The 113,292-nt window shown below is 68.3% G+C and carries 101 protein-coding genes and 1 pseudogene; 55 read left to right on the top strand and 47 right to left on the bottom strand.

The genetic code is table 11. The features are described from left to right. Positions 1–96: 96 nt before the first annotated feature. From K9U40_RS01890 to K9U40_RS01875, 4 genes are all read right to left on the bottom strand, one after another. Entirely contained in the window at positions 97–732 is a 636-nt protein-coding gene (locus tag K9U40_RS01890; RefSeq protein ID WP_282888564.1) for a glutathione S-transferase family protein, read from the bottom strand. 51 nt (positions 733–783) lie between these two features. Further along, on the bottom strand, positions 784–2,172 hold the full coding sequence (locus K9U40_RS01885; protein ID WP_282888563.1) for an HlyD family type I secretion periplasmic adaptor subunit: 1,389 nt from the start codon (positions 2,170–2,172) through the stop codon (positions 784–786). Then, the gene (locus tag K9U40_RS01880; RefSeq protein WP_282888562.1) at positions 2,159–4,018 is read right to left on the bottom strand and encodes a type I secretion system permease/ATPase; all 1,860 of its coding nucleotides are present in this window, start codon (positions 4,016–4,018) and stop codon (positions 2,159–2,161) included. Before K9U40_RS01880 ends, K9U40_RS01885 begins: the two co-directional genes overlap by 14 nt. A gap of 387 nt (positions 4,019–4,405) precedes the next feature. Beyond that, entirely contained in the window at positions 4,406–5,068 is a 663-nt protein-coding gene (locus tag K9U40_RS01875) for a TetR/AcrR family transcriptional regulator (RefSeq protein WP_282888561.1), read from the bottom strand. A 147-nt stretch (positions 5,069–5,215) separates the two neighbouring features. Between K9U40_RS01875 and K9U40_RS01870 the strand changes: the two genes are divergently transcribed. Both K9U40_RS01870 and K9U40_RS01865 read left to right on the top strand, forming a co-directional pair. Continuing rightward, complete coding sequence (locus K9U40_RS01870; RefSeq protein WP_282888560.1) at positions 5,216–6,445, top strand: HlyD family secretion protein; 1,230 nt, start codon at positions 5,216–5,218, stop codon at positions 6,443–6,445. Positions 6,446–6,477: 32 nt separating this feature from the next. Further along, on the top strand, positions 6,478–8,058 hold the full coding sequence (locus K9U40_RS01865; protein ID WP_282888559.1) for a DHA2 family efflux MFS transporter permease subunit: 1,581 nt from the start codon (positions 6,478–6,480) through the stop codon (positions 8,056–8,058). A 14-nt stretch (positions 8,059–8,072) separates the two neighbouring features. Here K9U40_RS01865 and K9U40_RS01860 read toward each other — a convergent pair whose 3' ends face one another. The 8 genes from K9U40_RS01860 to soxY form a co-directional block, all read right to left on the bottom strand. Next, positions 8,073–9,341, bottom strand: coding sequence for an NAD(P)/FAD-dependent oxidoreductase (locus tag K9U40_RS01860; protein ID WP_282888558.1), 1,269 nt, complete (start codon positions 9,339–9,341; stop codon positions 8,073–8,075). 23 nt (positions 9,342–9,364) lie between these two features. Continuing rightward, on the bottom strand, positions 9,365–9,871 hold the full coding sequence (locus K9U40_RS01855; RefSeq protein ID WP_282888557.1) for a DsrE family protein: 507 nt from the start codon (positions 9,869–9,871) through the stop codon (positions 9,365–9,367). Positions 9,872–10,089: 218 nt separating this feature from the next. Then, positions 10,090–10,428, bottom strand: a complete 339-nt coding sequence (locus tag K9U40_RS01850) for a c-type cytochrome (RefSeq protein ID WP_282888556.1) — start codon at positions 10,426–10,428, stop codon at positions 10,090–10,092. 44 nt (positions 10,429–10,472) lie between these two features. After that, on the bottom strand, positions 10,473–11,261 hold the full coding sequence (locus K9U40_RS01845; protein WP_282888555.1) for a c-type cytochrome: 789 nt from the start codon (positions 11,259–11,261) through the stop codon (positions 10,473–10,475). Next, entirely contained in the window at positions 11,245–12,567 is a 1,323-nt protein-coding gene (gene soxC, locus K9U40_RS01840; protein ID WP_282888554.1) for a sulfite dehydrogenase, read from the bottom strand. The genes K9U40_RS01845 and soxC overlap by 17 nt, the downstream gene beginning before the upstream one ends. Positions 12,568–12,903: 336 nt before the next feature. Next, entirely contained in the window at positions 12,904–14,595 is a 1,692-nt protein-coding gene (gene soxB / locus K9U40_RS01835) for a thiosulfohydrolase SoxB (protein ID WP_282888553.1), read from the bottom strand. A 162-nt stretch (positions 14,596–14,757) separates the two neighbouring features. Then, positions 14,758–15,087 carry a thiosulfate oxidation carrier complex protein SoxZ gene (soxZ, locus tag K9U40_RS01830; RefSeq protein ID WP_282888552.1) on the bottom strand — a complete coding sequence of 110 codons (330 nt, stop codon included), beginning with the start codon at positions 15,085–15,087 and terminating at the stop codon, positions 14,758–14,760. 70 nt (positions 15,088–15,157) lie between these two features. Next, positions 15,158–15,631, bottom strand: coding sequence for a thiosulfate oxidation carrier protein SoxY (soxY, locus tag K9U40_RS01825; RefSeq protein ID WP_282888551.1), 474 nt, complete (start codon positions 15,629–15,631; stop codon positions 15,158–15,160). Positions 15,632–15,882: 251 nt separating this feature from the next. Between soxY and soxA the strand changes: the two genes are divergently transcribed. After that, positions 15,883–16,713: a sulfur oxidation c-type cytochrome SoxA gene (soxA, locus tag K9U40_RS01820; protein WP_282888550.1), complete on the top strand. Its 831-nt coding sequence runs from the start codon at positions 15,883–15,885 to the stop codon at positions 16,711–16,713. Between the two features lie 13 nt (positions 16,714–16,726). Next, the gene (gene soxX, locus K9U40_RS01815; protein ID WP_282888549.1) at positions 16,727–17,341 is read left to right on the top strand and encodes a sulfur oxidation c-type cytochrome SoxX; all 615 of its coding nucleotides are present in this window, start codon (positions 16,727–16,729) and stop codon (positions 17,339–17,341) included. Between the two features lie 51 nt (positions 17,342–17,392). Here the strand turns inward: soxX and K9U40_RS01810 are convergent, their stop codons facing one another. Beyond that, the gene (locus K9U40_RS01810) at positions 17,393–17,965 is read right to left on the bottom strand and encodes a SoxW family protein (RefSeq protein WP_282888548.1); all 573 of its coding nucleotides are present in this window, start codon (positions 17,963–17,965) and stop codon (positions 17,393–17,395) included. Positions 17,966–17,986: 21 nt separating this feature from the next. Then, a complete protein-coding gene (locus tag K9U40_RS01805; RefSeq protein WP_282888547.1) occupies positions 17,987–18,712 on the bottom strand; it encodes a cytochrome c biogenesis CcdA family protein in 726 nt (241 codons plus the stop codon). Between the two features lie 108 nt (positions 18,713–18,820). Between K9U40_RS01805 and K9U40_RS01800 the strand changes: the two genes are divergently transcribed. From K9U40_RS01800 to K9U40_RS01775, 6 genes are all read left to right on the top strand, one after another. Further along, positions 18,821–19,192, top strand: coding sequence for a thioredoxin family protein (locus K9U40_RS01800; RefSeq protein WP_282888546.1), 372 nt, complete (start codon positions 18,821–18,823; stop codon positions 19,190–19,192). An 87-nt stretch (positions 19,193–19,279) separates the two neighbouring features. Then, positions 19,280–19,654, top strand: a complete 375-nt coding sequence (locus tag K9U40_RS01795) for an ArsR/SmtB family transcription factor (protein WP_282888545.1) — start codon at positions 19,280–19,282, stop codon at positions 19,652–19,654. Positions 19,655–19,727: 73 nt separating this feature from the next. Further along, the gene (locus K9U40_RS01790; protein ID WP_282888544.1) at positions 19,728–20,834 is read left to right on the top strand and encodes a YeeE/YedE family protein; all 1,107 of its coding nucleotides are present in this window, start codon (positions 19,728–19,730) and stop codon (positions 20,832–20,834) included. A gap of 254 nt (positions 20,835–21,088) precedes the next feature. After that, entirely contained in the window at positions 21,089–22,054 is a 966-nt protein-coding gene (locus tag K9U40_RS01785; RefSeq protein ID WP_282888568.1) for an ABC transporter substrate-binding protein, read from the top strand. Positions 22,055–22,184: 130 nt separating this feature from the next. Beyond that, entirely contained in the window at positions 22,185–23,042 is an 858-nt protein-coding gene (locus K9U40_RS01780; RefSeq protein ID WP_282888543.1) for an ABC transporter ATP-binding protein, read from the top strand. 20 nt (positions 23,043–23,062) lie between these two features. Next, on the top strand, positions 23,063–23,950 hold the full coding sequence (locus tag K9U40_RS01775; protein ID WP_414114986.1) for an ABC transporter permease: 888 nt from the start codon (positions 23,063–23,065) through the stop codon (positions 23,948–23,950). 46 nt (positions 23,951–23,996) lie between these two features. On the opposite strand, the gene K9U40_RS01770 is transcribed toward K9U40_RS01775, so the two are convergent. The 8 genes from K9U40_RS01770 to K9U40_RS01735 form a co-directional block, all read right to left on the bottom strand. After that, positions 23,997–25,406, bottom strand: a complete 1,410-nt coding sequence (locus K9U40_RS01770; protein ID WP_282888542.1) for a sensor histidine kinase — start codon at positions 25,404–25,406, stop codon at positions 23,997–23,999. Beyond that, the gene (locus K9U40_RS01765; RefSeq protein WP_282888541.1) at positions 25,396–26,067 is read right to left on the bottom strand and encodes a response regulator; all 672 of its coding nucleotides are present in this window, start codon (positions 26,065–26,067) and stop codon (positions 25,396–25,398) included. The genes K9U40_RS01770 and K9U40_RS01765 overlap by 11 nt, the downstream gene beginning before the upstream one ends. Before the next feature lie 24 nt (positions 26,068–26,091). After that, positions 26,092–26,379 carry a hypothetical protein gene (locus tag K9U40_RS01760; protein WP_282888540.1) on the bottom strand — a complete coding sequence of 96 codons (288 nt, stop codon included), beginning with the start codon at positions 26,377–26,379 and terminating at the stop codon, positions 26,092–26,094. A gap of 148 nt (positions 26,380–26,527) precedes the next feature. Then, positions 26,528–26,920 carry a hypothetical protein gene (locus K9U40_RS01755; RefSeq protein ID WP_282888539.1) on the bottom strand — a complete coding sequence of 131 codons (393 nt, stop codon included), beginning with the start codon at positions 26,918–26,920 and terminating at the stop codon, positions 26,528–26,530. 306 nt (positions 26,921–27,226) lie between these two features. After that, positions 27,227–28,099 (bottom strand): hypothetical protein, encoded by an 873-nt coding sequence (locus K9U40_RS01750; protein WP_282888538.1) that lies wholly within the window; start codon positions 28,097–28,099, stop codon positions 27,227–27,229. A 26-nt stretch (positions 28,100–28,125) separates the two neighbouring features. Next, on the bottom strand, positions 28,126–30,309 hold the full coding sequence (locus K9U40_RS01745; RefSeq protein ID WP_282888537.1) for an FAD-dependent oxidoreductase: 2,184 nt from the start codon (positions 30,307–30,309) through the stop codon (positions 28,126–28,128). Positions 30,310–31,049: 740 nt separating this feature from the next. Beyond that, positions 31,050–31,310 (bottom strand): 30S ribosomal protein S21, encoded by a 261-nt coding sequence (gene rpsU, locus K9U40_RS01740; RefSeq protein WP_282888566.1) that lies wholly within the window; start codon positions 31,308–31,310, stop codon positions 31,050–31,052. A 286-nt stretch (positions 31,311–31,596) separates the two neighbouring features. After that, on the bottom strand, positions 31,597–32,439 hold the full coding sequence (locus K9U40_RS01735; RefSeq protein WP_414114988.1) for an N-formylglutamate amidohydrolase: 843 nt from the start codon (positions 32,437–32,439) through the stop codon (positions 31,597–31,599). A gap of 176 nt (positions 32,440–32,615) precedes the next feature. Between K9U40_RS01735 and K9U40_RS01730 the strand changes: the two genes are divergently transcribed. Both K9U40_RS01730 and K9U40_RS01725 read left to right on the top strand, forming a co-directional pair. Next, positions 32,616–33,422, top strand: coding sequence for a transglutaminase-like domain-containing protein (locus K9U40_RS01730; protein ID WP_282888535.1), 807 nt, complete (start codon positions 32,616–32,618; stop codon positions 33,420–33,422). 216 nt (positions 33,423–33,638) lie between these two features. Continuing rightward, positions 33,639–34,292, top strand: a complete 654-nt coding sequence (locus K9U40_RS01725) for a FecR family protein (protein WP_282888534.1) — start codon at positions 33,639–33,641, stop codon at positions 34,290–34,292. Positions 34,293–34,429: 137 nt separating this feature from the next. Here the strand turns inward: K9U40_RS01725 and K9U40_RS01720 are convergent, their stop codons facing one another. The 4 genes and pseudogenes from K9U40_RS01720 to K9U40_RS01705 form a co-directional block, all read right to left on the bottom strand. Next, positions 34,430–36,394, bottom strand: coding sequence for a CHASE2 domain-containing protein (locus K9U40_RS01720; RefSeq protein ID WP_282888533.1), 1,965 nt, complete (start codon positions 36,392–36,394; stop codon positions 34,430–34,432). Between the two features lie 3 nt (positions 36,395–36,397). After that, positions 36,398–38,239 carry a glutaminase A gene (glsA, locus tag K9U40_RS01715; RefSeq protein WP_282888532.1) on the bottom strand — a complete coding sequence of 614 codons (1,842 nt, stop codon included), beginning with the start codon at positions 38,237–38,239 and terminating at the stop codon, positions 36,398–36,400. A gap of 455 nt (positions 38,240–38,694) precedes the next feature. Beyond that, positions 38,695–38,892 (bottom strand): annotated as a pseudogene (locus K9U40_RS01710) (fumarylacetoacetate hydrolase family protein); the annotation flags it as partial. Between the two features lie 133 nt (positions 38,893–39,025). Further along, positions 39,026–39,823 carry an IclR family transcriptional regulator domain-containing protein gene (locus K9U40_RS01705; RefSeq protein ID WP_282888531.1) on the bottom strand — a complete coding sequence of 266 codons (798 nt, stop codon included), beginning with the start codon at positions 39,821–39,823 and terminating at the stop codon, positions 39,026–39,028. A 385-nt stretch (positions 39,824–40,208) separates the two neighbouring features. Between K9U40_RS01705 and K9U40_RS01700 the strand changes: the two genes are divergently transcribed. The 12 genes from K9U40_RS01700 to K9U40_RS01645 are packed head-to-tail and all read left to right on the top strand — an operon-like array spanning position 40,209 to position 49,716. Continuing rightward, positions 40,209–40,889: a 3-oxoacid CoA-transferase subunit A gene (locus tag K9U40_RS01700; protein WP_282888530.1), complete on the top strand. Its 681-nt coding sequence runs from the start codon at positions 40,209–40,211 to the stop codon at positions 40,887–40,889. Further along, complete coding sequence (locus tag K9U40_RS01695) at positions 40,882–41,553, top strand: 3-oxoacid CoA-transferase subunit B (RefSeq protein ID WP_282888529.1); 672 nt, start codon at positions 40,882–40,884, stop codon at positions 41,551–41,553. Before K9U40_RS01700 ends, K9U40_RS01695 begins: the two co-directional genes overlap by 8 nt. Before the next feature lie 44 nt (positions 41,554–41,597). Further along, the gene (locus K9U40_RS01690; RefSeq protein WP_282888528.1) at positions 41,598–42,710 is read left to right on the top strand and encodes an ABC transporter substrate-binding protein; all 1,113 of its coding nucleotides are present in this window, start codon (positions 41,598–41,600) and stop codon (positions 42,708–42,710) included. Between the two features lie 3 nt (positions 42,711–42,713). After that, positions 42,714–43,583 (top strand): branched-chain amino acid ABC transporter permease, encoded by an 870-nt coding sequence (locus K9U40_RS01685; RefSeq protein ID WP_282888527.1) that lies wholly within the window; start codon positions 42,714–42,716, stop codon positions 43,581–43,583. Then, positions 43,580–44,458 (top strand): branched-chain amino acid ABC transporter permease, encoded by an 879-nt coding sequence (locus tag K9U40_RS01680; protein WP_282888526.1) that lies wholly within the window; start codon positions 43,580–43,582, stop codon positions 44,456–44,458. Before K9U40_RS01685 ends, K9U40_RS01680 begins: the two co-directional genes overlap by 4 nt. Further along, positions 44,455–45,207, top strand: coding sequence for an ABC transporter ATP-binding protein (locus tag K9U40_RS01675; protein ID WP_282888525.1), 753 nt, complete (start codon positions 44,455–44,457; stop codon positions 45,205–45,207). Before K9U40_RS01680 ends, K9U40_RS01675 begins: the two co-directional genes overlap by 4 nt. Further along, positions 45,204–45,953 (top strand): ABC transporter ATP-binding protein, encoded by a 750-nt coding sequence (locus K9U40_RS01670; protein ID WP_282888524.1) that lies wholly within the window; start codon positions 45,204–45,206, stop codon positions 45,951–45,953. The genes K9U40_RS01675 and K9U40_RS01670 overlap by 4 nt, the downstream gene beginning before the upstream one ends. Before the next feature lie 37 nt (positions 45,954–45,990). Next, complete coding sequence (locus tag K9U40_RS01665; protein WP_282888523.1) at positions 45,991–46,467, top strand: nuclear transport factor 2 family protein; 477 nt, start codon at positions 45,991–45,993, stop codon at positions 46,465–46,467. Beyond that, positions 46,464–47,246: an alpha/beta fold hydrolase gene (locus tag K9U40_RS01660; RefSeq protein ID WP_282888522.1), complete on the top strand. Its 783-nt coding sequence runs from the start codon at positions 46,464–46,466 to the stop codon at positions 47,244–47,246. Before K9U40_RS01665 ends, K9U40_RS01660 begins: the two co-directional genes overlap by 4 nt. A gap of 31 nt (positions 47,247–47,277) precedes the next feature. Next, positions 47,278–47,895, top strand: coding sequence for a glutathione S-transferase family protein (locus K9U40_RS01655; RefSeq protein WP_282888521.1), 618 nt, complete (start codon positions 47,278–47,280; stop codon positions 47,893–47,895). A 50-nt stretch (positions 47,896–47,945) separates the two neighbouring features. Further along, positions 47,946–48,830, top strand: a complete 885-nt coding sequence (locus K9U40_RS01650) for an MBL fold metallo-hydrolase (protein ID WP_282888520.1) — start codon at positions 47,946–47,948, stop codon at positions 48,828–48,830. Between the two features lie 43 nt (positions 48,831–48,873). After that, complete coding sequence (locus tag K9U40_RS01645; protein ID WP_282888519.1) at positions 48,874–49,716, top strand: alpha/beta fold hydrolase; 843 nt, start codon at positions 48,874–48,876, stop codon at positions 49,714–49,716. 197 nt (positions 49,717–49,913) lie between these two features. Here the strand turns inward: K9U40_RS01645 and K9U40_RS01640 are convergent, their stop codons facing one another. From K9U40_RS01640 to K9U40_RS01625, 4 genes are read right to left on the bottom strand one after another with little or no spacing between them, the layout of a single operon-like run. Next, positions 49,914–51,566 carry a long-chain-fatty-acid--CoA ligase gene (locus tag K9U40_RS01640; RefSeq protein ID WP_282888518.1) on the bottom strand — a complete coding sequence of 551 codons (1,653 nt, stop codon included), beginning with the start codon at positions 51,564–51,566 and terminating at the stop codon, positions 49,914–49,916. A 56-nt stretch (positions 51,567–51,622) separates the two neighbouring features. Beyond that, positions 51,623–53,380 (bottom strand): acyl-CoA dehydrogenase, encoded by a 1,758-nt coding sequence (locus tag K9U40_RS01635; protein WP_282888517.1) that lies wholly within the window; start codon positions 53,378–53,380, stop codon positions 51,623–51,625. Positions 53,381–53,414: 34 nt separating this feature from the next. Further along, on the bottom strand, positions 53,415–55,712 hold the full coding sequence (locus K9U40_RS01630; RefSeq protein WP_282888516.1) for a 3-hydroxyacyl-CoA dehydrogenase/enoyl-CoA hydratase family protein: 2,298 nt from the start codon (positions 55,710–55,712) through the stop codon (positions 53,415–53,417). After that, on the bottom strand, positions 55,712–56,848 hold the full coding sequence (locus K9U40_RS01625) for a thiolase family protein (RefSeq protein WP_282888515.1): 1,137 nt from the start codon (positions 56,846–56,848) through the stop codon (positions 55,712–55,714). The genes K9U40_RS01630 and K9U40_RS01625 overlap by 1 nt, the downstream gene beginning before the upstream one ends. Before the next feature lie 326 nt (positions 56,849–57,174). On the opposite strand from K9U40_RS01625, the gene K9U40_RS01620 reads away from it, so the two are divergent. The 7 genes from K9U40_RS01620 (at position 57,175) to K9U40_RS01590 (ending at position 64,837) form a co-directional block, all read left to right on the top strand. Further along, positions 57,175–57,831 (top strand): TetR/AcrR family transcriptional regulator, encoded by a 657-nt coding sequence (locus K9U40_RS01620; protein WP_282888514.1) that lies wholly within the window; start codon positions 57,175–57,177, stop codon positions 57,829–57,831. A 316-nt stretch (positions 57,832–58,147) separates the two neighbouring features. Beyond that, positions 58,148–58,981, top strand: a complete 834-nt coding sequence (locus tag K9U40_RS01615; RefSeq protein ID WP_282888513.1) for a crotonase/enoyl-CoA hydratase family protein — start codon at positions 58,148–58,150, stop codon at positions 58,979–58,981. Positions 58,982–59,112: 131 nt separating this feature from the next. Further along, positions 59,113–60,957, top strand: a complete 1,845-nt coding sequence (locus K9U40_RS01610; protein WP_282888512.1) for a feruloyl-CoA synthase — start codon at positions 59,113–59,115, stop codon at positions 60,955–60,957. A gap of 170 nt (positions 60,958–61,127) precedes the next feature. Further along, positions 61,128–62,378: a thiolase family protein gene (locus K9U40_RS01605; RefSeq protein WP_282888511.1), complete on the top strand. Its 1,251-nt coding sequence runs from the start codon at positions 61,128–61,130 to the stop codon at positions 62,376–62,378. A gap of 19 nt (positions 62,379–62,397) precedes the next feature. Beyond that, entirely contained in the window at positions 62,398–63,159 is a 762-nt protein-coding gene (locus K9U40_RS01600) for an SDR family NAD(P)-dependent oxidoreductase (protein ID WP_282888510.1), read from the top strand. A gap of 11 nt (positions 63,160–63,170) precedes the next feature. Then, on the top strand, positions 63,171–63,602 hold the full coding sequence (locus K9U40_RS01595) for an acyl-CoA thioesterase (RefSeq protein ID WP_282888509.1): 432 nt from the start codon (positions 63,171–63,173) through the stop codon (positions 63,600–63,602). Between the two features lie 80 nt (positions 63,603–63,682). Then, the gene (locus tag K9U40_RS01590; RefSeq protein ID WP_282888508.1) at positions 63,683–64,837 is read left to right on the top strand and encodes an ABC transporter substrate-binding protein; all 1,155 of its coding nucleotides are present in this window, start codon (positions 63,683–63,685) and stop codon (positions 64,835–64,837) included. A gap of 85 nt (positions 64,838–64,922) precedes the next feature. On the opposite strand, the gene K9U40_RS01585 is transcribed toward K9U40_RS01590, so the two are convergent. The 4 genes from K9U40_RS01585 to K9U40_RS01570 all read right to left on the bottom strand — a co-directional run bounded on the left by K9U40_RS01585 (position 64,923) and on the right by K9U40_RS01570 (position 70,370). Continuing rightward, positions 64,923–66,641, bottom strand: a complete 1,719-nt coding sequence (locus K9U40_RS01585) for an acyl-CoA dehydrogenase (protein ID WP_282888507.1) — start codon at positions 66,639–66,641, stop codon at positions 64,923–64,925. A 27-nt stretch (positions 66,642–66,668) separates the two neighbouring features. Continuing rightward, complete coding sequence (locus K9U40_RS01580) at positions 66,669–67,421, bottom strand: ABC transporter ATP-binding protein (RefSeq protein WP_282888506.1); 753 nt, start codon at positions 67,419–67,421, stop codon at positions 66,669–66,671. Further along, positions 67,418–69,145, bottom strand: coding sequence for a branched-chain amino acid ABC transporter ATP-binding protein/permease (locus K9U40_RS01575; protein ID WP_282888565.1), 1,728 nt, complete (start codon positions 69,143–69,145; stop codon positions 67,418–67,420). Before K9U40_RS01575 ends, K9U40_RS01580 begins: the two co-directional genes overlap by 4 nt. 184 nt (positions 69,146–69,329) lie before the next feature. Then, positions 69,330–70,370: a branched-chain amino acid ABC transporter permease gene (locus K9U40_RS01570; protein WP_282888505.1), complete on the bottom strand. Its 1,041-nt coding sequence runs from the start codon at positions 70,368–70,370 to the stop codon at positions 69,330–69,332. 415 nt (positions 70,371–70,785) lie between these two features. On the opposite strand from K9U40_RS01570, the gene K9U40_RS01565 reads away from it, so the two are divergent. Further along, on the top strand, positions 70,786–71,388 hold the full coding sequence (locus tag K9U40_RS01565; protein WP_282888504.1) for a MarR family winged helix-turn-helix transcriptional regulator: 603 nt from the start codon (positions 70,786–70,788) through the stop codon (positions 71,386–71,388). Positions 71,389–71,511: 123 nt separating this feature from the next. Here K9U40_RS01565 and K9U40_RS01560 read toward each other — a convergent pair whose 3' ends face one another. The 4 genes from K9U40_RS01560 to pcaC all read right to left on the bottom strand — a co-directional run bounded on the left by K9U40_RS01560 (position 71,512) and on the right by pcaC (position 74,582). Next, complete coding sequence (locus tag K9U40_RS01560; RefSeq protein ID WP_282888503.1) at positions 71,512–72,732, bottom strand: ABC transporter substrate-binding protein; 1,221 nt, start codon at positions 72,730–72,732, stop codon at positions 71,512–71,514. 116 nt (positions 72,733–72,848) lie between these two features. After that, positions 72,849–73,439, bottom strand: a complete 591-nt coding sequence (pcaG, locus tag K9U40_RS01555; protein ID WP_282888502.1) for a protocatechuate 3,4-dioxygenase subunit alpha — start codon at positions 73,437–73,439, stop codon at positions 72,849–72,851. Continuing rightward, on the bottom strand, positions 73,439–74,167 hold the full coding sequence (gene pcaH / locus K9U40_RS01550) for a protocatechuate 3,4-dioxygenase subunit beta (RefSeq protein ID WP_282888501.1): 729 nt from the start codon (positions 74,165–74,167) through the stop codon (positions 73,439–73,441). The genes pcaG and pcaH overlap by 1 nt, the downstream gene beginning before the upstream one ends. Continuing rightward, positions 74,151–74,582, bottom strand: coding sequence for a 4-carboxymuconolactone decarboxylase (gene pcaC, locus K9U40_RS01545; RefSeq protein WP_282888500.1), 432 nt, complete (start codon positions 74,580–74,582; stop codon positions 74,151–74,153). The genes pcaH and pcaC overlap by 17 nt, the downstream gene beginning before the upstream one ends. 169 nt (positions 74,583–74,751) lie before the next feature. Here pcaC and pcaQ point away from each other — a divergent pair, with 169 nt between their 5' ends. Next, the gene (gene pcaQ, locus K9U40_RS01540; RefSeq protein WP_282888499.1) at positions 74,752–75,666 is read left to right on the top strand and encodes a pca operon transcription factor PcaQ; all 915 of its coding nucleotides are present in this window, start codon (positions 74,752–74,754) and stop codon (positions 75,664–75,666) included. A gap of 101 nt (positions 75,667–75,767) precedes the next feature. Continuing rightward, positions 75,768–76,850, top strand: coding sequence for a 3-carboxy-cis,cis-muconate cycloisomerase (locus K9U40_RS01535; RefSeq protein ID WP_282888498.1), 1,083 nt, complete (start codon positions 75,768–75,770; stop codon positions 76,848–76,850). Here the strand turns inward: K9U40_RS01535 and pobA are convergent. Beyond that, positions 76,829–78,016: a 4-hydroxybenzoate 3-monooxygenase gene (gene pobA, locus K9U40_RS01530; protein ID WP_282888497.1), complete on the bottom strand. Its 1,188-nt coding sequence runs from the start codon at positions 78,014–78,016 to the stop codon at positions 76,829–76,831. The two genes, K9U40_RS01535 and pobA, sit on opposite strands and share 22 nt — an antisense overlap. Positions 78,017–78,139: 123 nt before the next feature. Here pobA and K9U40_RS01525 point away from each other — a divergent pair, with 123 nt between their 5' ends. The 9 genes from K9U40_RS01525 to K9U40_RS01485 all read left to right on the top strand — a co-directional run bounded on the left by K9U40_RS01525 (position 78,140) and on the right by K9U40_RS01485 (position 86,321). Further along, a complete protein-coding gene (locus K9U40_RS01525) occupies positions 78,140–79,093 on the top strand; it encodes a helix-turn-helix domain-containing protein (RefSeq protein ID WP_282888496.1) in 954 nt (317 codons plus the stop codon). 6 nt (positions 79,094–79,099) lie between these two features. Next, a complete protein-coding gene (locus K9U40_RS01520) occupies positions 79,100–79,678 on the top strand; it encodes a MarR family winged helix-turn-helix transcriptional regulator (protein WP_282888495.1) in 579 nt (192 codons plus the stop codon). Between the two features lie 153 nt (positions 79,679–79,831). Beyond that, on the top strand, positions 79,832–80,884 hold the full coding sequence (locus K9U40_RS01515) for a cupin domain-containing protein (protein WP_282888494.1): 1,053 nt from the start codon (positions 79,832–79,834) through the stop codon (positions 80,882–80,884). After that, positions 80,881–81,600: a fumarylacetoacetate hydrolase family protein gene (locus K9U40_RS01510; protein ID WP_282888493.1), complete on the top strand. Its 720-nt coding sequence runs from the start codon at positions 80,881–80,883 to the stop codon at positions 81,598–81,600. The genes K9U40_RS01515 and K9U40_RS01510 overlap by 4 nt, the downstream gene beginning before the upstream one ends. Positions 81,601–81,602: 2 nt before the next feature. Further along, complete coding sequence (maiA, locus tag K9U40_RS01505; RefSeq protein WP_282888492.1) at positions 81,603–82,286, top strand: maleylacetoacetate isomerase; 684 nt, start codon at positions 81,603–81,605, stop codon at positions 82,284–82,286. A gap of 53 nt (positions 82,287–82,339) precedes the next feature. Next, entirely contained in the window at positions 82,340–83,584 is a 1,245-nt protein-coding gene (locus K9U40_RS01500) for a 3-hydroxybenzoate 6-monooxygenase (RefSeq protein ID WP_282888491.1), read from the top strand. A 350-nt stretch (positions 83,585–83,934) separates the two neighbouring features. Beyond that, positions 83,935–84,882 carry an aldo/keto reductase gene (locus K9U40_RS01495; RefSeq protein WP_282888490.1) on the top strand — a complete coding sequence of 316 codons (948 nt, stop codon included), beginning with the start codon at positions 83,935–83,937 and terminating at the stop codon, positions 84,880–84,882. A 90-nt stretch (positions 84,883–84,972) separates the two neighbouring features. Next, positions 84,973–85,221 carry a hypothetical protein gene (locus K9U40_RS01490; RefSeq protein WP_282888489.1) on the top strand — a complete coding sequence of 83 codons (249 nt, stop codon included), beginning with the start codon at positions 84,973–84,975 and terminating at the stop codon, positions 85,219–85,221. 188 nt (positions 85,222–85,409) lie between these two features. Then, positions 85,410–86,321, top strand: coding sequence for an aldose 1-epimerase family protein (locus K9U40_RS01485; RefSeq protein WP_282888488.1), 912 nt, complete (start codon positions 85,410–85,412; stop codon positions 86,319–86,321). On the opposite strand, the gene K9U40_RS01480 is transcribed toward K9U40_RS01485, so the two are convergent. Then, complete coding sequence (locus K9U40_RS01480) at positions 86,300–87,262, bottom strand: hydrogen peroxide-inducible genes activator (RefSeq protein ID WP_282888487.1); 963 nt, start codon at positions 87,260–87,262, stop codon at positions 86,300–86,302. The genes K9U40_RS01485 and K9U40_RS01480 overlap by 22 nt on opposite strands. A 185-nt stretch (positions 87,263–87,447) precedes the next feature. On the opposite strand from K9U40_RS01480, the gene katG reads away from it, so the two are divergent. Next, a complete protein-coding gene (gene katG, locus K9U40_RS01475; RefSeq protein WP_282888486.1) occupies positions 87,448–89,616 on the top strand; it encodes a catalase/peroxidase HPI in 2,169 nt (722 codons plus the stop codon). A 115-nt stretch (positions 89,617–89,731) separates the two neighbouring features. Here katG and K9U40_RS01470 read toward each other — a convergent pair whose 3' ends face one another. Continuing rightward, positions 89,732–90,424 (bottom strand): GntR family transcriptional regulator, encoded by a 693-nt coding sequence (locus K9U40_RS01470; RefSeq protein WP_282888485.1) that lies wholly within the window; start codon positions 90,422–90,424, stop codon positions 89,732–89,734. Between the two features lie 362 nt (positions 90,425–90,786). Here K9U40_RS01470 and K9U40_RS01465 point away from each other — a divergent pair, with 362 nt between their 5' ends. The 8 genes from K9U40_RS01465 (at position 90,787) to K9U40_RS01430 (ending at position 100,124) form a co-directional block, all read left to right on the top strand. Beyond that, a complete protein-coding gene (locus K9U40_RS01465) occupies positions 90,787–91,317 on the top strand; it encodes a VOC family protein (RefSeq protein ID WP_282888484.1) in 531 nt (176 codons plus the stop codon). 53 nt (positions 91,318–91,370) lie between these two features. Beyond that, positions 91,371–93,557 carry an alpha-ketoacid dehydrogenase subunit alpha/beta gene (locus K9U40_RS01460; protein ID WP_282888483.1) on the top strand — a complete coding sequence of 729 codons (2,187 nt, stop codon included), beginning with the start codon at positions 91,371–91,373 and terminating at the stop codon, positions 93,555–93,557. Positions 93,558–93,570: 13 nt separating this feature from the next. Further along, positions 93,571–94,944, top strand: coding sequence for an acetoin dehydrogenase dihydrolipoyllysine-residue acetyltransferase subunit (locus K9U40_RS01455; RefSeq protein ID WP_282888482.1), 1,374 nt, complete (start codon positions 93,571–93,573; stop codon positions 94,942–94,944). Between the two features lie 128 nt (positions 94,945–95,072). Continuing rightward, entirely contained in the window at positions 95,073–96,320 is a 1,248-nt protein-coding gene (locus K9U40_RS01450; RefSeq protein WP_282888481.1) for a branched-chain amino acid ABC transporter substrate-binding protein, read from the top strand. 167 nt (positions 96,321–96,487) lie between these two features. Further along, positions 96,488–97,429: a branched-chain amino acid ABC transporter permease gene (locus K9U40_RS01445; RefSeq protein WP_282888480.1), complete on the top strand. Its 942-nt coding sequence runs from the start codon at positions 96,488–96,490 to the stop codon at positions 97,427–97,429. Between the two features lie 3 nt (positions 97,430–97,432). Continuing rightward, positions 97,433–98,659: a branched-chain amino acid ABC transporter permease gene (locus K9U40_RS01440; protein WP_282888479.1), complete on the top strand. Its 1,227-nt coding sequence runs from the start codon at positions 97,433–97,435 to the stop codon at positions 98,657–98,659. Next, positions 98,656–99,408 (top strand): ABC transporter ATP-binding protein, encoded by a 753-nt coding sequence (locus K9U40_RS01435; RefSeq protein ID WP_282888478.1) that lies wholly within the window; start codon positions 98,656–98,658, stop codon positions 99,406–99,408. Before K9U40_RS01440 ends, K9U40_RS01435 begins: the two co-directional genes overlap by 4 nt. Further along, positions 99,408–100,124 carry an ABC transporter ATP-binding protein gene (locus K9U40_RS01430; protein WP_282888477.1) on the top strand — a complete coding sequence of 239 codons (717 nt, stop codon included), beginning with the start codon at positions 99,408–99,410 and terminating at the stop codon, positions 100,122–100,124. Before K9U40_RS01435 ends, K9U40_RS01430 begins: the two co-directional genes overlap by 1 nt. Positions 100,125–100,168: 44 nt before the next feature. On the opposite strand, the gene K9U40_RS01425 is transcribed toward K9U40_RS01430, so the two are convergent. The 3 genes from K9U40_RS01425 to K9U40_RS01415 form a co-directional block, all read right to left on the bottom strand. Continuing rightward, positions 100,169–100,699: a thioredoxin domain-containing protein gene (locus K9U40_RS01425; RefSeq protein ID WP_282888476.1), complete on the bottom strand. Its 531-nt coding sequence runs from the start codon at positions 100,697–100,699 to the stop codon at positions 100,169–100,171. Positions 100,700–100,863: 164 nt separating this feature from the next. Next, positions 100,864–101,427 (bottom strand): superoxide dismutase family protein, encoded by a 564-nt coding sequence (locus tag K9U40_RS01420; RefSeq protein WP_282888475.1) that lies wholly within the window; start codon positions 101,425–101,427, stop codon positions 100,864–100,866. Between the two features lie 244 nt (positions 101,428–101,671). Further along, a complete protein-coding gene (locus K9U40_RS01415; RefSeq protein ID WP_282888474.1) occupies positions 101,672–102,301 on the bottom strand; it encodes a TetR/AcrR family transcriptional regulator in 630 nt (209 codons plus the stop codon). A gap of 178 nt (positions 102,302–102,479) precedes the next feature. Between K9U40_RS01415 and K9U40_RS01410 the strand changes: the two genes are divergently transcribed. The 3 genes from K9U40_RS01410 to K9U40_RS01400 are packed head-to-tail and all read left to right on the top strand — an operon-like array spanning position 102,480 to position 107,088. After that, the gene (locus K9U40_RS01410) at positions 102,480–103,520 is read left to right on the top strand and encodes an efflux RND transporter periplasmic adaptor subunit (RefSeq protein WP_282888473.1); all 1,041 of its coding nucleotides are present in this window, start codon (positions 102,480–102,482) and stop codon (positions 103,518–103,520) included. Beyond that, positions 103,517–106,627, top strand: a complete 3,111-nt coding sequence (locus K9U40_RS01405) for an efflux RND transporter permease subunit (protein ID WP_282888472.1) — start codon at positions 103,517–103,519, stop codon at positions 106,625–106,627. Before K9U40_RS01410 ends, K9U40_RS01405 begins: the two co-directional genes overlap by 4 nt. Beyond that, positions 106,624–107,088: a hypothetical protein gene (locus tag K9U40_RS01400; RefSeq protein ID WP_282888471.1), complete on the top strand. Its 465-nt coding sequence runs from the start codon at positions 106,624–106,626 to the stop codon at positions 107,086–107,088. The genes K9U40_RS01405 and K9U40_RS01400 overlap by 4 nt, the downstream gene beginning before the upstream one ends. Before the next feature lie 166 nt (positions 107,089–107,254). Here K9U40_RS01400 and K9U40_RS01395 read toward each other — a convergent pair whose 3' ends face one another. Genes K9U40_RS01395 through hsdR form a run of 3 tightly spaced genes read right to left on the bottom strand, consistent with a single transcriptional unit; the run spans position 107,255 to position 113,141 of the window. Beyond that, the gene (locus tag K9U40_RS01395; RefSeq protein WP_282888470.1) at positions 107,255–108,733 is read right to left on the bottom strand and encodes a restriction endonuclease subunit S; all 1,479 of its coding nucleotides are present in this window, start codon (positions 108,731–108,733) and stop codon (positions 107,255–107,257) included. After that, on the bottom strand, positions 108,730–110,235 hold the full coding sequence (locus tag K9U40_RS01390) for an N-6 DNA methylase (protein WP_282888469.1): 1,506 nt from the start codon (positions 110,233–110,235) through the stop codon (positions 108,730–108,732). The genes K9U40_RS01395 and K9U40_RS01390 overlap by 4 nt, the downstream gene beginning before the upstream one ends. Beyond that, entirely contained in the window at positions 110,235–113,141 is a 2,907-nt protein-coding gene (hsdR, locus tag K9U40_RS01385; protein ID WP_414114716.1) for a type I restriction-modification system endonuclease, read from the bottom strand. Before hsdR ends, K9U40_RS01390 begins: the two co-directional genes overlap by 1 nt. Positions 113,142–113,292: the final 151 nt, after the last annotated feature.

The following is a 113,292-nucleotide window of genomic DNA, read 5'->3' as shown; positions in this document are numbered from 1 at the left end:
GGTGGGGGCAGGCTGCAGCGGATGAACCCTCCCCCGCACGCGGGCAGGGGGCCGGCCGCGTTTCAGGTCAATGCGCCCCCCTCGAAACGCACCCGCTCAGGTGAGCGGCAGCACCATCAGTTCGGCCGCGATGGGGCGGGCCTTCAGCCGCTCGTACCAGGCGAACAGGTGCGGGAAATCCGGGCGTTCCAGCCCGGTGCCTTCCAGCGGCAGGTTGAACCAGCGGTGGCAGGCGCTGGCGAGCGGAATGTCGGCCATGGTGAAGCGCTCGTCCACGAGGTAGGCGCGCGTCGCCAGCGCTCCGTCGGCCACCGCCAGCGCCTCTTTCAGGTCGCCGAAGGCGCGGGTGATGACGGTCATGTCGCGGGCCTCCGGCGCGGTGCGCACGAGGCCACGGAACACCGGGGAGAGCACGGGCGCCACCGCGCTCAGCTGGAAGTCCATCCAGTGCTCGGCATCGGCGCGCAGGCGGGCATCTTCCGGCATCAGCGTGCCCAGGCCGTGGCGGGCGCAGAGATAGCGCACGATGGCGTTGGATTCCCACAGGACGAAGCCGTCGTCCTCGATCACCGGAACCCGGCCGTAGGGGTTGAGGGCACGGAAGGCGGGCGTGTCCACGAGGCCGAAGGCGCCGCCCGCGTCGATGCGCTCGAACGGCACCGACAGCTCCCGCGCGCACCACACCACCTTTTCCACGTTCACCGAGTTCAGCCGGCCCCAGATCCTCAGCATCCCCGTCTCCCTTTCCCCGAACGGCTCGGGCGTGTCCGTCTCCCAGCCTTCTCACCGCTCCGTGAAGGCGCGGGAAAGGGCGTCGGTGACGGGCCGCACCAGATAGCTCAGGACCGAGCGCTCGCCCACATAGAAGGCGACTTCCGCGTTCATGCCGGGCACCAGGCGCTGCTTGAGGGCGGCGGGAATGTCGGTGTCGGCCACCGCCACCCGGGCCAGGAAGTAGGGCTGGTGGGTGGTCTCGTCCACCAGCCGGTCGCGGGAGACGGATTTCAGCCGGCCCATCACCGTGGGGGTGCTGCGATCATGGAAGGAGGGGAAGCGAACCTCCACCGTGTCGTTCCGCTTCAGCCGGTCGATGTCCTGCACCGGCACCTGGGCATCCACCACCAGCGGCTCGTCGAGGGGCACGATCTCCAGCAGCGTGTCGCCCGCCCGCGCCACGGCGCCCACGGTGTAGACGCGGGCATTGATGTTCTGCACCATGCCGCCGCGCGGGGCGCGGATGTCGATGCGCCCCAGCACGTTGCGCGTCACGCGCACCTTCTCCGACATTTCGGCGAGCTTCTGGCGCACGTCCAGCAATTGCTTGCCGATGTCCTCGGCCCGCTGCTGGCGCAGCTGGGAAATCTGCATGTTGAGCTCGCCGATGGCGCCGCGCACCTTGGCGGTGTCCGCCACGTTGCGTCCCACCAGCCCTTCGAGCCGGGCCTTCTCCCGCTCCAGCCCGGAGACGCGGGACTTGTTCACGAGGCGCTTCTGCTCCAGCTGGCGCACGGCATCGAGCTCGTCGTCGATGAACACCAGCTGCTGCTCGGCGGAAAGCCGTTCCTGGGTGAGGCCCTCGATCTCGTGGCCGGACTGCTCGGCGCGGCTTTCCAGAATGCCGGTCTGGCTCCTGAAGGCGGCGCGGCGGTCGCGGAACTGGGTGAGCTGGTCGGCCATGGCGTCGCGGACCACGGCCAGCCGGGCGTTGGCGAGAAGCTCCTCGGGGAAGGTGATCTGGTCTTTCTCGTCCCGCTCCGCCACCAGCCGCGCCTCCAGCGCCAGGGCCGCGCGCAGCTGGGCGAGGGCGGCGTCGTCGCTGGCCTTGGGCTGGGTCGGGTCGAGGCGGAACAGCACCTGGTCCTTCGCCACCTCCTCGCCTTCCCGGACCAGGATCTCGGCAACGATGCCGCCTTCCAGGTGCTGCACCACCTGGCGCTTGCTTTCCACCGCCACCACGCCGGGGGCGATGACGGCGCTGTCCACCCGCGCCAGCGCCGCCCAGCCGCTGAGGCCGAGGAAGGTGAAGGCGATGACCGTATAGCCCACGCGGGCCATGGCGCCGTAATCGGCCGAGGGCGGCGGCGGCCCTCCGGGCGTGGCGGCGGGCGCCGCCGCATCGTCGGGCGTCGCCGGGGCGGGGCCGGGATTGAACAGGCTCTTAGGGAGCCGCATGGCCGTCCTCCATCGCCGGGGGGTGTCCTTGTGCCGGGCTCGGGGCTGCGCCTGCGGCCGGGCCGCCGTCCGGCGGCGCGCCGGCGCCGCCCTGAACGGTCGTCAGCGGGGGACGGGGGCGGCCGGGCGACTGCGCGGGCGCGACGCCCATCATGCGCTTCACGATCTCCTCGCGCGGGCCGAAGGCCTGGGGCAGGCCGTCCGACAGGGCCAGCACCATGTCGCACTGGTTGAGGGCCGATGGGCGGTGGGTCACGATCACCACCGTGCGCCCGGCGGCCTTGAGCTGCTTGAGCGCTTCGGCGAGGGCAAGCTCGCCGGGCGGGTCGAGGCTGGCATTGGGCTCGTCGAGGACGATCAGGGCCGGCAGGCCGAACACCGCCCGCGCCAGCCCGATGCGCTGGCGCTGCCCGCCCGACAGGGCGACGCCGCCTTCGCCGATCTGGGTGTTGTAGCCCTGGGGCAGGTGCTGGATCAGGTCGTGCACGCCGGCAAGGCGCGCAGCGGCCACCACCTCGCCGTCGCGGACCTCGCCGAAGCGGGCGATGTTCTCGGCGATGGTGCCGGAGAACAGCTCCACGTCCTGCGGCAGGTAGCCGATGGAGCGGCCGAGCTGCGTCTCGTCCCAGTGGCCGAGCTCCGAGCCGTCGAGGCGCACGCAGCCGGACACCGCAGGCCATACCCCCACGATGGCCCGCGCGAGGCTCGACTTGCCGGCCGCAGTGGGGCCGACGATGCCGAGCCCGGTGCCCGCGGGCAGGCGGAAGGAGACGCCGCGCACCACCGGCACGTCGCGGCCGGGCGCGCGCACGAACAGGTTCTCCACGGCGAGCTCGCCGCGCGGGTCCGGCAGGCGCAGCCGGCGTCCGGGATCCGGCGCGGCGGCCAGGAGCTGCTGGATGCGGGCATGGGCCGAGCGCATGTTCACCACCGACTTCCAGTTGCTCACGGCAAGCTCGATGGGCTGGATGCAGCGCCCCACCAGGATCGAGCCGGCGATGATCATGCCGGGGGAGATCTCCTTGTTGATGGCGAGCCAGGCGCCGAGCCCGATCACCACGCTCTGGACCAGCGCGCGGTTGAACTTGGTGAGCGCCACCAGGATGGTGCCCCGGTCGCCGGCCTGGCCCTGCCAGCCCAGCGCCTGCTCGCGCAGGGCGCCCCAGCGCCGGCGCAGCTCGGGCGCCATGCCCATGGCCTGGAGCACCTCGGCGTTGCGCAGGGTGGCGGCGGCGAGGGTGCTGGCATTGATGCTGGCGCGATTGGAGGCGGCGAGGCTGGGCTGGGTGGCGCGGTTGTTCAGCACCGCGAGGATGCCGGAAAAAATCGCGCTGCCCAGCGCCAGGAGGCCGTAATAGGGGTGCAGCAGCGCGGCGCAGATGGCGTAGATGGGCATCCAGGGCAGGTCGCACATGGCGGCAAGGCCGGGGCCGGCGAAGAAGTCACGCACCGTGTCGAGGTCGCGCAGGCTCTGGGTCTGGCCGGAGCTGCGGTCGCGCACGGCGGTGCGCTGGATGGCGTCGAACACCGGCACGTGGACCTTGGCGTCGAAGGCGAAGCCGGCCCGCTCCAGCACGCGGGTGCGCAGCGCCTCCAGCACCGACCACACCACGTAGAGGAAGGCGGTGATCAGGGTAAGGAGCAGCAGGGTCTCGATGCTGCGGCTCGACAGCACGCGGTCGTACACCTGCATCATGTAGATGGAGGCGTTGAGGCCCAGCAGGTTGATGAAGAAGCTGAAGACGATGACGGAGATGAAGGCGGGACGTATGGCCCGCAGGGCGTGATCCAGCGCGGTCGGCTTGTGCGCGGTCGACGACCCCCGGCTTCCGGGCAAAAGGCTCATGAAGGATCCCCGGCGCGGGCGTGGCAGCGGCGCCCGGCGGCGCCGCGAGAGCGGCGCGCCCGCGATGAATTCAGATGGTTCTGGCGGAGAGGCATGGACGCAGGTCCGTCACGGACCCGGCGCCACCACGCGGCACGGAACAGGCCGCCGGCCGGCCCGCGCCGCCCCGAGGCTCGCGAAGTGAGGTCATGACCCTGGCCCCTCCGTTTCGACGGTAGGACGATGCATTGTCACCGTCGCAGATCAAGCCCCAAACGGACGTTGCGCTGGCGCAATTCAAGGCAGAATGACCGCGAATCATGGTTTGTCCGCACAGGCTTACGCTGCGAGGGTCACTTCCGCGCGAATCTCCCTGCCGGGACACCTGGTGGGGTGGGGAAGGCTGGTCTAGTTTCGCAAAACGCCATAGGCCGCGAGGAACACCCGCACCGCCCCGGCGACCGTGCGCTCGATCTCGTCGGGGGTCGGCTGCTGGCCGGTGCCGAACATCAGTCCCTTCACCAGATTGCCCTGGCACAGGTTGAAGAACTGGAAGGCGGCCATCTCGCAGTCATCCACCTTGAGGTGGCCGAGCTCGGCCTGGCGGGCGATGAGGTCGGCGAGGCGCCGGCCGCCGTGGCAGGGGCCGGCATCGAAGAAGGTGCGGCCCACCGCCGGGAACTTCTCGGCGGCGCCGATGACCATACGCACGAGCCGGATGTGATCGGGCTCCACCATCATGGTCATGAACGACATGCCGATGCGCTTCAGCAGGCTTTCCACGTCGGCGTCGTCCGGATCGAACTCGAACAGGCGCTCGGCGGACTTGCGGCGGTCGGTTTCCACCAGCGCCTGGAACAGCTCTTCCTTGCTGGCGAAATAGACATAGATGGTGGCCTTGGAGACCGCGCTGGCGCGGGCGATCTCGTCCATGCTGGCGCCGTCGAAGCCCCGGTCGAAGAACACGCGGCGGGCGCCGTCGATGATGTCGCGGCGCTTCCTGACCTCGGGCTCGGCGGGTTCGGGCGCAACGCTCGCCTCAGGCGCCGCGACCTTTCTGGGATGCCTCATCTTCACCCTTCCTGACACACGTCCTGCATAGGAGCGGCGGGACGCGCTGTCAAAATGTTTGACTGAACAGTTTAGTTTAATATACTCCCTCCAGATGCTGGACTGAACCGTTCAGTCAAAAAAATTCGCGCCATGCGGAGAACGACCGTGACACAGGCGAACAGGATCGAGACGGCTGCGGCGGATGCGGCCTCCCCACTGCCCGAATCCCCGCTGGCCGAATCTCCCGCGCCGACCGTCGGCGTGACCGTGCTGAAGCGGCCGGGAGGAGCGCCCAGGGAGGCGCCCCGCGCCGAAGCCGCACCGCCGGCGGCGGACGGCGGGGTCGCTCCGAAGAAGCGCTCGGTGAAGCCCTTCGTTTTCGGCGCGCTCGTCGCCGCGCTGCTCGCGGGCGGCGGCACCTACGGCGTCCACTGGTGGCAGGTGGGCCGCTTCGAGGTGTCCACCGACGATGCCTATGTGGGCGCCGACACCTCTCTCCTCGCCGCCAAGGTGGGCGGCTACGTGAAGAGCGTGGAGGTCGTCGCCAACCAGTGGGTGAAGGCCGGCGACGTGATCGCGCGCATTGACGACGGCGACTACGCCCTCGCCCTGCGTGCCGCGCAGGACAAGATCGCCACGCAGGAGGCGGCCCTCTCGCGCTTCGACGAGCAGGAGAAGGCGGCCGAGGCCACCGTGGCGCAGGTCCGGGCGCAGCTTGCCGCCAATCAGACGGACCTCCAGCGCACGCAGCTGGAGTTCGACCGGCAGAGCAAGCTTGCCAGCTCCAATTTCGCCAGCCAGTCGGTGCTCGACAATGCCCGAGCCGACCGCGACAAGGCCCAGGCGAGCGTCGCTGCCGGCCGGGCCTCCGTGGCCTCCTCCGAGGCCGCGGTGGCGGTGCTGAAGGCGCAGCGCATCGAGGCCGCCCGCGTGCTCGACGAGTATCGCACTGCCCGCGACCAGGCGCAGCGCGACCTCGGCTTCACCGTGGTGCGCGCGCCCATCGACGGCGTGGTGGGCAACCGCGCGGTCCAGGTGGGCCAATTGGTGCAGCCCGGCACGCGCCTTGCCGCCATCGTGCCGCTCGCCGGCGTCTATGTGGACGCCAACTTCAAGGAGACCCAGCTCGGCCGCCTGCACCAGGGCCAGAAGGTGCGCGTGTTCGTGGATGCCTATCCCGACCGCGACTTCTCCGGCACGGTCATGAGCGTGTCCCCGGCCTCGGGCTCGGTGTTCAGCCTTTTGCCGCCGGAGAACGCCACCGGCAATTTCACCAAGATCGTGCAGCGCATCCCGGTGCGCATCGGCTTTGACGCCGGGGCGCTCGAGGGCCACGGCCTGCGGCCGGGCATGTCGGTGACCGCCGTCGTCGATACCCGCGCCGACGCCTCCTGAGCGTCGGCCGTCCGGGCACGAGGAGCCGAGCCATGTCCACCGCCATCACCCACGCCTCCTCCGGCGCTCCTGCGGCGCCCGGCGTCGAAGGACGGCGCATGGTCGCCTTCCTGTGCATGGTGTTCGGCATGTTCATGGCGATCCTGGACATCCAGATCGTCTCGGCATCCCTCGCGGAGATCCAGGCCGGGCTCGCCGCCTCCTCGGACGAGATCTCCTGGGTGCAGACCAGCTACCTCATTGCCGAGGTGGTGATGATCCCGCTCTCGGGCTTCCTGTCGCGGGCGCTGTCCACCCGCTGGCTGTTCGCGGCCTCGGCGGCGGGGTTCACGCTCATGAGCTTCATGTGCGCGACGGCCACCTCCATCGAGCAGATGATCGCCTATCGCGCGCTCCAGGGCTTCCTCGGCGGCGGCATGATCCCCACCGTGTTCGCCGCGGCCTATTCGGTGTTCCCGAAGGAGAAGCAGCCCATCGTGGCACCCATGATCGGCCTCGTGGCGACGCTGGCGCCCACCATCGGGCCCACCGTGGGCGGCTATCTCACCGACCTCTTCTCCTGGCACTGGCTGTTCCTCGTCAACGTGGTGCCGGGCATCTTGGTGGTGCTCGCGTCGGTGACGCTGATCGACTTCGACGAGCCGGACTTCGCCCTCCTCGACCGCTTCGACTGGTGGGGTCTCCTGTTCATGGCGGGCTTCCTCGGCAGCCTCGAATTCGTGCTGGAGGAGGGCCCCACCAACGACTGGTTCGAGGACGAGTACATCCTCGCCTTCGCTATCGTCTGCGCGGTCTCGGCGGTGGCGTTCTTCGCCCGCGTCCTCAAGGCGAGGGAGCCGGTGGTGGATATCCGCGCCTTCGTGAACCGCAATTTCGCCATCGGCTCGGCCTTCAGCTTCGTGCTGGGCATCGGGCTCTACGGGCTCACCTATCTCTACCCGGTCTATCTCGGCCGGGTGCGGGGCTATTCGGCGCTCCAGATCGGCGAGACCATGTTCGTCACCGGCATCTTCATGTTCATCACCGCCCCCATCGCCGGCCGGCTGATGACGCGGCTCGATCCGAGGATCATGATCGGCGCCGCCTTCGCCGGCTTCGCGCTGGGCACATGGTGGATCACCTTCATCACCAAGGACTGGGATTTCTGGGAGCTGCTGATCCCGCAGATGCTGCGCGGCACCTCGCTGATGATGGCCATGATCCCCATCAACAATCTGTCGCTGGGGACGCTGCCGCCGGCGCAGTTGAAGAACGCGTCGGGCCTGTTCAACCTCACCCGGAACCTGGGCGGGGCGGTGGGCCTCGCCCTCATCAACACTGTGCTCAACACCCGCTGGGACCTGCACCTCGCGCGCCTGCACGAGAGCGTGGAATGGGGCAGCGCGGTGGCGCTGGAGCGGCTCGACGGCCTCGCCGCGGCCTTCGCCGGGCTCGGCTCGCAGGCCTCCGACGCGGCGCTGAAGCAGATGGCGCTGCTGGTGCGGCGCGAGGCGCTGGTGATGTCCTTCGCCGACGTCTTCTACCTGCTCACCTTCCTGTTCCTTGCCCTCGTCGCCGCCGCCCCCCTCATGCGCCGCCCCAAGCCAGGCGGGACCGGGGGCGGTGGGCATTGAGGGCGGCTCCCCCGTCACCCGAAGATGTCGGCGGTGATGGCGGCGTACCAGCCCATGTTCTCGCCCTGGGTCGCCCGGCGCAGCTCGGGCGGCTCGCCGGTCTTGGAGATGAAGCCCTCCACCTCGCGGATCTTCCCGTCGGCGGGGGCGTAGCGGCCGCCCACCTTCACCGCGTCGTCGGGGGCGATGAGGCTCCAGCAGGTGTTGGCGTAGCGGGCCGGGAAGGCGCGCGCGCCGATCAGATCGGCACGGGCCTTCATGGCCGCGACCTTGGCCTGGCTGTTGGCCGCGAAGGCGGATTTGGGCATGTCGCCGGGAATGGCGGCATCGCCGATGACGAAGATGGCCGCCTCCATGCGCGAGGCCATGCTGTCGGGATCAATGGGGCACCAGCCGGATGCGTCCGCAAGCTCCGCCTGCCGGGCGATGGCCCCGGCCATCTGGGCCGGGATGACGTTGACGAGGGCGGCGTCGCGATAGGTCTCGAAGCCGGTGACCACGGTGGAGGTCTTCGGGTCCACGGATTTCAGGCCGTCCGAGATGTCCGGTGCCATCCACTCGACCATGCCGGAATAGTGTTTCTCCCACCCCTCCTGGAACAGGCCCTGCTTGGAGAATTTCTGCTTGGGATCGATGACGATGATCTTCGCCCGCCCCCGTCCCGTGGTCTTGAGCACATGCGCCATCATGGAGACGCGCTCATAGGGGCCGGGCGGGCAGCGATAGGGGTTGGGCGGGGCGATCATGACGATCAGGCCGCCATCCGGCACCTGATCGAGCTTCGCCTTCAAGAGCTTCGTCTGCGGCCCCGCCTTCCAGGCGTGGGGCATGATGTCCTCGGCCTCCTTGCTCCAGCCGGGGACCGAGCCGTAGTTCAGGTCGATGCCGGGGGAGAGGATGAGCCGGTCGTAGGGCAGGCGGCCACCGCTCGCGAGCACCACCTCGCGCCGGTCGCGGTCGATGGCGGACGCCGCCTCGTGGACGAGGCGCACGCCGTCCTTCGCCAGCCCCTCATAGCCGTGCAGGAGGCTGTCGAAGCTGCGGAAGCCGCCCAGGAAGAGGTTGGAATGGAAGCAGGTGACATAGGTGCGGTTCGGCTCCACGAGGGTTACCTCGATGGCGCCGGCGGAATCCTTCGCCACGTAGCGCGCGGCGGTGGCGCCGCCCGCGCCGCCGCCCACCACCACGAGGCGGGGCTTGCCCTGCCCGAGGACGGCGGGTGCGCCGAGCGGCAGGACCGCAAGGCCTGCGGCGGCGAGAAAATGCCTGCGGGAAACGGTCATGGTTTCCTCCTTCGTGTGTCGGTTCATCCGATCTTGATGTAGGCAAAACCCTTGTTCTGAAGCGCGCCCACGGTGGCGACCCCGGAGGGCACGAAGGCGATGTAGGGGGCCTGGCGCACTCTGGCCCTGTCGAGCTTCAGCCGCTCGAAGGTGATGGAGCACAGATAGATCCTGAGCCCGTTTTTCGCGACCGCCTCCACCTTCTCGAAGATGGCGGGCACCATCACCTCGTCGCGCCATGTGGTGCCGTCGAGGGTCTCGAGGAAGAACTTCACCCCCGGCCCGTGCGCCACGATGGCAAGCTGCAGCGCGAACGGGTCCGCACCGTAGGCCGAATAATGGTTGGAGATGTTGGTGAGCATCTGCACGAAGCGCGGCGGATCGCCGAAGTCGCAGTGATAGAGGCAGGCATTGTCCGCCTCCTTGGCGATGTCCTTGAGCTCGAGGCTCTGGGCAGCGCGGGCCGCCACCGGCACCGTGCCGGCCAGCGCCATGGTGCCGAGGAAGGCCCGGCGATCGAAATTCGGCATGTGGTCCTCCCGTTGGGGGCGCGCGGAGCGGGCTAGAGCACGCGCCGATCTGCTTGCATCGCAAGCTGATCGGAGAACGCGTTCTCTTTCTTGCATTTAGAGGGCGATTCCCCGAGCAAATTGATCCAATTTGCTCGGATCGCGCTCTAGCCGACCCGCGTGCCCGTCCTGCGTTCTCCGGACGCCGTTGCGCGTCTCGTTTCCTTTGCCGCGCCGCGTTATCGCGGCGCGGGTTCCAGCTCCGCGAAATAGGCGGCGAGGGCGGCGATCTCCTCGTCGGAAAGGGCCGCCGCCAGCGCGCGCATCACCGCGTGCTCGCGCTGCTTGCGCCGGTAGGAGTCCATCACGGCGATGAACTGCTCCGGCGGCCAGCCGGCAATGACCGGGATGCCGCCCGCACCCTGGCCCGACGGCTGGTGGCAGGTGACGCACGGCCCGGCGAGATAGGCGCCGAATTCCCGGTCGCCGGCGGCGAGGGCCGGCGTGGCGGCGACGAGCGCGCCGGCCGCCATGAGGCGGGCCCGCACCGTCATCCGCTGCGCCGGCCGGAACATCATATGCCTGCACTCCTCGGGAGCGGGTCGCTCATGGGGGGCCCCTCTCACTCCAGATTGCCCTTGGGCGCGTCGCCCTCCGGGGTCACGTTGAGGATCTGGGCGCGGGCGGTGACGTGCACCTCGCCCGAGCAGTCCGTCATGCACGGCTCCTTCTTCCAGAACGCCTTTTCCGTGGTCTCGCGGTCGTCCTCGTAGAAGTTGGCCTGGTTGGGCAGCGCCACCTTGGGGAAATTCTCCTTCGACAGGACGTAGTCTTCCGGCACCAGATCGTTGAGGTTCAGGAGATAGGCCACGATGGCATAGGTCTGGTCCGGCGTCAGCGACTGGCTGTTGCCGAAGGGCATGGCGCGGTGGACATAGTCGAACACCGTGGAGGCATAGGGCCAGAACGAGCCGATGGTCTTCTCCGGCCGGTCCGATTTCAGCGTGCCCTGTCCGCCCGCCAGCACCGGCCAGCGGCCGGCGCCCTCGCCGAACTCGCCGTGGCAGACGGCGCAGCTGTGCAGGAACAGCGTTTCGCCCTCCTTCACCGATCCCTTGCCCTCCGGCAGGCCCTCGCCGTCCGGCCGCACGTCGATGTTCCAGGCGGCGATCTCCTCCGGCAGGGCCGGACGGCCCAGCGCGATGGCCTTCGCGGCCGGCGCCGGCGGGGCGCCGGCGGGGACATTGGCCGCCTGCTGCGGCTTGCCCTTCTCCATGCTCGCCTTCTCCACCTCCGGCTTTTCTTGCGCCCCGGCCCTGGCGGGCGCGCCCTTCACCTCGGGCGCGGCGCCGGCGGGGACGGCGAGAAGGAGCGCGGACGCGACCAGCAGCGCCTCAGCCGACTTCCACATTTTCCGTCTCCCCGTTGGAGCGCACCAGCCATGTCTGGATGCCATTGTTGTGATAGATGGAATTGGTGCCGCGCACGGCGCGCAGCTCGGTCTTGGTAGGCTGTACATAGCCGGTGTCGTCCATGGCGCGGGACTGCACCATCAGCTCTTGCCCGGCCCAGTCGAAGTCCAGGTAGAAGCGCGTCATGGCCATGGGATAGGCCGGCCCCTCGATGCGCGCGGTGGTCCAGTTGCGCCCGCCGTCCAGCGACACGTCCACCCGCCTGATGGTGCCGCGCCCGGACCAGGCGATGCCGGTGAGCACGTTCGGCCCCTTCTGGCGCAGGGGGGCCTGCGGGCTCGGGCTCGTCACCACGGATTTCGCGTCCATGATGAAGGTGAAGCGGCGGGAGCGGCCATCGGCGAGGAGGTCGGTGTATTTCGAGGTTTCCTCGCGCTGCTGCCACGGCTGGTCGCCCACCTTGATGCGGCGCAGCCACTTGATCCACATGTTGCCTTCCCAGCCGGGCACCACGAGGCGCACCGGATAGCCCTGCTCGGGCCGCAGCGCCTCCCCGTTCATGGCGAAGGCGACGAGGCAGTCGTCCAGCGCCTTCTCGATGGGGATGGAGCGCGTCATCGCCGCGGCGTCGGCGCCCTCGGCCAGCACCCATTTGCCCTTGGGCTTCACCCCGGCTATGTCGAGGAACGCGCGCAGCGGCACGCCGGTATAGAACACGTTGTGGATCATGCCATGGGTGAACTGGCAGCCGTTGAGCTGCGCGCCGCGCCACTCCATGCCCGAATTGGCCGCGCATTCCAGGAAGTAGGCGCGGTTCACCCGGCCCGGCATGCGCTTGATGTCTTCCAGGGTGAAGACCAGTTCCTTTTCCACCATGCCATGGATCATGAAACGGTACTTGTCCGGGTCGATCTCCGCCTCGCCGCCGTGATGGCGCACGAAGCACAGGCCGTTGGGGGTGATGACCCCGTCGAGGGCGTAGAGCGGGGTGAAGCTCACCGAGCTTTCCGAGCTGGCGGTGAGCCAGGTCACCTCGCGCCGCACCACGTCCTTCTCGAATTTCGAGGGCTTGCCGTAGGGGTTGACGTTGACGCCTGGGCCCAGGGTCTTCGTCCAGTCCGGCACCGGCACGATGTTGGGGTCCGGGCCGGCTGCGGCTGCGGGGCCGGCGCCCAGGACACCGGCGCCGGCCGCGGCCGCTCCGGCCCCCAGTCCCGCCACGGACAGGAAGCGGCGCCGCGAGAGCGGCGGGGCGGTGCCGGTCCCGGCGGGGCGGCCGGTGTGGGGGAGAGTGTTATCGGACATGGCGTCCTCCCTGATATTCTTTTATTCGTAAGTTTGAATATTTATGACGAAACGCGGTGCCGGAGGATGGGGTTTGGCGTGCCGGTGAGATGAGGGCGGAGGGAACGATTGCACCCGTTGTCCCTTCTTCACCGCCGTCCGATTCTCACCCTCGTTCGTTCTTCACGACCATTTGTCCCTCAACTCCGTCATGCCCGGCCTTGTGCCGGGCATCCACGCCAAGCCGCATGTTCAACCTCCGAAAGGTGTTCCCAGCTGCGGGGCGTGGATGGCCGGGATGAGCCCGGCCATGACGGTTGGAAATGGACCACGAACAGTGCCATCTCATCCCACCCCTCACGCTCCCGTCACCTTCACCGAGGCATTGGGCGTGATCTTCACGGTCTTCGCGCCGGCCACGTAGCGCTCCACCACTTCCCAGATGGGCGGGCCTTCCACGTTCTGGGCGACGGAGGCCCAGCCGGCGACCGTATAGGTCTTGTCCGCCTCCAGCGGCTTGCCGGTCTTCAGGAAGGTGAGGTCGGAGATGCGCTGGCCGACGCCCTTCGACACGTCGATGGCGTAGCCGACGCCGCCCACCCGCACCATGTCGCCGCCGCCCTGGAAATAGGGGTCGGGATGGAAGATGTTATCGGCCACATCCTCCAATATGTCCTTCAGCTGCTTGCCGGTCATGGTGTTGCGGTAGCAGGCCGGATAGGTGATGGCGGTGGCGTTGGAGATGGTTTCGAAGGTGATGGGATCGCCCGGCAGCAGCGTGCCGCCCCAGCGAAAGCCGGGAGAGAGGGCGATTTCCGCATCACGCTCCTTCAACAGCGCGTCGCAGATCATGTCGTCGAAGGTGCCGTTGAAGTTGCCGCGCCGGTAGAGCAGGCTTTCCGCCCGGCCCACCTCGCGGGCAAGGTCCTTGGCATAGGGGGCGCGGATGTCCGCCACCAGCTTCGCCATCTCCGGGTCGGGCGCGATCACGTCCGAGAACACCGGGATCAGCTGGAACCTGTAGCCGGTGACCTTCTTGTCCTGAACGTCGAGGTCGAGGCGGGACAGGAACTTGCCATGGGAGCCGGTGGCGATCAGCAGGGTTCTGCCCACCTCGGTGGCGGCGGGCAGGGCATCGTGGGTGTGGGCGGTGAGGATCACGTCGATGCCCTTCACCCGGGAGGCCATCTTGCGGTCCACGTCGAAGCCGTTGTGGGAGAGCAGAACCACCACGTCTGCCCCGCCGGCACGGGCGGCATCCACCTGTTTCTGCATCTCCTCCTCGCGGATGCCGAACTCCCAGTCCGGGATCATCCAGCGCGGATTGGAGATGGGGGTGCGCGGGAAGGCCTGGCCGATGACGGCGATCTTCGCGCCGCCCTTCTCGAAGGTTTTCACCGCGTCGAACACCGGCTCCTGCCATTCCACCGAGCGGATGTTCTGGGCGAGGAAGGCGAAGGGGGCCTTCTCCTTGATGGCCATGACCCGCTCGGCGCCGTAGGTGAACTCCCAGTGCCCCACCATGGCGTCGAGCCCGAGGGCGGCGAACACGCGCACCATGTCCTCGCCCTTGGTCTGGAGCGACGACCACGAGCCCTGAAGCCCGTCGCCGCCGTCGAGCAGCAGCACCTTGTCCGCCCCCCGCTCGGCGCGGATGGCCTTGATGAGGGTGGCGATGCGGTCCGCCCCGCCCATGCGGCCATAGCTGCGGGCGAGCGCGGTGAAGTCCTCCGAGGTCAGCGCATAGGCGTCGCGCGTGCCGGGCTTGATGTTGAAGTAGTTGAGGAAGGCGATATCGGTGAGGTGCGGCGGCACGCCCCGCGCGTCGCCCACGCCCAGATTGATCGACGGTTCACGGAAGTAGAGCGGATTGAGCTGGGCGTGGATATCGGTGATGTGCAGAATGGTGAAGGTGCCGATCCTGCCGAACTTCAAGAGGTCGTTCTGGGTCAGCTGACCGCCGATCGCCTGCGCCAGCCCCGTTCCTGAAGCGGCGAGGAGGCCGGCGAGCGCCGTCCCGGCAGACAGAAAATCGCGCCTTGAGATCATGGTGATCGCGCTTTCCAAAAGTCATGGAGATGGCGCTTGCCGGATCACCGCGTGATCCGGCAGCATAACACTCCAGAAGGCCAGATAAGTGGCGAACGATTTGCTTCAGGTCCGGATCCGGTCAGGTCGCGGTGCGATCTGGTCGGCGCGCCGGCTCGGGCGTCAGGCGACGGTGAGCTTGGCGGTGGACTTCTGTTCGGCACCGGCGTCGTCCTTCCAGGAGAAGGTGAACTCGCCGCTCTCCCTGGCCTTGTAGAAGAAGGACTGGAAGGGATTGGCCGAGATCGAGGGAAACCATTCGGCCTTGAAGAAGGGCTTGCCGTTGAACGACGCCTCGAAGGTATTGATGATGTCGCGCGGCACGGTCTTGCCGGCGGCGTCCTTGCGCTGGCCGCTTTCCATCTCGTGGGAAATCAGGGTCTTGATCTCGATGATCTCGCCGGCTTTCGCCTGGGCGGGGACGCGCACGCGGGGCGCGGACTTGATGGCCATGGGTTTCCTCCCGATATTTCAGGCGGGGCGATGATCGCCCGCGATTATTATGATTCGTCTTGCGTTCTACTCAGCCGCCGCAGCCGCCGATGGTGACCTTCACCTGCGCCCTGGTGGAAAAGAGCGCGCCGGAGGACATTTCCGCCACCGCGATCACATTTTGCGTCTGCGCCAGCCGCATCCGGGTCGATGCCGACGCCTTCCCGCTCTCCGGGGTGAAGTGATAGGTGACCACCTGGGGAAGCGGATTACCATCGGCGAAGACATGGACGGACTTGACGAAATCGGCGTCCGTCATGGGGCTGTCCACGTCGATGTTGATGGGCACGACGAGGCCGTTCTCGGCGATCTCGGGCACGTCGAGCTTGACCTTGCCTTCGTCCATCGCCTTGCTGCCAAAGAGTTTTTTCATCTCCTCCGCCACCTGGGCCTCGGTGGCGAGGCTCATGCGCGGCGCCAGCACCGCGGCAAGGGCGGCGACCCCCGCCAGCTGAAGCGCCCGGCGGCGGGTGGCAAAAAGGGGAGCATCCACGTGAAGGGTCATCCGTTTCCTCCTGGGCGGCCCGGAATGGCAGGCCTCAAGTCATTATTTTTGCTTGATGATCTGAGGGAGGCGCGCCGCGCCATCGCCGATCAATTTCACATATTGTGATATCGTTTTTTTTGAATGTAAAGTATCCTCTACCCGATCATCGCTTCCGCCTGTCGTCGGCGGGGCGGGGATCGGATGCCGTGTCGCTTCAAGGGCTTCATCAGAAGGCCCGGCGCTCCGGCCCGCCAAGACCGGGAGGATATATGCGACCCAAAGTCCCGTTTCTCACATGCCTGTGCGCCCTCGCGCTCCTTCTCGCCCCGACCCTCAAGGCCGGCGCGCAGGAGGATGCGAGCGAGAAGGAAATCGAGCGCTACCGCGCCATGATCAATGATCCCATGGCCAATCCCGGCTACCTCGCGGTGGACCGGGGCGAGGCCCTGTGGGCGGAAAAAAGGGGAGCGAAAAACGTTTCGCTGGAAAGCTGCGACCTGGGCCAGGGCGCCGGCAAGCTGGAGGGCGCTTATGCCGCCCTGCCGCGTTATTTCGCCGACGCCGGCAAGGTCATGGACCTGGAACAGCGCCTTCTGTGGTGCATGGACAAGATCCAGGGCCTCGACATCAAGCCCATCATGGCCAAGCCGTTTTCCGGGCCGGGCCGCGGCTCGGACATGGAGGACCTCGTCGCCTTCATCGCCAACAAGTCCAACGGCATGAAGATCGCCGTGCCGCTCGATCATCCCAAGGAAAAGGAGGCTTACGCCATCGGCGAGGCGCTGTTCTTCCGCCGTTCCGCCATCAACGACTTCTCCTGCTCCACCTGCCATGCGGACGCCGGCAAGCGCATCCGCCTGCAAGGCCTGCCGCAGCTCGACAAGCCCGGCAAGGATGCGCAGCTGACCATGGGCTCCTGGCCCACCTACCGCGTGTCCCAGAGCGCGCTCAGGACCATGCAGCACCGCCTGTGGGACTGCTACCGCCAGATGCGCATGCCGGCGCCGGACTACGCCTCGGAGGTGGTCACGGCGCTCACCGTCTTCCTGAACGCGCAGGCGGCGGGCGGCGAGCTCAACGTTCCGTCCATCAAGCGCTGAGGGGAGAGGCATCATGAAGAGGATTCTCATCGCCGCCGCGCTCGTTCTGCCCGGCATGGCCCATGCCCAGCAGATCCCGCCGGCCTCGCCCGCCGTGGTGGACCGGGTGGTGACGGAAAGCTTCACCAAGCTGCCCGAAGGCTGGGCGCAACGGCTCGTCCCCGACGAGACCATGCAGCTGTGCTCGGTGACGCGGAACCAGCCCTCGGCCAAGGAGGCGGACGCCATCATGGCGCGGGAGGCGAAGACCGTGAAGCTGCCGGAGGGCAGCGTCATCGGCAACTGGAAGGAGGGCGAGAAGGTCGCGCAGAACGGGCGCGGCGGCCAGTTCTCCGATCCGCCGGGCACGGTGAGCGGTGGCAATTGCTATGCCTGCCACCAGATGGACCCGCGCGAGGTGAGCTATGGCACCCTCGGCCCGAGCCTCGCCAATTACGGCGCGGATCGCAAGTTCGCGCCGGCCGATGCGAAGGTCGCCTACGCCAAGGTGTATAATCCACAGGCCGCCTTCGCCTGTTCGCCCATGCCGCGCTTCGGGCACAACGGCGTGCTCAGCGAGCAGCAGATGAAGGACGTGGTGGCCTATCTGTTCGATCCCGATTCACCGGTGAACAAGCCGGTGAAATAGCGTGGCATTGCCGGTTCCCGCCGGGGGCCCCGCGTCATGCGGGGCCTTTTTTCAGGTGCGGTCCTGGCGGGCGAGGAAGGCATCGAATGTGCCGTCTTTGTACGCGCCCTCGGCCACATAGCGGAACATGGCGGCGAACTCCTTCTGCGGCAGCAGGCCGGGCATGCGGGCCACCTCCCTCGCCACTCCGCCGTCCAGGGCGAAGAACTGGAAGGTGGGCGTGGCGCGGATGCGCTCGCGCTGTCCCAACGCCTTCTCGCTGAGGCGGGCGCCGTCGAAGGCCGTCACGTCCCGCGCGCCGAACAGGTCGAGATGGACGATGTCGAACGCCGCGCGGATCGGGTCCGCGAGGGCGGGGTCGGCGAAATAGACGGTGTGCAGTTCCCTGCAATAGATGCAGCCGCGCTGGCTCCATTGCAGGGCGAAATGGCGCCCCTTCGAGGTGGCGGCGGCAAGGTCCTCGGAGAGGTCGAGGAAGCTATCCACGTACCAGTCCTGCGTATAGAGGCCGTCATCCCCGAGCCGCGCGGCGGCGTTCACCGCGGCTGTCGTCGCGAGGGCGCCGGCAAGGCCGGCAGCTCCGCGCAGGAGGCCGCGGCGGGTGATCCGGGATGCATCGGACATCAAGGGTCCTCCAGATTTGCGTCAGCCGATGGTGCCGAGGGCCGGCACCCGATCCAGGAGCCATTGGGCGACCTCGGGCATGAAGCCGGTCATGAAGGCGAGGCCGGTGAGGATGAGGAACGCGCCGGCCACCTTCTCGATGAGCCCGAGCCGTCGCCGCGCCGAGGCGGCCCAGGCGAGGAAGGGGCCGGTGAAGGCCGCCGCGAGCAGGAAGGGGATGCCGATGCCGGCGGAGTAGACGGCGAGCAGCGCCACGCCCTTGCCCACCGAGGCCTCTGCACCTGCCACTATGAGGATGGCGGCGAGCACCGGCCCGACGCAGGGCGACCAGCCGAAGCCGAAGGCGAGGCCGATGAGATAGGGGCCGACAATGCCCGCCGGCGTGGCGGCGGCGTCGATCTTCGCCTGGCGGTAGAGCAGGGGAATGCGGACCAGCCCGGTCATGTGCAGGCCGAACAGCACCAGCAGGGCGCCGGAGACCAGGGTCAGCACCTCCACATGGCGGATCAGCATCTGCCCGAGGGTGGAGGCGGTGGCGCCGAGGAGGATGAAGACGGTGGAGAAGCCGAGCACGAACAGCCCCGCCGCCACGATCACCCGCCAGCGCGGCTGGGGCTGTCCTTCGCCGGCTGCCACCGTCCCGGTGAGAAAGCCGAGATAGGCCGGCACCAGCGGCAGCACGCAGGGCGAGGCGAACGACAGCACCCCGGCCAGGAAGGCGCCGGGCAACCCGATATCCAGCGACATGGCCCTCCCTTTCCGCGTGCGTTCAACCGACGCGGTTTCCGGACTTGCCCATTATATATGCGAATGCGATAATATGATAAGTGAAATCGCGCTTCTGGAGCGTGGAAAATGCCTCATGCCCTGCCGGTCCTCGTCCTGGGCTTTCTCGCCGTTGTGCTCGGTGCGACCGGGCCTGCGCGGGCGAGCGAGCTCGTGATGTTCGAGCGCCGGGGATGCGCCTACTGCCTCAAGTTCGATCGGGATGTGGCGCCCATCTACCAGAAGACCGAGGAAGGCCGCCGTGCGCCGCTCCGCCGCGTGGACCTGTCCGACGGGGTGCCGGCGGATGTCGCGCTTGCGCAGCCGGTGCGCTTCACGCCCACCTTCGTGCTCGTGGATGAAGGACGCGAGATCGGGCGCATTACAGGTTATGCTTCGGATGAAGCTTTCTGGGGTCTGCTCGGTGCGCTGACGGAACCGGGCGCGCCCAGCCGGCAGTGAGGCCGGGGGTGCTCCTGCTTGCGCTTCGAGCGGGATTCGACCGGATCGAATCCCGCTCACGCCGTCGATTGTGAGAGGTTTGAGACCATGCCGCCCATCGTGTCCACGCGGATCGAGGACGAACTGCGCGAAGGCCCGGAGATTTCGCCTGAGCTCGACCAGCTCATGCGCAACGCGCGCAAGGCGAGTGATTTCCTGAAAGCCCTCTCCCACGAGAACCGGCTGTTGCTGCTGTGCCTGCTGGCCGAGCGCGAACGGTCGGTGACCGAGCTGGAGAACATCCTGTCCCTGCGCCAGCCCACGGTTTCCCAGCAATTGGCGCGGCTGCGGCTCGACGATCTCGTGACCACGCGACGCGACGGCAAGACCATCTATTACAGCCTCGCCAATGACGACGTGAGACGGGTCATCTCGGTCATCTACGACATGTATTGCGGGTCGGCACGCGCCGGCGAAAAGTAAGACGAAAACAGCGCCGGGCCGGCGACGGGACGACACAAGTCCTGCGCCTGCCATCTACGGGAGGAGGCGGCGCATGGATATTTCGAGCCCCTGGTGGGCCGCGCTCGCGGGCCTCCTGGTGGGAGGCATCGCGGGATTCTGCGTGTTTCGCGCCCGGCTGTGCACCTTCGGCGCCCTCGAGGACGCTATGGTGGGCCGGGACTGGCGGCGCATGAAGGTGTTCGCCCTCGCCCTCGGCCTCGCCCTCGCCGGGACGCAGGCGCTGGCCCTCGCCGGCATCCTTTCGCCCGAGCGCACCAATTACGTGCCCGCGGCGCTGCCGTGGCTCGGCATCCTGCTGGGCGGGCTGCTGTTCGGCCTCGGCATGGCGCTGGTGGGCACCTGCGCCTTCGGCTCGCTGGTGCGCCTCGGTTCAGGGGACCTGCGCAGCCTCGTGGTGCTGATCGTGTTCGGCGCGGCGGCCTATGCCACCCTGCGCGGTGTCCTCTCCGGTTTTCGGGTGGATGGGCTCGAACGCGTGGCCCTCGCCCTTCCCGCCGGCATGCAGGCGGACCTTCCCTCGCTCATCGGGCGGGTTGCGGGGCATGACCTGCGCGGCTGGATGGGCGCGCTGGCGGGGCTCGCCCTGATCGTGCCTGCCTGCGCCGACCGCCGCCTGTGGCGTGCCCCCCGGCTGATGACGGCGGGCGTCGTTCTGGGCCTCGGCGTGGTGGCGGGATGGCTGGCGACGACGCTTCTGGTCGATGAGTTCGCCCACCCCACGGCGCCCCAAAGCCTCACCTTCGTCTCGCCGGTGGCGCGGACCCTGTTCGGCCTGCTGTTCGACCAGGCGAGCCTTGCCGAGTTCGGCGCCGGCAGCGTCTTCGGCGTGGCGCTGGGCGCGTTCGCCGCCTCCCAGCGGAACGATGCGTTCCGCTGGGAGGCGTTCGACGATCCGCGCGAGATGAAGCGCCATCTCCTCGGCGCGGTGCTGATGGGGGTGGGGGGCATCCTGTGCGGCGGCTGCACCATCGGGCAGGGGCTGACGGCGGGGTCGCTTTTGGCCTTGTCATGGCCGCTGGCCATTGCCGGCATGGTGCTGGGGGCGCGGCTCGGCATCGCATTGCTGATGGAGGGGTCGTTCATCCACGCGGTGCGCGGCATGATCGAGGCGCACGGGCGCTGGCGGGCGGGGCCCTGACACGGATGTCCTTCAAATCGCGCGGGACATGAAAGCCGACTGAAAGCTTGGGTGGATTAGGAAGGTCTACGGCCACCTGTCGCCAACGGGTGCCGCAAGACCAATAGAATGCCGCAAGGCATCGTCATCCGAGGAAACGCGCGCGCAATGCGCCCTTCAGGGAAGGCCGGTCCATGTTCCATGTCTCTCCGTTCCGCCGCGCGGGACGCAGCCTGCGCGTCGTCGCCGGGTCGTTCATCGTCGCCGCGGGCCTCATGTCCGCGAGCGCAGCGTCGGCGGAAAAGCTCACCATCATCGTCGGCGGCATGGAGAAGCAGATCTACCTGCCGGCCGTGCTCACCCGCGAGCTCGGCTACTTCAAGGACGAGGGGCTCGATGTTGAGCTGATCAACACCCGCGCCGGCGTCGAGGCGGAGAACGAGCTGCTCGCCGGTGCCGTGCAGGGCGTGGTGGGCTTCTACGACCACACTATCGACCTCCAGGCCAAGGGCAAGTTCATCAAGTCCGTGGTGCAGTTCAGCCAGGCTCCGGGCGAAGTGCAGATGGTCTCGGCGAAATTCGCGGACAAGATCAAGTCGCCCGCCGACTTCAAGGGCCACACGCTGGGCGTGACCGGCCTCGGCTCCTCCACGGATTTCCTCACCCGCTATCTCGCCGCACGGGCGGGCCTCAAGCCCGGTGACTTCTCCCTGCTGCCGGTGGGCGCCGGAAATACCTTCATCGCGGCCATGAAGCAGGACCAGATCCAGTCCGGCATGACCACGGAGCCCACCATCGGGCAATTGGTGAAGACCGGCGTCGCCAGGATCCTGGTGGACATGCGCACCCCCGAGAAGACCCTGGCGGCGCTGGGCGGCCCCTATCCGGCGGCGTCCTTCTATGTGCAGTCGTCGTGGCTCGACAGCCATCCCGAGGACGCGCAGAAGCTCGCCAACGCCTTCGTGAAGACCATGCGGTTCATCGCCAGCCACTCGGCCGCCGAGATCGCCGACAAGATGCCCAAGGACTATTATGTCGGCGACAAGGACCTCTACATCCAGGGCCTCGCCGAGGGCAAAGCCCAGTTCACGCCGGATGGTCGCATGCCGGCGGATGGCCCGGAGACCGTGCTGAAGGTGCTCTCGGCTTTCTCCAAGAACGTCCAGGGCAAGCAGATCGACCTGTCGAAGACCTATACCACGCTCTTCGTGGACAACGCCGCCAAGACGCTTGGTAACTGACGCTCGGCAACTGAGCCTTCGCATTTGACTGCGGGCGCCTGACTTTCGCCGCCCGCCGTCCCGAACCACGACCCAACATCCGCAAGACCAAGGTCGCCGCGCGCGTGATGCCGGCGACGGGAGGAAACGCATGTCTCTTCAAGCCGTGGCGGACGTGTGTCCGCCGATCAGGACCGCCGCCGCGCCGGCGCCGGCCATCGAGCTCGACAACGTCACCCGCCGGTTCCTCACCCCGGACGGCAAGTCCATGACCGCCCTGCGCGACTTCACCATGACGGTGGATCGCGGCGAGTTCGCCTGCGTGGTGGGCCCGACCGGCTGCGGCAAGTCCACCACCCTCAACCTCGTCACCGGCCTCGCCAAGCCGAGCGCCGGCGAGGTGCGGGTGATGGGCGGTCCGGTGAACGGCATCCACAAGGATGTGGGCTTCGTGTTCCAGGCCGATGCGCTGTTTCCCTGGCGCAGCGTGCTCGACAACGTGGCCGCCGGCCCGCTCTATCGCGGCCTGCCGCGGAAGGCGGCCTACGCGAAGGCGCGGGACTGGATCGCCCGCGTCGGCCTTTCCCGCTTCGAGAACCATTACCCGCACCAGCTCTCCGGCGGCATGAGGAAGCGCGTGGCCCTGGCCCAGACCTTCATCAACGAGCCGAAGATCCTGCTCATGGACGAGCCCTTCTCGGCCCTCGACGTGCAGACCCGCACCAACATGCAGGACGAGCTCTTGGACCTGTGGTCCGGCTCCGGCGCCTCGGTGGTGTTCGTCACCCACGACCTGGAGGAGGCGGTGGCGCTGGCCGACAAGGTCTATGTGCTCACCGCCGGCCCCGCCACGGTCAAAAGCGTCTACCACATCGACCTGCCGCGCCCGCGGGTGATGGAGGAGATCCGCTACGACACCGCCTTCGTCGAGAAGTGCCGCATCATCTGGAACGACCTGCGCGAGGAAGTGCAGATCGGCCAGCAGCGCACCCTCGAAACCGGCCACTGACAAAACTGGGAGGACCTACAATGACCATGCAGGCAGAAGCTCCGTCCGCCCCGTTCCAGGCGGCCCCGCGCGCGATCCCCACCGAAGCCGAGATCGAGGCCAAGGCCCGCGCGCGCCTGAAAGCCCGGCGCACCCTCGTCATCACCCTGCGCATCGCCATCCTGGCGGGCGTGCTGGGCATCTGGGAGCTGGGAGCGCAGACCGGCTTCATTGATCCCTTCTTCTTCGCCAGCCCCTCGGGCATCGCCGAGCAGATCTGGGTGTGGATGACCGAGGGCACCTCGCAAGGCTCGCTCTGGGTGCAGATCCTCGTCACGCTGGAGGAGACCGTTCTCGGCTTCTTCATCGGCGCCGTGGGCGGCGTCGTCTGCGGCATCGTTCTCGGCCGCAACAAGCTGCTGGCGGATGTGTTCTCCATCTACATCAAGATTGCGAACTCCATCCCCCGCGTGGTGCTGGGCTCCATCTTCATCATCGCGCTCGGCCTCGGCATGGCGTCGAAGGTGGCGCTTGCGGTGGTGATGGTGTTCTTCGTGGTGTTCGCCAACGCCTTCCAGGGCGTGCGCGAGGCCGACCGCGCCATGATCGCCAATGCCCAGATCCTCGGCGCCTCGCCGTTCCAGATCACCACCTCGGTCATCATCCCCTCGGCCATGAGCTGGATCCTCGCCTCCCTGCACGTCTCCTTCGGCTTCGCGCTGGTGGGTGCGGTGGTGGGCGAGTTCCTGGGGGCGAAGCAGGGCGTGGGCCTGCTCATCGCCACGGCGCAGGGCGCGTTCAACGCCAATGGCGTGTTCGCGGCCATGATCATCCTCGCCGTGCTGGCGCTGGTGATGGAATTCCTCATCACCCTGGTGGAGAACCGGCTCGTGAAGTGGCGGCCCGTGCCCTACAGCGAGCAGAACTGAGGGCAGGAGCCAGCCATCCCGGTACGCGGGGCATTCGGGATGGCGGTCAGGCGCGCGGGACGCCTTCCTCGGACCTGCCGGCGGCGGAAGCTGCCGGCAGGCGCATTTCCACCCTCAGCCCGCCGGCCTCCGCGGTGCCGAGGGTGAGCGTGCCGCCGGCGCCGTCCACCACCTCCCGCACGATGGAGAGGCCGATGCCGGAGCCCTCGCCGGGGGTGCCCGGCACCCGGTAGAAGCGCTCCCACACCTTCTCGCGCTCCTGGGGTGGGATGCCCGGCCCGGAATCCTCCACCACCAGTACCGCCCAGCCGTCTTCCGCGCGCACGCTCACCGCCACGCTGCCGCCCGGGGGTGTGTAGCGCAGGGCGTTCTCCACCAGATTCACGATGGCCTCGCGGGTCATGGCGCCGTCGCCGCGGGCGAGGACGATGGCGTCCGCATCCAAAGCGAGGTCTATGCCGCGCTCGATGGCGAGGTCCACCAGCCCCTCCAGCACCAGCCGCGCGGAAGCTGACAGGTCGATCTCCTCGTCGCGCGGCCGGCGGCTGCCGGGTTCCGAGCGGGACAGGGTGAGCAACTGGCTGGCGAGGCGCGCGAGACGCCGCGTGCTCTCCTGCACGCCGGACAGGGCCTCCTCGCGCTCGGCCGCATCGGGGGTGCGACGGGCATAGGTGACCTGGGTGGCGAGCAGGGCGAGCGGCGTGCGCAACTGGTGCGCTGCATTGGCGACGAAGCGGCGCTGCGCCGCCATCTGCCCCTCCACGCGGGCCATATAGGTGTTGAGGGCGGCGACCAGCGGCCGCAGCTCGCTCTGGACCGCCGCGTCGGGGATGGGGGCGAGATCGTCGCGGCCCTTGTTCATCACCGTGTCGCGCAGGCGCAGGAGCGGGGCGAGGCCCTGGCGCAACCCCACCAGCACGAGGAGGCCCGCGGCGGCGAGCAGCACCAGTTGCTGGCTGAAGCCGCCCACCCACAATTCGCGCACCATGGCGGCATGGCCCGCCAGCGTCACCCCCACCACCACCGTGACGCGCTCGCCGTCATGGGCGCCCACCACCGGATACTGGAGCGCGGCAAGGCGCAAGTTCTGGTCGCGATAGGTGGCGGAGAAGTGCAGCGGCACGCCTTCCCGCGGGGTCGCCTTCGGCAGCGGCAGGTCGGGATAGCCGGTCAGCAGGCGGCCGGCGGCGGTGTCCACGCGGTAATAGACCCGGTCGCGATGGCCGGTGTCGAACATCTCCAGCGCCACCGGAGGGATGGTGGCATCAATCACCCCCCGGTCGAGGCGCACATCCTCGGCGATGGCGCGGGCGGAGGCGTCCAGCGTGCGGTCGGTGACGAGGTCGGCGGTGGCGCGGGCCTGCCGCCCGCTGGTCCACACGTTGAGCGCCACCAGCCCCGCCAGCGGCAAGAGCAGCCAGCACAGGAGCTGGAGGCGCAGGCTCTCAATGCGCATCGTGTTGCAGCAGGTAGCCGAGGCCGCGCAGGGTGACGATGCGCACATCGCTGCCCTCCAGCTTCTTGCGCACGCGGTGCACGTAGATCTCGATGGCGCTGGGATCGGCGAGGTCGTCGAGGCCGAAGATGCTCTGGGAAAGCTGGGCCTTGCTGACGGTCTGGCCGGATTTCATGAGCAGCATCTCCAGCACCGCATGCTCGCGCGGGGTGAGGGCGAGCGGGGCGCCAGAGAGGGCGAACAGGCGGGTATTGGTGTCGAAGGCGAGCGCCCCGCAGCTGATGACCGGGTCCGGCCGCCGCGCCGAGCGGCGCAGCTGCACGCGGATGCGGGCTTCCAGCTCGGCGATGTCGAAGGGCTTGGCGAGATAGTCGTCCGCCCCTTCGTCGAGGCCGGCGACGCGCCCGTCCAGGCTCGCATTGGCGGTGAGGATGATGACCGGCACCGCATCCCTGCGGCTGCGGATGCGGCGCAACAGCTGCATGCCGTTGATCTTCGGCAAGGTGAGGTCGAGGATCACGAGATCATAGGCGGCAATGCTCAGCGCATGGTCGGCCTCCTCCCCGTCGTGGAAGACATCGACCACGTAATTGTCCTGCCGCAGGATCTTCGCCAGCCAGCCGGCGAGCTCCAGATTGTCTTCGACCAGAAGAAGGCGCATGCGTTTCCTGTCCCGGCGGGCAGATTAATGCAGCGCCTGACCGGCGAGAAGCGATTCCGGGAGCAGGGGTTCCCCGATCTGCGGCATTGCGATGTTCACCGGGCGGCCGGCGGCGAGTGCCTGTTGTGCCGCGATGGAGGCCAGGGCCATGTGCGGCGGCAGGTGCGGCGTCACGATCGCCTTGGGATGGCGGGCAAGCGGATGGCGGGCAAGCCGCATCACCGCGCTGTCGGCGGGAGGCGGCTCGGGCATGGCCACGTCGATGCCGTCGCCCGCCGGGCGGTGCGCATCTTCTCTGACTGGTTGGTCCATGAACTGGGCCTGAAGCCTTGAATGCCGCTGCCCGGTGGAGCGCCGTGACCGACACCGGAGCATCGCGACACGGTTCGCGACAAAACGGTCGTCGATGCTCCGGGCTCGCTCCCGGGCTGCGGCGGGCTCGGGAGGAGGGGAAGACGGTCTACCTGCGCGATGCCTGCGCCGCCGTCTTCTCCGCCCGGCCGGGCAGCAGCCGCGCGAAGGAGGTCTCGTTGTCGTCGTTCCAGATGACCTTGTCCCCGGTCAAGGCGACATAGACGCAGTTCCAGCTTACTTTCTTTCCGCTGTCGCTCTCATAGGCGAAGCACAGCTTGTTGCCGGCGATCCGCCAGTAACCCTGGTAGGCTTCATGCCTGTTGCGGCCATAGATGGCGCCGTTTGGACTGAGATATTCGGCGTAGAATTCCCCCTCCTCTATGCCGACGATGGTGTTGCCGATCATCCGCGCGCGGATCTCGTCGGCGGTGAGCTCGAGATCCGAGGCGTGGGCGCATGTTGCAAGGGCGGCGACGGCCGCTGCAGCCAGAAATCTCATGACACGGTCTCCTCTGGAGAGCGCGCCGTTCGGCCTGCGTGACAAGTTGAACGGAAAACGCGTTCTCTTGCTTAGAGTTGAGAGATGGATCTCCGGTCAGATCGACCCAACCTGATCGGATCCTCCGGAGCGCGATCCGGGCAAATTGAAGCAATTGCCCGGTGAATCGCCCTCCAGCTTTCGGATCACGTTCCAGAGCACGCGCCGATCTGCCTGCATCGCAAGCTGATCGGGTAACGCGTTTCCTATCATGAACTTAGAAGGCGATTCACCGATCAGATTGCTCCAACCTGATCGGATCGCGCTCTAGTTCAGCGGGAGCATCCCTTCGACCATCGGATAGACGGTGGCGATCAGCTCCATTCCCAGCACGATCAGGATCCAGACCTCGACCCGATTGCTCTTGGACCATTGCGAGGCCTCGATGATCCGGGTGTTCAGCACCTCGTGATAGTCGAAGGCGAAGTCGAGCGGTTCCGCGAGGGCCTCGAGGCGGTCGTGGAGGTCCGCCTGCAGGGTAAGCTCGGCGAACAGCCGCTTGGAGCCCGGAGTAAGGGCTGGATCGAGTTGCTCGAGGGCGCCGTCATTGTGCAGCGCGCGGGTGTTCAGCCGGGTCACGTGCTCCGTCATCTTGCCGACGGCCTCGCCGTTGCGCCGGAGGTCGCCGGGCCAGACGGTGTGGGTCAGCTTGGCGTTGCGGGTGATCGAGCCCCAGATCTCGGGCATGGCCTGCTCGATCTCGCTGGTGTCGCGTTCGAGCACGGTGAAGCGGATGACGGCATCGAGCGCGTCCGGGAACTGCTCCGGCGTCGCGTAGATGATGACGCGGGCGTTGGTCCACAGCACCCGCGCCGTCCGCAGCCCCGCGCGCACCACGCGCCGGCCATCCTTCGGGCCCTCGACCGGAATGCTCTCCAGCCAGGCGGCGTCGGCGCCCTCGAAGGCCAGAGGCGGCATCCAAAGCAGGGAAAGGGAGCGTCCCCCAGCATCGTCGAAGCGGGACGACGGGGCGGTCGCGTCCACCGGTTCGGTGAGTACGTAGACCTTGCGGGGCTCGTGGACCACGAGCACCTCTCCGTCTTCGGGCACCGCGTCCCGCGGCGGCGGCGCGTCGAGGAAGCGCAGCCGCCAGGCACGGGTTTCGATTTCGACCGTGGGGTTGGGAAGTGTCCTTTGCATAATTCTGCCCCTTTCTCGTTCGGGCTTCAGGGCATCAGCGCCGCCCGGGCGGCGGCCGGGCGGACGGGAACGCGATCGTCGTCATAGAGGTGCTCGGCGATGATCCGCGCCACCTCCGCCGCGGTGGCGATGTCCCGGGCCGCGGTCTCCTGGCTGGCTTCGTAGATGCTGTAGCGCAAGCATTCCGCGTCCTCGTACCATTCGCTGGGCGCGACACCCGCCCCCACCGAAAGCCGCCATGCCTTGTCGAGCCGCGCAGGGTCGGAGAAGGCGAAGCGGAAGCCGAGGGACTGAAGCAGGTCCGACCAGCCCCACCGCGACGTGAGCGTCTTGATGCCGGCGAGAAGCTGGTAGCGTTCGATGACCTCGATCTGCAGGTCGCTGGTGACCGAGCCGAGGATGAAGCCGCGGGCGGCCACGCGCCGGATCTCGGTGACGACCTCGGTCAACTGGTCGCGATCGAGACGGCACAGGCCGGTGTCGATGACCACGTCGAAGGCGCCGTCGTCGAACGGCAGGCGTTGGGGGCAGATGCGCAGATTGTGTGCGCGCAGGCGGTGGGGCGTGCCTTCCCACGCTGCGCGGCAGGGCTCGATGCCGACGGCATCGAAGCCCAGCGCCCTGAGATCGGAGAGCAGCCGGCCGGAGCCCGAGCCGAACTGCAGGATCCGCGCGCCGGGCTGCACGCCCCACGCGGTTTCCATGATCTCCGCCAGATAGCTGCCGTTGAGCGCTCCGGTCCGGCTCGGGTCCGAGGGCTCCGGCGCATTTTCGAGATGCACGACGGGGCGGGCGAACTGAGCGCGCCGGCGTGCCATGACTTCGCTGACGACGATGTCCGTGGCGGCGTCGGCCGAATCGAGGACGCCGTTGAGCGTCGCGTCGAACATGTAGTCGCCCACCAGCAGGAAGCCGGGATACTGCTTGGCCGCAGGGCGGTGGTTCACGTATGCGCTGCGCACCGGATAGCCGCCGGGAATGGCGTTCACGGTCGCCATCCAGCGATGGATCCTGCGGTCCACCAGCAATTTGCGCGCATCGCCGAAGGCCCGCGGCAGGGCGTCGAGGCAGAGTCGCTCGATGTCCTCGTCCGCCATGTTGGCAAGGCCCAGGGCGGCATTGCCGGCGATGAGGAAGCCGAGGGCACCCCACGGGCCGATGGGGGTGCGCGCGCCTTCGTCATAGGCGCAGCAGCCGTCGAAGGCGTCGAGCATCCACCAGGCCCCGGAGATATGCTCGCGCCAGAACGGGCGCTCGAACAGCAGGGTGGCGCGCAGATAGTGTCCGGGCCGGTCGAAATAGTCGATGTGGCGGTCGACCGCCGCCTTGAGGTGCGCCGAGCGCCAGTCGATGATGGACAGGGCGGTAATGGGCAGGCAGACGATGACGTAGTCGGCGATCTCGTGCTCGATGGCGCCGTGGGTGCAGATGTCCAGCTGGAAGCGCCCGTCGAACAGGGGCTTCACCGCCTTCACTGTCGCGCCCAGATGGATTTCCGCGTCGATCAGATCACGCAACCCCTCGATGATCTGCTCGTTGCCTCCGATCACGGAGAAGACATCCATGTATCCGGGCACGTCCATGAGGACGTTTTTGAGGAATGTGAGCCCGTTGGTCAGATGTGGCGGGGCGGCGACGTCGCTGTGCGCCATGATGCGCACGTAACGGCGGGCGACATCGTTGGTGATCTCGGAGTAGAGCGTGTCCTCGCCCGAATGGCGGGCCCAGGCGTGGTGGTTGTCCACGTTGCGGGTGCTAGCGTAGAAGTCCTCCTGACTGAGGAGTTCCGCGCATCTCTGCTTGAAACGGACCACCTGGTCGCGAGCTTCCGCCCCGAACAGCTCTCCGAGATGTTCCACATCGTGAACGATCTGTCCGTCGAGGATGCAGGAGCCGCCGGCGATGTGCCGGATCTCAAGGCCGAGATCGGTCTGGATCAACTGGCGGAGGGGGTCCGGGCCGAGGGCGGAGTAGTCGTAGATCTCCGCGACGCCGACCTCGTAGGGCCCGACGCCGGCGAACTGTCCCGTGACGATCTTGCCGCCAAGGCGCTCGCTTGCCTCGAAAATCTTGATTCTGCAGGCCTCGCCGAGCTTGTCGGTGAGGTGGCGTGCCGTGAAAAGGCCACCTGGTCCACCTCCCACGATTGCGATGGTGCAAGGTTCGGCGGTCTCTCGACAATATTGGGCGGGAGATGGTGCATACCGCATTTCGGCCTCCTTCATGCAGCCGATAGTTCAGGCCCGAAGGTAAAATCGGAGACACGGTATCCTGAGAGCAGTATTGATCGTGATGAGGGCGCAAGTGTCCGGTCGCTCCTGATGGTACAGGAACGCCATGTGCCCGCAGACGCATGCTTTCAGGGTCGCGCCGTGCCGCCAATGGCCTCGGGATGGGCCTCGGCAGACCTGTCGTGACGGATGATTTTCATCTCGACCGAGCTTTGGTCAGCATACTCGTCCTGGTTGTTGCTCTTTTTTGCTAGAAGCGAGGTGACCATAGCATGCGCAAACTGAGCTAGAAACTATCGTGGATTGCGGTGCAATTCGCCATAATTTGAACATATTCGCAAATTGCTCGCGGTTGCGAGAACCGAGGGTCATCGCAGTCTTGCTCAGGCTGTGATGTATTTTACTACCGCATATGCCGTAACGTAAGATATCGCAACGCACTATAAACTCAGGCTTTTTTTGGGTTGTGCTCACGGAGACGTGAATTTGCCGGGGTGTTCCGGTGCCGCGTTCCATGGATCCGCGCGGCACCCCGCTCCCGTCTGGATGGGCGCCGGGCGCTTCTGGCTTCGATGTCGGTGTTCCGGGGGCGTTGCTTGTCCTGCTCGACGACGCGCTGGCGCAGGATGCAATGGCCTTGCAGGGGGCGATGGCGGGTCGGAACTGGCGGGTCGGAACTGGCGGGCCGGATCGCGATCCGGCCCGAAGATCTGCCGGATTCAGCGCGGCGCGGCGGCGGGCGCGGTGCGGGGCTTCAGGGCACGCTTGGGGGCGGCGATGAGGCCTTCCCGCTGGGCCTTCTTGCGCGCGGCCTTGCGGGTGCGACGCACCGCCTCGGCGGCTTCGCGGACGCGGCGCTCGGACGGCTTCTCATAGGCCTTGCGCTGCTTCATCTCGCGGAAGATGCCTTCCCGCTGCATGCGCTTCTTCAGGACTTTCAGGGCCTGCTCGATATTGTTGTCTCTGACGAGTACCTGCAAAATGGTTCCAATCTGAGGGTTGCCGCGAATCCCCGGCCGCAGCGCGACCGCTTGCTCGAGGGCTCCCGGCACGAAGCCGGGCATGGCGTGTCTTACCACATGCGTGGTGATTTGCAGCATCCGCGCCGGCTCAGGCCGCCCTGCCGAGGGGCGCGGGCCGCAATTGGGCCCGGTGCCGTGCTGACATGGCGCCGTAAGGACCCGCCAGGTCCGCCCTATGGGCCGCCACGTCGAGCCGCGGCGGCGCCCGCCGGCTTGCTCCGCGGGCAGGGCGTTTCCCGCCGCTTCAGCCGGGCGCGGGCGCGGCCACAAGCGCCGGCCGGCAGCTTTCCAGCGCCGCGGCGAGGGCCTGCGCCATGCGCGCCGCCCATTCCGCCTGTCCTGCAGGCCCGGCGATCAGGTCCTGCCGGATTTCGATGCCCGTATGGAGTAGCCCGCGCCGCTCGCCGTGGACGGGAATGGTGAAGTCCGTCGTGTCATCCACACTGTATGGCTCGTTGTCGCCAACGGTGAGGCTGGCATCCTGCCGGAGCGCCGCGAGCACAGCGCCCGCCAGCCGGGGATCGCGATTGTAGAGCACGCCCACCTGCCATGGCCGCGCCACGCCGAGATAGGCGGGCGTGAAGCTGTGCATGGCAATGAGCAATGTGGGCCGGCCGGCGCACGCCCTTTGGTCGAGCTCGGCGGCGATCCGCGCGTGGTAGGGCTGGAAGATCTCCCGCTCGCGCGCGGCCCTGGCTGCGTCGTCGAGGGCGAGGTTTCCGGCGATGGTCGTCGCCTCGCTCACCTCCGGGATGGAGGAGGGAACGCCCGGCGGGCGATTGCAGTCGATGATGAGCCGCGAGTAATTCTGCTGTATGAGGGTTGCATCGAGTCGTTCCGCCAGCGTGCGGCACACGCCCGCAATGCCGATGTCCCAGGCGATGTGACGCGCCCGATCCGCCTCGGAAAGGCCGAGCCGGCCCATTGATCGCGGAAAGGCATTGCCCGCATGATCCGCGACCAGGAGGAACGCGGAGGCCCCTTCAGCATTGAGCACGGTGACGGGCGGCATCTCGTCGTCCGCCAGCAGGGGAGCCGTCCGGTTCAATTCAATCCTCGCACCCGGGCGGCGACGAAGGCCGCCCATGCCATGTTCCGGAGCGCGCGCCCATCGGATGGACCGGTTGGCGCGTTCTCCCTGCCAGAGTTGAGAGCCGGATCGAACGGTCGGGTCATTCAGACGGATCGGATCCGGTTCCAGGTTGCAGCGAGCCATAGCAGACATCCGCGCGCTTCGCTCGCGCCGAAACGAAGAGGTTCCAGATGAAGATCCGCGCGGGCTACGAGATTTCCTACGCGTGCCCCAAGCCGACTCCCATGATCCTGACGCTGAGCGTCCATCCCTCGCGGGTGGGGGACCTCGAGAGCGTGGACCGGGTGCTGTTCGATCCGCCGATCCAGGCCAATACCTATCACGACAGCTTCGGCAATTTCTGCCACGTCATCGAGGCGCCGGCCGGTCCCCTCAAGGTGCACACGGATTTCGTGATCCGCGACAGCGGCAAGCCCGACGAGGTGGCGCGGGATGCAATCCAGCATCCGCTCGGCGACCTTCCGGTGGATGTGCTCCTCTTCCTGCTCGGCAGCCGCTATTGCGAGACCGATCGCCTCGGTACCATCGCCTGGTCGCTGTTCGGCCACGTGCCCAAGGGCTGGCCCCTGGTCCAGGCCATCTGCGACTTCGTCCATGGCCACATCACCTTCAACTATGCCCGGGCGAGCCCGCTGAAGACCGCCTTCGACGTCTACATCCACAAGACCGGCGTGTGCCGGGACTTCGCCCATCTCGCCATCACCCTGTGCCGCTGCATGAACATTCCGGCCCGCTACTGCACCGGCTACCTCGGCGATTTCGGCGTGCCGATCGACCCCAGCCCGATGGATTTCAGCGCCTGGTTCGAGGTCTATCTCGGCGACCGCTGGTACACGTTCGACGCCCGGCACAACACGCCGCGCATCGGCCGCATCCTGATGGCGCGCGGGCGCGATGCCACCGACGTCGCCATCGTGACATCGTTCGGGCCATCCACGCTGACCGGCTTCAAGGTGGTGAGCGACGAGGTGAAATGAGCCATGCGCCTGCCTCGCCTGAACAGGCGCGCGGGCCAGGACGACCATCCGCCAGCGGGCGTGCTTGGATCCCGGCCTGCGCAGAACCGCGACCCAGCTTGATCTTTCGGTGCCGCATGGGAAAGTGTCTTCGCGGGGTTTCGGACCGTTCCATGGGAGCGATGGCGCTGGAGGGCCGGGTCGCGCCGCCGGGTGATGGCGTGAGCGGAGGGGGATATGGCTGATCCGAACGCGGCTGCGGCGGTCTTGGGTTCGAGCGCGAGCCGTCTGGTGCGCCCGTTCTCCCGGCGGGGGCTGTTGTCTCTTGCCGCCCTTGCCCTGGCCTGTGGCCGGGGGGCGGCGGCGGACCGCGCCGGCATCGTGGAAGCGTTGGCCGGGGAGGGCGGTGCCGAGCGCGGCGGTGCCATGCTGCCCCTTGCGACTGGCGATGCCGTATTCGTGGGCGATATGGTGGTGACGGGCGAGACGGCCCGCCTTGCCATGCGGCTCGGCGCCGCCACCCAGGTGCGGCTCGGCGGGCGCACGCGATTACGCATCGACCGTTTCCTGGTTGATCGCGGGGGCGTTTTTACCCTCGGCAACGGCGCCATGCTCTATGACCGGCCAGATGGTGCGCCCGGGCGCGACGTGGAGGTGGAGACGCCCTATGGCCGGCTCGCCGTGCGCGGCACACGCTTCTTTGCCGGGCCGAGCCAGGAGCGTTTCGGCGTCTTCGTCATGCGCGGGCGGGTACGGGTGTCGGCGGGCGACGCGATGGTGGATCTCGGTCCGGGGCAGGGGACCGACATGGCCGCGATCGGCGGCGCGCCCTCGCCGGTGCGGGCCTGGAGCGAGGCGCGCATCCGCGCTGCGCTGGCGCTGGTGGAATAGGCCCGGGTCGGTCGGGCAGGAGCGGAAGCCTCAAGCCGGCGCGGGCCCCGGATAGTCACTCCCGGAGCACAGGCGCCGATGGTGCCGTGCATGCGCTCGTCTGTGGATTGGAGACGGATTCGACCGGTCGGATCGGTTCAATTCGGCCAGACGGGCTCCGATCCGGGGATCGGGTCCTCCACCGGCGCATAGACCTGAACCGTGCCGCTCACGCCCCGCACGGCGATGGCGGCCACCGGGCGCACCGCGCCCGCGGGCAGTCGTGCGGCGGTACCAGGACCAACGCAGATGGACGTACCAAGATCCTTGTTGGCGACCTCCAGGCGGGCGGCGGTGTTGATGGCCATGCCGTGGGCCGTGTAGTCGAGCTTGCGGCGGCCGCCCACGTCGCCGACGATGGCACGTCCGGTTTCCATGCCGATCCGCGTGCGCCCGAAGCCCAGCGCGGCGAACTCCGGCTCTGTGCGAAGCCGCTCGGAGGCGGCGCGGATGGCACGGGCGCAGGCCAGGGCCTTGCCGGCGTGATCGTCGAGGTCGAGGGGCATGTTGAAGAAGGCGTGCACCGCATCGCCCACGATCTTGTCGCACATGCCCCCGTGGGCGAACACGATCTCCGTCAAGGTGTCGAAATAGCGGTCCAGCGCCTTCACAAGCGCGTCCGGCGCGGCGCGCTCGGTCATGGCGGTGAAGCCTTCCACGTCAGTGAACAGAGCGGTGATCTCACGAACTTCGCCGCCCAGCTTGAGGGCGGCCGGTGTGGCGGCGATGCGCGCCACCACTGCCGGCGCGAGATGCTGTTCGAACCGGCGGCGCAGGTGGCGCTCACGCCGCTCGGTCTCGGCGAAGCCGGCGACGAGGCCGACGCCGAGAGCCACCGCGCCCACCAGGGGCGGGCCGGCTGGGTCCAGCATCAGGTTCGCGCCATGGTTCAGGAGCGCCGCGCCGCTGCCCCATGCAAGGAAAAGCAGGCCTCCCAGGGCCGACGCGATCAGCGGCGCGGCCAGCAGCACCGCCGCCAGCGCCAGGACGCCGAGCGCCAGGGCGCCCGCATTCTCGACCGGCCCAAGGATGGCAGGTCGGTTGGGGATGGCGCCGGAGAACAGCGTCGTCACTGCATCGGCCTGGATCTGCACGGTCGGTGCGGCGTCGGCAGCGGCGGTCCGGCGCAGGGCGCCGACCTCCACGGCGCTCGATCCCAAAAGGGCGATCCGTCCGTCGAGCGCCCCCGGGGCGGGCATGCCGTCGAGGAGGCGATAGGCCGGAACGGTGCGTCCGAGCCATGTTTCGGGCGCAGAGGCCCGCAGGCGCAGCCGGCCATCGGTGCCAAGGGGAGCGGAACGCATGCCTGCAAGCAGCTCCCCGTCCGCGACGACCAGGGCGGAGGCGCCATCGTGCAGCCGCACCGCTTCGATCGCGAGACCGGGCAGAACCACATCACCAGCGATGGCAATCAGCGGCACGCGGCGCACCACGCCATCCCTATCGCTTGCAATGGCCACAAGCCCGAGACCTTGCGCGACGTCGCGCAAGGTCTCAGGCGGGCCGGCCGCTCCGGCGGCGTGCCACGGGTCCCTGAGACGGCCCGGCCCCTCCACCAAGAGTGGTGTCACCGGCACGAAATCCGGCGTCGCGACGTTTTCCAGCACCGCGCCGAGGGCGGCGGGCCGGAGCGCCAGCGCGGCAGCGAGCGCGGCGTCGCCATCGGGCAGGGTGGGGGCGAGGGCGGCGATGTCGGTCCGCCCGGCCTCCTCGGCCAGCGCCCTGGCGACGGCGGCCGGCGACAGGCGGTCTGGTCCGGCGAAGAGCATGTCGATGACGATTATTGATGGCCTGGCGGCGGCGATCTTCTCCACGAGTCGTGCCATCTGCGAACGGCTCCAGGGCCAGGCGCCATGGCGGGCGAGGGTCGCGCTGTCGATGTCGATGATGGTGAGCGGCGCCGCGGCGAGCGGGGGTGCCGCCCGCAGGATCGCATCGAGGGCCGTCTCCCGCAGCCGCTCCCGCAGACCCCAGGCGTCGAGGCCAAAGGCGGTGAAGACGCAGAGCAGCGCCACGGCCCCCGACCGCACGGCGAAGGAGCGGATGGGTGCGTTGAGGTTCACCGGTTACCCCGTCAGCATGTCGATGCGCGCGGTGGCCATCCGCACCCGACCGGCCAGCAGGATGGCGAGGTTGCGCATGATGCGGTCGGCGGCGCGGGCGTGGGTCTCCTGGAAGGCGCGGAACTGCTCGGCGGAAATCTCCAGGCAGATGGCTTCCGTGTCGGCCCACACGTCCGCGCTGCGCGGCTGGTCGATCAGCGCCAGCTCGCCGAAAGCCATGCCCGGGATCATGGTGGACAGGCGCACGTCGTTCAGGGAGCGGGCGCTGACCATGCCCCGCACCAGGAAATAGACCTTGGCCGGCGGCTCGCTGGCGTCGATGATCCGCGTGCCGGCGTCGAACACCACCCTTGTGCCGAGGCGGGAGAAATCCGCGAGTTCCTGCGGCGAGAGCCCGGCCAGCAGGGCCTGCCCCGACAGGTCGGCCTCGATGCCGATCTGCGAGAACCCGCCGTGGCGGTAGACGATCTGGTCCTCGGCCCAGTCCACGGCGGCGTCATAGGTGGGAAAGATGCGCACGCGCACCCCTTCCTCCTTCATGGCCTTGACCTGCGGCGCCACCGGCGAATTGCCCTCCACCCCGGCGATGACGGTGGTGGTGGTGGCCGGAAGCTGGTTGCGGATCAGGCCGGTGAACAGGCGCAGCCCCGCATCGGTGATGGTGGACACCCGGTGCAGGTTGAGGATCAGGAAGGCCGGCACGCCGGCGGGATCGGTGAGCCGGCGGGTGACATAGTCCATGGTGGCGAAGGAGAGCTTGCCGGCCAGCTCCAGCACGCGGATGGAACCGGAGCGCGATTCGAGGATGCTCTGCTCGTGGGGCTGGCGCCCCGGCTTGGAGGGCACGGTGCGGAAGTCGTAGTCCGCGGCGATGCAGGTGCGCACGTCGTCGCGCCGCGAGAGCATGTGCAGGTCGAAGGCGTCGGAAAGGGCGGAGCAGGTGCGCAGGCCGCGCACGCTGTTGCCGTGGGCGTCGAGCCGCGGCGAGAACACGCCGAGGCCGAGCTGGGACGGCAAAGCGGCGAGGATGCCGCCGCCGACCCCGCTCTTGGCCGGCACGCCCACGCGATAGATCCATTCCCCGGCGAAGTCGTACATGCCGGAGGAGATCATCAACGCCAGCGTGCGCGCCACGGCGTAGGTGGAGGCGACCGTCTCGCCCGTGACCGGATTGACCCCGTGATTGGCGAAGCTCGCCCCCATCACCGCGAGGTCGCGGGCGGTGACCAGCAGCGAGCACTGGCGGAAATAGGTGTCGAGGATATGGTCCACGTCGCCGCGCACGCCGCCATAGGTGCGCAGCAGATAGGCGATGGCGCGGTTACGGTCGCCGGTCTGGCGCTCCGACTGGAACACCGCCTCGTCCACCTCCAGCTCGCGCCCGGCGAAGCGGCTGAGGGCGGTGCGGATCAGCTCGAAGGCCTCGTCGCCGGCGGCCTCGGCCAAGAGCCCGCTGCAGCAGATGGCGCCGGCATTCACCATGGCGTTGAAGGGGCGGTTGTCGGCCTTCAGGCGGATGGAGTTGAAGGCCTCCCCGCTCGGCTCCACGCCGATGGCCGCCTCCACCTTCTCGGATCCCAGCGTGTCGAGGGCGAGGGCGTAGACGATGGCCTTGGACACGGACTGGATGGTGAACGGGACCGTGGTGTCGCCCGCCTCGTAGACGTGGCCGTCGGTGGTGGCCACCGCGATGCCGAAATGGTCCGGGTCGGCCTTGCCCAGCTCCGGGATGTAGGAGGCGACCTCGCCCTCGTCGAGGGGCATGAAGCGGGCGTGGATGCCCCTGATGGCGCGCAGCAGCGGTGTCTCGAGGGGTGTCGTGGTAACAGGCGGGCGATTCGGCACGGCGCGGCTCCGGGAGGCTCCCCCCTAGAGCCGGAGCCGCACTCCCTGAATCGCCTCGGTGATTCAGGGAGTGCGGCGAATCCGTCTCTATTCGAGGAAATAGAGGGCGATTCACCGATCGGAGGGAACCGCCGCGGCGGCTTCCTCCGATCGGATCGTGCTCCAGTGAAAGCGCGTGCGGTGCAGTTGGCAATGGTGCAGTGCCGCGGGCCGGCGTTCCGTTCCGCCCCTCGTCCCGGCCGCCGGGGGGCATCCGCGCGGGCGGGGCGCCCCGGTGACGAGCCAACGGGACTGTCCGGCTGCCCCTTCGCCTTCAGGCCTTCGGTTTCGAGCAGCACCTCCAGCGAGATGTCGATGGCGCCTTGTGCCTGGTCGGCGGCGTCGAGGAGATAGGGCAGGGGCGCGGGATCGCCCTCCGGCCGCGCCGGCCGGGAGATGCGGAACGGGGCCAGGGCTTCCGGGGTGACCACCCAGGGCGACAGGGTGGAAATGAAGTCCTTGGCCAGGAACGGGCCCAAAGGCTGATACTCCCACGCCTGCACGTCGCGGGCGGACCAGTCGTTGAGCTGGCGGAAGCCGGCAATGCGACTGCCGGCCGCGGCGATGGGAATGGGTTCGCCCAGCCCGTTGCCGGCGCCGATGAAGACCCCCAGCTCAAGCTCCTAGTGGTTCGACCTGCGCGCGACAGATGGAACCCATCTGTCGCGCGCAGGTCGAACCACAACTCTTTGATCTGGGGGGTCAACTTTTCGAAACGGATGGGTACCATCCGTTTCGGTTGATCCACTAGGGCTGCGTCCAGTCGCGCATGGTCCGCTCCACCTCGCGGGCGGCCTCCCGCAGGGCGGGGAGGAAGACCTTGCGCATGTGGTCGAGGGAGACGCGCGCGGCGGTGGTGCCGATGTTGAGGGCGGCCACGGTGCGCCCGGCGCGGTCATGGATCGGCACGGCGATGGAGCGCACGCCCACCTCCATCTCGCCGTCGATGATGGCGTACTGGAGGCGCCGTGCCTCCAGCACCTTCTGGCGGACCTTCTGCGGATCGGTGATGCTGCGCGGGGAGGGGGCGGCGAAGGTTTCCTCTGCCAGCCAGCGGTCCAGCTCGGCATCGCCGAGCCCTGCGAGCAGCACCCGTCCGAGGGATGAGCAGAAGGCCGGCAGACGCGAGCCGACCTCGATCCCGGACGAGAAGATGCGCCGGGTCTCCACCCGCGCCACATAAACCACGTCATGTCCGTCCAGGACCGCCATGGAGGAGGATTCGCCGATGTGCTCGGTCAGGCGACGGATGACGCTGCGGCCGGCTTCAGAGACGCCGAACGCGGTCAGGTAGGCACTGGAGAATTGCAGCACCTTCGGCGTCAGCCAGAACAGCTTGCCGTCGCTGTCCACGTAGTTGAGCGCCTGCAGCGTCAGGAGGAAGCGGCGCGCCGTCCCGCGGCTGAGATCGGTGAGCTCGGCGACCTGCGTGAGCGTCATCCGGCACGGCGCGCGCCCGAAGGCCGCGAGAACGTTCAGGCCGCGCTCCAGCGCGGTGACGAATTCCGGGCCACGCTTGTCGTCTTCCGAGACCTTCTTGATCACGAGCAGCTCTTTTCAAAATCCGCGGGCTGGCCCACGTTGGATGCGGGCGCCGCCCCGCCGCTCGGCGGAGATTCTGCGCCGGCGTTTTCCGCGGGTCGAATTCCCAATCCCCAACCCGGTGCAATCTAGATCAGCATACGGACGTCTGTCCAATTGACGGACACCGGCGGCCATTCAATCCGCAGTCATGGTGCCCGCCCGTGGGGCGCCGCCCCGCGATCGCGAGGCATCGGCCCGTTCCGGCTATCGCGCTGCGAGACGACCGGCTTGACACGGTCGCGGCATGTCGCTCTACTATTCGGACAAATGTCCGGTACACGGACAAATCGAAGATCGGGACAGCGGCGCCGCGATGCCGTCGGCCGACGAAGGTGGGTGGGAGGTCATGATCGACAAATTCGTTCCCTCGGTCGCGGAGGCGCTGGCGGGGGTAAAGGACGGGGCGACCATCCTGGTGGGTGGCTTCGGCGCCGTGGGGCAGCCGGACCTGCTCATCGAGGGGCTCATCGCGCAGGGGGCGTCCGCCCTCACGGTGGTCGCCAACAATGCGGGCTACGGCCAGGTGGGCCTGGCGCGGCTGCTGGCGGCCGGACGGGTGCGGCGGCTCGTGTGCAGCTATCCGCGCATTCCCGGCTCGGTCATCTTCGAGGAGCTGTACAAATCCGGCAGGCTGGAGCTGGAGCTGGTGCCGCAGGGCACCCTCGCGGAGCGGCTGCGGGCCGCCGGCGCCGGCATCCCCGCCTTCTTCACCCCCACGGGGGCGGGCACCCGCCTCGTCGATGGCAAGGAGACGCGCCGCCTCGGCGCGCGCGACTGTGTTCTGGAGCACGCGCTGCACGGCGACGTGGCGCTCATCCAGGCGTGGACGGCGGACCGCTGGGGCAACCTCACCTATCGCGGCTCAGGCCGGAACTTCAATCCGGTCATGGCGCCGGCCGCCGCGCTCACCATCGCGCAGGTGGAGCACACCGCACAGCTGGGCGAGCTCGACCCGGAAGTGATCGTGACGCCCGGCATCTATGTGGACCGCATCGTGCATCATCCGGCGGAGGCCGCCCATGCGTGACGACATCCTGTCCGCCGAGGCGGGCCCCTGCCGCCCCCGCTCGCGCGAGGAGATGGCGCGCCGCGCCGCCGCCGATATCGCCGACGGCTGGTACGTGAATCTCGGCATCGGCATTCCGACCCTCATCGCCAACCACGTCCCGGCGGACCGGGAGGTCATCTTCCAGTCCGAGAACGGCCTGCTCGGCTTCGGGCCGGCGCCGGACGAGGGGATGATCGACCCCTATCTCATCAATGCCGGCAAGCAGCACGTGACCCTCCTGAAGGGCGCCGCCCTGCTGCACCAGGCCGACAGCTTCGCCATGATCCGCGGGCGGCACCTCGACCTGTGCGTCCTCGGCGCGTTCCAGGTGGCCGCAAACGGGGATATCGCCAACTGGGCCACCTCCAGCAACGACGCCGCTCCGGCGGTGGGCGGCGCCATGGATCTCGCGCTCGGCGCCCGCAGGGTGTGGGTGATGATGGAGCACACCACCCGGGAGGGCGAGCCGCGCCTGGTGGAAAGTTGCGCCTATCCCCTCACGGCACTCGGGGTTGTGTCCCGCATCTACACCAATCTAGCGGTGCTGGACGTGACCCCGCAGGGCTTCAGGCTGGTTGAACTCGTGGCAGGACTGACCGCTGCGGAACTTCAGGCCGTGACCGCAGCTCCAATTCTTGTGTGAACGAAGAAACGCGACCAACAGCGTCCCTCAGGGAGGAAGCCAAGATGATCACCCGTCGTTCCATGCTCGCCGGAATCCTGGCGAGCACGGCCTTGCCCGCGGCGCTGCGCGCCGAAAACGAGCCCTACGTGCTCGGCACCCTGTTCCCCATGACCGGCCTCCTGTCGGAGCTCGGCTCGATCTACGCCAACGCGACCGCGCTGGGGCTTGAGCACGTGGCCGCCGACAGGCGCCTCGCCAGGCCCATCGTGCTCAAGGCGCAGGACAGCCAGAGCACGCCGCAGGGCGGGGCGGTGGGCATGTCGAAGCTCGCCAACGTGGATCGCGCGCCCTATGTGCTGGTTGGCCTCACCGGCGTCGCCAAGGCGGCCGAGCCCATCGCCACGCGCGCCAAGGTTCTGATGGTGAACGGCGGCGGGGTGGGTCCCGACCTCGCGGGCCTCTCCCCCTATTTCTGGAACATCATCCCCCTTGCCAACCAGGAGCTGCCGACCGCGTTCGACTGGATGAAGCGCAATGCCATCAAGCGCGTGGCCCTCATCTACCTCGACGATCCGCTCGGCAACGCCCTGCGCAAGGGGCTGCAGGAGGGATTGCCCGCCATCGGCGCCTCGCTGGTGGGCGAGTTCAGCGCCGCGCCCTCGGCCCAGCAGTTCTCCGCCATGATCGCCAAGATCCGCGAGGCCCGGCCCGACCTCGTCTACGTGGCGTCCTACGGCACCCAGCAGACCCAGATCTTCAAGCAGCTGCGGGACAACGGCATGACCCAGCCGATCATGACCTATTCGGTGGGGGGAACGCCCTCGGTGGCGGCGCTGCCGGAGTCCGAGGGCATTCTCTTCACCTCGCAGGTGGCCGACTGGGATGCCGCAGACCCCCTCACACGCCGCTTCGTGGACGGCTGGCGCGCCAGGTACAAGGACAATCCCAGCACCTACGCGCAGAACTACTACAACGCCGTGCTGCTCTACACCCAGGTGCTCGAGCGGCTGGAGAAGGAGGGCAAGCCGGTCACCGGCGACACGCTGAGGGAGGCGATCGGCTCCGGCACCTTCGATCTTGTCGGCGGCAAGGCGCGCTTCTCCGCAACCGGCGCCATCGATATGCCGACCCAGCTCAACCGCGTGCAGAACGGCAAGTTCGAGAAGGCGAGCTGACCCATGCTCCTGACCCAGCTGGCGGTGGCGGGCATCCAGACCGGAATGCTCTACGCACTGACCGCCGCGGGCTTCGCGCTGATCTTCGGCGCCACCCGCGTCTTCCATGTGGCCCACGGCGCCACCTTCATCCTGGCCGGCTACGCCTTCCTCGAGGCGGTGCAGCTGGGGCTGCACTGGTCGCTGGCGAGCGGGGTCGCGCTGCTGTTGGCGGTCGCCTTCGGCCTGTTCATGGATGCGCTGGTCTACCGGCCGATCCAGAAGCACGAAGGCTCCTTCTTCACGGTGTTCGTGGCCTCCTTCGGCGCCGGCATCGCCATGCAGGCGCTGATCCAGTTCTTCTTCGGCGGCGGCTTTGCCACCATCTCGGTGCCGCTGACGCGGGCGGCCGAGGTGCTGCCGGGGCTGTACATCGCTCCGGTGTTCTGGGTGGCGCTCGCGGTGGTGGTCGTGGTGTTTGCGGCGGTCAGCCTGTTCCTGGAGCGGACCCACGCCGGCCTCGGCCTGCGGGCGCTGTCCGAGAACCCGGAGCTGCTGCGGGCCTACGGTCTCTCGGCGCGGCGCCTTTCCGCGCTCGCCTTCGTGCTCGGCTCGGCCCTCGCCGTGCCGGGCGCCATCCTCACCACGGTCACCACCGGCATCCAGCCGGCGGACAGCGCCCATGTGATGCTGGTGTCGCTGGCGGCCACGGTGGTCGGCGGCATCGGCTCCATCCGGGGCGCCGCGCTGGCGGGGCTGTTCCTCGGCCTGGTCGAGAACCTCGTGGTGAGCGTGGTGGATACCCAGTGGAGCCAGGCCGCCAGCTTCGTGGTCCTGTTCGCCTTCATCCTGTTCCGCCCCAACGGGCTCATGGGGAGGGCGGGCGCGCGATGATCGCCTATCTCGTCAATCTGGCGACGCTGATCGCCATCTTCGGCATCGCCGCCACCAGCCTGAACCTGCTGATCGGCTATGCCGGCATCTTCTCCATCGCCCATGCCATGTTTTTCGGCATCGGCGCCTATGTGGCCGCGCAGGTGGCGCTCACCGTAAGCCCCGACTTCCTGGTGGCGGCGCTCGCCGCCGCGGTGGTGGCGGGGGCCCTGTCGCTCTGTCTCGCCTTGCCGGCGCTGCGGGTACGCGGCGAGTATTTCGTCGCCGCCTCGCTCGGGCTGCAGATGATGGCGAGCACCATCTTCGCCGAGGCTCACAGCCTGACCGGCGGCGTCGGCGGCCTCGTCGGCATTCCGCCGGCGCGGATCCTCGGCTTCGACGTGGCCTCGCCCGATGCCTTCCTCGTGCTGGCGCTGGCCTGCCTCGCTGTCACGCTCGCTGTGGTGCGGACCTTGATGCGCGGCAGCTTCGGCCGTTCGCTGATGGCGCTGCGCGACAGCGAGAGCGCGGCCGAGGCCTTCGGCAAGGACGTGCGGGCCCTGAAGACGCTGGTGGTGGTCGTCGGCTGCTTCTTCGTGGGCATCGCCGGCGCGCTGTTCGCCTTCCATATGGCGTTCGTGAACGTGGAGAGCTTCACCCTGGAGCAGTCCGTCGTGCTGATGGCGATGGTCATCATCGGCGGCGCCGGCACCCTCACGGGGCCGCTGGTCGGCGTCATCGCCTTGCTCAGCCTGCCGGCGGCGCTCTCCTTCCTGCCCTTCATCCCCGCCACGGAGATCGGCACCGTGCAGCAGTTCATCTATGGAGCCCTCATGACGGCGCTGATGATCTTCCGTCCGAGCGGCATCGTGGGCCTGTCGCGGGGGGCACGATGAACACGCCCGTCCTGCTCTCCGCCCGCGGAATCTCGCGCAGCTTCGGCGGGAACGCCGCGGTCCAGGATGTGACGCTGGAGCTGCACCAGGGGGTCGTCACGGCCCTTGCCGGCCCCAACGGCGCCGGTAAGACCACCCTGTTCAACCTCATCACCGGCCATCTCGTGCCCGACCGGGGAGCGGTGGAGCTGAAGGGCGCCTCCATCCTCGGCCTCAAGCCGCACCGGGTGGCGCTGAAGGGCATCGCCCGCAGCTTCCAGGACCTGCGCCTGTTCGGCTCCATGAGCGTCTACGACAACGTGCTGTCCGCCATCGAGCCGACGCCCTGGCTGTGGCAGCCGGGCGGCAGCTCCGGCGCGGCGGCGCGGCGGCTCCAGGTGGAGCGTGCGCTCGACGCCACGGGGCTTGCCGAGCTCGCCGGCACGCGGGCCATCGACCTCTCCTATGCCGAGACGAAGTTTCTCTCCATGGCGCGCATCATTGCCACCGGCGCGCCCATCTGGCTGCTCGACGAGCCGGCCTCGGGGCTCGACCCGGCCTCCCGCGCCCGCTTCGTGAAGCTGGTGAGGGACGCGACCGCGGCTGGCGTCACCGTCTGCCTCATCGAGCACAATCTCGACATCGTCACCGAGCTCGCCGACCGCATCGCCTTCCTCGACCAGGGCCGCAAGCTCGCCGAGGGCAGGCCCGACCAGATCCTGGGCGATGCCGAGCTCATCGCCATCTATTTCGGGGAGCGCAGGGAATGAACATGGCCGTCTCCGCCCTTCGCGATACCCCCGCCGTCCCGGCGCCGGCCCTGGCCGTGCGCGGCCTGCGCGCTTCCTATGCCGGGCGGGAGGTGCTGAGCGGCGTCGATCTCGCGCTCGCCGCCGGGGAGGTGCTGTGCCTCGTCGGGCACAATGGCGCCGGCAAGTCCACGTTGCTCAAGATCCTGTTCGGGCTGCACCCCCCGGACACCGGCGAGGTGGTGCTGCGCGGGCGCGCACTGAAACCCCATCCAAGCTTCATGGCGCGCGATGGCGTGGCCTATGTGCCCGAGGGCCGGGGCGTGTTTCCCGGTCTCACGGTGAAGGAGATCTTCACCCTGGCCCTGTGGTCCGCAAGCCTCGGCGCCGGCGAGGGCCGCGCCCGCATCGACGAGGTGCTGGAGCTGCTTCCAAAGCTTAAGGATTTCTGGCTGAAGCGCGCCGGCCAGCTCTCCGGCGGGCAGCAGCAGATGGTCTCCATCGGCCGGGCGCTGCTCTCTCGCCCCGGCATCCTGCTGCTGGACGAGCCCTCCATCGGCCTCGCGCCCAAGCTGTTCCAGGACCTCATGGCGCCCATCCGCGCCATCCAGCAGCGCCGCGGCATGTCCATCCTGCTGGTGGAGCAGAACGTGGGCGAGGCCTTTGCCGTCTCCGACCGGGTGGTGGCCATGAAGTCCGGGGTGATGATCTACGAGGGCACGCCTGCGGATCTCGCCGACCGCGCCAAGCTGCTGACGCTCTTCTGAGCCGAAGCCACGACAGACGAGCCCTGGGAGGGACGACATGAAGACCATCGAGCAACGGCTCCGGCTCATCGAGGACCAGCTGGAGATCGCGCAGCTCCGGGCCCACTACTGCCACATGCTCGACGAGCGCAGGTGGGACGAGTTCGTCGCGCTCTTCACGCCGGACGGCGTGTTCGAGGGGCTGGAGGCGGTGAGCGGCCACGACGCGCTGCACGCCTTCTTCAGCGAGCGCGTACCGAAGCTGGCAGAGGACTTCTGGCACTTCTGCACCAACGGCACGGTGGAGATCGACGGCGACGTCGCCACCGGCCGCATCTCCATGGAGTATCTCTCCGTCACGGACGGTGTCTCCTTCGTCTCCGCCGGCCACTATGACGACGTGATGCGGCGCGTGGACGGGCGCTGGCGCTTCGCCTCGCGCAAGATCGCCTTCTACTTCCTCTCGCCGCTCAGCGAGGGCTGGGCCGGGCGGCCGTTCCCGGGTCGTGCGCCGGCGGCGAGGGCGGCGGAATGAACTGGATCGAGATCAATGGCGGCGGCACGCGCTACGTCCACGAGGGTGACGGGCCGCTTCCGCTGGTCCTGATCCACGAGATGGGCGGATCGCTGGAGAGCTGGGCGCCGCTGCTGCCCCTGGTGGGGGAGGGGCGCACGGTGCTGCGCTACGACATGCGCGGGTTCGGCGACGCCTCCAAGCTGCGCGGGTCGGGCGCCATGGATGTGCTGGTGGCGGACCTGATCGCGTTGCTCGACGCCCTGTCCATGCGCGAGCCGGTGGACCTGTGTGGCATGGCGGTGGGCGGCGCGGTGGCGCTGCATGCGGCGGCGCGCCATCCCGGCCGGGTGCGGCGGATCGCGCTCATGGGGCCGGCCCTCGGCATCGCGTCCGAGCGGCGGGAGACGGTGCGCGCGCGTGCGGACATGCTGGAGGAGGGCGGCATGGCCGCCATCGCCGATGGCGAGCTTGACCTCACCTATCCGGCGGCGCTGCGCGACGAAGCCCGCTTTCCCGCCTATCGCGCGCGGTGGCTCGGCAACGATCCGTCGAGCTATGCCGCCACCTATCGCATGCTTGCGGGGCTCCAATCTGAACCGGCGCTCGGCGCGGTGCGCTGCCCGGCGCTGCTGCTCGCCGGGGCGCGCGACCCGCTGCGCCCGCCCGAGCTCATCGCCGCGGCCGCGGCCGCCATCCCCGGCGCGCGCTTCGCGGTGGTGCCGAGCGGGCATGTGATGGCCCATCAATCGCCTGCGCCGGTCGCGCGCGAGCTCCATGCGTTCTGGCGCGCCGCGTGAGGCGGTGCCGACAACCGGAAGCCCATCCCCCATGAAGATGCATTGGTCCCCCCGCTCCCCGTTCGTGCGCAAGGCGATGATCGCCATCCACGAGATGGGCCTTGAGGATCAGGTCACCTGCGTGCGCACGGTGGCCTCGCCGTTCAAGGCCCATGAGGAGCTCATGGACGACAACCCGCTCAGCAAGCTGCCCACGCTCGTGCTCGACGACGGCACGGCGGTCTATGACTCCCACGTCATCTGCGAGTATCTCGACACCCTGCACGCGGGGCCGCGCCTGTTCCCCGCCGCCTGGCCGGAGCGTCTCATCGCCCTGCGCAACGAGGCGCTCGGCGACGGGCTGATGGACCTCGGCCTGATGTGGCTCATCGAGCGCTGGCGCGGCGAGGGGATGCAGTCGGCCGATCTCGTCACCGCCAACGCCCGCAAGGCGGAGCGGGTGCTCGCCCGCCTCGAGGCCGATGTGGCGCTGCTGGCCGACCGCCCGTTCGACATCGGCCACCTCACCATCGGCACGGCGCTCGGCTATCTCGACTTCCGCTTCCCCTTCCTGGAGTGGCGCAACGGCCGGCCGGCGCTGGCGGCCTGGCATGCGGGCTTCCTGGAGCGGCCTTCGGTGCGGGCCAATCCGGTGGTGGACGATTCCTGAGCCATCCGCCCGACCCGTCCGCATGCCGGCCCCGAACGATCGAGGATCCCATGATTCAATCGCGCATGGTGGGGGAAGTTCGCGTCACCCGCCTTCTGGAATACGCCGCCCCCACCCATGATCCGGCCTTCCTGTTCCCGAACATGGCGCCCGGCCTGCTGACGGACAATGCGGGCTGGCTCGCCCCGCACCATTATGTGCCGCACATGAACCGGCTCATCGTCACCATCCAGCTCTGGATCGTGCATGCCGGCGGCAACGTGATCGTCATTGATACCGGTGTCGGCAACCGCAAGCCCCGCGCCGCGGCGCGCATGAACCAGCTCAACGGCCTGGTGCTGCCCTGGCTGGAGGCGGCCGGCGCCGCGCCCGACAAGGTCACGCACGTGGTCCACACCCACCTGCACAGCGACCATGTGGGCTGGAACACGGTGCTGTCCGCCGACGGGCGCTGGACGCCGACCTTTCCCAATGCCCGCTACCTCATGCCGAAGCTCGAATACGATCACTATGGGGAGGCGCTCGCGAAGGCCGCCGATCCCATCATTGATGCCTCGTTCGAGGACAGCGTCCGCCCCGTTGTGGAGGCCGGTCTTGCCGATTTCATCCCCGATCATGGCGAGATCGCCGACGTGCTCTCCATCGAGGCCGCGCCGGGGCACTCCGTTGGCCACCAGACCTACCGCATCCGCTCGCGGGGCGAGGAGGGCCTGTTCAGCGGCGACGTGATGCACAGCCCGGTGCAGATCGTCGATCCCACCCTCAACACGACTTACTGCGCGCTGCCGGATGTGGCCCGGCGCACCCGCGCGGCCCTGCTGGAGCGGGAGGCCGAACGCGGCACGCTGGTGATGCCCATGCATTTCGGCGCGCCCCACTGCGGCTACATCCGCCGCCAGGGCGAGGGCTACGCCTTCGAGCCGGCGGCGTGGTGAACCTGGGCCGGAGATAAGGCCGGAAACCCAAAGGGAGGAAAACATGAAGATTTTTGTCGCGGCGATGGCGCTCGCCGCGGGGTGGGCGTGCGCGGCCGAGGCCGCGGATGTCCGCCATCGCTACACGGTCCAGCGCGGGGACGTGACCGTGGACGTGATCGACGAGGGGCGGGGGCCGCTGATGGTCCTGCTCCCGTCATCCGCGCGCGATTCCGAGGATTATGACGCGGTTGCCGAAGGTCTCGCCAAGGCCGGCTTCCGCGTGCTGCGGCCCCAGCCGCGCGGGGCGGGCGCCAGCTCCGGCCCCACCGAGGGCATCACGCTGCACGACCTCGCCAACGACGTGGCTCTCGCCATCGAGAACGCGCGCGACGGGCGGGCCATCGTGGCGGGCCATGCCTTCGGCAACTGGGTGGCGCGCATGACCGCGGTGGATCATCCCAATCTCGTGCGCGGCGTGGTCATCGTGGCGGCCGCGGCCAAGAATTATCCAAAGGAACTCCTGGTCTCTCTGCGGGATGCCGGCAACGTCACCCTGCCGGACGCGCAGCGGATCGCGGCGCTCAAGGTCGCCTTCTTCGCCCCGGGCAACGATGCCTCGATCTGGCTCAAGGGCTGGCATCCCAAGATGGCGGCCTACCAGCGTCCCATCATCGCCGCGCCGAAGGAGAACGAGTGGTGGTCCGGCGGGACGGCGCCGTTGCTTGACCTGCAGGCGCTGCAGGATCCCTTCCGCCCCCGCTCCACTGCGAACGACATCAAGGCGGAGTTCGGCGACAGGGTGACGATCGCGACGGTGGATAACGCCAGTCATGCGCTCATCCCCGAGCAGCCGGATGCCGTGGTCGCGGCCATCGCAGCCTGGGCGAAAGCCCTGAAGCCCTGACGGTCCGGGCACGCCCGCGTCGCAGCTGAATGCACGCCCTGGCGGTCGGGACCCCAGCCGGGAGTTCCGCCCGCCGTTGGACGGCTGCGACCTGCTCGACGAGCAGAAGCTGACGGCATCACTCGAACGAAACCGCCTTCACAGCACCCGGAGGCGGTTCACGCGCCGCGACCGTGACGCGAGAGCGGCGCGGCTCCTCAGGAGCCGATGCCGAGGTCGGGTGAGCGACTTTTGATCTCCTCCAGGATGAGTTCGCGGATCGCCTTCTTGGAGAGCTTGCCGGTGGCGGTGTGCGGCAACTCGGCGACGATCACCACGTCGTCCGGCATGCACCATTTGGAGATCTTGCCCTCATAATGGGCGCGCATGTCGGCACGGGAGAAGGTGGCGCCCGGCTTCAGCACCGCCACCAGCACCGGCCGCTCGCCCCAGCGCGTATCCGGGCGCGCGACGATGGCGGCCTCCTGGATGGCCGGATGGGCCTGGGCGATGTTTTCGAGGTCGATGGAGGAGATCCATTCGCCGCCCGATTTCACCACGTCCTTGGTGCGGTCGACGATCTGGATGAAACCCTCCTGGTCCATGGTCACCACGTCGCCGGTGTCGAACCAGCCGGGATAGTCCGCATGGGCTGGGCTCGTCGGAGTATTGAAATAGGCCTGCGCCACCCAGGGGCCGCGGACCAGCATGGAGCCGAAGCTCCTGCCGTCGTGCGCCACCTCCCGTCCGTCGGCCCCGGCCACGCGGAACTCCATGCCGAACACCGGCCGGCCCTGCTTGCATTCGAGGGCGAGGCGCTCCTCCGGCGGCAGAGCCGCATGCTTGGGCTTGAGCGCGGCGGAAAGCCCCACCGGGCTCGTTTCCGTCATGCCCCACGCCTGGCGCACCTGCACGCCCATGTTGTGGAACCGGCTGATCATGATGGGCGGAATGGCCGAGCCGCCGATCACCACCCGCTTCAGCGCAGAGAAGCTACGGGCGTGGGTGTCCATCCAGTCGAGCATGCCGAGCCACACGGTGGGCACGCCGGCGGTGAAGGAGACGCCCTCGCCCTCGAACAATGCGTGCAGGCTGGCGCCGTCGAGATGGGCGCCGGGCAGCACCAGCTTCGCCCCCACCATGGGAGCGGCAAACGGCAGGCCCCAGGCGTTGACATGGAACATGGGCACGATGGGGCAGACGACGTCGCTGGCGGAGAGCCCCAGCGCGTCGGGCATGGCGATCGCCATGGCGTGCAGAACGCATGAGCGATGGGAATACAGCACGCCCTTGGGGTCGCCCGTGGTGCCGGAGGTGTAGCACAGGCCGGAGGCGGTATTCTCGCCGAAGGTCGGCCAGTCGAACGCATCCGGCTCGCCGGCGATGAGGGTCTCGTAGCACTTGAGGCCGGGAAGGACCTGGGAGACGGGCATGTGCGCCTCGTCCGTCATGGCCACCAGGGCTTTGAGCCCCTTCAGCTGCTCCGCCAGCTCTTCCACGATGGGCAGGAAGGTGAGGTCGAAGAACAGCACGCTGTCGCCGGCATGCGCGATGATGTAGGCGATCTGCTCGCGGAACAGGCGCGGATTGATGGTGTGGCACACGAAGCCGGAGCCCGAGACGCCGTAATAGAGCTCCAGGTGGCGGTAGCCGTTCCAGGCAAGGGTGCCGACCCGGTCGCCGGTCTTCAGGCCCAGGCGGGCGAGGGCGTTGGCGAGCTTCCGGCTGCGCTTCGACAACTCGCCATAGGTGTAACGGTGAAGGCCACCCTCCACCGTCGCCGAAACCACCTCGCCGTCGCCGTGATAGGCTTCCGCATGCCGGAGGATCGAGGACAACAGCAGCGGGACATCCATCATCGTTCCGAGCATCGCTTCCCTCCGTCTTTGATTTTCTGTTGACTGTTGATCGCCTGGCGGGTGGCTGGTCAGAAGGCGTCGGCGTGGAGCGCCATAAGCGAGGGCGCGCCGTATGCGAGGGCGGCGTCGAGGCCCACCGTCTGGGGCAGCATGCGCTCCATGAAGAAGCGCGCGAGGGCGGCCTTGCGCTGCTCCACCGGGGTGGCGGCATGTCCCGCTGCGGCGGCGGCCATGCGCACCCACATCCAGCCGAAGGCGACGAGCGCGAACAGGCGCAGGTAGTCGGTCGCGGCGGCGCCGGCCTCGATCGCGCCGCCATTGGCGGCGAGACGCGCCGTCGCGCCCTCGAGCCGGGCCAGGGCCTCGGCCATCGGCGTTACCAGCGCGGCGCCGGCGGACGGCAGGGCGGCGTCGAGGTCCGCCTTGATGAGGCCGAAGAAGCGCTGCGGCAGCTTCCCGCCCTCAAGGCCGAGCTTGCGGGTGACGAGGTCCATGGCCTGCACCCCGTTGGTGCCTTCGTAGATCTGGGCGATGCGCGCGTCGCGCACATATTGCTCCATGCCCCATTCGCGGATGTAGCCGTGCCCGCCCAGCACCTGCTGGGAGGCGACCGCGGTCTCGAAGCCGAAATCGGTGAAGGCGGCCTTCACCACCGGGGTCAGCAGCGCCACCAGCGCATCGGCCTCGCGGCGCACCGCCTCGTCCGGATGGCGGTCGGCGATGTCCATCTGGAGCGCCGTCCACACCGCCAGCGCGCGGGCCGCATCGGCGAAGGCGCGACCGCAGAGCAGCATCTTGCGCACGTCGGGATGGTTGATGATGGCGACGGGGCCGGGCGTGCCGTCGGCGCCGTGGCCCTGCAGGCGCTCCCGGGCATAGGCCACGGCCTTCTGGTTGGCCGCCTCGGCGATGCCGAGGCCCTGGATGCCGACGAACAGGCGTTCCGCGTTCATCATGGTGAACATGGCATTGAGCCCGCGGCCGGGCTCGCCCACCAGCCAGCCGGTGGCGCCATCATAATTCATGACGCAGGTGGGCTGGGCATGGATGCCCATCTTGTGCTCCAGCGCGCCCACGCTCATGCCGTTGCGCCCGCCGAGGCTGCCATCCGCATTCACGAGGAACTTGGGGGCGAGGAACAGGCTGATGCCCTTCACGCCCTTCGGCGCATCCGGCAGGCGGGCGAGCACCAGATGGATGACGTTGCCGCCGAAATCCTGGTCGCCGGAGGAGATGAAGATCTTGGTGCCGGTGATGGCGAAGCTGCCGTCGCCGTTCGGCACGGCACGGGTGGAGAGCAGGCCGAGGTCGGTGCCGGCGGAGGCCTCGGTGAGGGCCATGGCGCCGGTCCATTCGCCGGAGATCATCTTGGGCAGATAGGTGGCCTTCAGCTCCGCGCCGGCGTGATGGCCGATGGCCTCCACCGCCCCGCGGGTGAGGCCGGGGAACAGGCCGAAGGAGAGATTGGCCGAAGACAGCATCTCGTCGAGCAGGATCTGCAGCACCCGCGGCAGGCCCTGCCCGCCATATTCGGGATCCCCGGAGAGCGAGCACCAGCCGGCCTCGGCGAAGGCGCGATAGGCCTCCGCGACGCCCTTGGGCGTTGTCACGAGGCCGTTCTCGAGGGTGCAGCCCTCCTCGTCGCCGGGGCGGTTGAGGGGCTCCAGCACGCCGGCCGCGAACTTGCCGGCCTCCTCCAGCACGCTCACCGCCAGCTCGGCATTCACCTCCTCGAAGCCGGGCAGGCCGGCCATGGTGGCATCGAAGTCGAAAACCCGCGTCAGCAGGAAGGCGATGTCGTCGACGGGGGCGGTATAGGTGGCCATGGGTCTTACCTCGAAATGGGTCTTGCCTCGAAGATCAGTTGCGCAGGGGCTTGCCGGTGGCGAGCATGTGGCGGATGCGCTCCAGCGTGGCCGGCTCGCCGAGCAGCGCGATGAAGGCGGCGCGCTCCAGTGCCGTCACCTCGTCCTCGCCGACCGGCCGGGCGGGATCGGCATCGGGGCCGCCGGTGAGCACGCTAATGAGGGCCTCGCCCACCACCCGGTCATGGGCGGTGAGCCGGCCCGCCGTGGTCTCGGTGTCCAGCACGTTGCGCAGGGCCGATGCGCCGGAGGGGCCGGACAGGGTGAGGCTTGGCGGGGCGGGCGGTGCATAGCCCTCCGCCAGCGCAAGGGCCTTCGCCTTGGCATCGGCGAGCAGGCGGTCGCGGTTCATGGTGATGCCGTCGGTGGGGCGCAGATAGCCCAGGCGGCGGGCCTCGAACGCGCTGGTGGAGACCTTTGCGGGCGCGATGAGACCGAAGGCGCTGAGCGCCGGTGCCACCGGTCCCTTCGCGCTCGCATGGCCCTCGGCGAAGCGCAGCAGCATCTCCTTGCAGCCGCCCCAGCCGGGCACCACGCCGATGCGCGTCTCCACGAGGCCGATGGTGAGCTCCGCATGGGCCTGAATGGCCCGGCAGTGTAGCAGCAGCTCGCAGCCGCCGCCGAAGGCGAGGCCGGCAGCCGCGCCCACCACGGGGAAGGGTGCGTACTTCACCGCCCTGAACAGGCGGTGGCCGCGATCAATGGACGCGCCGAAGGCGGCAGGCCCGCCCGTCTCCACGGTTTCGAGGAATACCCGGATGTCCGCGCCGGCGCTGAACAGCGGCGCGTCGGAGCCGATGACGAGGCCCTTGAAGCTCCGCTCGACGCGCGCCAGCGCCGCCTCCAGCGCGTCCAGCACGGGGGCGCCGAAGGTGTTCATCTTGCTGCGGATCTCGAAACAGGCGATGCCGTCGCCCAGATCCCACAGCCGGGCCGCGCCCCAGTCCTCCACCGCCCTGGAGGCAAGCTGGGCCGCGGCCAGAGTGACGACCCCATCGGCCTGCGCGACCTTGCGGCGGGTGCCGTCCGGCAGCAGGCAGGTGCGCGCGCCGTTCTCGATGCCGTAGAAGCCGCCCGCGGCAGCCGCTCCGGCGAGAAAATCGGGCACCGCCACGCCGCGCTTTTCGAGACGCGCCACGAGCCAGCCCGCCCCCAGCTGGTCGATGAGCTCGAACGGCCCCTTCGCCCAGCCATAGCCGCCGCGCATGGCCGTATCCACCGCATCCGGACCGTCGGCGATCTCGGGCGCGACGCGGGCGGCATAGGCCAGCGCCTTCTCCATCACCGCCGAGGCATAGCGTCCGGCGGCGCCCTCATGCTCCATCAGCGTGCGGGCGTCGCCTTTCGCGGCATCGAGGGCGTCGCTCTCCACCGCCTTCTGGGGACGGTATTCGCCAGTGGCGAGATCGGTCACCTCCCGGCTCTTGCGATCGGCCGAGAGCTTGACGAAGCCGGCGCCACTTTTGCGACCGAGACGCTTCTCGCCGACCATACGGGTGAGGAGCGCGGGCTCGGCGGGATAGTCCTGCATCGCGTCGGACGACGGGAGCGCACCGTGCAGGGAGCGCAGGACCATGGACATGAGGTCGATCCCCACCAGGTCCATGAGCCCGAAAATGCCGGTCTTCGGGATGCCGAAGGGCTTCGAGATGGCTGCGTCCGCCACTTCCATGTCGAGGCCGAGGGCGATGGCCTCGTTCACCGCGGCGGCCATCCAGTAATTGCCGATGCGGTTGGCGATGAAGCCGGGGGTATCGCGGCAGACGACCACGCTCTTGCCGAGGATGCGGTCGCCGAAATCGCGGATCGTCTCCAGCGCCTCGGGCCGGGTCCGGGGCCCGGCCACCAGCTCCAGCAGGGGCATGGTGCGCGGCGGGTTGAAGAAATGGGTGACGAGGAAGTCGGCGGCGAAACGCTCGGGCAGGCCCTCCACCAGCGCCGACAGGGGGATGGTGGAGGTGTTCGAGCTGACGATGGAGCCCGGCTTGCGCACCGCTTCGATGCGGGCATAGAGGTCCTGCTTTACGTCGAGCCGCTCGGCCACCGCCTCGATGATCAGGTCGGCATCGGCCAGCAGCCGCATGTGGTCGCTCACCGAGCCGGTGATGACGCGCTCGGCGAAGGCGGCGTCCATGAAGCCGCCGCCCTTCACCTGCTTCGCGACGGCGGCCGCGGCGGTGGCCGCATCCACGTCCAGCAGCACCACCTCAAGGCCGGCATTGGCGAGATGCGCCGCAATGCCCGCGCCCATGACGCCGGCGCCGATGACGCCGGCCTTCCTGATCGGACCCATCACGCGGCCTCCAGCACGAGGGCGATGCCCTGCCCGCCGCCGATGCACTGGGTGGCGAGGCCGTAGCGCCCGCCGTCGCGCTTCAGGAGCTGGGCCGCCTTGCCCACGAGGCGCGCGCCGGTGGCGCCCAGCGGATGGCCCAGCGCGATGGCGCCGCCGTCCCGGTTGAGCCGGGCGGGGTCGATGTCGAGGTCGGCGCAGCAGGCCAGCACCTGCACCGCGAACGCCTCGTTCATCTCGATCACGTCGAGGTCGGCGGCGGCGATCCCGGTGCGGGCCAAGGCCTTGCGGGAGGCCTCCACCGGGCCGATGCCCATGATCTCTGGCGCGCAGCCGGACACCGCATAGCCCGCCACCCGCGCCAGCGGCGCGAGGTTGTGCCGGCGGGCGAAGTCCTCGGAGACGATGAGGGTGGCCGAGGCGCCATCGGTGAGCGGAGAGGAATTGCCCGCCGTCACCGAGCCGCCGGCCTTGAACACCGCCTTGAGGGTCCCGAGCTTGTCGACGGTGGTGCCGCCGCGCACGCAGCCGTCCTTGTCCACCGTGCCCGCCGGCGTCGCCACCGGGGCGATCTCGGTGGCGAGGCGCCCATCGGCCTGGGCCGCGGCGGCCTTGTCCTGGCTTGCGGCGGCATACGTGTCCTGGGCCTCGCGGGAAATACCATAACGGGCGGCGAGATTTTCCGCGGTGAGGCCCATGTTCAGGAAGGCGGCGCGCAGGGCATCGTCCCAGCGCGGATTGGGCATGGGGTTGAAGCCCATCATGGGCACCTTGGTCATGCTCTCGATGCCGCCGGCGATGAAGGCCTCGCCCGCGCCCATGGCGATGGCGCCCGCCGCCATCTGCACCGCCTGCATGGAGGAGCCGCACCAGCGGTTCACCGTCGAGGCGCCGACGCTCAGCGGCAGGCCGGCGATGAGGCTGGCGCAGCGGGCGATGTTGAGGCCCTGCTCGCCCTCCGCGAAGGCGCAGCCGAGGATGACGTCCTCGAGGGTCGCCGGATCGAGGCCCGAGCGGCCGACGACGGTGGAGATGACACCGGCGGCGAGGTCGTCCGGGCGGATGCCGGAGAGGGCGCCCTTGTAGGCCGGGGCGAAGGGGCTGCGCGCATAATCGACGATGAAAGCGTGGGCCATGCTCGTTCCTTGGCCGGCCGGACGCCGGCACGGGTTCGCAGGAGGCAGTTCAAAAACAAGAGGTCGTGCCGCGAGGGGGAGGGGGTCGATCCGCTCCGGCCGTCGCCGCGCCGGACCGGCTCAACCCCCGGGCTTGCCCTGCCGGCTGGCTATGTACCAAACGATTGGTACAATATGCAACCCGGTAATGGCTGCCGCATGGGGCGTCGAGGGTGCTTTCCTCGACGCGAAGGGCGCACTAAGACAGGACAAGCGAAGTCAGGGGCGTGGACCGGATGTCCCCGGTCGCGGCATGGCGCCAGAATCGGGACCTCGGGACGACGTGAATGTCACGCAAGACCGCCGCCAGGAAGACCGCCGCGAAAGGCGATGAGACGCGGCAGAACAAGTTCGCGAGCGAGCTGTTCCAGGGTGAACTCAGCCCCCGCCACCGGGAGGTGCTGGAGGCCGCCGCGAGCCTGTTCGCGGAACGCGGCTATGCGGCCACCTCGGTGCGCGAGATCGGCGAACGTGTCGGCCTGCTCGGGGGGTCGCTCTACCACTATATCAAGTCGAAGGAAGCGCTGTTCGTGCGCATCCACGACACGGCGCTCGAGGTCGCGGGGGACCGCATCCGTGCCGCCATCGAGGCGCAGAGCGACCCCTGGGATCGCCTGGAGGCAGCGTGCGTGACCATGCTGGAGATCCAGCTCGATCCCCAGTCCATCACGATGCCGCTCATGAATGATCTTCAGGCGGTCCCTGTAGAGGTTCGCGAGCAGCTTATCGCTCGGCGCGACAGTTTCGAAAAAATCTTTTCAGATCTCGTGGCCGACCTGCCCTTAAATCCACATATTGATCGTAGTATATATAGACTCCTGCTTCTGACGCTTCTCAACAATGTCAGCTTGTGGTACCGCGAGGGGCGTCTGACGCCTAAGGATATTGCAAAGCAAATAGTTTTTATATTCCATCAACGCGCCGGGCGCGGTGGATCGAACTGACAGGTGGCGCCTCGCCCCGGCCGGCGTCCCTGTTCTGCGCCGTGACCAGAGCGGTTCGCGCTCGGCATGAGCACGCCCTTCGGTGCCTTCAGTCGTGTTCGGCACCCGGCATTCAAACCTCGTTCCTAGAGCACGCGCCGATCTGCTTGCATCGCAAGCTGATCGGACAACGCGTTCTCTTTCTTGAGTTTGGAGGGCGGTCCATGGCCGCGCCGCGACCGCACGCGCCAAAAAATGCGCCCGCCGCCACGGAGCGGTTGACTTCCGAAAAATGTTATAGACAATAACAAATATGGAAGCGCGGGAGGAGGAACCCATGGCCGAGGCGGCATCGGCGCCGGCAGCGAGCGCGTTCAACGGGGCGCTGCACCGCCATGCGGGTGGCCCCCTCGTGGTGACGCGGGACGGCGACATTCTCATGGTGGGTCTCGATCGGCAGGCCAAGCGCAATGCCATCAACGATTCCACCATCGAGGCCCTGGATGAGTGCTTCTCCACCATTCCCGACGATGTGCGGGCGGTGGTGATCCACGGCATCGGCCCCAATTTCTCCGCGGGGCTCGATCTTTCGGAAATCTCCGAGCGGGATGTGACCGACGGGGTGTTTCACTCCCGCGCCTGGCACCGCTGCTTCGAGAAGATCGAATTCGGCCGCGTGCCGGTGGTGGCGGTGCTCAAGGGCGCGGTGATCGGCGGGGGGCTTGAGCTCGCCTGCGCCGCCCACATCCGCGTCGCCGAGCCTTCCGCCTTCTATGCCCTGCCCGAGGGGCAGCGCGGCATCTTCGTGGGCGGCGGTGGCTCGGTGCGGCTGCCCAGGCTCATCGGCGTCGCCCGCATGTCGGACATGATGCTGACCGGCCGCTCCTATTCGGCGGCGGAGGGCGTCGGCCTCGGCTTCTCGCAATATCTGGTGGGTGAGGGCGAGGGCTTCGCCCACGCGCTCGACCTCGCCCGGCGCATCTGCGGCAACGCCCCGCTCACCAATTTCGCCGTCATCCAGGCCCTGCCACGCATCGCCGACAGTGATCCGCGCGTGGGCTATCTGATGGAATCCCTCATTTCCGCCGTCGCCCAGGGCGATCGTGAGGCCAAGACCCGCGTGCGCGCCTTCCTGGAGAAGCGCGCCGCCAAGGTGACCCGCCCGGACTGATCCGGACGGTCCAAGCATCACGCCGGATCAACCGGCAGGAGGGCCGCGCCGGAGAACGGGCGGGGCCGAGGAAACGACGAGGCGTCGCGCCATGAGGCGACGACAGCCTGCGGGAGGGAATGATGCACGCCATGATTCCGCCGAGCGCCCCCTTGCGCCTGTTCGGCAAGCTCGACCCTGTGGTGGAGACGCGGCCGGACGGGGTCATCGTGGTCCGTTCGGCCAAGCCTCTGCCCCACTACGCCGCCTCGCTGGTGGACCGGCTGGAGCATTGGGCCAAGGTGACGCCCGAGCGGGTGTTCCTCGCCGAGCGCGCGGCCGGCGGCGGCTGGCGCGAGCTGACTTACGGCGCTGCCTTCGAGCAGATCCTGCATATCGGCGCGGCGCTGCTCGCCCGCGACCTGTCCGAGGACGAGCCGGTGCTCATCCTCTCCGGCAACGGCACCGACCACGCGCTCGTTTCCCTCGCCGGCATGGCGGTGGGCGTGCCCACCTGCCCCATGTCCACGGCCTATTCGCTGGTGTCGCAGGACCTCGGCAAGCTCAGCTATGCCCTCGACCTGCTCACCCCTCGCCTCGTCTTCGCTGCGGAGGGCAGGGCCTATGCCCGCGCCCTGAGGAAGGTGAAGGAGCGCGGCATCGAGATCGTTGTCTCCGACGACAGCGCGGAGGAGCTGGGCGCCACCCCGTTCCGCAGCCTCCTGGAGCGCCCCATTTCGTCGGCGGTGGTCTCGGCGCGCACCCAGGTGGGACCGGATTCCATCGCCAAGTTCCTGCTTACCTCGGGGTCCACCGGCTATCCCAAGGCGGTCACCAACACCCACCGCATGATCTGCGCCAACCAGGCCATGCTGGCGGAGGCCATGGCCTTCCTCAAGGACGAGCCGCCGGTGCTGGTGGACTGGCTGCCCTGGGCCCATACCTTCGGCTCCAACCACAATTTCGGCATCGCCCTCTATAATGGCGGCACCCTCTATATCGACGCCGGCAAGCCCATGCCGAACGGCATCGAGGCGACGGTGCGCAACCTGCGGGAGATCGCGCCCACCATCTATTTCAACGTGCCGAAGGGGTTCGAGGCGCTGCTGCCCTACCTCCAGGCCGACGAGGCGCTGAGGCTGCATTTCTTCTCCCGCCTCAAGCTCATGTTCTATGCCGGGGCGGGGCTGTCGAAGCCGGTGTGGGACGCCTATCGCGACCTCTCCATCGACACGGTGGGCCATGCCATCACCATGACAACCTCCCTCGGCGCCACCGAGACCGCCCCCGGCGCGCTCATCGGGGTGCGCGAGGTGGACCGGCCGGGCATCGTCGGCGTGCCCCATCGCGGCGTCGAGCTGAAGCTCGTGCCCAATGCCGGCAAGCTGGAGGCGCGCCTGCGCGGCCCCAACATCATGCCCGGCTACTGGCGGCGCCCGGACCTCACCCAGAGCGCGTTCGACGCCGAGGGCTTCTATCTCCTCGGCGATGCGCTGCGCCTTGCCGAGCCGAACAATTTCGCTGCCGGCTTCGAGTTCGACGGGCGGGTCTCCGAGGATTTCAAGCTGGCCACCGGCACCTGGGTCAGCGTCGGGCCGCTGCGGGTGGACTTCATCGGCAAGCTCGATCCGCTGGTGAAGGATGCCGTCGTGACCGGGCACGACCGGGACGACATCGGCATGCTGGTGTTCCCGGAGGAGGAGGCGGTCCGCGCCCTCGCCCCCCATCTGCCCGCCGATGTGCCGCTGGCCGAGGTGCTGGGCGATCCGGCGGTGCATGACGCCTTCCGCGCCCGGCTCGCCGAGATCGCGAAGGTCTCCACCGGGTCCTCCACCCGCGTGATGCGCCTCGCCCTTCTCGCCGACCCGCCGTCCATCGACCTCGGGGAGGCCACCGACAAGGGCTCGTTGAACCAGCGCGCCGTGCTCGCCAACCGCGCGAGCGAGGTGGAGGCTCTCTATGGCGCGGAGGGCGCGCCCAACGTGGTGAAGCTGTAGAGCGCGCACCGATCAGGTTGGTTCAACCCGATCGGATCCGGCGCAAGCCGCTCCCTCCGGAGCCCCAACACCCCGACGATCTTGCGGGCGCGCGGCCTTGCCGGCGCCCGACGGTCCGACGCATGCCGCAAGAACACGCAGCAAGAACACGCAGCAAGAAAGGTTCTTCCATGAGCACGGTTCCCGGCGCGGTCACGCTCAGCTTCGACGACGTCTTCCTCGTGGACGGCGCCCGCACGCCGTTCGTGGACTATAACGGCGCCCTCTCCCCGGTCTCGCCCACCGACCTCGGCATCAAGGCCGGGCGCGAGGCGCTGCGCCGCGCCGGCGTCGATCCATCCGAGGTCGGCACGGTGGTGGCCGGCAACATGGCGCAGGCCAGCTTCGACGCATATTTCCTGCCCCGCCACGTGGGCCTTTATTGCGGCGCGCGCACCGAGGTTCCGGCCCATCTCGTCCAGCGCATCTGCGGCACCGGGGTGGAGGTGATCGCCCAGGCCGCCGACGCCCTCTCCCAGAAGCGCGCCGAGGTGGGGCTGTGCGTCGGCACCGAATCCATGAGCCGCAATCCGGTGGCGGCCTACACCCATCGCGGCGGTTTTCGCATGGGGCAGGTGGAGTTCAAGGACTTCCTCTGGGAAAGCCTGCTCGACACCGATTGCGACACCACCATGGGCGGCACGGCGGAGAACCTCGCCCGGGATTTCCAGATCACCCGCGATGAGGTGGACGCCTTCGCCGCGCGCTCCTTCGAGCGGGCGCTCGCCGCCCGCGCCTCCGGCTTCTTCGACGGCGAGATCGTGGCCGTGACCGACGAGACCTTCGAGGCGGACGGCCTGAAGCCCCGCGCCATCAAGCTGAAGGCCAAGGGCGAGGTGGTGAAGGAGGACAGCCATGTGCGGCCCTCGCCCCTGGAGGTGCTGGCGAAGATCCGCCCGGCCTTCGGCGGGGTGCAGACGGGCGGCAATTCCTCCGCCGTGGTGGACGGGGCGGCAAGCGTGGTGCTCGCCTCCGGCGGCTGGCTGAAGGCGAAGGGCAAGGCGCCGCTCGCCCGTATCGTCGCCAGCGCCGCCGTGGGGGTGCCGCCCCACATCATGGGGATCGGGCCGGTGCCGGCCATCCGGGCGGTGTGCGCCAGGGCGGGCATTGCCGTCGCCGACGTGGACCGCATCGAAATCAACGAGGCGTTCGGCGCCCAGATCATGGCCTGCGCCCGCGAGCTCGACCTCGACGAGGACCGGCTGAACGTGAATGGCGGCGCCATCGCCATCGGCCATCCTTTGGGCGCCACGGGCGTGCGGCTCGCCCTCACCGTGTCGCGCGAATTGAAGCGGTCGGGCCTGCGCTACGGCATCGCCTCGGCCTGCATCGGCGGCGGGCAGGGCATCGCCATGCTGGTCGAAAACCCTGAAGCCGCCTGAGCGGACGCGGGAGCTACAGATGAAGCTTGAACAGACGGCCGCCATCGTCACCGGCGGCGGCTCCGGCCTCGGCCGCGCCACGGCGCAGGCGCTGGCGGCGCGTGGCGCCAGGGTGGCGGTGCTGGACCTCAATGCCGACGCCGCGCGAGAGGTGGCATCCGCCATCGGCGGCGTCGCCGCGCCCTGCGACGTGGCCGACCCCGCCTCGGCGGAAGCCTCGCTTGCCGTCGCGGCGGCGGCCCACGGGCCGGCGCGCATCCTCGTCAATTGCGCGGGGATCGGCATCGCGAAACGCGTGGTGGGCAAGGATGGCCCGCAGCCCCTGGCCGATTTCGAGAAGGTGGTGCGGGTCAATCTCCTCGGCACCTTCAACATGCTGCGCCTCGCCGCGGCCGCCATGACGGCGCTCGACCCGCTGGAGGATGGCGAGCGCGGCGTCGTCGTCTCCACCGCATCGGTGGCGGCGTTCGAGGGCCAGGTGGGGCAGGCGGCCTATTCCGCGTCAAAGGCCGGCATCGTCGGCATGACGCTGCCCATCGCCCGAGAACTCGCCGGCTTCGGCATCAGGGTGAACGTGATCGCCCCCGGCCTGTTCGCCACGCCGCTGCTGAAGACCCTTCCGGAGGAGGTGCAGCGGGCGCTGGGCGCCTCCATCCCGTTCCCCTCCCGCCTCGGCGAGGCGTCGGAGTTCGCCGCCCTTGCGGTGCACATGGTGGAGAACAGGTTCCTCAACGGCGAGACCGTGCGCCTCGACGGCGCGCTGCGCCTGCCGCCGCGCTGAAGGAGGAAGCCATGCTGGTGAACCGCCGGACCGTGCGCATCGAATGGGGGGATTGCGATGCCGCCAACATCGTCTTCTACCCGCGCTACTTCGCCATGTTCGATGCTTCCACCCACGCTTTGTTCGAGAAGGCGGGCTGGCTGAAGCGTGACCTCATCCGGCAGTTCGACATCGTCGGCTACCCCATGGTGGATACGCGGGCGAAATTCATGGTGCCGTCGAGCTTCGGCGACGACATCGTCATCGAGACCACCATCAGCGCCATCCGCACCTCCAGCTTCGATGTGCTGCACAAGGTGCTGAAGCCGGCGCCGGAGGGCGAGGTGCTCGCCATCGAGGGCTACGAGACCCGGGTCTGGGTCGGCCCGCATCCCGACGATCCCAAGCGGCTGAAATCCCGCCCGATCCCGCAGGAGGTGATCCGGCGGCTGTCGGAAGGCTGAGCGGCGGTACATCCCTTGGCCGGAACACCGCCGCGAAAGGCGGGGCGGCCGGGGCCAATCAAACAGGGGAGGAGACGAGAATGACCTATGCCTTTCGGCGCCCGCTCGCAGGCGCGGCGCTGCTTCTTGCCCTCGGCGGCACCGGGGCGCTGGCGGCGGACGATGTGGTGCGCATCGGCGCCTCCATTTCCACCACCGGGCAGGGCGCGGCCCTCGGCATCCCGGAGAAGAACACCCTTGACGTGGTGCCCAGGGAGATCGCCGGGTTGAAGCTGGAGATCATCCCGCTCGACGATGCGGGCGACCCCACGGTCGCCACCACCAATGCCCGGCGCCTCGCCACCGAGGACAAGGTGGACGTGCTCATCGGCTCGGCGGTGACGCCGGCCACCCTCGCCGTCGCCAACGTGGCGGCGGAGGCGCAGGTGCCCCATTTCGCGCTGAGCCCCATTCCCTTCCAGCCCGGCAAGGAGAAATGGAGCTTCTCCATGCCCCAGCCCGTGCCGCTGATGGCCAAGGGCCTCTATGAGGACATGCTGAAGCGCAAGGTGAAGCGGGTGGCCCTCATCGGCTTTTCCGACAGCTGGGGCGACCTCTGGGTGAAGGAGTTCAAGGCCAACGGCGAGCCGCTCGGCCTCTCCATGGTCGCCGACGAGCGCTATGCCCGCGCCGACACCTCCGTGGCCGGGCAGACGCTGAAGCTCCTCGCCCAGAAGCCCGATGCAGTGCTGGTCGCCGCCTCCGGCACGGCCGCCGCGCTGCCGGTGATCGCATTGCGCGAGCGCGGCTACAAGGGGCCCATCTACCAGACCCACGGCGCCGTGACGCGCGACTTCATCCGCATCGCCGGCAAGGCCGCCGAGGGGGTGGTCTTCACCTCGGGCCCGGTGGTGGCCGCCGCCGAGCAGCCCGAGGCAAGCCCCACCAAGGCGCCGGGAATCGCCTACACCAAGGCCTATGAGGCGAAGTTCGGCGAAGGCACCGTCACCCAGTTCGGCGCCCATATGTACGATGTGTTCCAGCTGCTGGAGCGGGTGCTGCCGGTGGCGCTCAAGACCGCCCGGCCCGGCACGCCCGAATTCCGCGCCGCCCTGCGCGATGCGCTGGAAAGCGAGAAGGAGCTGAAGGCGAGCCAGGGCGTCTACAATTACACCGCCGCCAACCATTACGGCGTGGACGACCGGGCCCGCATCCTGATCACGGTCAAGGACGGCAAGTGGGTTCTGGTCGAGTGAGGAGTGGTGCCGCGCTCTCCTGAAGGTCCATGAAAAAGGGCTCCCGGACGCGATCCGGGAGCCCTTTCCTTTTGTTCCGGAAGCGTCAGCCGACGCCGGCGAGGGCGCGGTAGTCGGCGGGATCGCGGCGGGTGGAGACGATCTGTCCGGCAAGGCCCTCGGCCTCGGCGGCGATGTCCTCCGCATAGATGCGGGCGAGGCGGATCCAGTCGGCCTCCTTCGCCCATCTGCTGTCTCCTGCCGCCGCCGCGCCGCGCGACAGCAGCGCCCCGCCCAAAGCGAGGCCGAACAGGCGCAGATAGGTCTGCGCCGCCAGCAGCTTCGCCGCCTCGCCGATGGCGGGGGCCAGCAGATGGGCCGTGGCTGTTTCGAGCGCGGAGAGCGCTTCCGCCAGGATCGCCGCCGAGGGGCCGACGCGGTTCTCCGCCCGCGCCACGTCGGCCCGGCTCTCGGCGATGAGGCGGGCCACCTCGCTGCCGCCTTCGCGGGGAATCTTGCGCATCACGAGGTCGATGGCCTGGATGGCGTTGGTGCCCTCATAGATGGGCGCGATGCGGATGTCGCGCAGCAGCTGGGCGGCGCCGGTCTCCTCCACGAAGCCCATGCCGCCATGGACCTGGATGCCGAGGGAGGCCACCTCGCAGCCGATGTCGGTGCAGAACGCCTTCACCACCGGCGTCAGCAGGCTGGCGCGGGCATCACCGGCATCACCTGCGTCGATGGCGGCGGCGGCGGCATAGGCGATGGAGCGGGCGGCGGCGGTCAGCGCCTTCATGCGGGCAAGGGTCTTCGCGAGGTCCGGATGGGCGGCGATGGGCGCCGCGCCGTCGAAGCCGGCCGCGCGCCCCTGCCGGCGCTCCAGCGCATAGGCGGCGGCCTTCTGCGTCGCCTTCTCCGCCATGGCGACGCCCTGGAGGCCGGTGGCGAGGCGGGCCTTGTTCATCATGGTGAACATGCAGGCAAGGCCCTTGTTCTCCTCCCCCACCAGCCAGCCGATGGCGCCGCCGCCATCGCCGAACACCATGGTGCAGGTGGGCGAGCCGCGAATGCCGAGCTTGTGCTCGATGCCGGCGCAGCGCAGGTCGTTTTCCGCCCCCAGCGTCCCATCCGCCGCCACGAAACGCTGCGGCACCAGGAACAGGGAGATGCCCTTCACTCCGGCCGGCGCGTCGGGCAGGCGGGCGAGCACCAGGTGGATGATGTTCTCAGCCAGGTCGTGGGCGCCGAAGGTGATGAAGATCTTCGAGCCGGTGATGCGGTAGCGCCCGTCGCCCAGGGGCTCGGCGCGGGTGCGCAGGAGGCCGAGGTCCGAGCCCGCCTGCGGCTCGGTGAGGTTCATGGTGCCGGTCCATTCGCCCGAGACCAGCTTGGGCAGATAGAGCGCCTTCAGCTCGTCCGAGGCATGGGCCTCGATGGCGTCCGCGGCTCCCTGCGACAGCACCGGCAAGGTGGAGAGCGCCATGCACGACGAGGTGAGCATCTCCATGGCGGCGGTGCCCACCGACACGGGAAGGCCGGAGCCGCCGAAGGCTTCCGGCTGGGCGACCGCGTTCCAGCCGCCGGCGATCCAGTCCGCATAGGCCTCTCTGAAGCCGGGTGGGGTGGTGACGCGGCCGTCTTCCCAGCGTGCGCCCACAAGGTCGGAGGTGCGGTCGAGGGGGGCGATGCGCTCGGCGCAGAAGCGGCCCGCCTCCTCCAGTATGGCGGCGAGCTCATCGACCGGAACGGGGGGCGGGCTCCCCGGCGGCGACGCGACCCGGGTCAGCGTGAACAGGATCTCGTCGATCGGCGGACGATAGGTCATGGCGCCCTCGCGGGGGTATTGGAAGGATCAGTGGAGGCCGAGATAGCTCTCGATCACCCGCTCATCGCGGGCGAGCACGGCGGCGGGCCCGGACAGGGTCACGGCGCCGAGCTCCATCACATGGGCGACATCGGCGGCGGCGAGCGCCGCGCGCGCATTCTGCTCCACCAGGAGGATGGAGACGCCGGACGCGCGCAGGTCCGCGATGATGCGGAAGATGTCGGCGACGATGCGCGGGGCCAGCCCCAGGCTGGGCTCGTCGAGCATCAGCAGCTTCGGGCGGCCCATGAGGGCGCGGCCCATGGCCAGCATCTGCCGCTCGCCGCCGGACATGGTGCCGGCGAGCTGGCGCCGCCGCTCCTTGAGACGGGGGAAGCGGTCATAGACTTCGGCGAGGGTGTCGCGGGCCACGGCGCGGGCAACGCGGAAGCCGCCCAGCACGAGGTTATCCTCCACGCTCATGGTGGAGAACAGTTCGCGCCGCTCGGGCACGAGGCTGAGGCCGAGGGCGACGCGCTCCTCCACGGCCAGCCGGCTCACGTCGCGGCCGAGGAAGGTCATGGCGCCGGCCGCGAGCGGCAGCGCCCCCATGGCGGCGTTCAGCAGGGTGGACTTGCCGGCCCCGTTGGCGCCGATGACGGTGACGATCTCGCCCGCGCCGACGCGCAGGGAGGCGCCCTCCACCGCGCGCACCTTGCCGTAGGCGATGGAGGCGCTTGCGATGTCGAGAAGCACCGTGGCTTCCACGGCGTCGGGGCGGATGCCGGGCTCGACGCTCATGCCACACCTCCGAGATAGGCTTCGAGGACCTGGGGGTTGGTCTTGATGGCCGCGGGCGGGCCCTCGGCGATCTTGGTGCCGAAGTCGAGCACCACGATGTGGTCGGTCAGCCCCATCACGAAGCCCATGTCGTGCTCCACCAGCAGCACGCTCATGCCCTGGGCGCGCAGGCTGCGCAGCAGCGCGGCGAGCGCCTCCTTCTCCTTGTGGCGCAGGCCGGCGGCGGGCTCGTCGAGGAGCAGCAGCACCGGGTCGAGGGCCAGCGCCCGGGCGATCTCCACCACCCGCTGCTGGCCCAGGGCAAGGCTGCCGGCGGGCTTCAGCATGTGCTCGGCGAGGCCCACGCGCTCGATCTGCCGGCGCGCTTCCGCCAGAAGGCGGGCCTCGTCGCGCCGGTCGAGGCGGAGCATGGAGGAGAGGACGCCGGCATGGCCGCGCAGGTGGGCGCCCAGCGCGACGTTTTCGAGCACGCTCATCTCGGGATTGAGCTTCACGTGCTGGAAGGTCCGGGCGATGCCGAGCCGCGCGATCTCCTGCGGCGGGGCTCCGGCGATGTCCATGCCCTCGAAGCGCACCGCGCCGGTGGTGAGGCGGGTGACGCCGGTGATGAGGTTGAAGGTGGTGCTCTTGCCGGCGCCGTTCGGTCCGATCAGGGCGACGATCTCGCCGCGCCCAACGGCGAAGGATACGGCGTTCACGGCGGTGAGGCCGCCATATTTCTTCACCGCGCCGTCGAGCGCCAGCAGCTTCTCCGCTGGTGCCGCGGAGGCGGAGCGCCGCGCCAGGGCCGGCGCGTCGGGGGGCACGGGCCGCCCGCGTGCCGGCCACAAAGCGGCGATGTGGGGCCACACGCCTTCCCGCGCCACCTGCAGCAGCCCCACCAGCAGGATGCCGAACACCACGGCCTCCAGCTGAACGCCATGGCCGAAGACCTGCGGCAGCACGCGCTGGAGCGCCTCCTTCAGCACGGTGACGAGGCCCGCGCCCACCACCGCGCCGAAAATTTGCCCGGCGCCGCCCAGCACCGCCATGAACAGGTATTCGATGCCGGCATTGATGCCGAACGGGGTCTGGGTGACGGTGCGCGTCACGTGGGCGTAGAGCCAGCCGGAGAGGCCGGCAAGGAGCGCGGCATAAACAAAGACAATGAGCTTCATGCGCGCCGCGTCGATGCCGAAGGATTCGCCCGCCAGCTGTCCGCGCCGCAACGCCCGTATGGCGCGGCCCACGCGGCTGTCGAGCAGGTGCATGGTGAGAATCGCCGCGCCGATCACCAGGCCCCAGATGAGGTAGTGCACCGTGCGCGGGTCGATCAGGTCATGGCCGGCGATGGAGAAGGGCGGGATGCCGGAAATGCCGTCGTGGCGGCCGAGGATGTCGAGGGTGCCGAACAGGTAATAGAGGCTGATGCCCCAGGCCAGGGTGCCGAGCGGCAGGAAATGTCCTGACAGGCGCACCGTGAGAAGGCCGAGCACCACCGCGGCGCTGCCGGATACCAGCAGGGCCACCGGCAGTGTGGCCCAGGGCGACCAGCCGTAGGTGGTGGAGAGCACCGCCGTGGTGTAGGCGCCGAAGCCGCAGAAGGCGGCCTGTCCGAACGAGGTCATGCCGCCCACGCCGGTGAGCAGGACGAGCCCGAGGGCGACCAGCGCGGCAAGGCCGATATTGCCGATGAGGGTGATGGCGAAGACCGGCACGCCGGGGATGAGTGGCAATGCCGCCATCGCCGCCGCGAACACGGCGATGGCGATGCGGGGTTCGAGCGGCGGCAGCTTCAGCCGGCCGCGGTTGCGGGTCTGCGGCTCGCCGGCGGCGGCCGGAGGCAGGGCGGCTTCGGAGCGTGCGGTCATCGGCGCCTCGGAGCGGAGGGGTTGGGCATGGGTCGCGGCGGGAGGGGGTGTCACGGGCTCAGTCCTCCTCTTCCACGTGGGGCTGGGTGAGGGAGCGCCACACCAGCACCGGGATGATCAGCATGAAGACGATGACCTCCTTCAGGTCCGAGGCGACGAAGGAGGAGAAGGCCTCGACGATCCCCACCGCGAGGGCGGCGACGGCGGTGAGTGGATAGCTCGCCAGCGCGCCCACGATGGCGGCGACGAACCCCTTGAGCCCGATGAGGAAGCCGGTGTCGTAATAGATGGTGGTCACCGGCGCGATCAGGATGCCCGAGAGCGCGCCCACGAGCGCGGCGAGGCCGAAGGCGAGGGCGCCGGCGAAGGTGGTGCGGATGCCCACCAGCCGCGCGCCGAGGCGGTTGACCGCGGTGGCCTTCAGCGCCTTGCCCCACAAGGCGCGCTCGAAGAAGAACCAGAGCGCGCCGATGGCGAGCAGCGTCACGGCGTAGATCACGAGGCTCTGCCCGCTCACCAGCAGGGGGCCGAGCTCCAGCGTCAGCTCCGACAGGCTCGGCGCCCGCACCCCCTCCGCGCCGAAGAAGACGAGCCCGAGCCCGACCAAAGCGAGATGCACGCCCACGGCGGTGATGAGCAGGGCCAGGATGGAGGCCGAGGCGATGGGCTGGAACGCCACCCGGTAGATGTAGGGGCCGAGCGGCGTGACGAGGGCGAGGGTGACGAGGATGTGCACGCCGGGCCCGAAGCCGGCCCCCGCCACTTCATGGGTGACGGCGAGGAGGGCCGCCGGCAGGGCGAGGTTGAAGCCGGCGCTGCGGGCGAGTTTCCTCGCATCGATCCCGGTGCTAAGCGATGCGGCGAGATCGAAGGCGAAGGCGAGGGCGCCGAAGGCCGCGGTGAGCCACACCGTGCCCGGCAGCCGCCCCGCCTCCAGAAGCGCATAGGTGAGCGCGCCGAAGGCGACCAGCTCGCCCTGGGGAATGAAGATGACGCGGGTGACCGCGAAGATGAGGACGATGGCGATGCCGAGCAAAGCGTAGACCGCTCCGTTCGTGATACCGTCCTGCAGCAGGAAAAGCAGAATCGTGCTGTCCACGGATGCGTGTCTCCCCCTTCGGCCGGCTGCGTTCAGGGTGTCGGGCCTGAACGGTGAAACCGGCTCTGACGTTATGAAAGAGAACGTTTTGCCGATCACATTGCGGGGCAATCCGATCAAAGCGTGCTCTTGTGTCCTGCCGCATGGATGCGTTCGCCCGGAAGGGCGTCGGATCTGGCGGCGATTTTTCGGGACGCGGACGTCCCTCCCGGCTGGTTCTTGTTTAATTGATATGGATCATAACAATATTTGCAGGGGTCGGCAAGACGGCCGAAACCTGCGAAATGGACAGGACGGCCTTGGCCGTCACGGCTTCCGCGACCGGGAGCGCAAGAGCACGCGCCGAACAGCTTGCATCGCAAGCTGATCGGACAACGCGTTCTCTTTCTTGAATTTAGAGTGCGAAGGGCGAACGATGGGTGCTGAAGACGACCTGACACAGGCCCGCAAGACACAGGCCCAGAGGACACAGGCTCAGAGGGCACAGGCGCAAAAGACAACGTCCGCCAACGGCGCGCCGGCGCGGCGCGGGCGCAAGCCGGCGCGCGCGGTGGAGCCGGACGATGCGGACGAAATGGCCGAGGGCTCCGACCTCGACCTCACGGGCCTCACGAGCGTCGTCGGCTACACCCTGCGGCGGGCGCAGATGGCGGTGTTCGAGGATTTCAGCGCCCGTTTCGCGACCCTCGATCTGACGCCCGCGCAATATTCCGTGCTGCTGGTGATCGCCGACAATCCCGGCCGCAAGCAGTCGGAGATCGCGCGGGTGCTCGGCATCCAGCGCACCAATTTCGTCGTCATGCTCGACCAGCTGGAAAAGCGCGGGCTCGCCGAGCGCACGCGCTCGGCCACCGATGCGCGCTCCCACGCGGTGTTCCTGACCAAGGCGGGAACCGCGCTCCTCAACAAGGCGCGCAAGCTCCAGTCGGCGCAGGAAGAGGACTTCGCCAACCTCCTGGGCCCCGGCGGGCGCGACACGCTGGTGTCGCTGCTGCGGAAGGTGGCGCGGATCGACTGAGATCAATGGCCCATGAGCTTAACCCACTTGGCATCGGTTGAAGACAGGAGGCCGATGCCATAAGCCGGCACCGGCGCGCCGTGAGGCCCCGGCATCGGCGGTCTTCAAGCGGTGGGCGCGCGGTCAGGGCTTCACCAGAGGGCAGCCGCCCTCGCTCATGGGGCGGAACACCTCGGCCGCGGCCAGGGTGGCCACGGGCTTGTAATAGTCCCACGGACCCTTGCTCTCCTCGGGCGCCTTCACCTCGTACAAGGTGAGGTCGTAGAGCACGCGGCCATCGGGGCGGATGGAGCCGGAATGGCCGAAATAGTCCACCGGCAATTGCCGCATCTGCGCATTGACCCGCGCCGCATCGTCGGTGCCGCTGGCGGCCACCGCCTTCAGGTAGTGGGTCACGGCCGCGTAGCCCGACGCCTGCTCCTTGGTGGGCATGCGGCCGGTCTTCTCGAAGAAGCGCTTGGCGAACGCGCGCGACGCGTCGTTCTGGTCCCAGTAGAAGCCGGTGGAAACCAGGAGCCCCTTGGCGAGCTTGAGGCCGAGGGCGTGGATATCCGTGATGAAGACGAGGAAGCCCGCGAGCTTCTGGCCGCTGTCCACGATGCCGAATTCCGCCGCCTGCTTGATGGCGTTGCCGGTGTCGCCGCCCACATTGGCGAGCCCGATCACCTGCGCCCTGGAGGCCTGCGCCTGCAGCAGGAAGGAGGAGAAATCCGATGCGGCGAAGGGATGGCGTACGCCGCCGAGTACCTTGCCGCCGCCGTCGCGGATGGCGGTGGAGGCGTCGCGCTCCATGGCGTGGCCAAAGGCGTAGTCCGCCGTGAGGAAGAACCAGGTCTTGCCGCCGGCGCGGGTCACCGCGCGGGCGGTGCCGTTGGCGAGGGCATAGGTGTCGTCGGCCCAGTGGATGGAATAGGGCGAGCAGGCCTTGCCGGTGAGGTCGGAGGTGGCGCCGCCGGCGATCAGGGCGGTCTTCTTCTTGTCCCGTGCGATCTCCTGCGCGGCGAGGGCGACGGAGCTGGTGGGCAGGCCCGTCACGGCATCGACGCCCTCCTGGTCGAACCACTGGCGCAGGGTGGCGCCGGCCACGTCCGGCTTGTTCTGGTGGTCGGCGGAGAGGATTTCGATCTTCTTGCCCGCGACCTTGCCGCCGAAGTCGTCGGCGGCCATCTGCACGGCCAGCACCGCACCCTTGCCGCCGATGTCGGCGAACTGGCCGGACAGATCGTTGAGCACGCCAATCCTGACCACGTCGTCGGAAATCTGCGCGCGGGCAGGCCCCGGCGCGGCCATGGCGGCGGCGATGAGCGCGGCGGCCCCCGCGCATCGGATGGATGTTCTGCCCATGGTGTCCTCCCTGGAGCACGCGCTGATCGGATCGCGTGACGCGTTTTCTTTCTTGGAACGTGGAGACGGATCCGCCGCTGCGCTGGGGCGGCGCGCGGCGGGTCGTGATGGTCGCGTCAGACGTCGAAGAAGACGGTCTCGTTCTCGCCCTGCAGGCGGATATCGAAGCGATAGGTGACGACACCGTCCGCCTCGTCGCGCGCGCCCACCAGCGTGGTGCGGCGCCCGGCATGCTCGATGGATTTCAGCACGGGGTCGGCGGCGTTCGCCTCCGCCTCGTCGGAGAAGTACATGCGGGTATGCAGGTGGATGTTGATGCCGCGGGCGAAGATGAGAAGGCAGACGTGCGGCGCCTGGGTGCGCCCGTCGCGCCAGGGCAGGGCGCCCGGCTTGACGGTCTCGAAGCTGAATGCGCCGGTGGCAAAATCCGCCGCCGCGCGGCCGAAGCCGGGGAAGTCCGGATTGTCGTGGCGGCCGGCCGCGTCCGCCTGCCAGAGTTCCAGAAGCGCGTCCTTCACCGGATGGCCCGCGCCGTCCCACACCACCCCGGTGATGCGGATGCGCTCGCCCGGCACGCTGCCGGAGGCGAGCACGGACAGGTTCTCCTGGGTGCGCACGGGAAGCCCGGCCACCGCCGGCAGGGTGCCGATATGCACATAGGGGCCGCCGGTCTGGGACGGCGTCTCCTTCAGATAGGCGACCGGCATCAGTTGCCCTCCCTCTTGTTCTCGAAGAACGTCTGGCGGCGTCCGCGCAGGACGATGTCGAAGCGATAGGCCAGGGCGTCGAACGGCATCTGCTGGCCCATGTCGAGCCGCGCCACCAGCCGGTCGATGGCCGCCGGGTCCGGGATGGTGTTGACGATCGGGCAGAGCGGGATCAGCGGGTCGCCCTCGAAATAGAGCTGGGAGACGAGGCGCTGCACGAAGGCTTCGCCGAAGATGGAGAAGTGGATGTGCGCCGGGCGCCAGTCCGAACCGTCATTGCGCCAGGGATAGGGACCGGGGCGGATGGTGCGGAAGAAATAATAGCCCTCCGCGTCGGTCAGGCAGCGCCCGGTGCCGCCGAAGTTCGGATCGAGCGGGGCGAGGTAGCTGTCGTTCTTGTGGCGGTAGCGGCCGCCCGCATTGGCCTGCCAGACCTCGATAAGGGTGCCGGGCACGGGCCGTCTGTTCTCGTCCAGCACCCGGCCATGCACAACGATGCGTTCGCCGATGGCCTCGCCGCCCTTCGAGAAGTTGCAGATGAGATCGTTGTCGAGCGGGTCGAGCCCGCCGCGCGGGAAGAAGAGGGGGCCCGCCTTCTCGCCGACGCCCTGCTCCACCGACACCAGCGCGCAGCGGGGGGAGCGCAGCACGCTCGTCTTGTAGCCGGGGGTGAAGGCGGGCGGATGCCATTTCCGGTCCCTGCGGATGAAATCACCCCTCTCGTCCATCGCTTCCTCCGTCTTGTTCGTGTTGGGCTTCCGCTTCGGCGTAGGCCTGCCTGGCGATCTTGAAGGCACGGTTGGCGGCGGGGACGCCGGCATAGACGGCGACATGCATCAGCGCCTCCGCCACATCCGCCGCGCTGGCGCCGGTGTTGCGCGTGGCGCGGACGTGCATGGCCACTTCCTCGTCGTGGCCGAGCGCCGCGAGCAGCGCGATGGTGATGAGCGAGCGCTCGCGCCGCGTCAGCCCCGGTCGCGACCACACCGAGCCCCAGGCGCCTTCGGTGATGAAGGCCTGGAAGCCGGCGTCGAAGGCGTCCGTGCGCGCCGCCGCCGCGTCCACATGGCCGTCGCCGAGCACGGCGCGGCGAGTGGCGTCGCCGGCGATCCAGCGGTCGGAGCGTTCTGGTGCGGACGGCAATTGAGGTCTCCGTTTCTGGGGCAGTCGATCCGGAAGGCGCGCGATGGGTGACGCGGGTCGATCGCGATCGCGCCGGGCTCGGCTCGCAGGGGAGATTTCCATACGAGTTTCGACATGGAAAATGATATTTTTGTATCTATACATGCGATTTTTGATATGAAACTGGATCATGATCGATGCCCGCATCAAGCTGCGCCATATTGCCTGCTTCCTGGAGGTGGCGGCGCGCGCCGGCTTCGGCCGTGCTGCCGAGGCGCTGCATCTCACCCAGCCGGCGGTCTCGCGGGCCATCGCCGAGCTGGAGGACATTCTCGGCGCGCCGCTGTTCGAGCGCGGGCGCGGCGGCGCCGTCCTCACGGCGGAAGGTGTGGCATTCCGCGCCCATGCGGGGGCCGCCTTCGCCGAGCTTGGCCGGGGCATCGACACGCTGAAGCGGGCCGGCGGCGGCACCGGCGGCACCCTCGTGGTGGGCGCCCTGCCAACGGTCGCCGCCCGCATCATGCCGAAGGCGGTCCAGCGGGCGAAGGCGGCGGGGCTCGCAGCCTCCATCGCCATCGAGGCCGGGCCCAACGGCTGGCTTATCGACCAGCTGAAGCAGGGCCGGCTCGATCTGGTGGTGGGCCGGCTTGCCGAGCCGCAGGTGATGATGGGCCTTGCCTTCGAGCATCTTTATTCCGAACCCATCGTGTTCGTGGCCCGCCCCGGCCATCCCGCCGCCACGGGGCGGCCGGTGGGGCTGGAGGACATCGCCCGCCACACCCTGATCATGCCGGCGCGGGGCTCCATCATCCGCCCCGAGATCGACCGCCTGTTCATCCAGGAAGGCATCGGCCGCATCGACGACCGGATCGAGACGGTGGAACCGCAATTCTCCCGCGCCTACGTGCTGGCGAGCGACGCAGTGTGGATCATCTCCCACGGCGTCGTCGCCGGCGATCTCGACGAAGGGACCCTGGTGCGCCTTCCCTTGTCCACGTCTGTATCGGGTGGCCCGGTGGGTCTCACCACCCGCGCGGGCCATGCGCCGACCCCGGCTGCGGAGCTGCTCGTGAGGGCCGTGCGCGAGGTCGCGCGCGGGCTTTGACAGAGGATCGACAATAAGCCGCGCGGCCTGCGCTCTTGACGGCTGGCCCCATGGCGGCCGAGCTTGCGCGGCGCAATCTCCCGCATCGAGGCCCTGATCCCATGAGCGTGTCCGTGTTCGCGCATCCGTTCCTCGGCGCCCTGCTGGGAGACGCGGAGGTCGCCGCCTGCTTCAGCGCCGAAGCGGACATCGCCGCCATGCTGCGCTTCGAGGCGGCCCTGGCGCAGGCCGAAGCGGAGGCGGGGGTCATTCCCAACGCGGCGGCCGAGGCCATCGTGGCCGCCGTCTCCCGCATGCGCATCGCGCCGTCGGATCTCGCGGGGGCGGTCGCCCGCGACGGCGTGGTGGTGCCGGAACTGGTGCGTCTTCTGCGCGCCGCTGTCGGCGAGCCCCATGCGGGCCTCGCGCACAAGGGCTCCACCAGCCAGGACGTGATCGACACCAGCCTGTTCCTGCGCCTCAAGGCGGCGGCGGACATCCTCGCCGCGCGGCTCGAGGCGCTGATGGCGGCCTTCGACCGTCTCGATGCCGAGGCGGGCGCGCTCATGCTCTGCGGCCACACGCGCATGCAGCGCGCGCGACCGGTCTCGCTCGCCCACAAGGTCGCCGGCTGGCGCGATCCCCTCGCGCGGCATCGGGCGCGCCTGCCCGACGTGGCGATGAACCTGTTCCGGGTGCAGCTGGGTGGTGCCGTGGGCAATCGCGCCGAGCTGGGCGCGGCGGCGCAGGCGGTGGCCGATGGTCTTGCGGACCGGCTCGGCCTTCTGCGCGCGCCGCGTGCCACCCATGCCGAGCGCGACGGCGTCGTCGCCTTCGGCCACTGGTGCACGCTCGTCTGCGGGACGCTGGGCAAGTTCGGCGCCGATATCTGCCTGATGGCGCAGAACGAGGTGGGCGAGGTGACCATCGCCGGCGGCGGCGGCTCGTCAGCCATGCCGGAGAAGAACAATCCGGTGGCGGCGGAAATCCTCGTTACCCTGGCGCGGTTCGCCGCCGCCCAGCAGGGCGGCCTCGACCAGGCTTTGGTGCACGAGAACGAACGCTCCGGCGCCGCCTGGACGCTGGAATGGATGATCCTGCCCCAGTTGGTGGTGGCTGCCGGCGCCGCGACCCGCACGGCTCTCGCGCTGGTCGCGGCGCTCCGTTTCCCGGTGGCTGCCGATCAGAACGGCAGCCCCACATAATTCTCCGCGACCACGGTTGCCGCCGCCGGGGAACTGGCGATGTAGTCAAGCTCGGCGAGCTGCATGCGCGCGCCGAAATCCCCGGCATCGGGGAAGGCGTGCAGCATGGAGGTCATCCACCAGGAGAAGCGTTCGGCCTTCCAGATGCGCGCGAGCGCCCGCTGCGAATAGGCGTCGATGCCCGCCCGCGAGCCGCCCGCAAAGTATTCGATGAGGCCGCTGGAGAGGTAATGCACGTCGCTGGCGGCAAGGTTGAGGCCCTTGGCGCCGGTGGGCGGCACGATATGGGCGGCGTCCCCGGCGAGGAACAGGCTGCCGAAGCGCATGGGCTCGGCGACGAAGCTGCGCAGGGGGGCGATGCTCTTCTCGATGGAGGGGCCGGGCGTGACGCGGGCCGCGACGTCCTGCGGCAGGCGCAGGCGCAGCTCGTCGTAGAAGCGGTCGTCCGGCCAGTCCTCGACCCGGTCGGCGAGGGGCACCTGGATGTAGGAGCGGCTGCGGGTGCGCGAGCGCATGGAGACGAGGGCGAAGCCGCGCGCGTGCCGCGCATAGACCAGCTCCTCGGAGGCCGGCGGCACGTCTGCGAGCAGGCCGAGCCAGCCGAAGGCATAGACCCGCTCGAACGAGGTGATGGCGCGTTCCGGCACCGAGCGGCGCGAGACGCCGTGGAAGCCGTCGCAGCCGGCGATGAAGTCGCATGCGATCTCGTGGGTCACCCCGTCCTTGCGATAGGTGACGCGGGGGCGGTCGGTGTCGAAGTCGTGGAGCGCCACGTCCTCGGCCTCGTAGACGGTGGGCGCGCCGAGGGCGGCGCGGGCCTCCATCAGGTCGCGCGTCACCTCCGTCTGGCCATAGACGGTGACGGCCTTGCCGCCGGTGAGCTTGGAGAGATCGATCCGGTGGGTGCGGTCGTCGAAGGCCAGGGAGAAGCCGTGGTGGACGAGGCCTTCCCGGTCCAGCCGCTCACCGCAGCCGGCCTCGCGCAGCAGTTCGGTGAGCCCGCTTTCCAGCACGCCGGCCCGGATGCGCGAGAGCACGTAGTCGGCTCTCTTCGCCTCAATGATGAGCGCATCCACATTTGCGCGGGCCAGAAGCTGGCCCAGCAGCAGCCCCGAAGGCCCCGCGCCGATGATGCAGACCTGCCGCCGCGATACCTGTCCGGTCATGTGTGTCCTCCGCCGACGCTCGATCAGCCGGCGTCTTGTCCGGGAGAGTGACGCAGACGACGCCTTGTGCGGAATGGAGCCTTCGGGCACAGTCTTGGACAAATCGAACCAATAAGGTCTGCGATGGGCAGCACGGTCCCGGCCTATGCCCTCTATGGCGAGGGCAGCAACGGTTTTCCCGACGAACTGCATGTGGAGACCATCGTCGCGCGCAGTTCCATCCATGAGTGGCGCATCCGCTCCCACCGCCACGGCGACCTCTACCAGTTCTTCTTCATCGCCAGTGGCGGCGGCGTCGCCTCCATCGACGGCGCCATCCATGTGCTGCGCCCCGGCTCGGCGGTGGTGCTGCCGCCGCTGGTGGTGCACAGCTTCGATTTCCAGGCGGGGACCGACGGCTATGTGGCGAGCGTTCCGCCCGCCGTGCTCGACCGCGCCTCGCCCACCCATGGACAATGGCGGAGCGAACTGGCGCGCCCGGCGGTGGTCGCCGCAGCGCCGGACGTGGTGGCGCGGCTGTCGCAAATGCTTGCGCTTGCCCATGCGGAGTTCGCCGATGCGCGCGCGGGGCGGACCGAGGCGCTGACGGCCTTCGCCGGCCTCATCCTCGTCTGGTTCCGGCGCGCCATCGCGGCAGCCTCGCCCGAGGGCGTGCCGGGCGGCGCCTCGGTCCACCGGCGCCTGTTCGAGCGCTTCCGGGCGCAGGTGGAGGAGGATTTCCGCCGCCACCCCTCCCTTGCCGACCGTGCCCGACGGCTCGGGGTCAGTGCGCCCCATCTCAGCCGGGTCTGCCGGCAGCTGGTGGGGCGCTCGGCGCTCGGCGTGGTGCAGGAGCGCGTGGTGCTGGAGGCGCGGCGCCACCTGCTCTACACCTCCATGACCGTCTCCGAGATCGCCTTCCTGCTCGGCTTCGCCGATCCGGCCTATTTCACGCGCCTGTTCACCCGCCACGTGGGGCAGAGCCCGAGCGGCTACCGCGATGCCTTCTCCGTCCCCTCGGATGCGGCGATGCTGCGGCAATCGGGGACTGGACCTGCCGGCCCACGGCGCCACAATCGCCGGCCAAGCGAGGGGTGACCGACCGTGCCGAAGACGCCGCATCAGGGGGCCGCGCGCCCGCCTTCAACCGCGAGGGCCCGCAAGGGTGCCCAGGCTGCGGCGGAGCCGTGTGAAGCCGTCGTCCTTGATCTTGAAAGCCTGCCGGGGCACCTCATCCGCCGCCTCCAGCAGGTGGCGGTGGCGCTGTTTGCCGAGGAGATGGAGCGGGCGGGCGCGGACCTGACGCCGGTGCAGTTCGCGGCGCTCGCCACTGTGCGCGATCATCCCGGCATCGACCAGGCGTCGCTGGCGGGCGTGATCGGCTATGACCGGGCCACCATCGGCGGCGTGGTGGAGCGGCTGGAAGGCAAGGGCCTCATCCGGCGCATCCCGGCGCCGGGAGACCGGCGGCTGCGCCAGCTCTTCCTCAAGGAGGAGGGCGCCTGCCTGCTGGCGGCGCTCAGCTCGCCCGTGCTGCGGGTGCAGGACCGCATCATGGCGCCCCTGTCGCCGGAGGAACGCGCGACGCTCAAGGCGCTGCTCGCCAAGCTCGTGGATGCCACCAACGAGCTCAGCCGCACCCCCACCCGCCCTGCCGTGGTGCGCGAGGAATCCCGCGGCTAGGCCCTGAGAATTTGAACGCTAACGCAAGGGGATAACACCGGAACGGATGGCTCTCGGGGGAGCATCTCGGAGGCCATTCCACGGACCTCTTGCGCGCCTATAATAAGTATGCTTATGATTATTTAAAATAACATTCATGAAGGGAGGGTGCGCATGAGTACGACGCTCGGCACGCTGGAGGATCTGCCGCTCGATTATCGCGCGGCGCTGGGGCGCCTCAGCCTCGCGCCGCTGTGGCCCATGATGCGCAATGTGCTGCCCCATGGCGCGCCCCAGCCGGTGAGCCGGGCGCATCTGTGGCGGTTCGAGGCGGTGCGCCCGCTGCTGCTGGAGGCCGGAGACCTGACGCCGGTGGAAAAGGCCGAGCGCCGGGTGCTGGTGCTCACCGATCCCGGCCGGGGCGAGGGGGCCATGCAGGCCACCTCCGTGATCTATGTGGGCCTGCAGCTGCTGAAGCCGGGCGAGACCGCGCCCGCCCATCGCCACACCCCCAGCGCCGCGCGCATCATCGTGGAAGGGGAGGGGGCCTATACGGTGGTGGACGGCGAGAAATGCCCCATGCACCGCGGCGACCTCGTCCTTACCCCCGGCGGCGCCTGGCACGACCACGGCCATTCGGGCACCGAGCCGGTGATCTGGCTGGATGCCCTCGACCTGCCGCTGTTCGTCTATCTGGAAGGCTCCTATGCGGAGGAAGCGCCGCTGCAGGCGCCGCGCAACCGCCCCGATGCCTCGCAGGCGGAATACCTGTCCGCCGGCCTCGTGCCCGCGCGCCGTCCTGCGGTCTCGAAGCCCAACCGCTATCCCATGCTGCGCTATCCCTGGTCGCGGACCGAGGCGGCGCTCGCGCGCCTCGGCGCCTTCGCCGCGCCGGGGGAGGCGGTGGAACTCGACTACGTCAATCCGGAAACCGGGGAGAGCTGCCTGCCCACCCTCGGCTTCACCGCCATGATGCTGCGCCCCGGCGAGACGCTGGCCCCGCCGCTGCGCTCCTCCAGCGCCGTGTTCCACGTGGTGTCGGGCCGCGGCGAGAGCGTGGTCAATGGCGAGCGCTTCGGCTGGGGACCCGCCGACACCTTCTCCGCTCCCGTCTTCTCCGCCGTCACCCACCGGGCGGAGGGCGTGGAGCCGGCCTTTCTCATCCGCATTCACGATCGGCCGCTGCAGGAGCGGCTGGGCTTTTTCGAGGAGCGCCCGCGCCCATGAATGTCTCTGTTGCAACTCCCGCGCTGGTCTTCCCGGCGCCGGCCCAGCCGCTCGTCCCCATCGCGGGCGAGGCGGCGCAGTATCCGGTTCATCGCATCTTCTGCGTCGGCCGCAATTATGCGGACCACGCCAAGGAAATGGGTCACGAGGTGGACCGCGAGGCCCCCTTCTACTTCACCAAGCCGGGCACGGCCCTGGTGGCATCCGGCGCGACCATTGCCTATCCGCCGGGCACCGACAACTATCACTATGAGATGGAACTGGTGGTCGCCATGGGCGCGCCGGCCTTCCGCGTGGCCACGGACAGCGCCCTTGATGCGGTGTTCGGCTATGCGGCCGGGCTCGATATGACCCGGCGGGACCTCCAGCTCGACGCCCGCGCCAAGGGCCGGCCCTGGGATCTGGGCAAGGCGTTCGAGCAGTCCGCCGTCCTGGCGCCGCTGACGCGGAAGGCGGCGTTCGGGGAGATCGGGCCGCAGCGCATCGCGCTTGCGGTGGATGGCGCCGTGCGGCAGCAGGCGCACCTGTCGGACCTCGTCTGGAGCGTGCCGGAGATCATCGCCCACCTGTCCCGATACTATCACCTCGGCCCCGGCGACCTGATCTATACGGGCACGCCGGCAGGCGTCGGCGCGGTGGGTCCCGGCGCGGTGCTGGACGGCACCATCGACGGGCTCGCCCCGGTGCGGCTCGTGGTCGGTGCGGCGGAGGCATGACCATGCCCGCGCCCGCCATCGTTGAGCCGGCGCAGCCGGAACCGCGCTTCTTCGGCTATTTCCGCTCGTCGGCCTCCTATCGCTGCCGCATCGCCTTCAACCTGAAGGGGATCACGCCCGATTTCGTCGCCGTGCACCTGCGGCGCGGCGGCGGCGAGCAGTTCCAGCCGGCCTTTGCCGCGGTCAATCCCCAGCGCCTCGTGCCGGCGCTGGAGGTGGGGGCCGATGTCCTTACCCAGTCGCTCGCCATCATCGAGTGGCTGGAGGAGACGCGGCCCGAGCCCGCCCTGCTGCCCGCCGACCCGCTGGCGCGGGCCCATGTGCGCGCCTTCGCCCTCGCCATCGCGGCGGACATCCATCCGCTCAACAATCTGAGGGTGCTCGCTTATCTCAAAGGCACCCTTGGGCACGATCAGGCTACCGTGGATGCCTGGTACCGCCATTGGGTGGAGGAGGGGCTTGCCGCCTGCGAGGCGCTCGTCGCGCGCAGCGGCCACGGGCGCTGCTGCTTCGGCGACACGCCGGGGCTCGCCGACATCTGCCTCGTGCCCCAGCTCCACAATGCGCGCCGCTTCAACTGCGACCTGTCGGGATTGTCGCGCCTGAACGCCATCGACGCGGCCCTGGCCGAGCATCCGGCCTTCATCGCCGCCCTTCCCGACCATCAGCCGGACGCCGAGCCCTGAGGCCGGCGCTGCCGCATATCGAGACAACAAGACTGCCAGCGGAGGACAACGCCATGACAAAGACCCGCATCCTGATCGCCGGCGGCGGCATTGGCGGCCTCGCCACCGCCCTCGGCCTCGCCCGCCGGGGCGTGCCCTCCCTGGTGATGGAGAAGGCGCCGCAGCTCGGCGAGATCGGCGCCGGCATCCAGCTCGGCCCCAATGCCTTCCACTCCTTCGATGCGCTGGGGGTGGGCGATGCCGCCCGCGCCATGGCGGTCTATATCGACCGCCTGCGCCTGATGGATGCCATCTCCGGCGAGGAGATCACCCACATCCGGCTGGACGAGCCGTTCCGCCAGCGGTTCGGCAATCCCTATGCGGTGATCCATCGCGGCGACCTCTACGGGGTGCTGCTGCGGGCCTGCGAGGCGAGCCCGCTCGTCGCCCTGCGCACCAGCAGCGAGGTCCTGGGCTACGATCAGGACGAGAATGGCGTCACCGCCCGCCTCGCCGGCGGCGAGAGCGAGCGCGGCGCCGCGCTGATCGGTGCCGACGGCCTGTGGTCCAACGTGCGCAAGCAGCTTCTGGGCGACGGGCGGCCGCGAGTATCGGGCCACACCACCTACCGCTCGGTGATCCCCACCGAGCAGATGCCCGAGGACCTGCGCTGGAACGCGGCGACGCTCTGGGCCGGGCCGAAGTGCCACATCGTCCATTATCCGCTGTCGGGCTGGAAGGTGTTCAACCTCGTGGTCACCTACCACAACGACGCCCCCGAGCCGGTGGCCGGCAAGCCGGTCTCGGCGGAGGAAGTGATGGCCGGCTTCACCCATGTGCACGAGCGGGCGCAGAAGATCATCCGCCACGGCTCGGGCTGGAAGCTCTGGGTGCTGTGCGACCGCGACCCGGTGGAGCGCTGGACCGACGGCCGCGTGGCCCTGCTGGGAGACGCGGCCCATCCGCAGCTGCAATATTTCGCGCAGGGCGCCTGCATGGCCATGGAGGATGCTGTGGCGCTGGCCCATTGCGTGGACGCCCACCCCGGCCACATGGAGGCGGCGCTGAACGCCTATCGCGACCTGAGGGTGCTGCGCACGGCGCGCATCCAGCTCCAGTCGCGGGCCATCGGCGAGCACATCTATCACCCCGCCGGCGCCCACGCGGCCCTGCGCAACACCATCATGCGCTCCTACACGTCGCAGGACTGGTACGACGCGGTGGAATGGCTCTATGGCGGCAACGGGCTGAGCGGTGGCGCGGGCGCGGTGGGAGGAAAGGTCCACGAGGCCCCGGCCGAGCCCCGCATGGTGGGGTAGGCCGCCTTCCCGCAGTCGGGATCGTCCCGGCGGGGGCGGGATGGCACCCGCGTTCATCGTCCGGAGCTTCGCCGGTGCCCGCCGGCGCCCATGCGGGTGCCAGTGGTTCGACCGCGACAGATGGAACCCATCTGTCGTGAGCAGATCGAACCACAGCTCTTTGATCTGGTGGGTCAACTTTTCGAAACGGATGGGTAGCATCCGTTTCGGTTGATCCACGAGGCTCCCTGAAAGATCAGGCCGGCGTCGGCTCCGGCGCGCGGGATCGTTCCATCTGCCGTCCCGGCCGGCTATGGTACCGCGCGACCGCGGCGGAGCGTCCGGCGCTTCCATCTTTCGAGGATACCCGCTTGGACAAGCGCGCACTCGGCACGTCCGGCATCAGCATCGCTCCCCTCGCCTTGGGCGGGAACGTCTTCGGCTGGACCGCGGACGAGGCCACCTCCTTTTCCCTCATCGACGCCTTTGTGGCGCGCGGCTTCTCGCTCATCGACACCGCCGACGTCTATTCCATCTGGCTGCCGGGACACAGCGGCGGTGAATCGGAGCGGATCATCGGCGCCTGGCTGAAGCGCGGCGGGCGGCGGGATGCGGTCCACCTCGCCACCAAGGTGGGCATGGACATGAAGGCCGCCGGCAAGGGCCTCTCCCGGGCCCACATCACCGCGTCGGCAGAGGCGTCCCTGCGCCGCCTGGGCACCGATTACATCGACCTCTACCAGGCGCACATCGACGACAACACCGTGCCGCTGGAGGAGACCATGGAGGCGTTCGCCCGCCTCGTGGAGGCTGGCAAGGTGCGCGCGGTGGGCGCCTCCAACTACACCGCGCCGCGGCTGGCCGAGGCCCTGGCCGCGAGCGGGGCCAAGGGCTATCCCCGCTTCAGCGTGCTGCAGCCGCATTACAATCTCGCCAACCGCGCCCTGTTCGAGGGCGCGTTGCAGCAGCTCTGCCTGAGGGAACAGATCGGCGTCATCCCCTATTACGCCCTGGCGGCGGGCTTCCTCACCGGCAAATACCGCAAGCCGGAAGACCTCGACGGCAAGGCGCGGGCCGGCACCGTGGCCCATTATCTGGATCCGCGCGGCCTCGATCTCCTCGCCGAGATGGACAAGATCGCCGCACGCCTTGGCGCGACGACGGCGCAGGTGGCCCTCGCATGGCTCATCGCCCAGCCGGGCGTCACCGCCCCCATCGTCAGCGCCTCCAGCCTCGCCCAGCTTGAGGACATCATGGCCTCGCCCTGCCTCGCCCTCGACGGGGCCGCCCTGAGCCGGCTCGACCGCGCCAGCATCTGAGGCCGGTGGAGGGCGGCTCTCGCTTCTAAAAGTTCTTGAAATGTTCTCGTCCTTGGTGCAGCGTCCGGGCTCCGAAGGGGAGTGCACGCCATGGCGAAGAAGACGTTCTACGTGGTCCAGCCGTTCGAGCTGGGCAAGCGCGGGGCGCTGAAGGCGGCTCCGGCCATGGAGGTCCGCACCTCGGCCGATGCTGAACGCATCGCCCGCCGGCTGGCGATCGTGAAGGCGGGGGCCGTCGCCTTCTCGCGGGACGTCGATCCCGAATCGGACGATGCCGATCCGCCGGTGCTGATCGCGCGCTTCGGCCAGGTCCCGGACGAGGCGATGGAGCCAGCCTAGAGCCCGTGCCGATCAGCTTGCATCGCAAGCTGATCGGCCAACGCGTTCTCTTCCTTGAGTCTAGAGGGCATAGGTCCCGCCTCGTCGCCGGCGCCTGCGGCACGCGGCGGGGGTGATATGGACCGCGTCATGATGGTAGGGATTCCACCGCGCGGATGGTCCGCGCGGTGGATGAAGAGGCAGGCAAGATGGCGGGCACGTCTGCGACGCTGAGGTCCGGCATGCTGTCGGCGGAAATCACGGCGGAAGGCGCCGAGCTGCTCCGGCTGCGCGACCCGGATGGCCGGGACCTGCTCTGGCACGGCGATCCGGGCGTGTGGGCAGGCCGCTCGCCGCTGCTGTTCCCCATCGTCGGGCGGCTGCCGCAGGACACGCTGATGCATGACGGGCAGGGCTTCGCCATGAAGCAGCACGGCTTCGCGCGGCGCAGCCGGTTCGATCTGGTGGAGGCGCAGCCGCAGCGCGCCGTGTTCCGGCTGCTGCCGAGCGCGGAGACCCGCGCGCAATATCCCTTCGCCTTCGAGCTCGACGTTGCCTATGTCCTCGAAGGCGCCACCCTCACCATCGCGGCGAGCGTGCGCAATCCTGGAGCGGCAAGCCTGCCGGCGAGCTTCGGCTTCCATCCGGCGTTCCTGTGGCCTTTGCCCTATGGCGGCACGCGCGACGCGCATCGGCTGCTGTTCGAGGCGCCGGAGGACGAGCCGGTGCACCGTCCGGTCGGGGGCCTGCTCTGCGCGGCGACCGAGCCCAATCCGCTATCCGGATCTATCCTTGCGCCCGACGACGCCATGTTTGAATGCGACGCGCTGATCTTCCTCAATCCCCGCTCGCGCCGCATCCGCTTCGGGGTGCCGGGCGGGCCGGGGCTCGAGATCGCCTTTCCGGGCATGCCGCAGCTTGGCCTCTGGTCGAAGCCCGGCGCGCCGTTCCTGTGCATCGAGCCCTGGCACGGCTATGCGACGCCGGAGGCGGACACGCGGCCGTTCGTCGAGAAGCCCGGCCTCGCCCACATTCCGCCGGGCGGCGAGCAGAGTTTTTCCATGTCCGTCAGCTGGCTGCCGGATATCGGAACGGGCCTTCACCCTGGCGAGCGTGGCTGAGCCTGCCACGGCGCGAGGCTGAGGGCCCGTCCCGCCGGCGGCGCGACGGAGCCGCAGCGGCCGACGTCGCGGACGATCTCGGCGATGTGCTCGAACTGGCCCGACAGCGGGTTGGTCTTCCGCCAGACCATGCCGATGGTCCGCGACGGGCGCGGATGGGCCAGCGGCGCGATGGAGACGGAGGCCGAGCGCGTCTCGATGGGAACCGCCATCTGCGGAATCAGGGTGACCCCGATGCCGGCCCCGACCATCTGGACCAGGGTGGTGAGGGAACTGCCCTCCATGAGGTCGCGGGGCAAGGACGACGACATCCTGCAGTAGGAGAGGGCCTGCTCGCGGAAGCAGTGTCCCTCTTCAAGCAGGAGCAGCCGCATCTCGCGCAGCATCTCCGGGTTCGGCACCGGCTTGTCCGCGTCCTCGATCGGGCGCACCAGGATGAACTCCTCGTCGAACAGGGCGTATTCGTTCAGGGACGGCTCGGAGACCGGCAGGGCGACGATGGCGGTATCGAGCCGGCCCTCCACGAGGTCATCCACCAGGCGCTTCGTCACCGCCTCGCGCGGGCGCAGGTCCAGTCCGGGAAAGCGCTCGGTGAGGCGCTTGATCACGCTCGGCAGCAGATAGGGCGCGACCGTCGGGATGACGCCGATGCGCAGCCGGCCGGCGAGGGCGCTGTGGGAGGACCGCGCGAGGTCGTCAAGCTCGTCCACCGCGCGCAGGATATCGCGCACGCGCAGCGCGAACGCCTCCCCGAGGCTGGTGAGGCGAATCTGCCGCGTGCCCCGTTCGACCAGGGGCGCGCCCAGGATCTCCTCCAGCTCCTTCATCTGCAGGGACAGGGCCGGCTGCGAGATGGCGCAGGCCTCCGCGGCGCGGCCGAAATGGCCATGCAGGGCGAGCGCCTCGAAATAGCGCAACTGCTTCATGGAGATGCCATTCATAAGTTGAGCATATTGAGGCGATTAGAAAATGCAAATTTTCATTATCAAAATTCGGGGCTAGAACTCTGCCGCTACACGGGGAACGTGCTGCAGGATGGCCGTTCGCCTCGATCGGCGCGGTGCCGGGATGCGTCCGCATCCGCGGGATCCGCGGGACGACACGTCAGAGTCGGAGGACAGTGGGCATGAATGAGATTAAACCAGTCGGCAAATGCCCGGTGATGCACGGCGCCGTTACGGAAGTCGGGGCATCGAACACCAACTGGTGGCCGAAGGCCCTGAACCTCGACATCCTTCATCAGCACGATACGAAGACCAACCCGATGGGTCCGGCTTTCGACTATCGCGAAGAGGTCAAGACGCTCGACTTCGAGGCCCTCAAGAAGGACATGCACGCCCTGATGACCGACAGCCAGGACTGGTGGCCGGCGGATTGGGGCCATTATGGCGGCCTGATGATCCGCCTGTCCTGGCATGCGGCGGGCTCCTACCGCACGGCGGACGGGCGCGGTGGCGCCGGCACCGGCAACCAGCGTTTCGCGCCCCTGAATTCCTGGCCGGACAATGTCAGCCTCGACAAGGCGCGCCGCCTGTTGTGGCCGATCAAGAAGAAGTACGGCAACAAGATCAGCTGGGCCGATCTCATCACCCTTGCCGGCACCATCGCTTATGAATCCATGGGCCTGAAGACCTTCGGCTTCGGCTTCGGCCGCGAGGACATCTGGAGCCCGGAGAAGGACATCTACTGGGGCGCGGAAAAGCAGTGGCTCGCCCCCAGCGACGGCCGGTATGAGAATGTCGACGTGCCCTCGACCATGGAGAACCCGCTGGCCGCGGTGCAGATGGGCCTGATCTACGTCAATCCCGAGGGTGTCAACGGCCATCCGGACCCGCTGAAGACCGCGGCGCAGGTGCGCGAGACCTTCTTCCGCATGGCGATGAACGACGAGGAAACCGTCGCCCTGACCGCCGGCGGTCACACCGTGGGCAAGACCCACGGCAACGGCGATGCCTCGAAGCTCGGCCCCGAGCCGGAAGCGGCCGACGTGGACCAGCAGGGCCTCGGCTGGGCCAACCCGACCGGCACCGGCAAGGGCCGCTACACTGTGACCAGCGGCATCGAAGGCGCCTGGACCACTCACCCCACCAGGTGGGACAACGGCTATTTCGAGATGCTCTTCAACCACGAGTGGGAGCTGCGCAAGAGCCCCGCGGGCGCCTGGCAGTGGGAGCCCATCAACATCAAGGAAGAAGACAAGCCGCAGGATGTGGAGGATCCCTCGATCCGGCACAACCCGATCATGACCGATGCCGACATGGCCATGATCAAGGATCCGATCTACCGCGAGATCTCGGAAAAGTTCTACAAGAACCCCGAATATCTCTCGGAAGTCTTCGCCCGGGCCTGGTTCAAGCTCACCCATCGCGACATGGGCCCGAAGGTCCGCTACATCGGGCCGGACGTTCCGCAGGAAGACCTGATCTGGCAGGACCCGGTGCCGGTCGGCCGCAGCGACTACGACGTGGTCGCGGTAAAGGCGAAGATCGTCAATAGCGGGCTTTCGGTGAGCGAGATGGTGGCCACCGCCTGGGACAGCGCCCGCACCTTCCGCGGCTCCGACATGCGCGGCGGCGCCAATGGCGCGCGCATCCGCCTCGCCCCGCAGAAGGACTGGGAAGGCAACGAGCCCGCCCGCCTCGCCAAGGTGCTGGGCGTGCTGGAACCCATCGCGGCGGAAACGGGCGCGAGCGTGGCCGACGTCATCGTCCTCGCCGGCAATGTGGGCGTGGAGCAGGCGGCGAAGGCCGCGGGCTTCGACGTCTCGGTGCCCTTCGCTCCGGGCCGCGGCGACGCCACGGACGCGATGACCGACGCGGCCTCCTTCGACGTGCTGGAACCGATCCACGACGGCTACCGCAACTGGCTGAAGAAGGACTACGCCGTCAGCGCCGAAGAGCTCATGCTCGACCGCACCCAGCTCATGGGCCTGACCGCGAACGAGATGACCGTCCTCGTGGGCGGCATGCGCGTGCTGGGCACCAATCACGGCGGCACGAAGCATGGCGTCTTCACCGATCGTGAAGGCGCGCTGACCAACGACTTCTTCGTCAATCTGACCGACATGGGCAACAGCTGGAAGCCGGCGGGCAACGGCCTCTATGAGGTCCGCGACCGCAAGACCAGCGACCTGAAGTGGACCGCCACGCGGATGGACCTCGTGTTCGGCTCCAACTCGATCCTGCGCGCCTATGCGGAGGTCTATGCCCAGGACGACAACAAGGAGAAGTTCGTGAAGGACTTCGTTGCCGCCTGGACCAAGGTGATGAACGCCGATCGCTTCGATCTGGCGTGACGAGACGCCGGCCTCCCCGCTCTCTCAACTTAAATGAGGGAGAGGGAGGCCGTGCTTTCGGACCGTTTCGGCGCCTCGCAGGGGGCTGCGGGGTGGGTGGGTGTTTCGCGCCGTTCTACTTTCCGGCCGGCACGAGGCCGGACAGATCGTGCGCCTGAAGCTGCAGGCGGGTGCGGCGGATGTGGCTCTCGAGCAGGTGCTGCACATCCACGCCGTCACGCCGCCGGATCGCCTCCATGATGAGGCGATGCTCGCTGTGGATGATCCACTGGCCCTCCTTGCCGATGAGGCGGGAATAGGCACGGCGATAATGCTGGGTGGTGTTCCAGAAGCGCTCGATCATGGTGAGCAGAGTGGGCATGGCCGCCGCCCTGTAGCTGAGCAGGTGGAACTCCCTGTCCAGCTTCAGGAAGTCCTCCACCTCCGTTGATGCCTCGATCTGCGCGCACAGGTCCGCGAGGCGGGCGATGGTGGCCTCGTCCATGTTGCGGATGCTCTCGCTGAGGGCGAGGGGCTCGATGCGCTCGCGGATCTTGTAGATCTCCACGCACTCGTTGATGTCGGTCTTGGCGATCCACGCGCCGGAATTGGGCACGAGCACCACCAGTCCCTCGCTTTCGAGATCCCGCAGGGCCTCGCGCACGGGAATGCGGCTGGTGCCGTAGCGCTCGGCCAGTTCCTCCTGCCGCACGCGGGTGCCCGGCGCATAGAGCCCGGCGAGGATGCCGGCCCGCAGGTCCATGGCGATGGCATGGCTGCGGACGCCCTGGTCCTTGTCCGGCCCGTCCGGGGATTTTTCCGTTCTCATGGCGCGCTCTTCTGGAGGGTCCCTGAATCGCAGGGGGACCGTGCGGCTCGTCGTGTTTGGATACCATGCGTGTTCGCATTGCAGCAAATGTATCCAATAAGGCGGATATTACGGCATACTATCGCAAATTGCCGCATAATTGGATACATTAATGTTGACAGCGTATCGCGCCGCCACTATCCGTCAGGAAAGCGGCGCAGATCGTTTGGCGGTCGGAGGATGCGGAAGCGAGGGGGCTGCGGCGACCGCGAGGGTGGCCGGTTCCTTCAGGATTTCGCGACCCGTCCCGGCCGAACGGCGCGCCGATTTCTCCAGCGGGTCGGGTCATGAGCACTGAGGGCGGGCAATCCCGGGAGACGGCCGTGCGGGGGCTTCCGGGCCTGCGCGGCACCGATCATATCGGCTTCACCGTTCCCGATATCGACGAGGCCGTGCGCTTCTTCGTCGATGTCATCGGCTGCATCCGCGTCTACGAACTCGGGCCGTTCCAGGCCGACGACGACTGGATGGCGCGCCAGCTCAATGTCGATCCCCGCGCCATCATGAAGAAGCTCGTCTTCCTGCGCTGCGGCTTCGGCTCCAATTTCGAGATATTCCAGTACATCGCCCCGGACCAGCGGACGATACAGCCGCGCAACAGCGATGTGGGCGGGCATCATCTTGCGTTCTACGTGGACGACATGGATGCCGCCGTCCGCCATCTCGAGGCGCACGGCGCCCGCATCTGCGGCGCGCCGGTGACGCGCGAGAGCGGCCCCAGCGGCGGGCAGACCTGGGTCTATTTCCTCACCCCCTGGGGCATGCAGTGCGAGCTGGTGAGCTTTCCCAACGGCAAGGCCTATGAGCGCACCACGTCCCTGAGGCTCTGGCACACCGCCGACCCGGGGGGCTGAGCCATGGCGCGCCCCTCAATGTCCCGTTCTTTCGCGTTTTCGGAGCTGCCGTGATGGCGACCCATATGGACCTGCAACCCGCCGCCCCCTGGCGCGAGCTGACCACCTCCCGCGACGACTGGAATGCGGCCGATCCGGCGCTGCTCGGCACCATGCTGACCTCCATGGCGCTGATCCGCGCCTTTGAGGAGAAGGTGCTGGAGCTGGCCGGGCAGGGGCTGGTGCACGGCCCCGCCCATTCGGCCATCGGGCAGGAAGGCGGCGCCACCGGCTCCGCCGTGATGATGCGCGCCTCCGATCAGGTGAACGGCTCCCACCGGGCGCACCACCAGTTTCTCGCCAAGTCGCTGGCCTATGTGGCGCCGGACGGCCTGTCTCCCACCGCTGCCATCGGCGGCGACGTGCGCGACCTGTCCAAGAAGACCATGGCGGAAATCCTCGGCCTCGCCCAGGGCTTCTGCAAGGGGCGCGGCGGCTCCATGCACCTGCGCTGGGGCGATGCCGGCAATCTCGGCACCAACGCCATCGTGGGCGGCGGCGTGCCGCTGGCGGCGGGGGCGGCCTTCGCCCACAAGCGCGCCGGCACGGGCGACGCGGTCTTCACCTATTTCGGCGACGGCGCCACCAATATCGGCTCGGTGCTGGAGACCATGAATCTTGCGGCAGCCTGGAAGCTGCCTTTGTGCTTCTTCATCGAGAACAACCGCTACGCCGTCTCCACCCATGTGGAGGAGGCCACCGCCGAGACCCGCCTGTCCGCGCGCGGGCTGGGCTTTGCCATCCCCTCCTGGAAGGTGGACGGCATGGACCCGCTGGCGGTGGCGCTGGCCAGCGCCGAGGCGCTGGAGGTGATGCGCTCGGGCGGCGGCCCCACGCTCATCGAGGCCGATGTCTACCGCTTCTTCCACCAGAACGGCCCCTTGCCCGGCAGCGCCTTCGGCTATCGCACCCGCGAGGAGGAGCAGGAGTGGCGCCGGCGCGATCCCATCTATCTTCTGGCCCGCGAAATGGCCCAGCGCCAGCTCATCGGCGATGAGGACGTCGCGGCGTTGCGCGCCCGCGCCAAGGCGCTCATGGAGGACGTGGCCGGCGAGCTGGTGGAGCAGGTGGACGGCAAGCGTCGCATCATCCCCGCTTTGTGGCCGTCGCCCGATTTCCGCGACTTCGGCGTGCGCGGCGACCTCTCCGAGCTCGATGGCGTGCGCACCGAGGAACTGGAGACCTTCGCCGGCCGCATCGACCCGCAGGCCCGCTTCGTGGACGTGGTGGCGGACGTGATGCACCGGCGCATGGCGCAAGACGACCGCATCGTGGTGATGGGCGAGGATGTGCACCGCCTCAAGGGCGGCACCAATGGCGCCACGCGCGGCCTGAAGGAGGCCTTCGGCGACCGCGTGCTGGGCACGCCCATCAGCGAGAACGCCTTCTCGGGCCTCGCCGGCGGCATCGCCATGGATGGACGCTATGTGCCGGTGATCGAGTTCATGTATCCGGACTTCATGTGGGTGGCCGCCGACCAGGTGTTCAACCAGATCGGCAAGGCGCGGCACATGTTCGGCGGCGACATGGCGGTGCCGCTGGTGCTGCGCACCAAGGTGGCCATGGGCACGGGCTACGGCTCGCAGCATTCCATGGACCCGGCCGGCATCTTCGCCACCGCCGTGGGCTGGCGCATCGTCGCCCCCTCCACCCCGTTCGACTATGTGGGCCTCATGAACAGCGCGCTGGCCTGCCAGGACCCGGTGCTCGTGCTGGAGCATGTGGACCTCTACAATACCAAGGGTCCGGCGCCGGTGGACGACCTCGATTACTTCATCCCCCTCGGCAAGGCCAAGGTGGTGCGTCCCGGCTCGGCCATGACCATCCTCACCTATCTGTCCATGGTGAAATCGACCCTGGAGGAGGTGGAGCGCCTGGGCGTGGACGCGGAGGTCATCGACCTGCGCAGCCTCGACCGCGCCGGCCTCGACTGGGAGACCATCGAGACCTCCATCGCCAAGACCGGCAATGTGCTGGTGGTGGAGCAGGGCTCGGTGGGCACCTCCTATGGCGGGTTCCTCGCCGCCGAGATCCAGTCCCGCTGCTTCGATGCGCTCGATCAGCCGGTGCAGCGCGTCCATGGCGGGGAGGCCTCGCCCAGCATCTCCAAGGTGCTGGAAGCCGCCGCCTGCGCCGGTCCCAAGGACATCGAGGCGGGCATCCGCCGCGTCATGGCCGAGCAGGGCCTCGCCCTCGCCTGATCAGGAGCCCGACATGCCCAAGGAAATCCTGATGCCCGCCCTCGCCGCCGGAATGGAGGAGGGCCACCTCGTCCGCTGGCTGAAGCAGGAAGGCGAGGCCGTGAAGCGCGGTGACCTCCTCGCCGAGATCGAGACCGACAAGGCCGTCATGGAGATGGAGGCGGAGGACGAAGGCCGCCTCGGTCCCATCCTGATCGGAGACGGTTCGCGCGGCGTGGCGGTGGGCACCCTCATCGCCTCCATCCTCGCGGAAGGGGAAACGGCGCCTGCGCGGGTTGCATCCGCCGCAGCCGCGCCGGCAGTGGCGGCGCCCGTGGTGGCCGCTGTTGCGGCATCGCCCACGCTCGTGCCGTCCGCGCCTGTTCCCTCCGCTCCGGCGCCCGTCGCAGCGGCTGCACCTGCCCAGAGCCTTGCGGCGCGCGCGCCGTCCATCGCCGCCCTCGTGGCCGCGCGCAAGGTGGTGGCCTCGCCGCTGGCGCGGCGCCTCGCGGATGATTTCGGCGTCGATCTCGGCGCGCTCTCCGGCAGCGGTCCGAAGGGCCGCATCGTGCGGATCGACGTGGAGAAGGCCCGCCACCAAAGGGCTGCGCCCGCCACACCGCGTCTTGCCACCGGGGCCGGGCAGGGGGGGCTCACCCATGCATGGCTGCGTCAGGGCGAAGGCCGGCCGCTGGTGCTGGTCCACGGCTTCGGCTCGGAGCTGAATGGCTGGCGTCCCTTCCTCGCCGGCGCGGCGGTGTCGCGGCCGGTGCTCGGCATCGACCTGCCGGGCCATGGCGGATCGGCCGGACACGGCGCCGCGCGCTTCGAGGCGCTGGTGGCGGCCGTGGGCCAGACGCTGGAGGAACTCGGCCTGTCCGATCTCGATCTCGTCGCCCATTCCCTTGGCGCGGCGGTGGCGGTGGCGCTCGCGGCGGAAGGCTATCCCGACGTGCGCTCCCTCTTCCTGCTGGCGCCGGCGGGCCTCGGTCCCGACATCAACGGCGCCTTCGTGTCCGGCCTTGCCCGCGCCCGCACCGCCGAGAGCCTCGCGCCCTGGATGGGCGAGCTGGTCGCCGATCCCGCGGTGCTGACCCCCGCCTTCGTGCGTGCCGCCGCCGCGGCCCGCGCCGACGAGGCGCTGGTGGCCGCCCAGCAACGCCTCGCCGCCGCCCTGTTCCCGGACGGGACACAGGCCTTCAGCGTGCGCGCGGAGCTGGAGCAGCTGCGTATCCCGGTCGCGGTCGTCGCCGGCACCGAGGACAGGATCATCCCGCCGGGCCATATGCGACGGCTGCCGGGCATGGTGGGATTGCACCTGTTCCCCGGCATCGGCCACATGCCGCAGCTCGAAATCCGCGATGAGGTCTGGCGCCTGCTGGAGCGCCACCTGCGCGCGGCGGGTTAAGCCCGCGCGGCGATCGAGCGAAAGCCTCGCTGCGTCGGTCGAAGACCAGAGCCGATGGCATGAGACCGCAAAGAGTGAAGACGAGTCGTGTGAAGCGAAGCAAAACAACGTCACAGGGAGGACTTATCATGAAGATCCGCACACGTTTCCTCGCGCCCATCGCCGCCATGCTTTTGGCCTCCACAGCGGGCGCTGTCTGCGCCGAGCCGCTGAAGGTGGCGGTGATCGAGACGCTTTCGGGGCCGCAGGCGTCCACGGGCCTTTTGTTCAAGACCGCCGCGAAATACGGCATCGACAAGATCAATGCCGGCGGCGGCTATGGCGGCGAGCCCATCACCCTGCTGGAATATGACAACCAGGGCGGCCCGGTGGGCGCCGCCGACAAGGTGAAGGCGGCCATCGCCGACGGCGCCCGCTTCATCGTGCAGGGCGCCTCCTCCGCCGTGGCGGGCCAGATCACCGAGGACGTGCGCAAGCACAATCTGCGCAATCCCGGCAAGGAAGTGGTCTTCCTCAACGTGGGCGGCGAGGCGCTGGAATTGACCGGCGCCAAGTGCCACTTCCACCACTTCCGCTTCAATCCCAATGCGCAGGTGCGGGTGAAGCCCATGGTTCTGGCCATGAAGGACGCGGGCATCCTCGGCACCCGCGTCTATTCCATGAACCAGAACTACAGCTGGGGCATCGACATGCAGGGCGCCATCGAGGAGAACGCCAGGCTGGGCGGCTACACGGTGGTGGAGAAGACGCTCCACGACGTGAACAAGATCCAGGATTTCTCGCCCTACGTCGCCAAGATCGCCGCGGCCAATGCCGAGACGGTGATCACCGGCAACTGGTCCAACGACCTGTTGCTGCTCATGAAGGCGGCCCATGGCGCCGGTCTCAAGGCCCGCTTCGCCACCGCCTTCCTCGACCAGCCGGGCAACATCGCCAATGCCGGCGAGGTCGCCCTGGGCAACGTGGTCTCCCACCCCTTCAATGCCGAGGCGAGCGAGGCCACGGCCGCCTTCGCCGAGGACTACAAGGCGAAGACCGGCCACTATCCGGTCTATATCGAGCCGCAGACCGCCTTCGGCATGGCCATGGTGGGCGAGGCGCTGAAAAGCGTGCCGCCGGCCAAGGACGGCAGCATCGACATCAATGCCGTCGCCAAGGCCATCGAAAACGTCAAGGTCAGGACGCCCATGGGCGAGGCCAGCATGCGCGCGGCTGACCACCAGGTGCAGCTTCCCATGGTGGTCTCCATCGTGGCGGAAGACGCCAGGTTCAAGGTGGACGGCACCAATCTCGGCTTCAAGCCCATGAAGCTCTTCACCGCCGCCGAGGCCTCCTCGCCGGTGCAGGAGAGCTGCAAGATGACGCGGCCCAACTGACGGGCCACGGACCGCACAACCGCATCAGCCATCGTGATGCCCCGGCGCGCCCGGGGCATCCATCCCGGCCGCAGTCCGACGCCTGAGGATCGGTCGCGCGCCAGGGCAAAGAGAAGTTTCCCGGCGTGCCGGGGGGATGACGGCGGGCGAAGCGAGGGGACAATCTGATGGAACACCTGCTGGTGGCGATCCTGAACGGCACGATCTACGGATTGCTGCTGTTCATGGTGTCGGCGGGACTGACCCTCATCTTCGGCATGATGGGCGTCCTCAATTTCGCGCACGCCTCGTTCTACATGCTGGGCGCCTATATTGCCTATGCGCTGGCGGGCGTGCTCGGCTTCGCGCTGGCGGTCATCGTCTCCCCCCTCATCGTCGGCGCGGTGGGGGTGGTGGTGGAGCGCTATTTCCTGCGCCGGGTGCATCGCTTCGGCCATGCCCACGAACTGCTGCTCACCTTCGGCCTGTCCTTCATCATCGCCGAGCTGGTCAAGCTGTTCTTCGGCAACTTCCCGGTGGACTACCGCCTTCCCGCCGCCCTCAGCTTCTCCGCCTTCCGCATCGGCGGCACCGATTATCCGGTCTACCGCCTCATCATGGGCGCGGTGGCGCTCGCCATGTTCGGCGTCATTTATGCGCTGCTCACCACCACGCGGGTGGGCATCGTGGTGCGCTCGGCCATCTTCCGGCCGCGCATGGCCGAGGCGCTGGGCCACAACGTGCCCCTCGTCTTCATGGGCGTGTTCGGGGTGGGCGCGGCGCTCGCGGGCCTTGCCGGCGCGCTGGCGGGGGCGTTCTACACCACCAATCCCAACATGGCGCTGGAACTGGGTGTGCTGGTGTTCGTGGTGGTGGTGATCGGCGGCCTTGGCTCGCTGGAAGGCGCCATGGTCGCCTCGCTGCTCATCGGCGTGGTCACCTCGCTGGCGGTGGGCATCGACGCGAGCTTTGCCGACCTGCTCGGCGTCATCGGCCTCGGCGACTGGGCGCGCGCGGTGGGCGGCCCGCTGACGCTCCAGGTGTCGAGCCTTGCCGCCACCATTCCCTTCGCGCTGATGCTGCTGGTGCTGCTGGTGCGTCCCTCGGGCCTGTTCGGCGACAAGAGCTAAGCCATGCGCATCAAGGTCATCCTCCTCGCCCTTGCCGTCATGGCGCTGGTCGCCGCCCCGGCCTTCCTCTCCGCAGGCCTCGTCAATGCGTCGATCCAGATGCTGATCGCCGCCCTGTTCGCCTCCGCCTTCAGCCTTTTGTGCGGGCAGGCGGGGATGCTCTCCTTCGGCCATTCGGCCTATTTCGGCATCGGCGCCTTCGCCACCATCCACGCCATGAACGCCTTCAACGGCGCCGGCCTCCTGCCCACACCGCTGCTGCCGCTGGTGGGCGGCTTCATGGGCCTCATGAGCGGCATCGCCGCCGGCTGGTTCGCCACCAAGCGCACCGGCGTCTACTTCTCCATGATCACGCTGGCTCTGGCCGAGCTGCTGCACGCTTTGGCCCCGCACCTGAAGGAGGTGTTCGGCGGCGAGGCGGGTGTCTCCGCCATGCGCATGCCGGCCTGGGGCTTCACCTTCGGCAGCAACGTGGAGGTCTATTACCTCACCCTCTTCTGGGTGCTGCTCTGCCTCGTGCTGCTTTATCTCTACACCCTGACGCCGGTGGGCCGGCTCACCCTCGGCCTGCGCGAGAACACCCACCGGCTGCGCTTCCTCGGCTACAACGTTCACAAGCTCAGCGTGCTGGTGTTCGCGGTGTCGGCCATGTTCTCGGGCGTGGCGGGGGCGCTGCAGGCGCTCAACATCGAGGCGGCGAACTATGTTGTCCTCGACATGCAGCTCTCCGCCTCGGTGGTGCTGAACAGCTATATCGGCGGCGTGAAGGTGTTCTTAGGCCCGGCCATCGGCGCGGCGCTCATGTCCTTCTTCGGCTATGCGGTGTCGGACCTCACCCGCTCCTGGCTGCTCTATCAGGGCGTGCTGTTCGTGCTGGTGATGATGTTCCTGCCCGACGGCCTCGTGGGCGAAATCGCCAGGCGGGTCCGCGAGGGACGCTTCGGTCTCGGCTGGGAGCGGCTTTCGGCGGGGCTGCTGTTCGCGGTGGCGCTGGCGCTGAGCGTCGTCGGCTTCGTCTGCGCGGTGGAGCTGGCGCAGCGCTTCTTCTCCACCGACTATCGCTCCATGGTGGTCGGCGCCACCTGGCCGCCGGTCGCCCTGTTCGGGCGCGAATGGCTGCCATTCTCGGTCGTCACCTGGGGGCTGCCCCTGGGCGTGATGGCGGTGGGCCTCGGCCTCCTCTCCTTCGCGTCGCGTCGCCTGGATCCTGAGCGTGGAGGCGCTTCATGAGCACGCCCGTCCTGTCCCTCCACGGGGTCCGCAAGTCCTTCGGTCCCATCGAGATCATCCGCGGCATCGAGCTCGACGTGGTGCCGGGGGAGCGCCACGCGGTGATCGGGCCGAACGGGGCGGGCAAGTCCACCTTGTTCCACCTCATCTCCGGCCAGTTCATGCCCACGGCGGGCGAGATCCTGCTGGAGGGCCTGCCCATCGGCGGCATGCCGCCCCATCTGGTGAACCGGCAGGGGCTCGCCCGCTCCTTCCAGATCACCAACATCTTCCCCGGCCTCTCGGTGTTCGAGAATCTGAGGCTGGCGGTGATGCGGCGCTTCGGCCTTGAATTCGTGTTCTGGCGCCGGGCCTCGCGCCTCAGGGCGGTGACGCATCTGGTGGAGGAACTCCTTGCCCAGGTGCGGCTGGAGAAGCGGGCAAATGCGCTGGCCAGCGAACTGTCCTATTCCGAGCAGCGCTCGCTGGAGATCGGCATGACGCTGGCGAGCGATCCCAAGGTGATCCTTTTGGACGAGCCCATGGCGGGCATGTCCCACGAGGAGACGGAATACACGGTGGGCCTCATCCGCGAGATCACGAAGGGGCGCACGCTCCTCATCGTGGAGCACGACATGGACGTGGTGTTCTCCCTCTCCGACCGCATCAGCGTTCTGGTCTACGGGCAGATCATCGCCACCGGAACGCCGGCCGAGATCCGCGGCAACCTGGCCGTGCGCGAAGCCTATCTCGGCGAGGAGGCCAGCTGATGCGCGACACGCCCCTTCTCACCGTCGACGGCCTCCACGCCCATTACGGCAAGAGCCACATCCTGCACGGCGTCACCTTCCAGGTGGGGCAGGGGGAGGTGGTGAGCCTTCTGGGCCGCAACGGCTCCGGCCGGTCCACGACGCTGAAGGCCATCATGGGCCTGGTGCCGCCCACCGGCGGACACATCGTGCTGCGCGGGAAGGACCTCACCGGCGCCCGCGCTTTCAATATCTGCCGCGCCGGCATCGCCTATGTGCCGGAGGAGCGCGAGGTCTTCCTCAACCTCACCGTGGACGAGAATTTGCGGATGGGCGAGCAGAAGGGCGCGGAGGGCGCCGCGCGCTGGACCGTCGAGCAGATGTTCGATTATTTCCCGCGCCTCAAGGAGCGCCGCAACACCCGCGCCGGCAGCCTCTCGGGCGGCGAGCAGCAGATGCTCACCATGTGCCGCTCGCTGCTCGGCAACCCGCTGGTGATCCTCATCGACGAGCCCACGGAGGGGCTGGCGCCGAAGATCGTGACCGTGGTGGGGGAGGCCATCGCCGACATCAACCGGCGCGGGGTGTCCGTGCTGCTGGTGGAGCAGAAACTGACCATCGCCCTCAAGGTGTCGCACCGGGTGTGCGTCATGGGCCATGGCCGCATCGTGTTCGAGGGCGCGCCGCAGGCGCTCACCTCGAATGCGCGGCTGATGGAGGAATGGCTGGCGGTCTGACCGCCCGGCCGTGGCCCCAGGACCTGTGCTTCAGGGACCGCGCCTCACGGCGTCTCCCGGTCCTCGCCCGCGGGTTCCGGTGCGGCGCCGTCCTTTGCGTGCGCCTCCTGGGCGCGCGACAGGGCATCGTAGAGCCAGCGGCGCATGTCGCCTGCGAACATGGCGCCGGCAACGCGCGCCACCTCGCGGTGGTCATGGATGAAGCTGAGGGTGGGAATGGACGAGATGCGGAAATAGTCCGCCAGCGCGCGCTCGGCGTCGGTGTCCACCTTGGCGAAGCGCACATGGGGCTCGAACTCGGCGGCGAGTGCCTCGAACACCGGGGCCATGCTCTTGCACGGCCCGCACCATGCCGCCCAGAAGTCGATCACGAGGGGCAGGCCGCCCGGCGCCGTGTGGGCGTCGAAACGCGCGGCCGTCAGCGTCATGGGCCGCCCGGTGAAGAGCGCGCCCCCGCACGCGCCGCAGCGGGCGGTCTGGGCCTCCTGGTCGGGCGCGAGTGTGGTCGGGGCGTCGCAAGCGGGGCATGCGATGGTCAGTCCGGCCGGGGCCTGGGCGAGCGTCGGGTTTGTCATGGCTGCAACTCGTTTTGTCTCGTGTGAAACGCCATGACGAGCCGGCTGCAAGAACGGGACCGCAAAATCGCGCCTCTAGAGAACGCGTTGCCCGATCTGCTTGCATCACAAGCCGGTCGGACAACGTGTTCTCTTTCTTGAGTTTAGAGCGTGGTCCCCGCGCCTCAGGGCTTGAACGCGGCGCAGGCGATGCGCGCGCCGGCGCCGCCGATGGGCTGGGTGGTGTGGTCGTCGGGGCTGGCATGGATCACCAGGGCGAAGCCCGCCGGGGTCAGCAGGCCGCGGGCGCCGGTGAGGCCCACCGGGCTCGTCACCTCGGCCGACACCGACCCATCGGCGACGGCGAAGATGTTGGGCAGGTCGCCTTCATCCGGCCCGTTGGGGTTGAGCAGGCCATGGGCCTTGCCGCCATGGTTCACATGGGCCTTGGACGCCAGGAACTTCTCGGTGTCCGAGCAGTCGGCGACGGCGTGGAAGTGGATGCCGTGCCAGCCGGGCGTCGTCGCGCCGGGCTGAAGGACAAGGCGCACGATGGTGACGCGGTCGGTCCCGGTGGCGGTGACGGTGCCGATGGACTTGCCGCTATTGCCGATGATGTCGGCCTTCACGACGGTGGGTGCCGGGGCTGCGGCGGGCGCCGCCGGGGCCTGGGTTTGGGCCTGGGCCATAGCGACGGGAGTGGCCGCGATCAGGGCCGAAGCTGCGAGGAGCCAGTGTTTCGAACGCATGGGGTGCCCTCCTTGTCCGGTGGCGCGCTTGGCGCGCATTATCTCGAACCGCCCCCGCTTATAGCACCGGTGCCGGAGCCGGGTCTCGGCGTCGGGGGCGCCGTCGGGTCCCGCGGCTTGGCGTCAGCCGCCTTCCTTGCCCTTGCGCAGGTGGTGGGCGGGGCGGAGGTCCAGCGGCGGACGGCGCGGGTGAAGCTGCGCTGGAGCCGTAGCCCAGCCAGTCGCTGGGGTGCTGGTCGGCCAATCATGGATGCCTGTAACGCTGCAGGAACATGCGGATGGTCTCTTCGACCGCCTCATCGGTCGAGATGGGCAGGCTTTCACGACCCATCATCCAGGGCCAGAGCGACAACTCGTTGAGCATGCCCATGAATTGGTGGGCCGCCAGCATGGGATTGGGACAAGCCAGGATGCCCATGGCCGTCAGATGGGCGAGATACCGCGTGAGCCGCTCCGTTTGAGGGTCCATGACGGTTGCGAATTCCGCGGCGATCCAGGGAAACTGGCGCGAGTCGGCCACCACCATGCGCAAGAATCCGAGATATCCCCGGTGCTTGTGGAGCTCCAGGATCATCCGCGCGATCAGGCGCAGGAAGTCCTCGACGTCGCCTCGGGTTTCGATGCCGGGCGGAAACGTGTCCTCGAGCTGATGCGACACCCGTCGGAGCATCTCTCGAAAGATCTCTTCCTTGCTCGAAAACTGATTGTAGAGGGTGCGCCGCGCCACGCCCGCCGCCTCGGCGAGCTCGTCCATACTCACCGCGCCGAAGCCTCGCTCCAGGAACAGGCGCTCGGCGGCCTCGACTATGGCGTCCCGCGATCCGCCGCGCCGGGCTTTCTGTAGCGCCTCCTTCGACACGTTGCGAGCGTTCATCCAAATTCCCCTATTGCACTGATAAGTGCATATAATTATATTGCACAGTGCAATGCAATCCAAGGGCCGGATCGGGGAAATCGGACCTTCGTCCTTTTTCCCTTGCGAGGCAGCGCACTACGGCTCCCAGCGGAAGACGATGCCAATGCTCAAGTTTCGGATAATAGGGGCCATCTTGATGGCGGCGACCGTCATGGGCTGCGACGAGGCGGCCTCACCCAATACCCAAGCCCGCCCTGTCCGGACGCTCGCCGTCGGGGGCAGCGCGGAAGGCGAGACCGTCTCGCTGACGGGCCAAGTTCGTGCCAAGGACCAGGTCAGCCTGGCGTTCCGCCTCGATGGGCGCATGATCGAACGGTCTATTCGTGTGGGCGATGTGGTTTCGCCAGGCCAAGTCGTCGCCCGGCTCGACGCCAATAACCAGCAGAATGCGTTGCGCACGGCGCAAGCAAACCTTGCGTCGGCTCAGGCGGTGCTGACCCAGGCTCGCCTGACTTACCAGCGCCAGGAGCAGCTCTCGAAGGGCGGCTGGGCCACACGCGCAAGATTTGATGAAGCAGTGCAGAGCCTGCGGTCCGCCGAGGCCCAGGTGGAGTCCGCTCAGGCACAGCTGCACACCGCTCAGGATCAGCTGAGCTATACGGTCTTGTCCGCCGATGGCGCGGGCGCGGTTACCGCGGTCGGCGCCGAACCGGGCGAAGTTATCCGCGCCGGCCAAATGGTCGTGGAGGTCGCGCGCCAAGGCGGGCGCGACGCCGTCTTCGACGTCTCCGAGCAGATCATAAGGACGAGCCCGCGCGACGTGCCCGTCGAGATCGCGCTTACCGACGACCCGAAGGTGAGAGCCACCGGGCGGGTCCGCGAAGTGGCGCCTCAGGCGGATTCCGTCACCCGGACCTTCCAGGTGAAGGTCGAGATCATGGATCCGCCGGAGGCCATGCATCTGGGGTCGACCGTGACCGGAAAAATCCGGCTGGCCCCACCTCCGGGGATCGAGGTGCCGGCGAGCGCGCTGACCGAGGCGAACGCGGGACCGGCGGTTTGGGTGGTCGATCCGCAGAGCCAGACCGTGTCCCTGCGCAGGGTGGACGTGCTGCGCTACGATCAGGCGATGGTTGTGATCTCAGGGGGACTGGAAACCGGCGAACTCGTCGTCACCGCTGGCGTGCACGCCTTGCGCCCCGGCCAGAAGGTCCGCCTGTCGGGAGCTGCCTCATGAAGCGCTTCAACCTTTCTGAATGGGCTCTCGGTCATCGTTCCGTTGTGACCTATTTCATGCTCGTCATTATCGTCGCGGGCATCAGCTCCTATCTCCGGCTCGGACGCAGCGAGGATCCGGATTTTTCCGTCAAGACGATGGTCGTGCAGGCTGGATGGCCGGGCGCCACCGTCGGCGACACGATCGAGCAGATCACGGACCGTCTTGAGCGCAAGCTTCAGGAGACGCCCAACCTGGATCACCTGAAGAGCTACACGACGGCGGGCCAGACGACGATCTTCGTCAACCTGAAGGATTCGACGTCGCCAGAAAGGGTCGCCGACATCTGGTACCAGGTGCGCAAGAAGGTAGGGGACATCCGCAACACCTTGCCCCAGGGAATCGTCGGTCCCGGCTTCAACGACGAGTTCGGCGATACCTACGGCATCGTCTACGGCTTCACCGCGGACGGATTCACCCATCGCGAGTTGAGGGACCGCGTCGAAGACATCCGCAAACAGCTCCTCCAACTGCAAGATATCTCGAAGATCGACGTCCTCGGCGCCCAGGACGAACGGGTCTATGTGGAGTTCTCGACAGAGAAGCTGGCGGGGCTCGGACTCAACCGCACCTCGCTGGTCGCCGCCCTGCTGGCCCAAAACGCGGTCATTCCCGCGGGCGTGGTGCAGACCGGGGACGAGAAGATCCTCGTGCGCGTCTCGGGTGCGTTTCAGTCCGAGCAGGACATCTTGGCCGTCAACTTCGTCGCCAATGACAGGATGATACGCCTTGGTGACATCGGGCGCGTCACACGCGGTCCTGCCGATCCTGCGCAGCCAATATTCCGCGTCAAGGGGCGCGACGGCATCGGTCTTGCTATCGCCATGCGCAAGGGCGGCGACGTCCTCGCTCTCGGCCATAACGTCGCCCAGGCCATGACGAAAATCAACTCGGCGCTGCCCATGGGGGTCGAGCCGACGTTCATCGCAGACCAGCCCGTGACCGTCGAGCATGCCGTCGATGAATTCATGGAGGCGCTTTGGGAGGCCGTCGCCATTGTGCTTGCGGTCAGCCTGCTCAGCCTTGGCATGCGCGCGGGTGCCGTGGTGGCCATCGCGATCCCGCTCGTCCTTGCCGCGGTGTTCGTCGCAATGGAGTTCTTCGGGATCGACCTGCAGCGCATCTCGCTGGGCGCCCTCATCATCGCGCTCGGCTTGCTGGTCGATGATGCCATGATCACCGTGGAGACGATGGTCACCCGGCTGGAGCGCGGCGACGACAAGCAGCGGGCCGCGTCCTTTGCCTTCACCTCGACCGCCGTGCCCATGCTCACGGGCACGCTGGTCACCGTCGCGGGGTTTGTCCCCATCGGCTTCGCGCACAGCGCCGCAGGCGAGTACACCTTCTCGATCTTCGCCGTGGTCGCGATCGCGCTGATCGCCTCCTGGATCGTCGCGGTGCTCTTCGCGCCCCTGCTCGGCGTCTGGATTCTCAAGAAGCCGAGAACGGCGCACTCCGAGGAGCCGGGCCCGATCCTGCGCAGGTTCCGCCGCCTTCTCCTGCTGGCGATGCGGGCACGCTGGGCCACGGTCCTCGTCACGCTCGGCCTGTTCGGGGCCGCGCTCTACGGCATGCGCTTCGTTCCGCAGCAATTCTTCCCGCCCTCCGACCGGCCCGAACTGCTGGTGGACCTGCAGCTGCCCGACAACGCGTCGATCTCCGCGGCCCGGGAGGTCTCGGCGCGGCTGGACAGGCTGCTCGAAGGCGACCAGGACGTGGAGCACTGGAGCACCTATGTCGGGCAGGGCGCCGTGCGCTTCTATCTGCCCCTCAACGTCCAGCTCCCCAATGATTTTTTTGCCCAGCACGTGATCGTCACCAAGGGGCTGGAGCAGCGCGAGCGGGTCAAGGCGAAGCTGGAGCACGCGCTGGCGAGCGAGTTCCCGAATGTCGTCGGGCGGGTCTACCCGCTCGAGCTCGGACCTCCGGTGGGATGGCCACTCCAGTACCGGGTGAGCGGACCTGAGCCCGGAGAGGTGCGGGCGATCGCCTTCAAGGTCGCTCAGATCATCGGGTCCGATCCTGGCGCCCAGAACGTCAACTACAACTGGATCGAGCCGGCACGCACGGTCAGGATCCAGGTCGATCAGGATCAGGCGCGCCTTTTGGGCCTGAGCTCGCAGGATCTGGCCCAGTCGGTGCACGCGGTCGTGTCCGGCATCACGGCAACGCAGCTGCGCAGCGGCATCCATCTCGTCGATGTGGTTATCCGGGGCGCCGCCGAGCAGCGCATGTCGCTGTCGACGATCCGCATGCTTCAGGTGCCGCTGCCGAACGGGCGGACCATTCCGTTAAGTCAGATTGCCTCCGTCGAATATGGTCAGGAATATCCCATCGTCTGGCGGCGGGACCGCCAGCCCACGGTGACGGTCCAGGCCGATGTGGTGGCCGACACCCAGGCCGCAGCGGTTGTGCAGGCCTTGGCGCCGAAGTTCACGGCCCTGAATGCCAGCCTGCCGAGCGGCTACCATGTCGATGTCGGTGGAACGGTGGAGGAGAGTGACAAGGCGCAAATGTCGGTCGCCGCCGTCATGCCCTTGATGCTCATCCTGGCGCTCACTGTGCTGATGCTCCAGCTCCAGAGCTTCAACCGCCTGTTTCTGGTGGTCAGCGTCGCCCCGCTCGGCCTCATTGGGGTCGTCGCAGCCCTCCTCGCCTCGGACAAGCCCCTGGGCTTCGTGGCGCTCCTCGGGGTGCTCGCCCTCAGCGGCATGATCGTCCGGAACTCGGTGATCCTCATTGATCAGATCGAGAGGGAAAGGGATCACGGCCGGCATCCGTGGGACGCCGTCGTCGAGGCCACCACCCACCGGTTCCGACCGATCCTGCTCACCGCGGCCGCCGCGATCCTCGGCATGATCCCGATCGCGCCGACAATCTTCTGGGGGCCGATGGCCTACGCGATCATGGGCGGTCTTGCAGTGGCAACGCTCCTGACCCTCGTATTTCTTCCGGCGCTCTATGTGATCTGGTTCCGCATCAGGGAGCCCGAGCCGCCGGCGCGCGCCGAGGCGCTTCAGGACCGCAAAATGGATTCTGCACAACAAGACGTCCTGGAGAGGGCATGAGCATCAGCACAGAATTCCTGAGCCCGCTTTCCGCATTGCTGGGAGCGCTTGTCGGCGGCGGCGCCTCGCTGATCGCCGCCATCTACACGCACCACGGCCAAGATCGTCTTCAGCGCATTGCCGCAGAAATAACGAAGCGTGAGATCGTCTATGCAGATTTCGTGATGCACGCAACGCAGCTGCTTGTACGCGCTTATACGATTGATGAGCTCACGCTAAGTGGAGACGAGCAGCACCTGATCGGACTGATCACCCGAATGAGGTTCTTTGCTCCGCCCAAGGTTGTCGACACCGCGGAGGCGGTGCTCCGCGCGATCGTCGATATTTCCTTGAAACCAAGCATCGAACTTCGACAGCTCGCGACGGAGGCCTTGTCCAAGAACCTCGACCCCGATCCACTTGTGCAATTCAGCCTGCTCTGCAGGGCAGATTTGGACAGCGTGCGTCGGACCATGAGGTGATCCGAGGGCGTCTTCCAGCGGATGAAGCGGAGCCGCTCATCCGTATTGCCGGCAAGGAGGCCGTCCAACACCTCGTCTTCGCCGGGGGGAAGATCGCGGCCCGAGAACAGATCGGCGAGTTGCACATCAGCGCGGCATGAGGGTCCGATAGCCGGGGATCGGCATCTCATGCCTCCGCCGCCGGCCGCCGCCCGCGCCGGGGCTTTGGCGCCGCGCCGCGCTCGGCCCGGATGCGCTCCAGCAGCATGCCCGCCGGCTCGTCTGAGGGGTCCTGCGGCACCAGTTCGCCGCGGAAGGCCTTGGCGAGCACGGCCTGATCCAGCCGGTCGATGAGCTTGCGGGCGCTGGTGGCCTCGGCGGCGAGGCGGTCGATCCAGGCGAAGGCGGTTTCGATGCGGTGTAGCAGTTCCGCTTGCTCGGCAAGAGGCATTACGGGAACGCCGAGCTGCCGCAGCTTGGTGCCGTTGACGTTCGCCTGTCCAACCTGTTGGTTGACGACTGACGCGACCCATTCCCTACCGTAATGTGAATTGATGTAGGCGCTCAGGAGACGGGGTACAAATCCGCAGGTCTTGATGCGAATGAGATAAGAAGCAAACGACGCCCGAGCTGGCTCCTCGTCGTAAACAGCGGTCTTACCGACGAGTTCTGCGCTGTTCGTCCGGTTGAACAGCACATCGCCCCTCTGCAATAGCAAGGTGGGAAATTCGTGATGATCCTGCGGCAGATATTTCAGAGAATTTAAGTCGAGGCTGCCGCCTTGCAGATTTCCCATCCGCAGCACAGCGACACCGGTTTCATCGTCATTGGTTTTCGCTGAGCTACCGTACTGGATCAGGTGCGACAGTTGATCGACAGACGCCCATACCCAACCGGGCGGCAAGTCAATATCCGGCCGCCAGTCAATGCCGTCAGCCACGCTGTAGCGAGATGAGGCGGAGAACGTCCCCCAAGCTTCTTTTCTAAGCTCCTCAAGGGCGGCAGGGGACACATCATCGGCGCTCTTTCGCGCTCGCCACTCCCGCGTCAAATCCCCCCGGAAGGCGGCGGCGAGGATGGCCTGTTTGTACTTCTCGACGAGGCGGGGGATGTGGTCGAGGTGATCGCGGGCGCGTCTGGACTTGGTCGTCAGGCTGTCGATCTTCGCCACAATCCGCCGCTGTTCGGGGAGAGGCGGAACTGGCAGTTTGATTGCCTCAATCATTCCTTTCGTGAGAGCCTGACGGGTCACGCCGTAGTTCTCTGCAATGATGAGTTGCTGCATGGATGGGGAGGCAAGAAACCCGGCAATGAAGGCAGAGTTCATTCCCTCCGCTGGTCGGATGATCGACACGTGCTGATTGACGCGGGCGCCGTCCATCCGCTCCGGGGCAAGCGTGACGCGTCCAATCGAAGCTCCGGTGATGTTCAAAAGCACATCGCCGTGTCGGACGGTCACGCTGTCCAGATTTCGCGCCTGCGCGTCGTCCAGATAGGCGAGACCGACATCGGTGAATCCACTGAAATGGACGTTCTGCGATCGGATCAGTGGTGTCCCCGAGGTGGCGTAGGCGGTGTGGCCGCCCTTCGGCGTAGCGCCGCTGCCGATTTTAGTTGTCACTTGTGAAAGCGGCGCCTCCACCCACCCCTTCGGCAGCCCGCTCATTCCGCCGCCTCCGCCACGGTGGCGGCCTCCTCCGGCTCCAGCTCTTCCGCCAGCGCCTCGATCTCCTCCAGTGCGGCCTTGAGATGCCCGATGAGGGCGGCGGCGATGTCTTCCGGCTCGGTCAGGGTTTCCTCGGCCTCGGCCTCGGTATCGCGCAGCCAGGAGATGTCGAGATTGTCGTTGCGCCCGGCGATGGCGGCGCGGGAGAAGCAGCGCCAGCGGACTTCGTTTTCGCTTCTTGTCGCGCCTGCGGCGCTCCCTGCCTCACCTTCGTCCGTCCGCTTCGCGCCGCCGTTGGGATCATCCCCATAGGCGGCCTCGAAGGCGGCGAAATCGGCGATGGTGAGGGGGCGGGTCTTGCCGAAGGCGGGCATGTTGGCCCGCATGTCATAGACCCACACCGCCTTGGTGTTGGCCTTGTCGCTCTTGCCGCGCCGGAAGAACAGCACGTTGGTCTTCACCCCCTGCGCGTAGAAGATGCCGGTGGGCAGCCGCAGGATGGTGTGCAGGTTGCACAGCTCCATGAGCCATGTGCGCAGACGCCGGCCGGTATTGTCCTCGAACAGCACATTGTCCGGCACCACCACGGCGGCGCGTCCGCCGGGGATGAGGCCGCGCACGATGTGCTCCACGAAGGCCAATTGCTTGTTGGAGGTCTCCGCCGTCACGGAAAAGTCGGTGCGCGTGGGCCGCCCGCCGCCCTTCTTGGTGCCGAAAGGCGGATTGGTGAGGATGAGGTGGGCTTTCGGTAGCCCCTCGCCGTCGGGCGAGAGGGTGTCCATGTTCTCCACCCCGCCCTCGATGCCATGCAGAAGCAGGTTCATGAGGCACAGGCGGTGGGTGTCCGGCACCAGTTCGGCCCCCACGAAGGCGTTGTTGCGCTGGAAGAAGCCTTGCGCCTCGGTCAGCTCGAAAAGATCGTCCGTGCGGTCCTTGATGTAGCGATCGGCAGCGACGAGAAAACCGGCCGTCCCGGCCGCCGGGTCCTGCACGATCTCCCCCGGCTGGGGCTTCATGAGCCGCACGATGCAATCGATGAGGGGGCGTGGCGTGAAATATTGCCCGGCGCCGGATTTCTTGTCGGCCGCGTTCTTTTCCAGCAGCCCCTCATAGAGGGTGCCGAGCCCCTCCTCGCGGGCGGAGAACCAATCCAGCAGGTCGATGCTGGAGGTGAGTGCCTTCAGGTTCGTGGGCTTGCGCAGCTTGGTCTGGGCATCGGTGAAGATGGCGCCAACCAGCTTGTCCGGAGCCTTGCCGAGGGCGAGCAGCATCGCCTTGTAATAGTCGAGCTGCTCCATGCCCTCCTTCTTCGCAAGAAGGCCCCAGCGCCAGCCTTCCGGCAGGCGCTCCTCGTGACCGGTCTCCTCCAGCATCTTGAGGAACAGGAGGTAGGTCAGCTCGGTGACATACTCATTGTACGTGACGCCATCGTCGCGAAGCACGTGGCAGAGGCCCCAGAGCTTGGCCACGATATTGGCAGTGGGGGTGGACGAGGTGGTCATCAGGCGCTTCTCTTCCACATCTCTTCGTTGATCCCGGCGAGGATGCTCTCAAGCTCTCCGCCGAACACCTTGTTCAGCCGGCTGAACCCGCCATGGGACGAGAACTGGCCGGTGTCGATGGCCTCGCGATCCACCACGACTTCCCTCTCGATCTGCTCGCCGATGCGCTTCAACCACGTCTTCTGCGGCTCCGTCCAGGCGCGGCTCGCCAGGATGATGCGCATGGCGGCCTTCACGCGGGTGGTGTAGGGCACCAGCGGATCGCCGATGGCGGCCTGTCGGACGAAGCCGATGATGGAGGCGGCGATCTCCTCATTCTTGGCATCGGCCCAGGCGCGGCGCAGGTTCGCTTCCGAATAGCCCTTGCGATCGAGGGTGAGCCGCAATTCCTTGAGGTCGGCGCGGGTGAGGTCACGGGGGCGCTGCACCACCAGCTTCAGCGCGGCGATCGTGTTCATGTTGTCGCGCACGAAGGCGGTGAAGCTGTCGAGGAAGTCCTCCGGCCGCGCGGCCGTGCCGTAACCGCGGGTGACGGCGACGATCTCGTCGGCATGGGGCGAGATGGGAATGAGCTGTGGGGTCCCCCCGTCCGTCTGCCAGTCGAGGATCGGCCCGATGGCTGAGCGCTCCTTGAGCCACGCGGCGAGGGCTGGCGCCTCGCCCGACCGGAGCCGCTGCAACATGGCCTCCGGCGTCTCGCCCGCCACCGCCTCGAACCGCTGCCGCGCCTCCTCGGGCATCTGCTTCATCCGGCGGCGCAGCTTGACGACAAGCTGGTCGCGGATCACCTCGCGCTGGGCATCGTCGGTGGCGCCGATCATCTCCGAGACGAGCTGGGCAAAGCTGATGGACGGGTTGACCACCACGGGCTTCATGTCCGTGAGGTTCTGAAGGTGGGGGTAGAGGTCCACCGCGTCGAAGATGCGGAACACCTCCTTGCCGATCTCGTCGCAGCGCCGGGTCGCCCGGCCGATCATCTGATCATAGAGAATGCGGCTGTTCACCCGGCGCAGGAAAACGAGGTTCACGATCTTCGGCACGTCGATGCCGGTGGTGAGCAGGTCCACCGTGACGGCAATCTTCGGATTGGCGTCGTTGCGGAAGGAGCGGATGAGGTTCTGCACCTTGTCCACGCTGCCGGTGATCTTCTTCACGGCGGCATCGTCGATCTCGCCATATTCCGCGGCGAAGGCGGTCTTGATGGCGTTCACCACCATGTCCGCATGGGCGTCGGTGGCGGCGAAGATCAGGGTCTTGCCGTCAAGCGCCGGGTCGATGTGGCGGGCCAGTTCCTCGGCGACCACGCGGTTGAACTCCGGCGTGATGACCTGCTTGTTGAACTGCTCCACCTCGAAGCGGATTTCGTCCGGCAGGGTGGCGGTGTCGACCTCGCCGGTCTGGGTGTTCAAGAGGTCGAGCTGCTCCTCCCGCGCGAAGACAATGCCGGCCCGCGCCAAGGCGGTTTCGATCCGCACCGGCGGCTCGTGGTCGATCAGGAAGCCGTCGATGACCGCCTCGCGGTAGGAATAGCGGAAGATCGGCTCGCCGAAGATGTCCGTGGTGTGCAGGGCGGGGGTGGCCGTGAGGCCGATCTTCACCGCGTCGAAATATTCCAGCACGCGGCGATATTTGGAGATGTAGTCGGTTTCGTCCCGGAAGCCGAGTTCAGGGTCGGACAGCTCGCGGTCGAGCAGATAGCCGCGGTGGCATTCGTCGATGACCATGAGGTCATACTGGTCGATGGGCGGCGCCTCGGACCCATCGGCCGCATATAGCACCCGCTTGACCAGCCCCTGGATGGTGCAGATGTGGACCTTCGTCTCCAGGTCGGGCGTCACGTCGTCGAGGCCCTTCAGCCCGAAGATTTCCGCGAACGTCTTACCCGAGACGACCTTGGTGGTGGAGAACTCGCCCTCGGTCTGGTGCCCGAGCGCGGAGCGATCCACCACGAAGCAGATGCGACGGAAGCGCTTGGCGGACAACAGCCGGTAGAGCAGGGCAATGGCGAGCTTGGTCTTGCCGGTGCCCGTGGCCATGGCCACCAGCATGGAGCGACGCTCGTTCGTCAGCGCCTCCTCCACGGCCCGGATGGCGCTCTCCTGATAATGGCGGAGCGGGAAGCCGAAGACGAAGGGCTGCACCTTGAGGGCCGCATCGGCCGCGTCCTGATCCACCTCCAGTTGGCCCGTCAGGCCCTCTGGCGTGGGCCAGTCCACCAGGGCACGGCGGTGGTTCGCTCCCCGGCGCGTATCGCGAAACCAGATGCCACTCTCGGTCTCGATCTGCTTCAGGTAGGAACGCCCGTTGGCGGCGAAGACGAACGGCACGCGATGGTCGCCCCACGGCCCGCCGGCATAAGCGAAATCGTCGCCGTCGCGGATGCCGATGGAATAGCGCTCGGATTGGTCAATGGCCCCCGAGACGCTCTTGCGCTGGCGCTTGGCCTCCACGACACCCATGAGGGTTGTGCCGACGAACAGCGCATAGTCCGCCCGTCCGTTTGCGGTCGGCCATTCGGCGATGGCCATGTTGCGGCTCTTTGCCGGCCGAACGCCCGCGCTGTGGCGCAAGGTCCTGGTGTCGGCTTCCCAACCCCTGTCCCGAAGCTGCTGGTCGATGAGTGCGCGGGTCTCTGCCTCGTCCAGTTCAAGCCGGGCAGCGGCCTCTTCGCCGCGCTCCACAAGCTCCATCGTTTCTTGACGGGGAGCAGCCTCGGCCTGCGACTGAAGGCTCGCCAGCTTCTCGGCGATCGCTGTCTTCTGGGCCTCCGTCTCCTGGGCAAGCTGCTCCCAGGCCGCCCGCTCCTCGGCTTCCCGCCTCAGCCGCTCATCCAGTGTCTCGCGAGCGCGGGCATGCTCTTCAGCCTCGCGCCGCGCGGCGGCGGCCGCATCCTCGCTCTCGGCCACCTTGCGGCGCAGGGCCTCGATCTCTGAGGTGGTCCCGGTTTGGCGGACAGATTGGCGGCTTTGCTAAGCTTGGTTCTGGTGTGCGTTACGCCGCCATGTCGATGCTGTCGCAGGCCGTATGGACCTCCTCCGGCGTTCTGCCGCCGAGGGC

Source organism: Xanthobacter autotrophicus, from assembly GCF_030015065.1.
Lineage (GTDB): Bacteria > Pseudomonadota > Alphaproteobacteria > Rhizobiales > Xanthobacteraceae > Xanthobacter > Xanthobacter autotrophicus_D.
This window is presented reverse-complemented; position numbering and strand designations above follow the sequence as displayed.

Bases quoted from the DNA above. Each gene is read 5' to 3' on its own strand.
- K9U40_RS01890 (WP_282888564.1), bottom strand. From the start codon at position 732: ATGCTGAGGATCTGGGGCCGGCTGAACTCGGTGAACGTGGAAAAGGTG.
- K9U40_RS01885 (WP_282888563.1), bottom strand. From the start codon at position 2,172: ATGCGGCTCCCTAAGAGCCTGTTCAATCCCGGCCCCGCCCCGGCGACG.
- K9U40_RS01880 (WP_282888562.1), bottom strand. From the start codon at position 4,018: ATGAGCCTTTTGCCCGGAAGCCGGGGGTCGTCGACCGCGCACAAGCCG.
- K9U40_RS01875 (WP_282888561.1), bottom strand. From the start codon at position 5,068: ATGAGGCATCCCAGAAAGGTCGCGGCGCCTGAGGCGAGCGTTGCGCCC.
- K9U40_RS01865 (WP_282888559.1), top strand. From the start codon at position 6,478: ATGTCCACCGCCATCACCCACGCCTCCTCCGGCGCTCCTGCGGCGCCC.
- K9U40_RS01860 (WP_282888558.1), bottom strand. From the start codon at position 9,341: ATGACCGTTTCCCGCAGGCATTTTCTCGCCGCCGCAGGCCTTGCGGTC.
- K9U40_RS01855 (WP_282888557.1), bottom strand. From the start codon at position 9,871: ATGCCGAATTTCGATCGCCGGGCCTTCCTCGGCACCATGGCGCTGGCC.
- K9U40_RS01850 (WP_282888556.1), bottom strand. From the start codon at position 10,428: ATGATGTTCCGGCCGGCGCAGCGGATGACGGTGCGGGCCCGCCTCATG.
- K9U40_RS01845 (WP_282888555.1), bottom strand. From the start codon at position 11,261: ATGTGGAAGTCGGCTGAGGCGCTGCTGGTCGCGTCCGCGCTCCTTCTC.
- soxC (WP_282888554.1), bottom strand. From the start codon at position 12,567: ATGTCCGATAACACTCTCCCCCACACCGGCCGCCCCGCCGGGACCGGC.
- soxB (WP_282888553.1), bottom strand. From the start codon at position 14,595: ATGATCTCAAGGCGCGATTTTCTGTCTGCCGGGACGGCGCTCGCCGGC.
- soxZ (WP_282888552.1), bottom strand. From the start codon at position 15,087: ATGGCCATCAAGTCCGCGCCCCGCGTGCGCGTCCCCGCCCAGGCGAAA.
- soxY (WP_282888551.1), bottom strand. From the start codon at position 15,631: ATGACCCTTCACGTGGATGCTCCCCTTTTTGCCACCCGCCGCCGGGCG.
- soxA (WP_282888550.1), top strand. From the start codon at position 15,883: ATGCGACCCAAAGTCCCGTTTCTCACATGCCTGTGCGCCCTCGCGCTC.
- soxX (WP_282888549.1), top strand. From the start codon at position 16,727: ATGAAGAGGATTCTCATCGCCGCCGCGCTCGTTCTGCCCGGCATGGCC.
- K9U40_RS01810 (WP_282888548.1), bottom strand. From the start codon at position 17,965: ATGTCCGATGCATCCCGGATCACCCGCCGCGGCCTCCTGCGCGGAGCT.
- K9U40_RS01805 (WP_282888547.1), bottom strand. From the start codon at position 18,712: ATGTCGCTGGATATCGGGTTGCCCGGCGCCTTCCTGGCCGGGGTGCTG.
- K9U40_RS01800 (WP_282888546.1), top strand. From the start codon at position 18,821: ATGCCTCATGCCCTGCCGGTCCTCGTCCTGGGCTTTCTCGCCGTTGTG.
- K9U40_RS01795 (WP_282888545.1), top strand. From the start codon at position 19,280: ATGCCGCCCATCGTGTCCACGCGGATCGAGGACGAACTGCGCGAAGGC.
- K9U40_RS01790 (WP_282888544.1), top strand. From the start codon at position 19,728: ATGGATATTTCGAGCCCCTGGTGGGCCGCGCTCGCGGGCCTCCTGGTG.
- K9U40_RS01785 (WP_282888568.1), top strand. From the start codon at position 21,089: ATGTCCGCGAGCGCAGCGTCGGCGGAAAAGCTCACCATCATCGTCGGC.
- K9U40_RS01780 (WP_282888543.1), top strand. From the start codon at position 22,185: ATGTCTCTTCAAGCCGTGGCGGACGTGTGTCCGCCGATCAGGACCGCC.
- K9U40_RS01775 (WP_414114986.1), top strand. From the start codon at position 23,063: ATGACCATGCAGGCAGAAGCTCCGTCCGCCCCGTTCCAGGCGGCCCCG.
- K9U40_RS01770 (WP_282888542.1), bottom strand. From the start codon at position 25,406: ATGCGCATTGAGAGCCTGCGCCTCCAGCTCCTGTGCTGGCTGCTCTTG.
- K9U40_RS01765 (WP_282888541.1), bottom strand. From the start codon at position 26,067: ATGCGCCTTCTTCTGGTCGAAGACAATCTGGAGCTCGCCGGCTGGCTG.
- K9U40_RS01760 (WP_282888540.1), bottom strand. From the start codon at position 26,379: ATGGACCAACCAGTCAGAGAAGATGCGCACCGCCCGGCGGGCGACGGC.
- K9U40_RS01755 (WP_282888539.1), bottom strand. From the start codon at position 26,920: ATGAGATTTCTGGCTGCAGCGGCCGTCGCCGCCCTTGCAACATGCGCC.
- K9U40_RS01750 (WP_282888538.1), bottom strand. From the start codon at position 28,099: ATGCAAAGGACACTTCCCAACCCCACGGTCGAAATCGAAACCCGTGCC.
- K9U40_RS01745 (WP_282888537.1), bottom strand. From the start codon at position 30,309: ATGCGGTATGCACCATCTCCCGCCCAATATTGTCGAGAGACCGCCGAA.
- K9U40_RS01735 (WP_414114988.1), bottom strand. From the start codon at position 32,439: ATGGGCGGCCTTCGTCGCCGCCCGGGTGCGAGGATTGAATTGAACCGG.
- K9U40_RS01730 (WP_282888535.1), top strand. From the start codon at position 32,616: ATGAAGATCCGCGCGGGCTACGAGATTTCCTACGCGTGCCCCAAGCCG.
- K9U40_RS01725 (WP_282888534.1), top strand. From the start codon at position 33,639: ATGGCTGATCCGAACGCGGCTGCGGCGGTCTTGGGTTCGAGCGCGAGC.
- K9U40_RS01700 (WP_282888530.1), top strand. From the start codon at position 40,209: ATGATCGACAAATTCGTTCCCTCGGTCGCGGAGGCGCTGGCGGGGGTA.
- K9U40_RS01695 (WP_282888529.1), top strand. From the start codon at position 40,882: ATGCGTGACGACATCCTGTCCGCCGAGGCGGGCCCCTGCCGCCCCCGC.
- K9U40_RS01690 (WP_282888528.1), top strand. From the start codon at position 41,598: ATGATCACCCGTCGTTCCATGCTCGCCGGAATCCTGGCGAGCACGGCC.
- K9U40_RS01685 (WP_282888527.1), top strand. From the start codon at position 42,714: ATGCTCCTGACCCAGCTGGCGGTGGCGGGCATCCAGACCGGAATGCTC.
- K9U40_RS01680 (WP_282888526.1), top strand. From the start codon at position 43,580: ATGATCGCCTATCTCGTCAATCTGGCGACGCTGATCGCCATCTTCGGC.
- K9U40_RS01675 (WP_282888525.1), top strand. From the start codon at position 44,455: ATGAACACGCCCGTCCTGCTCTCCGCCCGCGGAATCTCGCGCAGCTTC.
- K9U40_RS01670 (WP_282888524.1), top strand. From the start codon at position 45,204: ATGAACATGGCCGTCTCCGCCCTTCGCGATACCCCCGCCGTCCCGGCG.
- K9U40_RS01665 (WP_282888523.1), top strand. From the start codon at position 45,991: ATGAAGACCATCGAGCAACGGCTCCGGCTCATCGAGGACCAGCTGGAG.
- K9U40_RS01660 (WP_282888522.1), top strand. From the start codon at position 46,464: ATGAACTGGATCGAGATCAATGGCGGCGGCACGCGCTACGTCCACGAG.
- K9U40_RS01655 (WP_282888521.1), top strand. From the start codon at position 47,278: ATGAAGATGCATTGGTCCCCCCGCTCCCCGTTCGTGCGCAAGGCGATG.
- K9U40_RS01650 (WP_282888520.1), top strand. From the start codon at position 47,946: ATGATTCAATCGCGCATGGTGGGGGAAGTTCGCGTCACCCGCCTTCTG.
- K9U40_RS01645 (WP_282888519.1), top strand. From the start codon at position 48,874: ATGAAGATTTTTGTCGCGGCGATGGCGCTCGCCGCGGGGTGGGCGTGC.
- K9U40_RS01640 (WP_282888518.1), bottom strand. From the start codon at position 51,566: ATGCTCGGAACGATGATGGATGTCCCGCTGCTGTTGTCCTCGATCCTC.
- K9U40_RS01635 (WP_282888517.1), bottom strand. From the start codon at position 53,380: ATGGCCACCTATACCGCCCCCGTCGACGACATCGCCTTCCTGCTGACG.
- K9U40_RS01630 (WP_282888516.1), bottom strand. From the start codon at position 55,712: ATGGGTCCGATCAGGAAGGCCGGCGTCATCGGCGCCGGCGTCATGGGC.
- K9U40_RS01625 (WP_282888515.1), bottom strand. From the start codon at position 56,848: ATGGCCCACGCTTTCATCGTCGATTATGCGCGCAGCCCCTTCGCCCCG.
- K9U40_RS01620 (WP_282888514.1), top strand. From the start codon at position 57,175: ATGTCACGCAAGACCGCCGCCAGGAAGACCGCCGCGAAAGGCGATGAG.
- K9U40_RS01615 (WP_282888513.1), top strand. From the start codon at position 58,148: ATGGCCGAGGCGGCATCGGCGCCGGCAGCGAGCGCGTTCAACGGGGCG.
- K9U40_RS01610 (WP_282888512.1), top strand. From the start codon at position 59,113: ATGATTCCGCCGAGCGCCCCCTTGCGCCTGTTCGGCAAGCTCGACCCT.
- K9U40_RS01605 (WP_282888511.1), top strand. From the start codon at position 61,128: ATGAGCACGGTTCCCGGCGCGGTCACGCTCAGCTTCGACGACGTCTTC.
- K9U40_RS01600 (WP_282888510.1), top strand. From the start codon at position 62,398: ATGAAGCTTGAACAGACGGCCGCCATCGTCACCGGCGGCGGCTCCGGC.
- K9U40_RS01595 (WP_282888509.1), top strand. From the start codon at position 63,171: ATGCTGGTGAACCGCCGGACCGTGCGCATCGAATGGGGGGATTGCGAT.
- K9U40_RS01590 (WP_282888508.1), top strand. From the start codon at position 63,683: ATGACCTATGCCTTTCGGCGCCCGCTCGCAGGCGCGGCGCTGCTTCTT.
- K9U40_RS01585 (WP_282888507.1), bottom strand. From the start codon at position 66,641: ATGACCTATCGTCCGCCGATCGACGAGATCCTGTTCACGCTGACCCGG.
- K9U40_RS01580 (WP_282888506.1), bottom strand. From the start codon at position 67,421: ATGAGCGTCGAGCCCGGCATCCGCCCCGACGCCGTGGAAGCCACGGTG.
- K9U40_RS01575 (WP_282888565.1), bottom strand. From the start codon at position 69,145: ATGGCGGCATTGCCACTCATCCCCGGCGTGCCGGTCTTCGCCATCACC.
- K9U40_RS01565 (WP_282888504.1), top strand. From the start codon at position 70,786: ATGGGTGCTGAAGACGACCTGACACAGGCCCGCAAGACACAGGCCCAG.
- K9U40_RS01560 (WP_282888503.1), bottom strand. From the start codon at position 72,732: ATGGGCAGAACATCCATCCGATGCGCGGGGGCCGCCGCGCTCATCGCC.
- pcaG (WP_282888502.1), bottom strand. From the start codon at position 73,439: ATGCCGGTCGCCTATCTGAAGGAGACGCCGTCCCAGACCGGCGGCCCC.
- pcaH (WP_282888501.1), bottom strand. From the start codon at position 74,167: ATGGACGAGAGGGGTGATTTCATCCGCAGGGACCGGAAATGGCATCCG.
- pcaQ (WP_282888499.1), top strand. From the start codon at position 74,752: ATGATCGATGCCCGCATCAAGCTGCGCCATATTGCCTGCTTCCTGGAG.
- K9U40_RS01535 (WP_282888498.1), top strand. From the start codon at position 75,768: ATGAGCGTGTCCGTGTTCGCGCATCCGTTCCTCGGCGCCCTGCTGGGA.
- pobA (WP_282888497.1), bottom strand. From the start codon at position 78,016: ATGACCGGACAGGTATCGCGGCGGCAGGTCTGCATCATCGGCGCGGGG.
- K9U40_RS01525 (WP_282888496.1), top strand. From the start codon at position 78,140: ATGGGCAGCACGGTCCCGGCCTATGCCCTCTATGGCGAGGGCAGCAAC.
- K9U40_RS01515 (WP_282888494.1), top strand. From the start codon at position 79,832: ATGAGTACGACGCTCGGCACGCTGGAGGATCTGCCGCTCGATTATCGC.
- K9U40_RS01510 (WP_282888493.1), top strand. From the start codon at position 80,881: ATGAATGTCTCTGTTGCAACTCCCGCGCTGGTCTTCCCGGCGCCGGCC.
- maiA (WP_282888492.1), top strand. From the start codon at position 81,603: ATGCCCGCGCCCGCCATCGTTGAGCCGGCGCAGCCGGAACCGCGCTTC.
- K9U40_RS01500 (WP_282888491.1), top strand. From the start codon at position 82,340: ATGACAAAGACCCGCATCCTGATCGCCGGCGGCGGCATTGGCGGCCTC.
- K9U40_RS01490 (WP_282888489.1), top strand. From the start codon at position 84,973: ATGGCGAAGAAGACGTTCTACGTGGTCCAGCCGTTCGAGCTGGGCAAG.
- K9U40_RS01485 (WP_282888488.1), top strand. From the start codon at position 85,410: ATGGCGGGCACGTCTGCGACGCTGAGGTCCGGCATGCTGTCGGCGGAA.
- K9U40_RS01480 (WP_282888487.1), bottom strand. From the start codon at position 87,262: ATGAATGGCATCTCCATGAAGCAGTTGCGCTATTTCGAGGCGCTCGCC.
- katG (WP_282888486.1), top strand. From the start codon at position 87,448: ATGAATGAGATTAAACCAGTCGGCAAATGCCCGGTGATGCACGGCGCC.
- K9U40_RS01470 (WP_282888485.1), bottom strand. From the start codon at position 90,424: ATGAGAACGGAAAAATCCCCGGACGGGCCGGACAAGGACCAGGGCGTC.
- K9U40_RS01460 (WP_282888483.1), top strand. From the start codon at position 91,371: ATGGCGACCCATATGGACCTGCAACCCGCCGCCCCCTGGCGCGAGCTG.
- K9U40_RS01455 (WP_282888482.1), top strand. From the start codon at position 93,571: ATGCCCAAGGAAATCCTGATGCCCGCCCTCGCCGCCGGAATGGAGGAG.
- K9U40_RS01450 (WP_282888481.1), top strand. From the start codon at position 95,073: ATGAAGATCCGCACACGTTTCCTCGCGCCCATCGCCGCCATGCTTTTG.
- K9U40_RS01445 (WP_282888480.1), top strand. From the start codon at position 96,488: ATGGAACACCTGCTGGTGGCGATCCTGAACGGCACGATCTACGGATTG.
- K9U40_RS01440 (WP_282888479.1), top strand. From the start codon at position 97,433: ATGCGCATCAAGGTCATCCTCCTCGCCCTTGCCGTCATGGCGCTGGTC.
- K9U40_RS01435 (WP_282888478.1), top strand. From the start codon at position 98,656: ATGAGCACGCCCGTCCTGTCCCTCCACGGGGTCCGCAAGTCCTTCGGT.
- K9U40_RS01430 (WP_282888477.1), top strand. From the start codon at position 99,408: ATGCGCGACACGCCCCTTCTCACCGTCGACGGCCTCCACGCCCATTAC.
- K9U40_RS01425 (WP_282888476.1), bottom strand. From the start codon at position 100,699: ATGACAAACCCGACGCTCGCCCAGGCCCCGGCCGGACTGACCATCGCA.
- K9U40_RS01420 (WP_282888475.1), bottom strand. From the start codon at position 101,427: ATGCGTTCGAAACACTGGCTCCTCGCAGCTTCGGCCCTGATCGCGGCC.
- K9U40_RS01415 (WP_282888474.1), bottom strand. From the start codon at position 102,301: ATGAACGCTCGCAACGTGTCGAAGGAGGCGCTACAGAAAGCCCGGCGC.
- K9U40_RS01410 (WP_282888473.1), top strand. From the start codon at position 102,480: ATGGCGGCGACCGTCATGGGCTGCGACGAGGCGGCCTCACCCAATACC.
- K9U40_RS01405 (WP_282888472.1), top strand. From the start codon at position 103,517: ATGAAGCGCTTCAACCTTTCTGAATGGGCTCTCGGTCATCGTTCCGTT.
- K9U40_RS01400 (WP_282888471.1), top strand. From the start codon at position 106,624: ATGAGCATCAGCACAGAATTCCTGAGCCCGCTTTCCGCATTGCTGGGA.
- K9U40_RS01395 (WP_282888470.1), bottom strand. From the start codon at position 108,733: ATGAGCGGGCTGCCGAAGGGGTGGGTGGAGGCGCCGCTTTCACAAGTG.
- K9U40_RS01390 (WP_282888469.1), bottom strand. From the start codon at position 110,235: ATGACCACCTCGTCCACCCCCACTGCCAATATCGTGGCCAAGCTCTGG.